The organism is Pollutimonas thiosulfatoxidans, from assembly GCF_004022565.1.
Taxonomy (GTDB): Bacteria; Pseudomonadota; Gammaproteobacteria; order Burkholderiales; family Burkholderiaceae_B; genus Pusillimonas_D; species Pusillimonas_D thiosulfatoxidans.
Genome location: NZ_CP022987.1, coordinates 3,245,779 through 3,360,131, shown reverse-complemented (window position 1 = coordinate 3,360,131; position 114,353 = coordinate 3,245,779). Strand labels below are relative to the sequence as shown.

Here is a 114,353-nt window from a genome sequence, read left to right as displayed (position 1 = left end):
GGACTAGCGACTGGCGTCGTCGCGGGTTTCTTTGCCACCCAGCGAAGCGGCGTCTACTTTTCGATGGTTACGCTTGCGATAGCAGAACTGTTTCATACTGTGGCCCCCAACCTGCAAACTGTTTTTGGTGGGGAAACAGGGGTGTCCTCCATGCGCATGCCGTGGGCTGGAATCAGCTTTGGTCAAGAAATTGAGGTGTACTACCTGATCCTGGTTTGGGTTGCGTTGTGCGCTGCCATCATGTATCTGTACACGCAAACTCTTAGCGGCAGGGTAACCGTGGCTCTGCGCGAAAACGAGCGGCGGCTCGCATTCCTCGGATATAACGTACATGCGACGAAAATTCTGATCTTCTCCATCTCTAGTATGTTTACTGGGGTCGCCGGCGGGCTGTTAGCGATGGCAAACGAGTCGGCCAGCTACGAACTCTTCAGTTTTACGTTCTCAGCTAGCGCTGTTCTGTATACCTACATCGGGGGGATCGGAACATTTCTCGGGCCAGCAATCGGTGGAGCAGCAATGACGTTTTTCGGGCACGTTGTGTCCGATATGACTCGCCTCTGGTTGCTCTATCAGGGCATCATATTCGTGCTTATCATGATGTATGCCCCTTACGGCATATCCGGCTTAGTGAAGCAAACCGATGGAACCGAGCGTCTTCGTGATCGCAATATAAAACGCACGCTTATGCTGGCACCGATGCTGGCTATCACGGCGGCAACGGTTTTCTTGTGCGAACTGATAAACACCATTTTATCTCGCGACTACCAAAGGCTCTTGGATAGCACGGGCATATGGCACGACGTCGAGCTCTTCGGGCGAGCTTGGACCCCTAGTGAGCTGATTGTCTGGGCGGTGCCCTCCGCCATCGTGATTCTTTCAGTTTCATTGATAGTTCGAATATCCAGGCATCGCCGAACGCCTGGCTTAACGATGTCGCCCCAGGGAGGCTCCGTATGACCACTGTGCTTAAGACGGTTGACCTTCGGAAGAGCTTCGGCTCACTTGAGATCATTCGCGGACTGACATTAGAAGTTCAACAAGGTGAGCGGCACGCCATCCTCGGGCCAAACGGCGCCGGGAAATCGACACTATTTCACCTGATATCTGGGCTGCTGCCATCGTCTTCAGGAAGCATCTGGCTGAAAGGCCAAGAGATTACGAGCTTGGCCTCTCATCGGATTAGTCGACTGGGGTTATCGCGATCATTTCAGATCACCACTATTTTCCCCAAAATGACTGTGTTTGAAAACCTCAGAATCGGCGTTATGGCTAAGCACCATAAGCGCTTTAGTCTCAAACTGGCCAGCCGCCAAGCGGACATAATCAGCGACACGGACGCGTTGATTGAACAAATCCGGCTGGAATCGGTTCGAGATAATCTCGCAGGCGATCTGACTTACTCCGAGCAAAGGGCATTGGAGATCGCGATGGCCCTCGCCTCGGGCGGTGACGTGATTTTATTGGATGAGCCCACGGCCGGGATGTCGCGGGAAGAGTCGATGTACATCGTGGACCTTGTCCGTCGGGTTACCGAGGGTAAAACACTCCTCCTCATCGAACACGACATGGATGTCGTCTTTTCATTGGCCGACAGGATTTCCGTCCAGGTTTATGGCGAAATCATCGCAACAGGTGAGCCCGAGGCGATCCGGCAGAATAAGCGCGTTCAAGAGGCATATTTAGGTGAGGCGTCATCATGAGCTTGCTTGAAGTCACAGGATTGAATGCGCACTATGGGAAGAGTCACGTTCTGACCGGAGTTGACCTGACGTTGGACGAAGGCGAGATCATAAGCGTCCTTGGCCGCAATGGCTCCGGCCGTTCGACGATGCTCAAAGCAATCGTCGGATTAGTCAAACCGTCACAAGGCTCAATCAAGCTGGCCGGCCGCGAACTTGTTGGCCTACCATCCCATGAGATTGTGAGAGCCGGTTTGGGCTTTGTGCCCGAAGAACGCCTAATATTCGATAACCTCACAGTCGAAGAGAATCTCGTCATCGGCATCGGAAAACCCAAAGCCGGGACCCCCCGGTGGACGATCGATGAGATGTACGGTTATTTTCCCCGCCTTCATGAACGACGTGGCGCGAAAGCCGGGAATCTATCGGGCGGAGAGCAACAGATGCTGACGCTTTGCCGCTCATTGCTCGGAAATCCGAAAGCCATATTAGTTGACGAACCCACGGAAGGATTGGCTCCCCAAATCGTCGAGCATCTAGTTAGCGTTTTGCTCGATATTCACAAAAGAGGTGTAGCAATTGTCCTAGTGGAGCAAAAGATGACAATCGCACTTCGCATCGCCCAACGTTGCTTGGTCATGGGGCGAGGGATCATCGTTTTTAATGGCAGCCCCGAAGAGCTACGTTCCGACGCAGAAGTCCGGCGGAACTGGTTGGAGGTCGCATGATAGTAAAGTCCGCAGGGGTAGCAAATGCACAAGATTAACAATCAAGCTGAGTACGACGTACTCGTCATCGGCTCCGGCGCAGGAGGGTTCTCCGCTGCGATAACGGCCCTCGACGAGGGGCTGAGCGTTCTGATGGTCGAAAAAGACGTTTGCTTCGGAGGTACGACTTCGAGGTCGGGAGGGTACATCTGGATACCTGGTAATCGGCTAGCGGAAAAAGAAGGTATCAAGGACGATGCCAACAGCATCCGGACGTATTTAAGGAATGAGCTGGGTGATTCGTATGGCTCCGCGCTTTTGAGTCAGTATTTGAAGTCAGGCCCCGAGATGGTCGATTTCTTCGTCAATAAGGTTGGCGTGGAGTTCATGGTCGCCACTCAAATGCCCGATTATCATCCTGACCTACCGGGGAGCTCTCAAGGCGGGCGCTCGCTGCATGTGAAGCCAACCAGCGCAAGTATTCTTGGTGACGAGTTGCCCAGACTTCGGCCCTTGCCGAGAGAGTTGTCGCTCTTTGGCATGGGCATCAGTTCAGGTTCTGATCTAAGCCATTTTTATCGATTTGGCCGATCCGTTCGCTCTACAGTCCGTGTTATCACCTTGTTGGCCAAGTATGGCTTGGATCTCCTTCGATTTGGTCGCGGTCAACACCTGGTAAATGGCAATGCCCTTATCGCAAGACTCGCGCGAGCGCTATTCGATAAAGGTGGATCACTTTGGACTTCATCCCCGGCCACCGAGCTATTGATGGAAGGCGGGCGAGTAGCTGGAGCCGTGGTAGTAAAGAATGGGCAACCGATCCATGTCCGAGCTAAGAAAGGGGTGGTTTTGGCAAGTGGGGGCTTCAGTCATGACGTGAACCGACGCAGTGCCATATATAAACACCCGGCCCGGTCAGGTGAGCACCTGTCACTTACGACACCTGGAAATGAAGGTGACGGCGCACGACTCGCCGAGAGCGCTGGCGGACATGTTGACACTGGGGTTACAAACGCGGGCGCTTGGATGCCCATCTCGAAGGTTCCTAGGCCTGACGGTACATGGGGACCATTCCTTCATTCGGTCAACCAAGGCAAGCCTGGAATGATCGCTGTGTTGCGGAACGGCGAGCGTTTTGCCGACGAAAGTCTCTCTTACCATGATTTTGTTGAGAAGCTCATCTCTATGCCGGAGGCGGGACGCCCAGCCGGTGCGTATTTGATTTGCGATCACAAAGCGTTCAGTAAGTACGGGTTGGGCTACGCAAAGCCGTTTCTCTCCACGAAGAAACTTGAGGCTAGCGGATATTTAATAACAGCAAGCACCGTCACCGAGTTGGCTACGAAAGCCCATATTGACCCGGACGTCCTCGCGAATACTGTTAGCACATACAATATTTCCGCGCGTGATGGCCTGGACCCGGCATTTGGCAAAGGTAAAAGCGCGTATGGACACTTTTTAGGTGATCTAACGGCCCCTAATCCCAACGTCGCCCCATTGGAACAAGCGCCTTTTTACGCCGTATGGATGTACGCCGGAGACATAGGAAACTTTGCTGGCATTAAAACCAGCGAGAATGCACAAGTAGTGCGCGAAGATGGGGTAGCTATTGAAGGCCTGTTTGCGGTTGGCAATGACATGAGCAGCGTGTTTAACGGCAGATATCCAGGAGGCGGATCTCTTATCGGGCCCGCCATGACCTTCGGCTATGTTGCCGCTAAGTTTTTGAGTCGAACTGATGGCGCTGTGTCGGCTCAATAAAGGAAATAAAAAACCATGCAAGGTTCTGACAGCGATCGATTGACGAAAAGAGGAAATCACCCTATCACCGAGCCATCGGTTTTGAAAAGAGTCGGCGCTATTCTGGAGCTCTTCAGCGAGGATACTCCGTTAATTACCCTAAACGATCTAGTGCGGCTATTGGGGATTAGCACGCCTACCGCCTATCGCTATGTTGCAGATCTTTGCGACATGGGCATGCTTTCACGAGTGTCCGGTTGCTATACCCTTGGGCCGAAGGTACTAGAGCTCGGCTATCTCATCAATAAATTTGATCCGATTCTTTCTGCCTCCAAGGCACTCATGAGCGACTTGTGTACCAAAAGTGGCTGCCATGTCCTCTTTTCCAAGGTTTACGGACAGAATCTGATCAACATCTACTATGCAAAAGGAAGCGACCTTAAAGATCTTAATTTTGTTCCAGGTCGAAAAATGCCGTGGTTCAAGGGGTCTCAGGCTCGTTCCACGCTTGCTTACCTTGATCGCAGGAAATTGCGCCGGATTTATGACTTGAACGAGGGCGACTCAGCGCGTGATGAAGTAGGTGCCGACTGGGACTCATTCTGTAAGGAGCTCGCACAGATTCGACGAGCGGGGCACTATATCTCCCGCGGCGAGCTGGATGAGGGTGTCACCGGTGTTGCTGCTCCCGTCTTCGATGAAGAGAACGAAGTCTTGGGCAGCTTAGTGTTGGCATTTCCGACCGCTGCTCCACCGTGGGTAGGGGAAGAACTGATTGCCAATGTGGTGATGGATCACGCCAGGAAGATTACCGAAGCCATTGCGAACCTTACTATCGCAGAAAACAATGTCTTAACTATTAAGCGTGAATGATCGCATTGATCCGCGGTTCGAAGTTTAGACGTACTGCGCTCCCTGCTAACACGGGCCGTCTATCGATGGATATGGTCGGGGCGACATGATTCGAACATGCGACCCCTGCGTCCCGAACGCCTTCCTAGCCCTTTGGCCTGAGCATCGGGTGTATTGTCAATCTCGCAGACAATCGACAGTAGCTATGGCAGCGACCGTACCCCTGTGGGACATCGTGCTGCAAGTCACGGATATAACACGGCGGTGTTAACATCGGCGCCACCGTCGGCACGCCGGCCGGCCTTGAAAGAAACCATTCCGCCGGAGCGCACTACCTTGAAATACCGCAAACTTGGACACACAGACCTTGATGTCAGCCTGATCGGCCTGGGCACCATGACGTGGGGTGAGCAGAACACTGAATCCGAAGCTCACCAGCAGATTGATTACGCCTTGACGCAGGGTGTGAACCTGGTGGATGCCGCTGAAATGTATCCCGTGCCGCCCAAGCCGGAGACACAAGGCCGCACGGAAACGTATATTGGCACCTGGCTGGCCAAAACCGGACGACGCAAGGACATCGTATTGACCAGCAAAGTCTCGGGCCCCGCCACCGACCCGAAACGCCCTGGCCATATTCGTGGCGGCCAGACGCGTTTGGATCGCAAGAACATGACCGAAGCGCTGGACGCGAGCCTGAAACGCCTGCAGACCGATCATCTTGATCTGTACCAATTGCACTGGCCGGATCGCACCACCACCACATTCGGCCGCCCAAACTACCCCTGGAAGGCTGACGCCTACACAGTGCCCGTTGAGGAAACCCTTGAGGTCCTGCAAGACTTCGTCAAGGCGGGCAAGGTACGCCATATTGGGGTATCCAACGAAACACCCTGGGGCGTGGCGCAATACCTGAAGTTCGCCGAAACGCGTAAGCTCCCCCGCATCGTATCTATTCAAAACCCCTACAGTCTGCTCAACCGCATCTACGAGAACGGCCTGTCCGAATTCAGCCACCTGGAAGGCGTGGGGCTACTGGCGTACTCGCCCTTGGCCATGGGTGTGCTGTCGGGCAAATACCTGAACGGCGCCCGCCCAGACGGTGCCCGCATGACGCTGTTCACGCGTTTCGACCGCTACTCGAAGCCCCAGGCTGAACGTGCTACGGCCGAGTATGTGCAGTTGGCACGTGACCACGGCTTATCTCCTGCAACCATGGCGCTGGCGTTTGTTAACCAGCAGCCCTTTGTCACCAGTAACCTGATAGGCGCAACCGGGCTGGATCAGTTGAAGGAAAATATCGACAGCGTCGACGTTACGCTATCAGAAGAAATGCTGGAAGCCATCCAGGCCATCCATCTACGTTATCCGAATCCGTCGCCTTAAGCCACCTCTTATGCTTGCAAACCGGCGGTGATGCAGGTTCAGCGAGTAGCTGACCGGTGCATCACTCCGCAGCGTTCTGCCAAGGCTGAAAGGCGCTTATCCAATGTCCAGAGCTCAGTTTGTGGCGTCATCATGGTCGAAGCCAAGAGCAGCATATCAACCAGCCCGCAGCCTAAACCGTAAAGTTTTTCGGATTCAACGAAATCCAAGGTTTCTTTCAGGGTTGCTTGTTGGGAGTGCTGCAGGCTATCGAGATCGACCAGAGTACGTGCCCGATTGGGTGGGGTTCCACAGGCCAATTCACCAAGAACCATGGGATGCACCAAAGCACGGTCGCGCTCCAGCAAATAGACCAATCCTTGATTCTCCCGTCGGAAGTGATCGACCCATACCGAAGTATCAACCAATACACCATTCATGCTTCGGCGGGCTCCTGTCGGCGGCGCGGTATATCAGGCATTTGTGGCGCTTCCCCCCGAGAGCCGCAAGCCGTTTCGCAGACTGTACACGCACATACGTCTTGACGGCTTCACGAATAAGATCGGCTTTTTCGATACCTGGGTCAGCTACTTGCAGCGCTCTTTCAAACAATGCATCGTCAATCGTTACTGTAGTTCGCATTGTCGTCTCCATTAATCCAGCATCAATATATGCATCATATTACATCAAAACTATGTTTGCGCCTGCGTTTCCCCCATGCGCGAGGACCTATGCACCAATACCCCGCAGCTCAAACAAAAAGCCCTTGCATAGCAAGGGCTTAATATGGAACTACTGGTCGGGGCGACATGATTCGAACATGCGACTCCTGCGTCCCGAACGCAGTACTCTACCAGGCTGAGCTACGCCCCGACTTGCAACATAAGCTTGTCACGTACGCCCTGAAAGCTGCGCCCGCAACAACGGGATTTTTACCGATCGCGTTCTATCGCGAAAGAACAAAATTCTAGCAAAGATTCCTGATGAACGGAAATAGGCAAACCCTGCAAGGCCTCGCGTGCCAGCTCGGCTTCCGCGGTTGCTGCTACGCGGGTGTAGTCCAGCGCCTCGGTGTCCTGGATGGCGCGGGCCACGGCTGAAAAATCGGCCTCTCCGGTGCGGATGGCGTCTTGTATCAGTTGCTTCTGTGCGGCGCTGCCCACCTCCATTACTCTGATCAATGGCAAGGTAGGCTTGCCTTCGCGCAGGTCGTCCCCCACGTTTTTCCCCAGCGCATCGGCGTCGCCGCTGTAATCGAGCACGTCGTCGATCAGCTGGAAGGCTGTGCCTATGTGCCGGCCATAGGCGGCAGCGGCCGCCTGCTGGGCGGTTGTCGCCCCGCCGACGATGGCGCCAACTTCTGTTGCCGCCTCGAACAGCTTGGCTGTCTTGTAACGCACCACTTGCAGGTAGCGCTCCATCGAAACATCGGGGTCGTGCACATTAAGCAACTGCAGCACTTCGCCTTCGGCGATGACGGTGGTGGCGGCCGATAGGACCGACATGGCGGGCATGGAGTTCGACTCCACCATCATCTCGAACGAGCGCGAATACAGATAATCACCCACCAACACGCTGGCGGCGTTGCCAAAGACGGCGTTGGCCGTGCTGCGCCCGCGTCGCAAGTCTGATTCATCCACGACGTCGTCATGCAACAGGGTGGCGGTATGGATGAACTCCACCACGGCCGCCAGCAGATGGTGGTTGGTGCCTTGGTAACCCAAGGCTTTGGCCATGATCAGCAACAGCGCCGGTCGCATGCGTTTGCCGCCGGCCCCGACGATGTAGTCACCGATGGTGCGTATCAGCACGACCTCGGAATCAAGGCGGGCGCGGATAACCGCATCGACCGCTTTCATGTCGTCTGCAATGGGTGCAATTAACTCGGGGAGATTCAAAGCGAGGTCCGGGCTTAAGTAGGTGTTGATAAGAACGGGCGGATCAAGGCTAGGATTATACGTGACGCAAATTACTGATAGCCGAAGCAAAATTGGCGATAATGCCTGTCTTTGACTATGCACCCCTGGAGACCCAAGTGACTGCCCCCGACCTCACCTCCCTAATCGGACGCGCCGAACGTGTTCTGGCGCAACTTGAGGCGTGGCTGCCGCCGGCCCCCCCGGACATCGACTGGTCCGCGCATGCCTTTCGCTGGCGCAAGCGCGGGGCGCGCGGCTGGCTGGATGCCGTACGCCATATCTCCACGATACACGTGGAGGATCTACAGCACATCGAGCGGCAAAAGGCAATCATAGACCGCAACACCCGTCACTTTCTGCACAAGAAGCCTGCCAACAATGTACTGATGACGGGCGCCCGCGGCACGGGCAAAAGCTCGCTGGTGAAGGCGATGCTGGCCGCTTATGGCGACCAGGGCCTGCGATTGATTGAAGTCGACAAATCCGACATGGCCGACCTGGGCGACATCGTCGATCTGATTGCCCCGCGCCCCGAGCGTTTCATCATCTTCTGCGATGACCTGTCGTTCGAAGAAGGCGAAGCCGGGTACAAGGCACTGAAATCGGTCCTGGACGGCTCGGTCTCGGCCTCTGGAGACAATGTGTTGATCTACGCCACATCGAACCGACGCCACCTGATGCCCGAATACATGAGCGAGAACCTGGGCGCCAAGCATCAGTCGGACGGCGAGATCCACCCGGGCGAAACCGTGGAAGAGAAGATTTCACTGTCCGAACGCTTTGGCCTGTGGCTGTCGTTCTACCCCTTCAAGCAGGACGACTACCTGGACATTGTCAATTACTGGCTGGACCAGCACGGCTGCTCGTCGAAGAACATCCAGGAGTCGCGCACCGAAGCCTTGCAGTGGGCGTTGGAGCGCGGCTCGCGCTCTGGCCGCGTGGCACGTCAATTCGCTCGAGACTGGGCCGCCCGACATGCTTGATCCGGCAGAACAAACGCACAAACCCTTCATTGAAGTAGCGGCCGGCATTATTACCCGGCCGGACGGCAGCCTGATGCTGGGCCAACGCCCCGAAGGCAAGCCTTGGGCAGGCTGGTGGGAGCTTCCCGGCGGCAAGATCGAACCAGGCGAGACCACGCTGCAAGCGCTGGCGCGCGAACTGAAGGAAGAGCTGGACATCGATGTACGCGACGCAACACCATGGGTAACGTATGTGCACGAGTACCCCAAGACCATCGTGCGGCTGGCATTTTGCCGTGTTACCGCCTGGGATGGCGAACCGCGCGGCATGGAAGGACAAGCACTGGCCTGGGTACGGCCCGACCAGCCCATCACCGTCGGCCCCGTCCTGCCTGCCACCGAGCCTCCCTTGCGATGGATGCAACTGCCCGACCACTACTTGATCAGCAATATCGGGAGTAGCGCTCAGTTAACGGCTTGGCTGGACAAGCTGAAGCACGCATTGGACACAGGTATACGGCTGGTGCAGTTTCGCGAACCCGCGTGGGCTGCGCAAGCCAACGCCGAAGCGCTTGCGGCCTACCAAGAGGTATTGCGCCTGTGCCGCCAGGCGGGAGCGCTATGCCTGGTCAACAGTTGCCATCCGCAAGACTGGTGGGCGCTGGCCGACGGTGTGCACCTGCGCGCTGCTGACGCCTTGGCGTTGGCCGGCACCTCAAACAATGACGCCGCAGGCCCAAGTGCCCATAGCCTGGCAGCCGAGGCGTTGCGCGCGCGCATACCGGGCCTGATCGCGGTCTCGGCGCATACGGCAGAAGATCTACATGCCGCCCGCCGTTTGCAGGCGGACTTTGCCGTGCTGGGGCACGTGCTGCCCACGCCGTCTCATGCGGGCGTGGCTGGCATGGGTTGGGCGGGCTTTCGGGCGCTGGCGGAAGACGCCGGCTTGCCGGTCTTTGCCATCGGCGGTCAATCGCCACAAACACTGCAGCAAGCCAGGCAGCACGGCGCACATGGCATTGCCGGAATGCGCCAGTTGTTGGGCTAAGGTTGCGCCGCAGACTCGGGCACAGGCTGCTGCCAGCCGCCGCCCAGCGCAGCGATAAGCTGCACGCTGGCCACCAACCGGTCGGCCGTCAGCGACAAGGCCGCCCTTTCTGTGCTGAGCGCCGTGGTTTCTACTTGCACGACGCTTAGGTAATCGATCAGTCCCGCCTCAAACTGATTTTGCGTCAGGCGTAAGGATGCACGCGCCGCTGCCAGCGCGCGGCCCTGGGTGACTTGCTCTTGCCCGAGCACATGCAGTTGTACGAGATAGTCTTCCACCTCTCGCAAGGCCGTCAGCACGGTCTGGCGATAGGCGGCTGCTTGTGCGTCGTAGCCGGCGCGGGCCTCTTGCAGTTGTGCTTCGCGCGCGCCGCCATCGAAGATCGTCAAGGCCAGCGCGGGGCCCAGAGACCAGAAGCTCGCTGGAGCGGTCAGCCACTGCGCCCACTGACCACTGCGAAAGCCCGCCTGCGCGCTAAGGGTCAGATCAGGGAACCAGGCGGCTTGCGCCACGCCTATGCGCGCGTTGGCTTCAGCGGTACGGCGCTCTGCGGCAGCAACGTCGGGCCGCCTTTGCAACAACTGGGAGGGCAGTGCGACGGGAATCGTGGGCACAGCCGCAGCGCGGGTGGTGGAGTCAAGCGTAAAGCTGCTCGGCGCCTGGCCGGTCAATACGGCAATGGCGTGCTCCAGTTGAGCCCGCTGCCAGTCCAGCGCCAACAACTGCGTGCGCGTATTCTCCAACTGCGTACGGGAGACTTCAACATCCGCTTGCGCTGCAACACCCGCCTCATAGCGGTTTTGCGTCATCTGCAACGAACGCTCATAAGCCTGGACGGTTTGCGCCAGCAAGCGCTGTTCGGCATCCATCACGCGCAAGCGGAAATAGGTCTGCGCCAGGGTAGACTGCATGCTCAGGCGCGTTGCCGCCACATCGGCCGCGCTGGCCTCCAGGCCGGCCTGGCTGGCCTCCACTGATCGGCGCACCCTGCCCCAGACGTCGGGTTCCCAACTGACATTGCCGCTGACGGAATATTGATTGCCGACGCGACTGCCAGGCGAGAACGAGCCGTCGCCGAAGTCGCCACCACCCGCAGTGCCGCCGCCGCTGCCCGAGCGGGTCGCCGATGCCGAGCTGCCCAAGGTGGGGAACAAGCCCGAGCGCGTGGATTGCAGCAAGGCCTGCGCTTGCCGGTATTGGGCCTCCGCCTGTGCAATGTCCAGGTTGGCAGTTTGCAAGGTGGCCATCAAACCCGACAACACCGGATCGTTGAACAATGTCCACCAATTCCCCGGCATCAAGCTGTCCGCCGGCTGGGCACGCACCCATCCCGAATTCATTTGCGCACCGTCCATAGGCTGCGCCCGGTCCATTTCCTTGTAGGTATCCCCAACATCGATGGCCGGTCGTTGATAGTCTGGCCCCACGGCACAAGCGGTGAGCATCAAAGCCAATACCGAAATACCCAGGCTGCGCCAGCGGGATGGAGGAAAGTGAACAAGATGTTTTTGTCGTGTCATGGCATGGTCAACCGGGCGTACCCGCGGGCGATGGCGCCGTAGCGCCTCGCTGGCGTTTGGCCCACAAGCGGAATCGGTCCAGATACAAGTACACGACAGGCGTCGTATAAAGCGTCAGTATCTGGCTAAGTATCAGGCCCCCCACGATGGTCAGGCCCAGCGGCCGCCGCATCTCCACGCCTGGGCCCGAGGCCAACACCAGCGGCAGGGCGCCAAACAGGGCCGATACCGTCGTCATCATGATGGGCCGGAAGCGCACCAGGCAAGCCTGGTAAATGGCATCGCGGGACGAGAGTCCATCGCGGCGCTCGGCCATCAAGGCGAAGTCCACCATCATGATGGCATTTTTCTTGACGATACCAATCAGCAGGAAGACGCCTATCAGCGCGATCAAGGAGAACTCTTCACCCAGCATCAAGAGCGCCAGCAGTGCGCCTATGCCGGCCGACGGCAGTGTCGACAGTATCGTAATGGGATGCACGTAGCTTTCGTACAGTATGCCCAGCACGATGTACATGGTCAGCAGGGCCCCCAGTATCAGCCAAGGTTGCTGCGCCATCGACTCTTGCAAGGCCTGCGCCGTGCCTTCAAAGCCGGCCTGCAACTGGTGTGTGGGCAGACCGGTACGCGCGACGGCGTCTTCAATGGACTGCGTGGCCTGCTCCAGTGAAACCCCCGGCGCCAGACTGAACGAAATCGACTCTGCCGCAAACAATCCCTTGTGCCGCACACTTAGCGGCGCATTACCCACCTCCAGTCGTGTGAAGGCTGACAGGGGCACCCGGTTGCCATCCGCAGTCACGACCTGTACCTGCTTCAAGGATTCGGCGTCCTGCGCATATCGGTCGTCCACGCCCATGACCACGTGATACTGGTTAAGCGGCCCGTAAATGACCGAGACCTGGCGTTGACTGAAGGAATTGTTCAGCGTGGAGGCTATCAGCGACATGTCGACGCCCAGGCGCTTGGCGCCATCCCTGTCGATGATCAGCTCTACCCTGCGACCCTTGTCTTCGATGTCGGACTGCACATCGACCAGCTCGGGCAGGCCTGCCATGGCGCGCTGCACGCGCGGCAGCCAGGTTTTAAGCACTTCCAGCTCGCTGCCCATCAGGCTGTACTCGTACGAGGCGCCCCCTTGACGTCCGCCCACAAAGATATCCTGTTGCGGAACCAGGGTCAGTCGAGCACCCGGCACATCCTGGAACTTGCCGCGCAAGCGATTGACGACATCCATGGCCCCCACCTGCCGCTCCTCCAGGGGCTTGAGCTGTATCATCATGAAGCTGGAATTGCTGCCGCCCCGCCCTCCCGCGAAACCGGTCACGCTTTCGATGGCAGGGTCCTGCAGCAGCGTGTCGCGAAACTGATCCAGCTTGGGTTTCATTGCATGAAACGAGGTGCCCTGATCCACCCGGAAGAAACCCAGCAACTGGCCAGTATCCTGTTGCGGGAAGAAGCCCTTGGGAATCACGCCATACAGATAAATATTCAACCCTATGGTGGCGGCCAGCAGCACCATCATGAAGCGGCCATGCGCCAGCGCCCAGCTTAACGAACGCTTGTAGCCACGCCAGAAGAAAGCGCCCATGGCCCGAAAGCCGCTGGTCAACATGCCGGAACGCCGGGGCGACGCCTGGGCATCCGGGCGCAGCAGGCGGGCGCACATCATGGGGGTCAGCGTCACAGAGATCAACAGCGATACGAGTATCGCCACCGACAGGGTCACCGCAAACTCCTTGAACAGCCTGCCGACAAGGCCGCCCATCAACAGCATGGGGATGAAGACCGCCACCAGCGACAAGCTCATTGCCAACACGGTGAAGCCCACCTCGCGCACGCCCCGTATGGAAGCGCGCAAGGGCGACACGCCGCGCTCGATATGCCGCATGATGTTCTCAAGCACCACAATAGCGTCGTCAACCACAAAGCCTGTGGCCACGATCAACGCCATCAACGATATGGTGTTCAAGGTATAGCCAAACCACAGCATCAGGCTGAAGGTGGTGATCAAGGATGCCGGCACGGCGATCGCCGGGATCAGGGCGGCGCGCAGGTTACGCAGAAAGACCAACACCACCAGCACTACCAGGATGACGGCAATCATCAGGGTGATCTCCGCTTCGTGCAGCGACGCGCGTATGCTGGGCGTGCGGTCCTGCGCGACGGTCAGCTCGACATGGGCCGGCAACATCGCCTGGAATGCGGGAAACTGCGCCCGTATGGCGTCCACGGTTTCTATGATGTTGGCATCGGCCTGGCGCCGCACGATCAGCAGCACTGCTTGGCTGTCATTGAAGAAGCCTGTGTTGAAGACATTCTCGACCGAATCCTCAACCTGTGCCACGTCGCTAAGACGTATGGGCCCGCCGTCGCGCCAGGCCACGATCAGTGGACGGTATTGTTCGGCGCGCGTCAGTTGGCCGCCCGAGCTGATCTGCCAATGAGTACTGTCGTTCTCGACCACGCCGTTGGGACGCATGGTGTTGGCACTGGACAAGGCCGCGCGCACATCGTCCAGCGCCACACCGGCGCTATTGAGCGCCTGCGGGTTCAGGCTGACGCGTATCGCAGGCAAGGAACTACCGCCCACTTCCACTTCACCCACGCCGGTCACTTGCGACAGCTTTTGAGCCAGCACCGTGGCCGCCAGGTCGTATAACTGACCCTGCGTAGCTGTGCGCGATGTCAGGGCCAACACCATGATGGGTGCCGAGGCCGGATTGACCTTGTGGTAGGTGGGATTGCTGCGCAAGCTGGACGGCAGCATGCTGCGCGAGGCGTTGATGGCAGCCTGCACATCGCGGGCGGCGCTGTTGATGTCGCGATCCAGGTCGAACATCAGCGAGATGCGGGTCGAGCCTTCAGAGCTGCGCGAACTCATCTCGCTAAGGCCCGCAATCGAACCCAGCGATTGCTCCAGCGGGGTCGCCACACTGGACGCCATGGTCTCCGGACTGGCGCCCGCCATACTGGCTGAAACCGAGATCATGGGGAAGTCGACCTGCGGCAATGGGGCCACCGGCAGGAACACATAGGCCAGCCCGCCCGTCAGCACCAGGGCCACACACAACAAGGTGGTGGCCACAGGGCGCATGATGAACAGGGTGAACATCCTCATGTCGCGGACCCCGTGTCCGCCGCTTGTGTCTGTCGGCCTGCGCGCACTCGTCGACCCAGGCGGTCGAACATCAAATAGATGACGGGGGTGGTAAACAAGGTAAGCACTTGACTGCACAACAGGCCGCCGACCATCACCAGCCCCAAGGGCTGGCGCAGCTCTGAACCGGAGCCCGTGGCCAGCATCAATGGAATGGCGCTGAACAGTGCCGCCAGCGTGGTCATCAATATGGGCCTAAAGCGCAGCAGGGCCGCCTCATGAATCGCGGCCCGCGGCGCCAGCCCGCGCGTGCGTTCGGCATCCAGCGCGAAGTCGATCATCATGATGGCGTTCTTCTTGACGATGCCGATCAGCAAAATAATGCCGATGACGCCTATCATGTCCAGGTCCGAGCCGGTAAGAAGCAAGGCCAGCAAGGCCCCTATGGCGGCGGAGGGCAAGGTCGACAGTATGGTGACGGGGTGTATGTAGCTTTCGTACAGGATGCCCAGCACGATATACATGGTGGCCACGGCCGCCAGCATCAACCACAAGGTGCTCGACAAGGAAGCCTGGAAAGCGCGCGCCGCCCCCTGGAAGCGCAAGTCCATGGACGCCGGCATATCAAGCTGGGCCTGGGCGCTGCGTACCGCCTCGACAGCATCCGACAACGCCACGCCCGGCGCCAGATTAAAAGAGATCGTCGTGGCGGGAAACTGCCCCAGCCTTTCGATAGATAACAGCGAGCTGGTCTCTTCAATGCGTGCCAGGCTACTGATGGGCACGGGGGCGCCGTCTGCCGTCGGCACATAGATCTGGGCCAGTGCTTGCGGGTTCTGACGGAATTGCGGCGCCACCTCCAGCACGACGCGATACTGCGTCGACTGCGTAAATATGGTGGAAATCAGGCGTTGCCCGAAAGCGTCATACAAGGCGTCGTCTATGGTCGCGTTGCTGACGCCCAGGCGCGCGGCGGCATCGCGGTCAATAAGCAAGGAAGTCTGCAGGCCGCCGGCCTGCAAGTCGTCGACCACATCGCGCAGTTCGGGTACTTGCTGCAGCGCCGACACCAGCCGCGGCGTCCAGTCCAGCAACAAGCCATGGTCCGGATCGGACAGCGTCATCTGGTACTGCGCCCGGCTGATTTTGTCGTCGACGGTCAGGTCTTGTACCGGCTGCATGAACACCCGGATATCAGTCAGTTGCGCCAGCCTGTCGTCCAGCCGCTGGATAACAGCATGGGCATCCGCGCTGCGCTCGGCGACCGGATGCAAGGCAATCTGCATGCGCCCCGTGTTCAAGGTGGCATTAGTGCCGTCTATGCCTATAAATGATGTAACCGCTGACACCGCCGGGTCTTGCAAAATGACATCGACGGCCTGCTGCTGGCGCTGCGCCATGGAGCTGAAGGAAACGGTTTGCGGCCCTTGGCTGATCGCCTGTATCAGCCCGGTATCCTGTTGCGGAAAAAAGCCTTTGGGCACGGCAACATAAAGCAGACCTGTCAGCACCAGCGTGCCCAAGGCCACCAGCAAAGTCAGCCGCTGATGCGCCAGCACCCAATGCAGGCCGCGATCATAAGAGGCAGTCAGCTGCTCCATCCAGCGCCCCGCCTGGCGCTGGAAGCGGCCATAGCTGGCCTCGGATTCGGGCTTGAGCAGACGCGCACACATCATCGGCGTCAGCGTCAAAGAAATTGCCAGGGAAAGCAGTATGGCGACCGCCAGGGTGATGGCGAACTCGCGGAACAGGCGGCCGACCACATCGCTCATGAACAACAGAGGGATCAGCACGGCAATCAGCGATAGGGTCAGCGAGATCAACGTGAACCCGATTTGCGCGGCGCCCTTCAAGGCCGCTTTCATGGCGCTCTCGCCGCGTTCGATATGGCGGGCGATGTTCTCGATCATGACGATGGCATCGTCCACGACGAAGCCGGTGGCGATGGTAAGCGCCATCAGGGTCAGGTTGTTCAGGCTGAAGCCGGCCAAGTACATGATGCCGAAGGTGCCCACCAGCGACAGCGGCACGACAATGCTGGGAATGAGGGTGGCCGTCCAGCTACGCAGAAAGAAGAAGGTCACCAGCACCACCAGGAAGATGGCCACCAGCATTTCGATCTGTACGTGCTTGACGGCATCCCGTATGGTTTGTGTGCGGTCGGCGGCCACGCTGACTTCGACCCCCACCGGCAGGGCGTCCTTCAGGGACGGCAGCAGTGTCTTGACGCGGTCCACGACCTCGATGACGTTGGCGCCCGGCTGCCGCTGTATGTTCAGCAGAATCGCCGGCGTTGTGCCTATCCATGCGGCCTGGCGGATGTTTTCGGCATCCTGCTGCGCGCTCGCCACGTCGCGCAGGCGTAAGGGCGCACCGTTCTCGTAGGCAACGATCAGGTTTTCGTAGTCTTCGATGGAGCGCAGTTGATCATTGGCATTGATCGTGGTGGAGCGTTCGGGACCGTCCAGATTACCCTTGGGCTGGTTCACGTTGGCGCCTGTGATCGCCGTGCGCAAGGTGGCCAGCGTCATATTGTGGGCGGCCAAGGCTTGCGGATTGGCCTGTATGCGTACCGCGGGGCGTTGCCCGCCCGCGATACTGACCAGGCCCACGCCGGAGATCTGCGACAGCTTTTGTGCAACGCGGATATCGATCAGGTCGCGGACCTGGTGCAGCGGCAAGGTGGGCGACGTTACCGCCAGGCTGATGACGGCCGTATCGGCCGGGTTGACCTTGTTGTAGATGGGCGGCGCGGGCAGATCATTGGGCAACAGCGACGAGGCCGCGTTGATGGCGGCCTGCACTTCCTGCTCGGCCACATCCAGAGGCAGATCCAGATCGAACTGCAGGGTGACCAGGGACGATCCACCAGAACTGGAGGAGGTCATCTGCGTCAAGCCCGGCATCTGTCCGAATTGCCGCTCCAGCGGGGACGTCACCAGTGCAGTCATCACGTCCGGACTGGCGCCGGGATACAAGGTGGATACCTGGATGGTTGGGTAGTCCACCTGCGGCAACGCGGCCACCGGCAGCAGCCTATACGCCATGAAGCCGGACAGCAACAGGGCAACCATCGCCAGCGTCGTGGCGACCGGCCGCAGGATGAACAGGCGGGAAATATTCACGCCTGTACCTTAATGGGGATGGGCCATGGCGGGCGCGCCGCCTGTCGGCAGCACGGGCGCCTGGTCCGCATCGGCCTGTGCCGTCATGATCTCGACCACAGCGCCTTCGCGTAAGCGGTCCACCCCTTCCGTCACAACGCGTTGCCCATCTTCCAGGCCGGACTCGATCGCGATCAGGCGCTCGTCCACCCGACCGGTCTGTACCGCCTGGATGTGTACTTTGTTGTCCTGGTCGACGCGATACACGAAGGGCCCGATGGATCCTTGCTGGACGGCCAGCGTGGGAACCGCCAGCGCGTTTGCCGTGCCCACTCGCAAACGCACATTGACGAACTGATTGGGAAAGAGGGATTCGTCTTCGTTGCTGAAGCGCGCCTTGAGCATGACAGTGCCTGTCGCGACATCGATCTGATTGTCGATGGCCATGAGCTTGCCCGAGGCGATTTGCTTGAGGTCATTGCGATCGTACAGGTCTACCTTGAGCGTCGTGCCGGCACGCAGCTGCGCCAACACATCCGGCAGTTGGGCCTGAGGCAATGAAAACCGTACGGATATCGGCTGCGTTTGGGTAATAGTGACGATGCCATCCGTATTGGAAGCATTGACCATATTGCCTTCGTCAACCTTGCGCAGGCCAAGCCGGCCCGTCAAGGGCGCGATGATACGGGTATGGCTAAGTTCGAGCTTGGCGCTATCGACCGCAGCCTGATCGCTTTGGCGCGACCCCAAAAGCTGCTGCACCAGGGCGGCCTGTGCGTCGACCTGCTGCTTCGCGATGGAATTTTGCTTGTACAGCAACTGATAGCGCTGCAGATCGCGTTGTGCGTTCTTGAGCTGGGCCGCGTTCTGCGCCTGCTGACCCAAGGCCTGATCCAGTTGCACCTGATAGCTGCGCGGGTCAATCTGCGCCAGCAGGTCGCCCTCTGTAACCTTCTGCCCGTCCTGGAAGGCAATTTTCTGCAGTTCGCCATCGACCTTGCTGCGCACGGTCACGGTATTGAATGCGGTGACCGTGCCTATGGCCTTGAGTGTGTGCTCGATGGGCGCAATCTGGGCGGTTGCCACACGCACCGGTATGGTCATGCCCGGCATGGTGCGGCCGCCAAAGGGGTTGGTCCCGCCGGTTGCTGGGCCGGCATCCCGGTTCGATATCCAGTACACGCCGGCGGCCAACACCAACACAAGAATCAGCCATGGCAACCATGATCTGCGGGTGCGACGAGTTGCGGCGGGTTCCGACATGCACTGCTCTCCGGGTTCAAACTAAACAGGCGCCATTTTCCCCTATCGACGCCTGGGCGAATACGGAAAATGCCAAATTGAAATGACCCGCAACAACTATTGCCCAAGAGCCTCTAATTTAGAGCCCTAAATATTGCAACGGGACAGCTTGAAGGAGACGTCCGATGTGACTGGCTGGGGTTTGAGTTCGCAGTCTTGCGTCGCGAAGCGTACCCAGATCACATACTTGTTGGCGCTCATTTCGGGGAAGATATTCAGTGCGGAATCGACCCACACGCGCAGCAGCTGGAACAGCTTGCCGCCCAACATTTCCTGGTAAGCACCCTGCTTGGCCACCAGATCGACGACGTCACCGGAATCGCGCAGCAAGCGCAAGATAAGGGCCAAGCCCTTATACAGCGGCAGGAAGGGAGTGATCCAGCGGTGCAGGTCGCCCGACCGGACTTCCGCCGGCTTGATCTGCCAGGAGTAATAAGACGGCATGTCCACCTGCGACGAGCCGCCCGGCACCGCGATGCGGCCGCGTAAACTGGACAGCCATTCGTTGTCGCGCAGTTCTTGTCCGATGCGGCCCTGCGCGCCAAGTTCGGCCGAAGCGCCTTGTATCTCGGCCAGCATGGTGTCAAGCATGTGGGCATCAACGCCAGGGTGCTGGCGCAGCGCCCCTAAGGCGACGCGCTGCCGTTCGAGATCTTGCAGCACGGCGCCGCGCAGGTCGCTGCGGTCGCAGATGTCGAGCAGGTCGAATAAAGTGGCCACCGAAACTTGGTGGTGATGGACATCGGTGCCCTTGGCGAAAAAAAACAGCCGCTCGAACAGGTACTCGACCCGGAGCAGGGACCTTACGCGTTCATTGCATGGATATTCATAGAGAATCACGCGAACAAAAACCTTTATGTATGACGGGTACCGTTGCCGAAGAGCGAACCGGATTACTGCTTGGACTGGGCGCACCAATAGTCGTGCAACTGTCGCGCTCGATGCCCGAGTTCTTCAAGCGAAATGCCTGCGCCGTTAAAGATGACATCGTCCGCGACGGCCAGGCGCGCCTCTCGAGAAGCTTGTGCTGACATGATACGCGTAATAGCTTGTTCAGTCAGCCCGCTACGAGCCTGCACACGGCTGATCTGGGTGTCGGGATCGCAGTCCACCACGCATATCCGGTCCACCTGGTCGCGCCATCGCCCCGACTCTACCAGCAAGGGCACAACGAAGACAAGATAACATCCCTTGGCCACTGCCGCGCGAGCGTGAGTAACCGAAGAGATCAAAGGATGAATAATTGCTTCGAGCTGATGGCGGGCCTGCGGGCTTTCGAAAACCAATTCACGCATGGCTTGACGGTCAAGCGCGCCCGTCGGACTGATGACATCCGGACCAAATTGGCGGCGGATCGGCTCGATGGCTTGCCCGCCGGGCGCGGTCAGCTCGTGTGCAATGACGTCGGTATCGATAACGGCGGCGCCCCACTCCGCGAAAAAGTCCGCCACGCGGCTCTTGCCCGAGCCGATTCCACCCGTCAGGCCAATTCTGTACATATTGCGGCATCCCTACCAAAAACCCGAATGTAACTCAGACCCGCCGACGACGGCACAGGCCGATGCGGCGATAAGGAATGGCCCGAAGGGATAGGCGCCTCGGGGACGCAGCGAGCGCTGTTGAAGCATTGCATAAGCCGCCCCCAACAAACAAGCCAGCAGCAGCACAAACGGCAGGGGTCGCCAGCCGCCCCAAGCACCCAGGGCAGCCAGCAACTTGGCATCGCCCAGCCCGAAGGCCTCACGACCGCCTACCTGCAGGAAAGCAAAGCGCAGCGACCACAACAGCCCATAGCCCAAGATGGCTCCGGCCACAGCCTCTTGCAGCACGATGCCGTAGCCGGCCCATGACAGGGCCAAGCCCATCCATAGCAAGGGAAATGTGAGGGCGTCCGGCAGTAAACCGGTATGGGTGTCTATGCAGGCAAGCAGCATAGCCATCAATCCGGCCACACAAACCGCCACGGCATACAGACTGGTACCCAGGCACGCGACAGCAAGGGCTATCGTGCCTGCCGACAATAGGGAACACGCCACAGCAGCGCCGGGGCGGCCCCTCCGTACGGATGCAAGACGGACAGCACGCGCCAGCAGACAGGCATCGACCTCTGGCGCTTGCAGCGCCAAGTGTCGGTAAGCCTGCGCGATCCGGTAGACGCCCAGCCCTGCAATGGCCCCCAGCAGCCCGGCCACCCATACGGCGCGCTGAAGTGGAAAAAGGTTGGGCCACGCATCGATCATGTTGGTCTCCGTAGTAGGCAGCCGTTTACGAGTGGGTCGATTCATGCGTAGAATGCAAGTCCCAGCCTAGTCCTATATGGAAACCAGCATGCCTCGCCCAGCCTCGTCTATCTTGCTTTCTTACTGCAAACCCCTGGGCGCTGTGGCCCTGGCTTTGGTTATGGCCGGTTGCGCCACGCAACGGCCCGACAACTACTACGACGCGCCGCATGACAGCACTGAGGCGGATGCGCGCAAGCAAGCGCAAGGCAGACAAGGAGCCAGCGCGCCAGCGCAAATACAACTGGGCTTCGGCGGCACGCAGGCCGCAAAGGCCAACGACGACAGCGCCGCTGCCCAAGCGTCGGAAAACGTCATCAAGGCCAGGCCACTGGCCGAGCCCAAGACTTTCCTGGGCACCATTCCGTGCCTGGCCGCTACGGCCGCTTGCTCGGCGACCCGACTGACGCTGACTTTGGCCCCTGGCGGGGAATGGCGGTCGCGCACCGTGCTGCTGGATACGCCAGACACTGCCAGCAATATCGTGCAGCAAGGCTGCTGGAATGTTGTGGGAACTGAACCGCTGCGCATCGTGCTGTCCATGGCCAATGACGCCAGCAAGGCCAACCTGACCTTCATTAATGACAATGTGCTGCGCATTAATATGATCGATAACATCAGGCCGACGCTGAACTACAGTTTGACCCGTCAGGCGGATGTGGACGGTATTGACGAGCTTGCTGCCAAGGCGCCCTTAAGCTGCAACTAACTGAGGTAGTGCGGGGCCCCGGCAGACGCGTGCTTAGTTGAAGCGCCGCTGCGACAATACACAATGGGCGAGCTCTACTGCGTTGCGCACCTGCATTTTCTGAAAGATGCGCGCGCGGTGTGCCTCGACCGTGCGCTGTGAGACACCTAGTTCGGCCGCGATGATTTTATTGGGCTTGCCCCGCGCGACGTAGTCCATGACGTCGCGTTCGCGAGGTGTCAAGACCGAGAAAGGCGAGTCGCCAAGCTTGTTTGCATCCCCCACTTTCGTCTCCTTGTTGTTATCGGTACGGCATTCTGCCATGACGCTAGTGGGGCGTCTGCTGTCACTTCTTACAGATTTCCAGATTGTCGATCAGGCGGGTCGCGCCCAGCTTGGCGGCGGCCAGAACAACCAGTGGTTCTCCGCCGGCGACCTCTTGCGCAGAGACCTTGCCCAGATCGCTTTGGCGGCGCAGCGACACGTAGTCGACCTGCCAGCCATGCTGGGCAAGGTGGCTGACCGCCTGTGCTTCCAGGGCGCTGGCATCGGTTTCGCCGGCCAGCAGGCCATCGCGTACCGTCTGCAAGGTGGCGTACAAGCGCGGCGCTTCGGCGCGCTCGGGTGCCTCCAGGAATCTGTTACGCGATGACAAGGCCAGGCCGTCCGGATCGCGCACGGTTTCATGCGCCAATATGGTAACGGGCAACTGAAACTGACGACACATATTGCGCACTACCATCAACTGCTGATAGTCCTTCTTGCCGAACACCGCCACGCTGGGCTGCACACAGGAAAACAGCTTCAGCACCACGGTGCTTACGCCCGTGAAAAATCCTGGCCGGAACTCGCCTTCCAATATGCCGCCCAGGTCGGGCGGCGGCTGTATCTGGAAGTTTTGCGGTTCCGGATACATTTCGCGTTCGTGGGGCGCAAACAAGACATAGACATCGCGTTCGCGCTCGAGCTTTTCGATGTCGTTGGCCAGCGTGCGGGGGTATTTATCAAAATCTTCGTTGGGCCCAAACTGCAGGCGATTGACAAAAATGCTGGCGACCACCGGGTCGCCATGCTGGCGCGCCAGCTTCATCAAAGACAAGTGCGCCTGATGCAGATTGCCCATGGTGGGCACGAAGGCAACGCGTAGCTGGCCACGCAATTGGTCGCGCAGTTCTTCAATGGTGTGGACGACTTTCAAGAAAACACTCCGTGTGAACGGGTTGGCACCGGAGCCATTCAGGCAGCGGCGCGCATATAGGAAAGGCGCAGGTATATCGGCGCATAGGGTTCGGCTTGCGTGATCTCGAGCAGCGACTCGCGTGCGAGTTCGAGCATGGCAAGAAAATGCACCACGATCACGGCAGCCGCGTCGCCCTGGTCGACGCGCTCCATGAAGAGCTCGTTGAACTCCATGAACTGCACATCGCCGAGCCGACGCAATATCTGGCTCATGTGATCGCGCACTGACAATTGCTCGCGCGTGATGCGATGGTGGGCATTAAGCCGCGCCCGGCGCATGATATCAAGCCAGGCATTGCGCAGGTCTTCCGGACTGACATCGGGCAAGGTCTGCTCGATATGCAGGTCCATCACAGCGTGGGAACGCTGAAAATCCCGGCCCAATTGCGGCAGATCGTCCAGCTTGCGCGCCGCCAGCTTCATTTGTTCGTATTCAAGCAGCCTGCGAACGAGCTCGGCGCGGGGATCGTCGATCTCTTCGCCAGTGTCCGACTTTTTAACCGGCAACAGCATGCGCGATTTGATTTCGATGAGCATGGCGGCCATCAGCAGGTACTCGCCGGCCAACTCAAGGTTCTGCTCGCGTATTTGTTCAACGTAAGAAAGGTATTGCCGCGTGACTTCCGCCATGGGGATGTCCAGCACATTGAAATTCTGCTTGCGTATCAGGTACAGGAGCAGATCCAAGGGACCCTGGAAAGTCTCAAGGAATACTTCGAGGGCGTCGGGCGGAATGTAAAGGTCTTGCGGCATGGCGAACAAGGGTTCGCCGTACAAACGGGCCAGCGCCACGCTATCGACAACGTCGGGCGTGGTGTCTTCGGCTGGGTCCACCAATGCGTTCAACGCCCCATCGTCCTTGGGCACCGACATGTCGGGGCGTTAGTTCGGCTGGTAGACGTAGGGCTTCTGCGGAGTGCGCGCGGCGCGGTAACCCTCGTGAGCTTCCGCATCGATATGCTTGTCCCACAGACGCGCCCGCCCCTCGCGCTGACGCGCCTCGGTATCGGGATGTGCCTTCTTGTACTGTTTCAGAAATTGGGTGATTTCCGATTCAAAATTCTTTGCCATAATGCCTGCTTGCCAAATGGGTTGACCAAGGAATGTTAAGTTTACTGTACTGGACGGAGAACGGCACAGCCGCGATCCGGGCGTTTCCTAGCTGGCGTCGCTTTCCAGCAGCATGACGAGCTTGCAGTCCGGACGGGTAGCCAAGCGGAAAGTAAACTGTTGATACCGAAGCACGCCTGCCGCGGTGTGCCTGAATTCGCGCAGACCTCCCTCGCGGTCGACCACGGTATGGCGGGTCCACCAATGAGAAAAAACGGGACTGCCCTGCCGCAACTCGTCGAGCACGGCACGCACATCCGGCTCGTCGGCGTGGACACCGGCATCGGCCCGGAACTCCGCCACCACGCGGCTGGCCCGCTGATCCCAGTCCACCACGAGCTCTCGTGCGGCCGGATCCAGGAAGATATAACGCAGCAGATTGGGCGATGCGACCCGATCCGGCCAACCCTCGAACAGGTGCAGCAAAGCCTGGTTGCGCGCGAGCACATTCCAGCAGCGGTCCAGGATATAGGCGGGCGTGGTAATGCTGTGCACGCAGTCGGCCAGCCGGGCCGGCAAAGGGGTGACACTGTCCTTGCTGTGCTCCGGGTCGGCACATTCGGCCAGTTCGAAAAGATAATGGCGCTCCGCCCGCGCCAGGCTAAGCACCGACGCCAGCCGGGCCCATACGCTGGGCGAGACGGATACGTCGCGCCCCTGCTCTATCCAGGTGTACCAGGTAACACTGATACCGGCCAATTGGGCGACCTCTTCGCGGCGCAGGCCGGGCGTGCGCCGCCGAACCCCGGGCGGCAGGCCCAGCGTTTCCGGCTGCACGCGGGATCGCGCGGTGCGCAGGAAGTCTCCCAACGCCTTGCGTCTAGCCTGGCCCTGCATGGAAGACGCTCTGGTGCCTGGCATGCGGGAAGCTGCGCCTGGCTAGCGCAGACTGCTGGCCAGTGTGCGACGTACATCTTCCTCGCTGCGGCCGCTGCGTTGCACGTAGTCCTGGATCTGATCGTCGCCGATATTGCCGACGTTGAAGTACTGCGACATGGGGTGGCTAAGATAAAAGCCGGAGACGCTGGACGCCGGGTACATGGCGTAGCTGTCAGTCAGTTGCATGCCGATATCTTCGCATTCCATGACCCGGAACATGTCCTTCTTGACGACGTGCTCGGGGCAGGCGGGATAACCCGGCGCCGGCCGGATGCCCTGGTACTTTTCAGCGATGATGTCCTCGTTGGGCAGCGCCTCGTCGGCAGCATAACCCCACAGATCGCGGCGTACCCGCGCATGCAGGGTCTCGGCGAACCCTTCTGCCAGTCTGTCGGCGATGGACTTGAGCATGATGCTGGAGTAATCGTCGTTATCGTCCAGGAAGGCCTTGTCGTATTTTTCTATGCCAAGGCCGCCCGTCACGGCGAACATGCCGATATAGTCTGCCACGCCACTGTCCTTGGGCGCGATGTAGTCGGCCAGGCATTTGTTGTCCACGCCGTCCCGCTTGACCGTCTGCTGACGGATATTGCGCCAGGTAAACAGCACTTCAGAGCGCGATTCGTCGCGATAAACCTCGATGTCTTCCTCGTTGACGCTATTGGCAGGATAAAACGCCACCACGCCGTTGGCGCTAAGCCAGCGGCCTTCGATGACTTTCTTCATCATGGCCTGGCCTTCGGCAAAAAGCTTGCGCGCCTGCTCGCCCACCACCTTATCGTCCAGGATGGCGGGGTATTGTCCAAACAGGCTCCAGGTCTGGAAGAAGGGCGTCCAGTCCAGAAACTGCAACACCTCGGACAAGTCGTAATTCTTGAAGGTGCGCCGTCCCAGGAACTTCGGGCGGGGCGGGGTGTAGTTGGACCAATCGATCTTGGGTTTGTCCGCCCGCGCGTCGGCCAGCGACATCAGCGGCGTGGCCTTGCGGTTGGCGTGGCGGGTGCGCACCAGCTCGTATTCTTCAGCCACTTCGGCCAGGTAGGTGTCGACTTGATCCGACATCAAATTGGTGGCTACGCCCACTGAACGACTGGCGTCGGGAACATAAATGACCGGGCCATCGTAGTTGGGCGCAATCTTCACGGCCGTGTGCACGCGGCTGGTCGTGGCGCCACCGACCAGCAGAGGCATCTTACGGCTAAGGAAGTAGTCGTCGCGCTGCATTTCCGAAGCAACATAAGCCATTTCTTCGAGGCTGGGTGTAATCAGGCCGGACAAGCCGACGAAGTCGGCCTTTTCTTCCTTGGCCTTGGCCAGGATCTCGGCGCAAGGCACCATCACGCCCATGTTCACGACTTCGAAGTTATTGCATTGCAAGACCACCGTAACGATGTTCTTGCCGATGTCGTGTACATCGCCCTTGACGGTGGCGATCACAATCTTGCCCTTGGAGCGGACATCGCCCCCGGCAGCTTCAATCTGCTTTTTTTCTTCCTCGATAAAAGGAATCAGGTGCGCGACCGCCTGCTTCATGACGCGGGCCGACTTCACGACCTGGGGCAGGAACATCTTACCGGCGCCAAACAGGTCGCCCACGACGTTCATGCCGGCCATCAGCGGCCCTTCGATGACCCCAATGGGGCGGCCGCCCGCATCGGCGATCTTCTGGCGGACCTCTTCGGTATCTTCGACGATGAAGGTGGTGATGCCATGTACCAGTGCGTGCGAAAGGCGTTCCTCCACCGACTGCTCGCGCCAGGTGAGGTCTTCTTCTTTCTTGGCCCCGGAGCCCTTGACGGTCTCAGCCAGTTCGACCAGGCGCTCGGTTGAGCTGCGCTCGTCGGCCGGATCGGTCTTGCCCAGCGGCTCGGCGCGATCCAGCACAACGTCCTCGACCATGTCGAGGACTTTCTTGTCGATATCCTGGTAAACGCCCAGCTGGCCGGCATTGACGATGCCCATGGTCAAGCCTTGCTGGATGGCGTAATACAGGAACACCGTGTGTATGGCCTCGCGCATCATCTCGTTGCCGCGGAACGAGAAGCTGACGTTGGAAATGCCGCCCGACACGCGCGCATGAGGCAAGTTCTGTGTGATCCAGCCCGTCGCTTCGATGAAATCGACGGCATAGTGGTTGTGTTCGTCGATGCCGGTGGCGATGGCGAATACGTTGGGATCGAAAATGATGTCTTCGGGCGGGAAGCCCACCTCGTCGACCAGCAAATGATAGGCGCGCGCGCAGATCTCCTTGCGCTTTTCCAGGTTGTCGGCCTGGCCCTGCTCGTCGAAAGCCATGACCACCACTGCAGCGCCGTACTTGCGGCACAGCCGTGCATGGGCCAGGAAGGGCTCGACGCCCTCCTTCATGGAAATGGAATTCACCACCGGCTTGCCTTGCACGCAGCGCAAACCCTGTTCGATGACCTCCCACTTGGAGCTGTCTATCATGATGGGAACCCGAGAAATATCGGGTTCCGAGGCGATCATGTTCAGGAAACGACGCATGCATACTGCCGAATCCAGCATGCCCTCGTCCATGTTGATGTCGATGATTTGCGCGCCGTTTTCCACTTGCTGGCGCGCCACGGCCAAGGCCTCGTCGTATTTTTCTTCGCGTATCAGGCGCAGGAACATCTTGCTGCCAGTCACGTTGGTGCGTTCACCGACGTTAACGAACAGCGTGTCGCTGTCGATGGTCAGGGGTTCCAGCCCCGACAAACGCGTCTTGATCGGGATTTCCGGCACCTGCCTGACGGGCAAGGCTGCCACCTTGTCGGCAATGGCCTTGATGTGCTCGGGCGTGGTGCCGCAGCAACCGCCCGCCATGTTGACCAAACCGGCCCGCGCGAACTCTTCCAGCAAGGAAGAGGTGTCTGCCGGGGATTCGTCGAAGCCGGTTTCGGCCATGGGGTTGGGCAAGCCGGCATTGGGATAGACACAAATATAGGTGTCGCAGATTTTGGACAGCTCGGCCACATAGGGCCGCATCAGGGCGGCGCCCAGGGCGCAGTTCAGGCCGATGGTAATGGGGCGGGCATGCCGCACCGAATTCCAGAACGCCTCTACCGTTTGGCCGGAAAGAATGCGCCCGGAAGCATCGGTGACTGTTCCGGAAACCATGACCGGCAAGCGGATGCCGCGCTCTTCAAACACCGTTTCGACGGCAAAAATGGCAGCCTTGGCATTGAGCGTATCGAAAATGGTTTCGATGAGGACGATATCAATGCCGCCCTCCAGCAAGCCGTTAAGCTGCTCGGTGTAGGCGTCGCGCAGTTGCTCGAAGGTAACGTTGCGGGCGGCCGGGTCATTGACGTCCGGCGATATGGAGGCGGTTTTTGGCTGTGGGCCCAAGGTTCCCGCCACAAACCGGGGCCGCTCTGGCGTGCTGTATTGCTCGCAGGCCGCCCGGGCCAGCTTGGCCGACTCGACGTTCAGCTCGTAAGCCAGCTCGGCAAGACCATAATCGCCTTGGGCAATGGACGTCGCCCCAAAGGTATTGGTCTCGATGACATCAGCGCCGGCTTCCAGGTACTGGCGATGAATTTCAGAAATGATGTCCGGCCGCACCAGGGACAAGAGCTCGTTGTTCCCCCTGACGTCCTTGAAATGCTCCGCAAAGCGCGGGCCGCGAAAATCCGACTCGCTTAACTTGTACTGCTGGATCATCGTGCCCATGGCTCCGTCGAGAATCAGGATGCGCTCGGCGAGCAAACGGGCAAACTCGGCGCCATGGGTGTACTCGGAAACGGGATAGGGCAAAGACGGATAGGACACGGTTGTACCTGGACATTGAACAAGGTCTTATTGTATCGCCCACTATATTGCGTGCTACATTTGCGCCTGATCGAGGTGCTTTCGGAGCTGCCAGCCGTGCCTGACACGACTGGCGGCCCTGCGAAAGGTAAACGGGAAACAGGAATTGCGTCGCTCAAGCCCCGCATTCAACCTGTGCTGCCCCCGCAACGGTAAACATGCCCCGGCATGTCAGCCCGACACCGGCCTCGCTTCCCCTTAGTCCATGTGCGGGGACGCACGTTTTGCAGGGTCATTCATGTCTTACGCTATCCCACGGCACGCGCTTGCCGTCATTTGCTGTTTTCTTCCCGCAGCCGTTGCTGCGCAAACCACCCCCTCAGTTTCCCAGCTCGACCAGGTAGTCGTCACGGCCAGCCGTAGCGCGCAACTGGAACGGGACGTCCTGGGTGACGTCACTGTTATTGACCAGAAAGAGCTGCAGAAGGCGGGGCAAGACAGTGTTGCCGAGATACTGTCCCGCCAGCGCGGCGTGCAAATGTATAACAGCGGCGGCCCACAGACCGTCACAAGCGTGTTCCTGCGCGGTGCCAATGCCAACCAGACGCTGGTCTTGGTCGATGGCATGCGTATCAATAGCATCACCTCTGGCGTTGTCAATTGGAATGCGATCGATCCCGCAATGATCGAGCGTATCGAGATCGTGCGCGGCGCCGCCAGCAGCCTGTACGGCTCGGGCGCCATAGGCGGTGTCATCAACATCATTACCAAAAAGGGCCAGCAAGACAGACCGTTCAGTGCTTGGGCGGACATCGGTATAGGCAGCTATGACACCTTCAAGTCGGCATTGGGTTTTTCCGGCGCCAAGGACGGCTGGGATTACGCACTTTCCAGCAGCATGGGCGAAAGCGGTGGATTCAATGCCACCAATCGCCTTTCCCCTGCCTTCGACGAAGACATCGACGGCTACAGCCAGCATGCCCTGTCCGGCTCGCTGGGGTACACATGGCAGCCCGGCCATCATATAGGCCTGACAGTATTTAACGGCTACATGGACGGCGCATATGACCAAAGCTTCGCTCCGCTCGATGCGCGTACGATTACGCGGCAACAAGCCTATAGCGTGACGAGCACCGACGACATCACCGACTACTGGCAAAGCGTGTTGCGGCTGGCTTACATAGAAGAAAACACCGACAGCAGGTCAGCGGTCAGCCCCAGTTATAAGGCGGGCAATCGCCAACGCAACTATTCATGGCAACATCATTTCCAGATCGCCGAGAAGCAAAAGGTGTCGCTGATACTAGAACGCCTGGAAGAGCGGCCCTACAGCCAAATGGAGCACGATATCAACCGCCGCGACACGAACGCAGCCGGCTTGGTGTATCAGGGCAGCTTCGATGCACACCACTTGCAGGCCAGCGTGCGCAATGACAACGTCAGCGGCTACGGCAACCAAACAACCGGTGGATTGGGCTACGAGTACGACATCAGCGAACAGTGGCGCGTCGGCGTGGCAGGCAACACTGGCTTTCGGGCACCGACCTTCAATGACCTGTACTTTCCATTCGGCAGCAACCCTAACCTGCAGGCGGAAAAATCCCGCAACCTCGAGCTAAGCGCCCGCTATGACTATGCTGGCACCCGGATCGATGTCGTTGCGTTTCAGAATCGCATACGAAATTTCATCATTCTGGATGAAAACTTTATTCCGCAGAACGTCGAGCGCGCCACTATCCGCGGTGTTTCAGTCAGCGCGGAGCAAGACTTCGGCGATACCACGCTGCGTGCGAGTGCTGACTTCATGAATCCTCGCGATGATGCGACCGGCAACCAATTGCCTCGCAGGGCAAAACAGGTCTATCGCTTGGGCGCCGACCACCGTTTCGATCGTCTCTCTGTTGGGGCCGAATATCAGTTTGTAGGCCAACGTTATGACTTGGCCGACAACCAGACATCGCTCGGCGGATACGGCTTGTTCAACCTGACGGCGGGCTACGAGTTCAACGATTCGGTAGGCGTACAGGTACGCTGGAATAACCTGTTCGACAAAGACTACACCAACGCCTACGGCTACAACATGCCAGGTTCCAATGTCTTTATAAACCTGTCCTTCCGGATGTAGGCCATGGGGCGCAATCAGGTCAAGCTACGTCGCTGCAGGATCTCCGGCCTGATTGCCTGCTTGGCCGTCGGCCTGGCGGCATCCCCCGCCACCGCAGCCCCGCCCCGCTCGACCGAGCCAGTTTCAAAGCCCGCAGCGTCGCGTGCCATTACGCTGGCACCGCACATCACGGAACTGATGTTCGCAGCGGGCGCCGGCGACAAGATCGTCGCAACCGTCAGCAGCAGCGACTTTCCCGTAGCGGCGCTAGGCATACCGCGCGTGGGCGACGGCGTAAACATCAACATCGAGAAAACGCTGACGCTGCACCCCGATATTGTGCTGGCATGGCTGCCCTCGGGCGCCGCCCGCACGGTGGCGCCTACCTTGGCGCGGCTGAACATCCCCCTGTTGTATTCGGCACCGAAAACACTGGATGACATCGCCAGCGAGATCCTGCGCATGGGCACCCTGTTCCATACCGAAGCCGCGGCCCGAACTGCCGCCAATGAGTTGCAGAAACGCGTAGACACCCTGCGTGAGCGCTACAGCGATCGACCGCCAGTCTCCGTATTCATTGAGGTGGGCAGCGCCCCCTTATATACGATAGGGTCCGACGCCTTAATGAACGACGCCCTGGCAACTTGCGGTGGTGTCAATGCCTACGCCCACGCCGAGATTGCCGCGCCGCAGATCAGCATCGAGACCGTTCTGGTCAAACAGCCGCAGGTGGTACTGGTGCCGGTTTCCGGCGCGCGCAACCATGCCCAGGCAGTTGCACGGTGGAAGGGACTGGGCCTGGCCGCAGCAAGGGCCGATCGCGTTTATGGCGTAGACGCGGATGAACTGTTTCGACCTGGCCCGCGTCTGGTGGACGCCGTCGAACGCCTTTGCCTCCAAATTGACGAGGCTCGCTCTTAGCAAATGGATTATGCTTAGCCTTTACAACCTCGACCAGCGAACGCTGCATCGTGCCGCTGCGCCTCCTGTTCCGCGATGACCATGAATCAGTCAGACACCTTAACCATAGCCGGCCGCGACTACACGTCGCGCCTACTGGTCGGCACAGGCAAATATAAAGACTTCGACGAGACCCGCCAGGCCATAGACACCAGCGGCGCTCAAATCGTCACGGTTGCCATACGCCGCACCAATATCGGCCAGAACGCCGGCGAACCCAATCTGCTGGACTACCTGCCACCCTCGCAGTTCACCATTTTGCCGAATACGGCCGGGTGCTACACCGCAGAAGATGCCGTGCGTACCTTGCGTCTGGCCCGCGAACTGCTGGACGGACACAAGCTGGTCAAGCTCGAGGTGTTGGGCAACAAAGATAACCTCTTTCCGAATATGCCGGAGACGCTGGATGCGGCGCGCACCCTCGTCAAAGAAGGCTTTGACGTCATGGTCTATTGCACCGACGATCCCATCCAGTGCCAGATGCTGGAAGACATCGGTTGTGTGGCCATCATGCCGCTGGCCTCGCTGATCGGTTCCGGGATGGGCATACTTAACCCCTGGAACCTGCGTCTGGTCATCGACCAGGCCAAAGTGCCGGTGTTGGTGGATGCCGGCGTCGGAACCGCCTCCGATGCCGCGATCGCCATGGAGCTGGGCTGCGACGCCATCCTGATGAATACCGCCATCGCTGGCGCGCGCGATCCCATACTGATGGCCAGCGCGATGCGCATGGCTGTGGAAGCGGGGCGTGCGGCATTCCTGGCCGGACGCGTGCCGCGCAAGTTCTATAGTGCCGATCCCAGCTCTCCGGCTGAAGGCCTGATACAGTCCCGGGCATGACCCCACACGCAACAACCATCCCCAACACCTTGACGATTGCCGGCGTCGACCCCTCGGGCGGCGCTGGCGTGCTGGCCGATATCAAGACCATGAGCGCATTGGGCGCTTACGGCACTGCCGTCATCGCCGCGTTGACCGCACAGAACACCCACGCGGTGACGGGCATCTGCCCGGTTCCGCCGGAGTTCGTCGCGGCCCAGATCGACACCCTGTTTGGCGACGTGCGTATCGATGCGGTCAAGATCGGCATGCTGGGCCAGCAGGCCGTGACCCGCACGGTAGCCGAAAGGCTGGCCCGCTGGAAGCCAGCGCACCTGGTGCTGGATCCGGTCATGGTAGCCAAGAGCGGGGACCACTTGCTGGAACGCGCTGCCGTGAACGAGCTGCGGGAAAGTCTGCTGCCGCTTGCCACGATACTTACGCCCAACTTGCCCGAAGCCGGCGTACTCCTGGGCAGTTCGCCCGTTGACAACCTGAAAGACATGCGGCGCGTGGCCGAGCGCCTGCGCCGTCTGCTGAACGACACCGGCGAGCGCTGGGTTTTCCTGAAGGGCGGTCATCTGCCCGGCAACAGCACCATAGACGTCCTGCACGATGGCGATCGCCTGATCGAACTGCCGGGCGAACGCATCGACACCCCCAACACACACGGCACGGGGTGCACGCTGTCCGCCGCGCTGGCCGCCCTGCTGCCGCAGACCGGCTCGGTGCCCGAGGCGGCACGCCTGGCGAAGGCATATCTGGTCGCCGCCATTGCCCGGTCGGGCGAGTTGCAGGTGGGCACGGGGCACGGGCCGGTACAACACTTTCATGCGTGGTGGCCAGCGCCAAATTAATCCAAATACGCTATAGTAGGAAATGCCCGTTTTCCGGCGATTTACGCCGGATTTTCACGTAAGACGCTACTATCCGCGTCTGTTTCCTGTGTAGAAGCCATGAAAGTTACCGCCCTGTCTGAAGTCGAACAGGCTCGATTCAACATGATCGAGCAACAGATCCGTCCCTGGGAGGTCTTGAACCAACAGGTGCTGCAGGCCCTCTTCGAGGTGCAACGCGAGCGCTATGTACCCGCGCCCATGCAGGGCCTGGCATTTTCTGATGTCGAGCTGCCCCTGATCATCAATGCTGTCGACACACGCGAAACCATGCTTACGCCCAAGGTCGAAGCCCGGCTGGCCCAAGAGCTGCAACTGAAGCCTACCGACTGCGTGCTCGAGATCGGCACCGGGTCGGGCTACCAGGCAGCGCTACTGGCAAGGCTGGCGCAGCAAGTTACCAGCATCGAGGTCGATAGCCGGCTGGCCGCCTTCGCCCAGGAAAACCTGCAGCGCAATCAAGTGGACAACGTAACCGTCGAAACCGGCGACGCCCATGCCGGTTGGGGCACCACCGAGTACGACGCCATCCTGGTCACCGGCTCGGTCCCCGTCGTGCCCGACGCACTGAAGTATCAGTTGCGCATTGGTGGTCGCCTGGTCGTCGTGGTGGGTCAAAGCCCCGTGATGACCGCCTGTCGTATCACTCGCAATAGCGCCGCCAGCTTCGATACCGTCACCTTGTTTGACACCATCATCAAGCCATTGCGCGGTGCAACGGTCACGCAATTCAAGTTCTAGATGGCAAAGGGCAGCCGGTACGCCACATGCGTTCTTGCATGCTTGCTGACGATCGCGTCGCTGCCCACTTATGGGCAAGATCTGCTTGATGTCTGGCAATTGGCCCTACAGCGCGATCCCATCTACGCTGCCAACCGCGCGGCGCGGGACGCCGAACAAGAAATCGTCCCCCAGGCACGTGCCCGACTGCTACCCTATGTTTCGGCCGATGCCGTCGCCGAGGTGGAGAACGCCCGTCGACTGGAAGGCCTGGACCGTAGCACCAGCAACCGCCGGGCGTTATGGGCGCTGACGCTGATACAGCCGGTCTTCAATCTGTCCGCCTGGAGCGCCTATGAGCGCGCCGAGACCGTAGCCAGCCTGGCCGACGTCGCACAGGCCAGCGCCTATCAGGAACTCATTCTTCGTGTGGCGCAGTCGTACTTCGATGTGCTGGCCGCACAAGACACCCTGCGCGCCTTGCTGGCGGAAAAAGCAGCCGTCGAGACCCAGTTGCAAGCCGCCCGCCAGGGTTTCGAGCTGGGCAGCACCACCATTACCGACACCTACGAGGCTCAAGCCCGGCTTGACCTCTTGAATGCCGGCGAACTGCAGGCCCGCAACGCCTTGCAACTAAGTCAGGACCGCCTGGCCCGCATCATCGACGAACGCCCGCAGCAATTGGCCGAACTGGCGCCTGGTACCAGCTTGCCGGCACCAGAACCTGCCCGGGTGGACGCCTGGACTACGCAGTCGGCCACAGCCAGCCTCGATGTGGCGCAGGCAGAGCTTGCCGCCCGCATCGTCGAGAAGCAAATTGATATCGCCAAAAGCCAGCACTACCCCACCGTAAGCCTGCAGGCGCAAACCGGCAGTGCCTCGGACCGCGGGCTGTACAACACCGGTGGCGGACCGAGATCGCTGGACAGCACGATAGGCCTGCACTTGTCGATCCCGATTTTTACAGGGGGAGAGATCTCGTCGGTTGTGCGCGAGCAGACCACCAGGCTGCAACAGGCCCGCTATGAACTCGAGAACGCCAAACGGCTGGCCAGGCAGGCAACGCTGCAACATTACTCAGGCGTGATTTCGGGATTGGCGCAAATCCAAGCATTGCAAGCCGCCGAGAAGTCCAGCCTGGCCTCCGTGCAAGCCAACCGCCTCGGGTATGAGGTCGGAGTACGCATCAACATCGACGTCTTGAATGCACAGCAGCAATTGTTTGAGACCCAGCGCAGCCTGTCCAGGGCCCGTTACGACACGCTGATGAGCAGCCTGCGCTTGAAGGCCAGCAGCGGCATCCTGACTGCTCAGGACATCGTGGCCATCAATAAATTGCTGTCCGAGCAGGCTGCGCGGCCTTCCTGAGCGTCTATTGACGTATCTTGCGCAGCAAGGCCGTCGTCGACCGCTCGAATTCGAAAGGAATCGCCACGGCGGTGCCGCCCCAGCTTTTGACACTGGCCGTTTCGGGCAATGTCTCCATATCGTAGTCGCCACCCTTTACGATGATGTCCGGCCGCAGCGCTTCAATTAGAGCTTGAGGCGTGTCTTCGTCAAACGAGGTCACCATGCTTACGCTGGCCAGCGCCGCCACCATGGCCGCGCGATCTGCCAGCGTATTAAGCGGGCGATCATCGCCTTTGCCCAGCCGGCGCACCGATGCATCGGTGTTCAGGGCGACGATCAGGCTTGCGCCCAGCCGCAGTGCCGCGTCCAGATAAGTGACATGGCCCCGATGCAAGATATCGAACACACCATTGGTAAACACCAGCGGGCGCGGCAAAGCGCCCGCGCGCACAGCCGCCACGCAATCATCGCGGCTGAGGATCTTGGTTTCGAAGCTGGCCGGCATGCTGGCGCGGCGATCCTGGCTTGCAGGCATCAGGCCGGCGCCAGGCCCTTGATGAGCTCTTTGCGATAGCGATTCAGGTCTTGCACCGTGCTGAAGGTGTTATCCATCAGCAAGGACATATTGTGCAGGATGCGAGAGCTGACCCGCGTCTCCCATTCGTTATCAAAACAGATCTGGTTGTCCAGCCAATTTTCGAGCCAGCCGGGGGACGGCAGTTGCGACTGCACAGTATCCATGGGGTAAAGCTCTTTATTGACGTGCAGGTTGGTGGGGTGCAGCGCTTGTGGAGTGCGGTGCGCCGATGCCATCAATACGCCGATTTTCGAGAAGGCGATGCGGGCATGGTGGCCGAAGTCTTTGCCGCGATGCAGGATCGCGCGCTTCATGTAGCGCAGATAGGCGCCCGCGTGGCGAGCTTCGTCTTGTGCGATGATTTTGTACAAGGCCTTGATGACGGGTTCGGTGTGCCAGTCGGCCGCACGGCGATACCAGTGGTTAAGCCGGACCTCGCCGCAAAAGTGCAGCATCAGGGTTTCGAGCGCCGGGGCCGGATCGAACTCGAAACGCACCTTGTGCAGTTCCTCTTCGGTGGGCACGAGCTCGGGCCGGAAACGACGCAGGTATTCCATTAACGCCAGCGAGTGCTTCTGTTCCTCAAAAAACCACACCGACATAAAGGCCGAGAAATCGCTGTCGTCGCGATTGTCGCGCAGGAACATCTCGGTGGCCGGCAAGGCTGCCCATTCGGTAATGGCGTTCATCTTGACGGTGTAAGCCTGGTCGTCGGTCAGTTTGCTACCGTCAAAGTCATCCCACGGAATGTCGGTGGCCATGTTCCAGCGCACGGCTTCCATCGATTTGAACAATTCGGGATAAAGCATAGATATCTCTCTTGATTGAATCCAGGAACGGGGTCGGTAGCTGCCCGGCGTTGCCTATTGGCGCGTGAGCGCCCAAACGGCCACGCCTAGCGCGACAGCGGCGATGGCCGATAGCGCCACCAGCAAGCGATTGGTCTGTTCCTGGGCACGGCGCAAGCGTTGGAGCTCCAAGTTTAACGCAGGGCCCGTGTCAGTTCTATTAAGGTTGGCATAAACCAGCCGCGGAATCTGAGGAAGGATTTGCGACCACTGGGCCGCTTCTTTTTCGAGCTGGGTGCGCAGGCCTTTCAGGCCCACGCGCTCGTGCATCCATTTTTCCAGATAAGGTTTGGCAGTTTGCCAAAGGTCCAGATTGGGATCGAGCTCGCGCCCTATCCCCTCGATATTAAGCAAGGTTTTCTGCAGCAGCACCAGTTGCGGCTGTATCTCCACATTGAAACGGCGCGACGTCTGGAACAGGCGCAACAGCACTTGCCCCAGCGAGATCTCGGACAGGGGACGGTCGAAATAAGGTTCGCACACGGCGCGTACCGCCCCTTCGAGTTCCTCTTCGCGCGTGGTGGGCGGGACCCAGCCCGACTCGATATGCAGTTGCGCCACGCGATGGTAGTCGCGCTGGAAAAAAGCCAGGAAATTTTGCGCCAGATAGTTTTTGTCGAACTCGGACAAGGAGCCGACGATGCCGAAATCCAGCGCAATATAGCGGCCCAGGGTGGCGGGCTCGTCCGACACATAGATATTGCCGGGGTGCATGTCGGCATGAAAGAAACCGTCGGCGAAAACCTGGGTGAAGAAGATTTCAACGCCCTTGCGTCCCAGCTCTTTGGTGTCGATGCCCGCAGCCCTCAGGCGATCGATATGGCTGACGGGTATGCCATACATGCGCTCCATGGTGAAGACCGTGGTGGCGCAGTATTCCCACACCACTTCGGGCACCATGAGCAGCTCTTCACGACCGCTCTCGACAGAAAAGTTGCGCCGCAACTGGCTGCAATTGGACGCCTCGCGAATCAGGTCAAGCTCGTCGTGCAGATAGTTGTCGAATTCAGCCACGACCTGTCGCGGCTTCAGGCGACGCCCGTCAGCCGCCATGCGCTCGACCAGACCCGCCAGTACCCGCAATAGCGCAAGGTCTTTCTCGATGATGTCGCGCATGCCCGGCCGCAGTACCTTGACGGCAACATCGCGGCCATCGTGCAGCACGGCAAAGTGCACTTGCGCGATCGACGCCGAAGCCACCGGGTCGGTCTCAAAGTGCTTGAACAAGGTATGCGGCGATGCACCCAGCGCCGCTTCGATGGATGCCGCCGCCACATCCGACGGAAAAGGCGGCACCCGGTCTTGCAGCATGGCCAGCTCGATGGCCACATCCAGCGGTATCAAGTCGCGTCTGGTCGATAGCACCTGGCCAAACTTGACGTAAATGGGGCCCAGCGTTTCAAGAGCCAGGCGCAGCCTTAGTCCACGAGCCATCTTGGGTGGACGGCCAAAGCGGACAATGCGCAGCAAGGCATAGGCGACCGGATGCTTGATACCCGACAGAACCAGCTCGTCCAGCCGATAGCGCAGTGCAACGAAAACAATATGGGCAAGACGAAAAATGGTGAACATCGTCAGGCCCTGCGCGCGGACGCAGCCGTCAGTGCGGACAGGCGCGACTCGAGCCGATCCAGGCGGCTTGCCAACTGCTGCACGGTTGCGGACCAGTCGGAGTACGCAGGTCGGCTGGCCATCATGTTGCTTTCTTCGGTAAGGAACTCAGCCGCGTTGCCGGCCAGACGTTGTCCTGCGGTACGCAGGCCGTCGGAAGCCGAGCGGCCGGCGCCAACCAGGCGCAAGGCCGTCATGTCGCCAAGTACGCGGGCAAGGTCCTCTTCGAGATCCCATCGCAGGTCGCGGGCAAGCTCGGACACCACCCTGGCCAGGCCGGCGTCGCCCTGGACATGCAGCAGCTCGGCAATGCCATCGGGATCGCGCGATTGAAGCAGGTCGGGCAGCCTGGACAGATGCGCCAGTGGCACGGTAAGCGTTACGTCGGGAATGATGGCGGGGTCGCTGGTTTGAACCAGGCCGCCGGCCTGAATCGAGAAGTTGGCCTTGAAGCCTCCAACCACGAAGCCGACCGACTTTCCGGCATGTCTGGCCAGGCGCTCGCGGGCCCAATCCTCGCGCTGCAGTAATTTGTTGAGCGCACGCGCACTTAAGGCGGAAGGGGCAAGAAATGGCGGCAAAGGAAACATGTTGTGGGGTGCGCGGTAAAACCGTCTGCCAGGAGCTGATGAAGCAAGAGCTCAAGTTTAACGGTTTTGGCCGCGCAGGACCCTCCAGCGCTTAACTGGCGTATTTCACTGGAATCTGCTGGATGCCGGCAAGCAACCACCCAGCACCGTCAGCCTTGTAGAGATTCCAGACTTCTTCGAAGCGGAATGCTTCGGCATCTTTGGCCTCGCGCAGCATGCCCGAATAACGGACGCTGGCCAGATGGCCGCCAGAAACGGCCTCGATGCCCAGCAATTCGGCATTCAGCAGCACGACTTCGGTGACGTTGTTTTCGCTGCGCGCGAGGATCTCGGGCTTGACTTCAGAAATGAGGTCGTCGGTCATGTAATCGCGCAGTTTGTCCAGATCGCCGCTGTCCCAGACAGCCTGGATTTCAATGAATTGCGCCTTGGCGTTGCCCAGGAATGCCGCGCTGTCGAAGTCGCTGGGGATGAACCAGCTTTCGTCTACCGGTGCGGCTGGCGCGACAGGCGCAGCAGCAGGCGTGGCAGCCGGGGTTGCAGCCGCGCCGTTCTGGCGGAAGACGTTTTGCTGCTGTGCACCCTGGCGCTGCATAGGGTTATTGCCATGGCCTGCGCCCTGCGTAGCCGTACGCGCCGCGCCGGCACGCAGCCTACGCACGATGAACATGACGCCGAACACCAGCAAGGCTATCAGTGCCAGGCTGGACATCATTTCGAGAAAGGCGCCCGACATGCCCAGATGGGACAGCAATGCGGCTATACCCAGGCCGGCAGCGATGCCGGCGATGGGGCCCAGCCAGCGCGAGGCGCCGCTCTTGGCCGCTGTGCCTGCTGCCGCCGCACCAGCTGCGGGTGCCGCTGCACGGGGCGTTGCCGCTGCCGCCGGCGGTGTGACAGCCTGACGCTGCTGTGTGATGTTGGACGATTGACGGCCAAAGCTTTTTCCGCCGCCCATGCGGCGCGCTTCGGCGTCGAATGACACGGACAGCATCGCTCCGGCGGCGACCGCCAGCATCACGATGGACATTAGCCGTGAAAATCGTTGAGACATGGAAAGCTCCTGTGGGCGCGGCGCAAGTCAGCGCTGTGCCCGGTTGATCGGTTGGTGATGGACAGTGCCTGGATTCTATTGACTGTGGTCCAAGTCTTACTGGAAGCTGAACATTAGCACAAGCGCGCGAGATACGCACGTAAAGATGCGGCCCCTTGCCGGAAAAACTGCTACAGGAATGTACCGGGCAGCTAGCCGAGGTTGACGCCTTCATGCAAGGCGACCAGCCCGGCAGTCAGATTGAAGTAGCGCACCCGCGACAGGCCGGCATCTTCGAGCATGCCGGCCAAAGTGTCCTGGTCGGGGTGCATGCGTATGGATTCGGCCAGGTAACGGTAACTGGCCTCGTCCCCCGCAACCTTCTTGCCCAGCCAGGGTAAGATATTGAACGAATACCAATCGTAGGCGGGTGCCAGTGGTTTCGCTACCCGCGAGAATTCCAATACCAGCAGTTTGCCGCCCGGTTTGAGCACGCGCCGCATTTCGGCCAGGGCATGCTCTTTATGAGTCATGTTGCGCAAACCGAAGGCCACACTGACGCGATCGAAATGACCGGTCGGGAAAGGAAGTTTCTCGGCGTCGCAGACGGCGGCGGGAACCAACAAGCCGCTGTCGATCAGGCGATCACGGCCCACTCGCAGCATGGAATCGTTGATGTCGGTAAGCCAGACCTCGCCGGAAGGGCCGGCTTTCTTGGCAAAGGCCCGCGCCAAATCGCCGGTGCCGCCCGCAATATCCAGAACTTTCATGCCCGGCCGGATATCGGCGCGGGAAACCGTGAAGGCTTTCCAGATGCGATGCAGCCCGCCGGACATGAGGTCGTTCATGACGTCGTACCGACTGGCGACCGAATGGAAAACCTCGGCCACCTTATGGGCCTTCTCGCGCTCGTTCACGGTTTTAAAACCGAAGTGCGTGCTGGCGCCTTGGGCCGGTGGATCCTGGGGAGAAGTGCTGGTGTTTGGCATGGTTTACCAATCGTACAACAATACGGCCTTCCTAAGGAAAGCCGGCCGGCCCCTGGGTGTTCACAAACTTGTAATAATTGCGCCATATTATGTAGGCAGTCCTTCACACTATCAGGCGCCATGAGCACGACCATACTTGTTATTGAAGACGAACCAGCAATCCAGGAGCTGATCTCCGTGAATTTGTCCTTCGCGGGCCATAAGGTATTGCGGGCCTTCGACGCCGAGCAGGCCCAGACCTTGATACGAGCCGAGCTACCCGACCTGATTTTGCTGGACTGGATGCTCCCAGGCGCGTCAGGCATCACACTGGCACGCACGCTGCGCTCGGACGAGCGCACTCGCCACGTACCGGTGATCATGCTGACTGCCAAGGGATCCGAACACGACAAGGTCGAAGGCCTGGAGGCAGGCGCGGACGACTACATCACCAAGCCGTTTTCTCCTAAGGAGCTGATGGCCCGGATCAAGGCCGTGCTTCGGCGCCGCGCCCCCCAACTGACCGATGACGCCATTCAGATCGGCAGCTTGCGGCTCGACCCCGCCACCCATCGGGTGACCGGCGACGAGATCTCGCTGACAATAGGACCGACCGAATTTCGTCTGCTACACTTTTTCATGACACATACCGAGCGCGTGTTCTCCCGCGCCCAGTTGCTGGATCAAGTGTGGGGCGATCACGTTTTCGTGGAAGAGCGCACTGTAGACGTGCATATCCGGCGTCTGCGCAAGGCGCTCGAACCTGCCGGCCATGATCAGCATATTGAGACCGTACGGGGCGCCGGATACCGGTTTACCGCCCAACTACCCAAGCTTGCATGATCAAAACCATTATTTCAGTAGGCCTGTGGGCCGCAGCGGGCTGGCTGATCGGCCTATGGCTGGGGGCCGAGACGGGATGGGCGGTACTTTGCCTGGGCTTGTTGATCATGATCTTGGTCAGCGGCCTGCAACTATCGCGAATCTCGCAGTGGGTACGCGACATTCATGCTCCGCCGCCGCCCTCTGTGGGTCCGTGGGATGAAATACTGGCCCCGATCTACCGACAGCTACGCAAGGACAGCCGGCAAATCGAAGAGCTGAACCGCAACGTCAATGGCATTATGCTGGCCGCTGAAGCGCTGCCGGACGGCGCCATCACCCTGGACGAGGCCATGCACCTGACATGGTGCAATCAAATGGCCAGCGAACATCTCGGCCTGGACCTGAAGATAGACCGCAATCACAGCATCTTCAATATTTTGCGGGCGCCCGAATTTGCGCGCTACGCCCGCCAGAAGGCGTGGCCAGGACCGATACTGCTGCACATGAACAGCGACGGCCAGGACAAGGCGCTGCTGGTGCAACTGACCCGCTACGGCATAGGCCATTTCCTTATCGTTACCCGCGATGTGACGCAGGTCGAAAAATTGGAAACTACACGCAAGGACTTCGTGGCGAATGTCTCGCACGAGCTGCGTACCCCGCTGACCGTACTGTCCGGCTTTCTGGAGACCCTGCGAGACATGCCGGAAGAATCGCTCAGCCAAGAGCAGAAGCATCGCTATCAAACGCTTATGCTGGAGCAGGCCCAGCGCATGCAGGCCATCGTCGACGATCTGCTTACGCTTTCCACGCTGGAGTCTTCCCCCCATGCCGAAGGCGTGCCGGTAGCGATGGACCAGATCATCCACAAAGCCCTGCAACAAGGCCGCGTCCTGTCCGGCGATCAGCATGTATTCGTGGACAACATTGCCGAGGGCCTGTGCATCAAGGGGATAGAAACGGAACTGGCTTCGGCGGTTTCAAATCTGCTCACCAACGCCATCCGCTACACGCCCAAGGACGGGACGATCACCGTCAGTTGGTACATAACGGAAGACGGACACGCCTGCTATTCCGTGCAAGACACCGGCATAGGCATTGCCCCTCAAGACATTCCCCGGCTAAGCGAACGCTTCTATCGCGTCGATCGCGGGCGGTCGCGTGCCACCGGAGGCACGGGCCTGGGCCTGGCAATTACCAAGCATGTCGCCATGCGGCACAATGCCGAAATGGCCATACAGAGCCGCTTCGGTGCAGGCAGCATCTTCTCGTTGAACTTCCCCCGGCGCGGGTTTGCATGCAAGTTTCCGAAACTCATTAAAATGGAGCTTGCCATCGCCGCGACCGCGTCGATCCCGAACGTTACGGAGCATCTCGATGTCCCAGAAAAATAATCTTCCGCCCTTTCACCTGGCCTTTCCCGTCCGCGACCTGGCCGAGGCGCGCGCCTTCTACGGAAACCTGCTGGGCTGCCCTGAAGGCCGATCATCCGAGCAATGGGTGGATTTCGATTTTTATGGCCATCAGATCGTGGCCCATCTTTCGCCGGAAGAATGCGGGCAAGCCGCCACCAGCAGTGTCGACGAGCATAACGTGCCAGTGCGCCACTTTGGCGCCGTGCTCGACATGGCCACCTGGGAAGCACTGGCGGCCAAGCTGAAGGCTGCCGGCACGGAGTTCGTCATCGAGCCTTATGTGCGCTTCAAAGGCGAACCCGGCGAACAAGCGACCATGTTCTTCCTGGACCCTTCGGGCAACGCACTCGAGTTCAAGTCCTTTCAGGACATGAGCTCTTTGTTCGCCAAATAACCGCGTCCTTGCAGCCCTACGTGTTGTCGTCCGATCAGACCTCCCGCCGCGGCTGGTCCATATTGCCACAAGGCGATCGCTGCCTGATTTTGGTCTTCGGCCAGGACATACAGGTCGATACCGGGCGGCGCTGTGCGCTGGCCGCTGCCGCCCTACGGGCAGCGCAGCTTAGTGGCATCTCCGACATCGTCCCGACTTTCAATACCGTTGCCCTGCACTTTCAACCAGAAGGCTTGGGGAAAGGCGCCGGCATCGCGCAACTGGCGTCCGAGGTAAACCACGTGCTTGATGCCGCCATGTCCCAAGAGCAAATTACAAGCAGCGGCAAGCAAGTGGAGATTCCGGTCTGTTATGGCGGTGAGCATGGCCCTGACCTGCAAGCGGTGGCTGATCATTGCAAGCTGGACCCAGCGGAGGTCATACGCTTGCACAGCCATGAGCCTGCCTATGTCTTCATGCTGGGGTTTGCACCGGGCGCGCCCTATATTGGTGTGCACGACCCCAAGCTGTCCATCGGGCGGCGCGACACGCCGCGCACCTTGCTGCCGGCCGGTTCGGTGGCCATCGCGAACCTGCAAACCATGATTTATCCCAATGCCAGCCCGGGCGGCTGGAACATTATCGGGGCAACGCCTGTCGTGCTGTTCGATCCCACCCAGGATCCGCCCACACTGTTGCAACCGGGCGATACCGTGAAGTTCGTGCCTATAGATGCCCAGGCCTTCCAGGCGCTACGGCAAGAAACCGCATGACTGTCACCGTTATCAAGCCCGGCCTGCTCTCCAGCTTCCAGGATCTTGGCCGCCATGGGCATCAGTATCTGGGCGTTCCAGTTGGCGGCGCCATGGACACACGTGCCCACCGCCTGGCCAATTTGCTGGTTGGCAACGCGCAAGACGAGGCCACGCTGGAGATCACCCTGGCCGGGCCAACGCTGCGCTTTGACTCGCCGGCTTGCATAGCCATCAGTGGCGCGCAACTGGGTGCCATGCTTAATGGACAAGCCATACCGAACAATCGCCCGCTGGTGCTGCGAGCGGGCGATATTCTGTCTTTCGGCGGTCGGCAATCCGGCCTGCGCGCCTATATAGCCTGGCACGGCGGCGTAGACCTGCCCCCCGTCCTGTCCAGCCGCAGCACCTACCTGAGAGGCGGCTTTGGCGGCTACCAGGGCCGGGCACTACGCCAGGGCGATGTCTTCTCCATGCCGTGGCGGCCCGGCGCAACAGACCTGGGCGCATTGGCCGACGAGTTATGGAAGATCAAGGTTTACCTTCCTGCAACGCTAAGCGCAATGGCCCGCGGCGCAATAAGGGCCGTGAAGGGAGCCCATGCAGCGCTGTTCACGACTGCCTCGGTCCAGCAGTTTTTTGATGCCGATTTCAAAATAAGCCCGAACTCTGAACGCATGGGCTATCGCCTGCAAGGGCCAACCTTGAGCCTGCGCAGCAACCAGCAGTTGTTATCCGAAGCCACCAGCTTTGGAAGCGTCCAGGTGCCGGCCGACGGAAACCCGATCATCTTGATGGCCGACCGCCAGACCACGGGCGGTTATGCCAAGATCGCACATGTCGCCACGGTGGACCTGCCCATTGTGGCGCAATGCATGCCGGGCGACGCCTTGCGTTTCGTGGAAATCACACTGGAAGAGGCGCAACAGCTTGATGATCATCGCATCGCCGCGTTCGACTTGTTAAGCTGCAACCTGGCGCCGCTGCGCGCCCTTTTTAAAGACTGATCAGGCCTGGATCTGTTGCAGCGCCACGCTGCGGCTGTCGACGACGGTAAGAATGGAAAGAAAACCGCTGATGTCAAAGACCTCGCGCACCTGAGGTTGCAGCGAGCAAAGAATGAGACGGCCGGCATTTTGTTTCAGGCGCTTGGCCAGCATCAGGACGACCCGCAGGCCGGCGCTGGAGATGTAATCGAGCTGAGACAGGTCCAGCACACACAGGTGCTCGCCTTTCTCGACCCAGCCCAGAAGCTCGGTTTCGATCGCTGCTGCATTGGCGCTGTTAATTTGGCCGGCAGCCGATACCACGAGGGTATCGCCGCTTTTTTCAGTAGTGAGACTCATAAGGGAAACCGTTGGTTGTATGTAATGGTATTTGGCTTTGTAATCGATGCAACGTTAAGTATCGACTCAATATAATACGCGACAATCCATCGTGAGGCAGCACAACTTCATGCCATTCCAAAGAGATAAGCCACGGGTTTTTGCGGGCCTGCCCCGAAACCCGCCGTTCAGACGTCCGCACGATCTGGTGTATGCATCGAACGAGCGGCCACCCATGGTGGCGCTGACCGGACTGGCGTTGCAACACGTCGCAACGGCGCTGGCACTGATCGCCTATGTGCTCGCTTCGGCCAAGATCGCCGGCCTGGACGCCGATGGAACACGCAGCATGGTGACGGCAACCATCCTGGGTATGGCCATCGCCACCTTCCTGCAGTCGTGGGGCGGACGCATGGGCTCCGGACTGCTCCTGGTCCACATGCCCGATCCCCTGTTGGTTCTGCTTTCCGGCATGGTGGCCGCAGAGTACGGCGTAGGCGGCCTGGTCATGGTGGGGGCGGTGAACGGGCTGGTCGCCATGGGTGCCGGTTTTGTTGTTCCCCGCCTGCGGGCCATACTGCCCCCCACCGTGGCAGGCGTGGTCGTATGCGTGGCGGGCCTGTCGCTGATCACTCCTGCACTTACGCATACTGGCGGTCTGAACGGCACAGGTGGTGTCGACGCCATGGACGCCCTGGTCGGCGGCGCCACACTGGCGGTAATCGTGGCCCTGTCCATCTGGGGGAATCATCAGGCCAAGCTGTTTGCGCTGCTGGCCGGCCTGATTGTCGGCATCGGCCTGTCGGCGGCGCTCGGACAAGTGGAAGGCCTGGATGCCCTCACCAAGGTCCCGGTCATTGCCCCGCCCCACCTGCCCACGCCGGTATTTCATATTGATCCTGGCGTGCTCGCCGCCGTCGCGGTTCTTGCGTTGATGACCCAGTTGGACACCTTCGGTTGCGTCGTGCTGATGCACAAGATGAATGACGCCGACTGGCGCCGGCCGGAGATGCGTATGGTGGGTGGCGGCATTCGCGCCAGCGGGATGGCCAATTTCCTGGCTGCCTGGTTGGGCGCCTACCCCACCGCCATATCGTCGGCCAATATTGCGCTTAGCCACATCAGCCGTTCCACTTCCCGCTGGATCGGCCTGGCTGCGGCGGCCCTCCTGGGGCTGGCTGCCTTCCTGCCGCAAGTTTCGCTTGCGCTTACCCTGATCCCCACACCGGTGATTGGCGCGGTGGAAGTCTACGCGGCCGCCTATCTCATCGTCTCGGGCGTCGAGCTGATTGCTTCGCGCGCCATGGACTCGCGCGGCATCTTCATGGTGGGCATCGCCTTCGTCCTCGGGGTGGGGCTGATGTTCATGCCGGAGCTTTCCAAGCTTGCGCCGACATCGCTGCAGTTTATTGCAGGCAATGGCATTATCGTTGCGGGGCTTACCGCCATCACGCTGAATCTTCTGTTTCGGTTGGGCACCTCCCAACGCGAGCAACAGGCCTTGCCAGGCGATGACCCCGCCACGGCCAGCCGCCTGGCACTGGCCTTCATCGAAGAAAACGGCGCCCGCTGGAGCGCGCGTCGTGAAGCCGTGCGCCGCGCAGCGCAGGCAGCACTGGAAGCCGTCGAAGCCATACAGACGGCCGGCGGTGGCCGGCAGCTACAGGCAATACGCGGCAGTTTTGACGAATTCAACCTGGACATTGAGTTGCTGCACGCCGGCCCACCCCTGCAGCTGGGAGACGGCAAACCCCACGCGCACGCCGAACTGCTGGACATCGATGACCATGCTTTCATGGCCGCGCTGGACGAAACCATGGCGGGAGTCGCGCAAGTGCTGCTGCGGCGCTTGGCGGATCGCGTTTCGAGCGGAATCCGTGGCGAACAATCCTACCTTCGGTTACATTTCGATCATTGATCCCACCGTCCATGACTATGCAGACATACGCAACGCTGTCCCTGGTGCCTGGGCCCGACACGGTTCCGCTGGCACTGCACTGGTTGGACGACGTGGTGGCCACCCTGGGCTGGCCGCCGCGCACCAGCTTCAAGCTGCGACTGTGCCTGGACGAAGCGCTGACCAACGTCGTGATGTATGGCTTCCCCCAAGACCAGGCCAAGCCCGGCGACGAGATCGCCCTCAGCATCCTGGGCCACGACGAACAACGGATCGTCGAAATCCTGGATAACGGCCCTGCCTATGATCCCACGCACAATCAACCGGCTGACTTGGTCGATACTCTGAGCGAGGCCAAGATAGGCGGCCACGGCTTGCGCCTGATGCGACACTTCCTGCAAGACATTCAGTACCAACGCATCGAGGGGCGCAACCGGCTGCGGCTGATCGCAGCCGACGAGCCCGACCCGACATCATGAGCTGCGCTGCGCAATCCCGCATCCATGCCCGCATCGACGCATCGGCCATCGCTCATAACCTGGCTAGACTGCGCAGCCTCCTGGCCCTGCATAGTGCCATCGTGCCGCGCGTGTGGGCGGTCTGCAAGGCTGACGCCTACGGCCATGGGCTGGCGTTAAGCCTGCCCGGCATGGCGGCTGCCGACGGCCTCGCCGTCATGGACGTCGCATCCGCGGCGGCGTGCCGCGAACTGGGATGGCGCAAGCCCATCTTGCTGTTGGGCAGCCCCGCCAATATGGCAGAGTTGCAAGACAGTGGGCTGTCTCCCCTGCATGTCGTCATAGACGACGAAAGCCAACTGGACGAGTTGGCGCGCCAAGGCCCCGGAGACTTGACCTTGTGGCTGCGTTTCAGCGGCGACCTGCGTCATGCCGGCTTCAGTGCCCACGCCTACCGCCGCGGGTTCGAGCGGGCAACCCGGCTGCAGCAAACGGGCATCGTCCAGCAAGTCGGCCATCTGCTGCACTACGCCCGTGCCGAAGAGCCCGAATACCTGCGTGCCGAACGCGCAAGCTTTGAAGCACTCGTCGCCGGACTGCCCGGCCCGCGCTGCACTGAGAACTCCGCCGCCCTGCTGTCCGACCCTGAATACGCGGGCAGCACGGCATGGGTGCGCAGTGGCATCGCGCTTTACGGCATCAGCCCGCTGGCCGGCATCACGGGCGAACACCTGGGCCTGAAGCCCGCCATGACGCTGTTTGCTGACATCCACGCCATCCAACAGGTACCCGCGGGCAGTCCGCTGGGCTATGGCGGTGCTTTCGTGGCCGAGCATGATTTGCGGATAGCGCTGGTGCACTGCGGCTATGCGGACGGGTATCCCCGCCAGCCCGGGCCCGACGCCTGTGTACTGATAGCGGGCCAGGAATGCGCTGTGGTCGGGCGCGTCTCGATGGATACCGTCGCCATCGACGTGACAGCCCATCCGGCCGCGCAACGCGGCACCACCGTCACCTTGTGGGGCGACGCGGCTTTACCCGTAGAGCGCATCGCAGCATCTGCGGGCACCATTGCCGCCCAACTGTGTACCGGACTTACGGCGCGGGTGCCGAGGCTGCGGGCTCACGGTCCACTGCCCGAGGCGCAAACACAATAAAAGCCAGCGTCGCAACCAGGTAAACAAGGCCCGTCAATGCCAGGCCGCCGGACATGCCCATGGAAGCGAACAGGCCACCCACCATCAAGGGGCCCAGCATCTGGCCAAACTTGTCGGCCCCGCGCATGATGCTGGTGGAGCCGCCCGCACCATATCTTTGTACCGTGTCCAGGCTGAGCATATACGCCGCCTGCGCGCCACCGGCCATGCAACTGGCCAAGGCCAGCAACACCACCGCGCTTGCAGCAGCCAGCACGCCATCCATGAAATACAGACTGAGCAATCCGGCGCTGCCCACCAGCCCGCCAGCGGCGATCCAGCATTTCTTGCAGGGACTGCGGTCAGCCAGCCGGCCCATGTAGGGCCCGACATAAATCACGCACAAGCCATAGAGCATCAGTATGCGGCCCGTCCCGGCCGGCGTCCCGCCCCATGCCTCCATGTAGAGCGGCAGCGCATAAGTCAGCAACCCAACTTGCGCGATGGAAAACGGAATCACACAGCCGGCCAGCAACATGCCGAAATCACGGGTGGCAAGCAGTTGGCGCAGTGCTCGCCACGAGCGCACCCCATACCCGGCGGCAAGGGACGGCGCGCGGCTGACCTGCTGATGGCGATAGGGCCACATCAGGGTGAAGACACCGATGGCTGGCAAGGCCAGCAAGCCGGCGCCCGAAATAAAGACGACCGCCGGCCCGGATTGCTCCATCAGCATGGCGCCGACCGCCGCACCGGATAAGTGCCCCGCGAAAAGGCCGGCGATGACGGCAGCCATATTGCGGCCCCGGTAGGCAGCCGGGCTGCGTATGACGATGAAACCTTGCAGTCCCATCCAGGTCAGGCCATAGCCCAGACCCACCAGGCCGCGGGCCGCCGTGAACGAAGGCAGCGACGTTGCCAGCGCACAGACCAGATTGCCGGCAACCGACACCAGCAAGCCGGCAAGCACTGGCCATTGCCAGCCACGACGGTCAGTGAGGCGCCCCGCCAGCAATGCCGTCAGCAAACCGCAGCCCATTTCTGCGGCGATAGGCAGCGCCACCAGGAATGCTGCGCTGTCGACCGTCACGCCTGGTGCGAGCAGCGATCGGGCATAGAGCGGCAGAAAGCTTAGCGGCAAGGCCAGTGCGAACAAGAATCCGAACATGACCGGCCTGACGACATTGCCAACCTCGGAAGGATCGTCCAGTCCCGACGCCTCTCCTTTCGGATCCCTGACCGTGACCGCGAAGGCACGATTCATCAGCAGTGTCAGCAATAGCAAAAGCTCAATGGCGGCAACCAGGGCAACCGCCACCACCGTGCCGGCGTCCAGGACGCGTTCGCGCACCCCGGCTGCGATCAGGTCCCTGTCCAGCAAAATTTGCAGGCGCGCCGCTATGGGTGCCTGGGGCGCTGCACGCAAAGGGAAGACCAGCGTGTCGGCATCCGCCACAGCGGGCGCGGCGATATCCAGCGCACCTTGTGCATCGGCTCGATTCAACATCGCACCTTGGGCATCCAGCAGCCGTAGTTCGCCCACCACCGGGAATGACGCTGCCAGCCGGGCCATGGGTCGCTCCACGCCGCGCCAGTGCTCGGGCGCCACGCCGTATGCCAGCAAGCGCTGCAAGTCGCGCTGCAAATCCTGGCCCAGCAATCGCGTATTGTCCTGCGTGACCTGCACCCACACATCGCGGAAAGTATGAATGGTGTAGGCGGCGTAGACACCTTGCGCCATCAGCAACACCAGCAGCGGTACGACGAGCCTGGCCTTGCTGGCGCTGGCCAGCTCGTGCAGCGGCATGGCAAAGCGAAACACCAGTGCCAGGATGAGCGCGGCGCCCAATGTGGAGAGGGCCAGCACCCAGAGGTTTTCCTGCAGCAATCCGCTGCTGTGCACATCCTGCAGTTCCAACTGGACAATGACTGCGCCTGCTATCGTGCCGTCTGGCCGACGCAGTGGGACCGCCACTGCTACCGCCTCTTGGGCCACATGCTGGGCCGCCCCCGATCCGCGCAAGCTGGCCCGACGTCCATCAGTGCCATCTTGCAGCAGTATGCCCAGTAGTTGCTTCGCCGGTGCCGGGCCTACGGTGCCCGTCACCATTTGCCCATCGGCCATCACAACGCCAGCGGCGGCAAGATCCGGCGCGTTATCGCGCAGGGCAGCAAGCAGCTCGGCCAGCCCAAAGTACTGCGCCAAGGGTTTGCCCAGCGACAGCCCGGTCTGAATTTGCGCCGCTGCCTGCCTGCCCAGCAGTTCGGCACGCTGGGCGGTATTGTCCGCCGCAAGCCGATTCAGTGCCGACAGGCTCAGCGCGCCAATGAGCCCTTGCGCCAGCAGCAACACCAGCATGCAAGCCAGCAATACGTCGCGCAGCGGGCGTCGTCGCCTGACAGGCCCGCCTTGCTGCTCTACGCTGGTGCCGCCTTGCGACATGGGTGCCGCTCCTTTCTGTTACGTCGTGTGCGCAATAGTAAATTACAATCACATGCAAAAGTACACCACTCCGGTCGTCCACGACGTCGCCCATACCGAGATGTTCCATGCGATTGACCTCGTTGCGCAGCAAAATCTTCCTACTGGTCGGGCTTACCCTGTTGCTCGGAGCCATTGCCGTCATGGCGGTGACCGAAAGAGATGTCACGCGTACGGTAGTGGCCAGCGAAGAACGGGCGGTGGGCAACGTATTGAACCTGTTGCTGCGCGACAGCGAGGCCCGCTGGGGCGGCTTGCTTACTGACAAGATCACCACCGTGCGCAACGGGCGCAGCCAACTGGTGCAGTTGGGCAATACGGTGCGTTCGGTGTTGCAGATGTATGCCAGCCAGGCACAGGACGGGCAGTTGTCCGTGGACCAGGCCAAGGGCGCTGCCGTCCAATGGATCAATAAACTGGCCATCGACGAGGCGCGATTCAGCTTCGCGTTCGACCACAATCTCATCGCTCTGGCCAGTGGGCGCCCCGATTGGCGCGGCATGAATCTGTCCAACTTGCAGGATTTCAAGGGCAACGACCTGGCCACGTCGGCCTACCACGAGGCGCGCACGACCGGGCAAAGCTTCGCCATCTACCAATCACCGACGCGAGACGGCAACGAGGGCAAATTTCGCTATGCCTACTTCGGTTACTTCGAGCCCTGGGACTGGGTGTTTGCGATCACCGACGAAGCGCAAACCATCTCGCGGCAGTTTGATACGCGCCGCCAGGAAATGGAGCAATCCATCCGCGAAGCGCTGGCCTCGCTGACCCTGGCCCGCAATGGCTTCGCCTTCATCGTCGACGATGAAGGCGGGATGATCGCGCCATTGCCGGCCCGGCATGCGGGCCTGCTGGACGAAAAAGACACCAGCAGCACGCAGACGCTGCGCAAGCTGCTTGATGACATTTCCGAATCTGGCGAGGTCAGCACCTTTACCCTCACGCCGCAAGCCGAAGCAGCCACCTGGCAGATCAGCGCTGCCTACTTCAAGCCATTGCGATGGACGATTGCCGCAGCGGTCCCTGCGGATGACCTGACGCACGCGGCCGAGCAATTGCGCAATCGCCTGGCCTGGCTGTTCGTAGGCGTACTGCTGGTGTCCCTGGCCATCGCCTGGGCACTGTCAGCCCGCATTACTCGGCCTTTGAAGCAACTGACTGAGTTCGCCCGCGCCTTGCCCGAACAGGATCTGAGCACAGCGGGGCCGATTCCGCCGCATATCGCCCAGTTGCCGCAACGCCAGCCCGACGAGGTCGGTCGCCTGGCCGCCACCTTCATGTTCATGGATGAGCAACTGCGCGAAAAAATCGCCAAGCTGGTGCAGGAAACCTCCAGCCGCGAACGCTTTGAAAGCGAACTGAATATCGCGCACACGATACAGATGGGCCTGCTGCCGCAACCCCTGGAGCCGGGCGCCCTGAAACAGCTAGACCTCTATGCCACCATGATCCCGGCCAAGGAGGTCGGCGGCGATCTGTACGACTACTTTGTATTGCCCGACGGGCGCCTGTGCTTTGCCATAGGCGATGTATCGGACAAGGGCGTGCCCGCCGCATTGTTCATGGCCGTTACCCGCACCTTGATCCGCGCCTCGGCCGAAGGCACGACCGACCCGGCCATGATGATAGAGCGCATCAACAACCGGCTGTCCGAAAACAATCCGAACATGATGTTCGTGACCTTGATTGTCGCCGTCCTGGACATGACCACGGGTGATTTGACGTGGGCCAATGCCGGCCACCCGCCGCCCTGTATCGTCAAGACGGACGGCGAACTGCGACTGCTGGAGGGATGCAGCGGCCCCGCTTGCGGCGTGCAGGAAGACCTGCCCTACACCCGCTATGCGACCCAACTTGCGCAAGGCGAAACCTTCATCGGTTACTCGGATGGCGTAACAGAGGCCTTGAGCCCCGATGGCAAGCTGTATGGCGACCAGCGCTTGCTCGATTTGCTGGCTGCCTATCCCGCGCCCAGCGCCCAACTCGCAACCACCACCGTGCTGGACGATGTGCGCGCTTTCGCACATGGCACGGAGCAATCCGACGACATCACCCTGATCGCCGCAAGAAGGGCTGCCTCATGATTTTCCGCTCGATACTTACCCTGGCCCTGGCGGCCCTGCTTATTTTCCTGTCCTACGCTCCCGCGTCGGCCCAGAGCACGCCCTGGCGAGCCGCGCAGGTGTTCCCGACCTCGCCCGTCACCAAAGAAGACGGCGGCAAGTGGCGTATCGGCTACGTCGAAAGTGGCGAGTACAGCGAGTATCCGCTGACGCTGGAAGCCATAGCCGAGGGCCTGCAACGCCTGGGATGGCTGACGTTGCCATCGGACCCTCCCGACACCCTCAGTGGCCGCGAGCTCTGGAGCTGGCTTGCTGACAACGCGCGCAGCGACTATCTGGAGTTCGTGAAGGATGCATGGTGGCAGCCCGGCAACTTCGACACCGACAAGCGCGCCGGCGTGCGCGAGGCCATCGCCTTGCGCGTAGAGAAGCAAGGCGACCTGGACCTGATCATCGCGATGGGCACCTGGGCAGGCCAGGACATGCGCGCCATCGGCCCACCCATACCCACCGTCGTGGCATCAACCAGCGACCCGGTCGCGGCTGGCATCGTCGACAGCCCTGCCGATAGCGGCCGCGAGAACCTTCACGCACGGGTCGAGCCGGAGCGCTACCAGCGCCAAGTGCGGCTGTTCCGCGATATCGTGCCTTTCCAAAGCCTGGGCATCGTCTACGAAGACAGCGAAGCTGGCCGCACCTATGCCGCCTTATCGGCGGTCGAGCAGGTTGGCGGTGAACTGAACTTCAAGATCGTGCCCTGCCATGCCCAATCCAGCAGCGTCTCCACGGAAACCGCCATCGCCAATGCCGTGGACTGCTATCGGCAACTGACGCAACAACGCGTCGATGCGGTCTACATCACCTCGCACCGGGGCGTCACGCTGGAATCGGTCAAGGACATAGCAAGCATTCTTCGGCAAGCCAAGGTGCCGAGCTTCTCGATGGCAGGCTCGCGCGAAGTCGAGCGCGGCGTACTGCTAAGCCTGGCCCAGGCAGACGAGTCTTATGTAGGGCTGTTCCATGCCGAAACCATGGCCCGGATACTCAATGGGGCGCAGCCGCGCGCGCTCAGCCAGCTATGGGTGGACCCACCCAAGATCGCGCTGAACCTCGCCACGACGCGGGCGATAGGCTTCGATCCTCCGGTGGATATTCTGCTGGCAGCCGATGAAGTCTACGAGACGGCCAACTAAACCTGCTGCGCAGCACCCAGCCCGCCATACTGGTCGGGATGCAGGGCCGCATGGCGACGCGCAATGAGGGCCAGGCGGTCCTCCAGCGATCCACCGGCGGTATGCCATGACGCCAACATGCGGTCGGCCGCGCTGCGGCGCGTTTGCAGCACATGGTCCGCATAAGCCAGCCACGGTCGGTCCGCCTTCGCAAGCCCGTCGCGTGCAACGGCCAGCACTTCGGTACATAGCGCGGCCACCCGATCGTCTTCCAGGCCCAGTCGCATCGCCGGCTGGCGCAAACGCCCCAGCGGCTGCCAGCCCCACGAGGCCACCAGCCGACCTGCCTCGTCAAGATTGGCCAGCAACCCGCACTGCAGGGCGATGGGCGCGAGCAACATGCTGTGCGCCACTTCAGCCCCCGCCTCCTGCAGCAGGACCGCATCGGCGAAGCCGGCACCGGGCGCTCGCGCTTCGATGTAGACCTGCGCGCCGCATTGCTCGAACAACTGCTCCAATCCGTGTTCTTGTTGCCATGCTGCCAGCAGTTCGGCCAGCGGCGGCCGCGTGCGCAGCGCATAGCGCAGTCGTGCATCCAGAAACTGGCCTATCTGGGAATACTCGAAATGGGCCGTATCGGGCAACAAGTGCGTGACCTTACCCGTGTCCAGACAGCGGGCAGTCCAGCCAGGCGCCTTGAGGAAGGAGGACAGACAGGGATCATCGGCCAACACGGCCGTTGCGGCGGACTTGTAATCCCCAGCATCGCTGATGGGCAGGGCGCGGGAGACCGTGCCCTCGCCGAACATCCAGGTGAAGAAATCGCCCAAGCCATGAAACGGCCGCCCCGGATACTGGGACAGCCAGGCGTCGCCTGCAAACCGGGCCGGCCCGAACACACGCGGCCACAGCGTCATGCGGGTTTCCTTCAAGCCGGTGACACGGCCTGATTCCAGCGGGCTGTTGCCAAACAGCGCGATCGCCGCAGGCGCCAGCGCCAGCGAAATATTCAAGGCGGCGACGGCGTCGTGCACGGGTACCGAGGTGTTGGCGCCGTTCTGGGCCTTGGCATCTATGCCTTCCCAGTGATGCCAGCCGCGATAGCCACGCAACTCGTCATAGATGGGGCGGGGCACGCATACCTTGCTGTACCAATCGGCGTCGCGGCGACAGGCCGGGTGTTGCGAGGCATTCAGGACACAAGCATCATCAGCCAAAAGCGCTGCCATGGTATCGGCCAGTTCTTCATGCGCCAACTGTGCAAGACGAGCCAGTCCGCCGGGCCCGCCATTTACCGGAGCGAGCGCCGTCTCCAGCAGATTGAAACCGTTGTCCAGCCCGCACTCGCCGGTCGCCGTGTGTAAAGCAACGCAATGGCCCTGCAGCATAAAAGGCGTCGCACGCACGCCCTTGGCCAGCTTGATGCTGCGCAGGGCGTCGAAGTAACGGGATACGGGCTGGCTGGTGCCGGTGCCCGCATGCACGGGCACCATTTCAATTTCCAGCCCTAACAGCGACTGGTAGGCAGTGGCGTCGGGCGTTTCAGAGGAAGAGCCGATAGGCGGGATTGTCGGATTCATTCCAGTAAGGGTAGCCCAGGCCGTCGAGGAACAGCTTGAAATCTTTCTTGTCTTCGGGCGGTACCTGTATGCCTACCAGTATGCGGCCGTAGTCGTCGCCCTGGTTGCGGTAGTGGAACAGACTGATGTTCCAGTTCGGGTTCATCGCACCCAGGAACTTCATCAGGGCGCCCGGCCGCTCTGGAAACTCGAAGCGAAACAGCAGCTCGTGTTCGGCCAGTGTCGAGCGCCCGCCCACCATGTAGCGCAGATGCGTCTTGGCCATCTCGTTACCGGTAAGGTCTATGGTCGGGAAGCCTTTCTTGCGAAAGCTGTTCGCGAGCTTCTCGGGTTCTGCCGCCGAGCGGATCTGCAGGCCGACAAAGACATGGGCATTTTCCGCATCGGAAATCCGGTAATTGAACTCGGTAACGGCGCGGCTGCCCACGGCCTCGCACAATCGCAGGAAGCTGCCCCGCTTTTCCGGCAGCGTCAGCGCGAATACGGCTTCGCGGGCTTCGCCGACATCGGCTCGCTCGGCCACGAAACGCAGCCGGTCAAAATTCATGTTGGCCCCGCAGGTGATCGCGACCAGGGTCTTGTCCTTCCATTTGTTCTGCGCGGCGTAGCGCTTGGCACCTGCCAGGGCCAGCGCCCCCGCGGGTTCCAGCACGCTACGCGTGTCCTGGAAGACATCCTTGATGCCGGCACAGATGGCATCCGTGTCGACCAATACGTAATCGTCCACATACTGACGCGCCAGGCGGAAGGTTTCCACGCCCACCTGCTTCACTGCGGTGCCGTCGGAGAACAAGCCGACATCGTTCAAGGTGACGCGGCGACCGGCCTTGATGCTGCGTACCATGGCATCGGAATCTTCCGTCTGCACACCGATGATCTTGATCTCGGGACGCAGTTGCTTCACATAAGCGGCCACGCCCGCAATCAGGCCGCCGCCGCCGATGGCCACGAAGATGGCATCGATGGGGCCGGGATGCTGGCGCAGTATCTCCATGCCTATGGTGCCTTGCCCGGCAATGACATCGGGATCGTCAAAAGGATGGACAAAGGTAAGCTTTTCTTTCTTTTCCAGGATCTTGGCGTGCTCGTAAGAGTCGGAGAAGCTGTCGCCCATCAGCACGACCTCGCCCCCCCATCCGCGAACCGCATCGACCTTGACCTGCGGTGTGGTCACCGGCATGACGATCACCGCACGGACCCCCAGGCGCTGTGCCGATAGCGCCACGCCCTGCGCATGGTTGCCTGCCGAGGCAGCGATCACCCCGCGCTTGAGCTCGGCCGGTGCCAGGTTGGCCATCTTGTTATAGGCGCCACGCAACTTGAAACTGAATACTGCTTGCGTATCTTCGCGCTTGAGCAATACCTTGTTATGAATTCGGGCGGAAACCTGCGGAGCAAATTCAAGTGGCGACTCGACGGCAACGTCGTACACCTTGGAGGTAAGGATGCGCTTTAGATAATCAGTAGACATGAAGACGGGGAGTGAGTAGGAAGTACAGCAGGAAATTCCATGTAAATATACACTAGCGGCCTATGGAAGCCTGGTTGGAGTCGACAATACACTGGCTGTTGATTGCACTGGCCCTGCCCCGTGTTGGGTTAAGTGCAATCTTCGTCGTGAGCCTGGTGTCGGCTACCCTGCTGCCACTGGGGTCCGAGCCTGCCGTCTTCGGATACGTCAAGATGGCGCCCGAGATGTTCTGGCCCGCCGTGCTTGTGGCCACGCTGGGCAACACCTTGGGGGGCGCCATCAGCTACGCCATGGGGTTGGGCGCCGAGAAAGCCTTTGAACGCTGGCGCGAAAAGCATCCCTATAAGCCGCGCAGCAAGGCAGGCGGGCGCTGGCACGACTACATCACCTATTGGCTGCATCGCATCGGCCCGAGTGCGCTGTTTTTTTCGTGGCTGCCCTTTATTGGTGACCCCCTGTGCGCCGTGGCGGGTTGGCTGCGGCTGCCCTTCTGGCCCAGCCTGTTCTTTGTGGCGCTGGGTAAATTCTGCCGCTACCTGGCCATGACGGCCGCCTTGTTGTGGTTCTTTCCCGGAAAGCTCTAAGCCAGGCAAGGCCGCACCGAATGCACTTAACCCCCGACTGGCGACAGCTGTCGGTTAAACTGCGTTCACCCCTGCACTTCCTCCGTCAGCAGGGCCCTCTACTGCCAAGTCATGAACGCCCCCGTTGCCAGTCATTTGCTAGCCGTCCAGGCCCCCCTCCCCGCCACGCCCCGTCTGCGCGAAATCCCCTATAACTACACCTCGTACTCCGATCGCGAGATCGTACTGCGCCTGTTGGGCGATGAGGCGTGGCAATTACTGTCCGCGCTGCGCAGTGAACGGCGCACCGGCCGCTCGGCGCGCATGCTGTTCGAAGTACTGGGTGATATCTGGGTCGTGCAGCGCAACCCGTATCTGCAGGACGATCTGCTGGACAACCCCAAGCGCCAGCACTTGCTGATCCAGGCCTTGAACCATCGTCTTGATGAAATCGACCAGCGCCGCGATGCCAGCGTCACCGAGCGCGACACCAAGGTTGGGGGACTGCTGGCCGCTGCCCGCCAGGCCCTGTCGGACTTCGAGCAGCAATTTACGCAAACGCGGGCACTGCGCAAGAAGGTCGTTCGCCGCCTGTCGCGCATCACCAATAAAGACAACATCAAGTTCGACGCCCTGTCGCGCGTTTCCCATGTAACCGATGCCACTGACTGGCGGGTCGAGTATCCCTTTGTGGTCCTGACGCCCGATCAGGAAGGCGAGATCGCATCGCTGGTACGTGCCTGTATCGAGCTGGACCTGACCATTATTCCGCGCGGAGGCGGCACCGGCTATACCGGCGGCGCCATCCCGCTTACGTGGCGTTCGGCTGTCATCAACACTGAAAAGCTCGATGCCATTGGCCCTGTCGAGGCCACGCGCCTGCCAGGCGTGCCGACCGATGTGCACACCGTGCTGACGGGCGCAGGCGTGGTGACGCGCCGGGTGGCCGAAGCCGCCGAAGCGGCCGGCCATGTATTTGCCGTTGATCCGACCTCGGCCGACGCCTCCTGCGTGGGAGGCAACGTCGCCATGAACGCCGGCGGCAAGAAAGCCGTACTTTGGGGCACGGCCCTGGACAACCTGGCCTGGTGGCGCATGGTCGATCCCGACGGGAACTGGCTGGAAGTCACACGCCTGGATCACAACCTGGGAAAAATTCACGACACACCCGAAGCCCGCTTTGAGCTGAAATGGTTTGATGGCAAGGCTGCGCCCGGTGCGTCGCTGCTGCGCAGCGAAATCCTGGCCATCGAAGGCTTGCGTTTCCGCAAGGCAGGTTTAGGGAAGGATGTAACCGACAAGTTCCTGGCAGGGCTGCCCGGTGTGCAGAAGGAAGGCTGTGACGGCCTGATCACTGCAGCGCGCTGGATACTCCATCGCATGCCGGCCCATGCCCGTACGGTCTGCATGGAGTTCTTCGGCCAGGCGCGCGACGCGGTGCCCTCCATCGTCGAGGTCAAGCATTACCTGGACGGCGCCGGGCGCGAACGCGGTGTTCTGCTGGCCGGCCTGGAACATCTGGACGAACGCTATCTGCGCGCAGTCGGATACGCCACCAAGAGCAAGCGCGGCGGCTTGCCCAAGATGGTGCTGATCGGCGACATCGTCGGTGAAGACGCCGATGCCGTGGCCCTGGCCGCCAGCGAGGTCGTGCGCATCGCCAATACGCGCCACGGCGAAGGCTTTGTTGCCGTCAGCCCCGAAGCACGCAAAAAGTTCTGGCTGGATCGTGCCCGCACGGCCGCCATCGCCCGCCACACCAACGCCTTCAAGATCAATGAAGACGTTGTGATCCCGTTGGATCGCATGGGCGAATACACCGACGCGATCGAACGCATCAACATCGAGCTTTCCACGCGCAACAAACTACGTTTGCTCGACGAGCTCGAAGCCTTCCTGAACGGCGAACTACCCGTGGGCAAGATCGAAGACCACGACGACGCCGAGCATACCCGCGAAGAGATACTGGCCGGCCGGACCCGAGACGCCTTAGCCACCCTGCAAACAGTGCGTCAGCGCTGGTCCTGGCTGCTGGATAACCTCGACACCCCGCTGACCGTGGGCGCATCGCTACTGGCCGAAAACGGCGGCGATCACAAAGCCGAACTGCTTGCCGAGCGTTTGGGCCGCCAGCCCGACGCCACCATTTTTGACCTGGTGCAAGACCACACCTTGCGCATCTCGTGGAAAACCGAAGTACGCGCGCTGATGGAGCGCCACTTTGCCGGTGCCCACTGCGCCGCGGTGCTGGCCCGGATCCAGGCCATCCATGACGAGGTCCTGCGTGGCCGCGTATTCGTGGCCTTGCACATGCATGCCGGCGACGGCAACGTGCACACCAACATTCCGGTCAACTCGGACGATTACGAAATGCTGCGGGTCGCCAACGAGGCCGTCGCACGCATCATGCAAATCGCCCGCGACCTGAATGGCGTGATTTCGGGTGAACATGGCATCGGCCTGACCAAATATGAATACCTGACAGAGGCCGAGCTGGCGCCGTTTCAGGACTACAAGCGGCGCATCGATCCGGGCAACCACTTCAATGCGGGCAAGCTCATGCCCGGGGCCGACTTGCGCAACGCCTGGACGCCCAGTTTCAACTTGCTGGGCCACGAATCGCTGATCATGCAGCGCAGCGAAATCGGCTCCATATCGAACGCCATCAAGGACTGTCTGCGCTGCGGCAAATGCAAGCCGGTGTGCGCCACGCATGTGCCGCGCGCCAACCTGCTTTACTCGCCGCGCAATAAAATTCTCGCGACCTCGCTGCTGATCGAAGCCTTCCTTTACGAAGAGCAGACACGGCGTGGCGTCAGCCTGAAACACTGGGAAGAGTTTGAAGATGTTGCGGACCACTGCACCGTCTGCCACAAGTGCTACAACCCCTGTCCCGTGGACATCGATTTCGGCGAAGTCTCCATGGAGATGCGGGCACTGCTGCGCCGCATGGGCAAGAAGTCCTTCAATCCCGGCACGACGGCGGCCATGTTCTTCCTGAACGCCAAGGATCCCCGCGTTATCAAGGCCACACGCAAGGCGATGATAGATGTGGGCTACAAGGCACAACGGGTCGCTCACGACCTGCTGGCCGGCCCATCGCGCAAACAGGTGGCCCATCCGCCCGCCACGCTGGGCAAGGCGCCCATACGCGAACAGGTGGTGCATTTCATCAATAAAAAAATGCCCGGCGGGCTACCAAAACAAACCGCACGCAAGCTGCTGGACATCGAAGACGCCAACTACGTGCCCATCATCCGTGATCCGGCACGTACCTCGCCCGATACGGAAGCGGTCTTTTATTTTCCGGGTTGCGGCTCGGAACGCCTGTTTTCGCAAGTGGGCCTGGCAACCCAGGCCATGCTGTGGCATGCCGGCGTGCAGACCGTGCTGCCGCCCGGCTACCTGTGCTGCGGCTATCCCCAGCGCGGCAATGGCATGACGGACAAGGCCGAGAAAATCATCACGGACAACCGCGTGCTGTTCCATCGCATGGCCACCACGCTGAACTACCTGGACATCAAGACGGTGGTGGTCAGCTGTGGTACTTGCTACGACCAGTTGGCCGGCTATGAGTTCGAGAAAATATTCCCGGGCTGCCGCCTGATCGACATACACGAATACCTGCTGGAAAAAGGCATACAGATACAAGGGGTGCAAGGGGTGCGCTACATGTACCACGATCCCTGCCATACGCCGATGAAGCTGCAGGAACCCATGAAGACCGTCAAGGCGCTGGTGGGCGACACAGCCATCAAGACCGACCGCTGCTGCGGGGAGTCCGGCACGCTGGCCGTCTCGCGCCCCGACATTTCCACCCAGGTGCGCTTTCGCAAGCAGGAAGAGCTGGCCAAGAACACGAACGAGATACGCGCCGACGGCTACACCGGCGATGTCAAGATACTGACCTCGTGCCCTTCATGCCTGCAAGGTCTGTCGCGCTATCAGGGCGATACCGGCATGGAGGCCGACTACATCGTGGTCGAGATGGCGCGGCACATCCTTGGAGAAGGCTGGATGCAGGATTACGTGCGCGATGCCAATACCGGCGGCATCGAACGCGTGCTGGTCTAGGGAAGCCCAGGCCTGCCTAGGCTGCGCCTTCGTCGAAACTGCAGACGGTGTAAATGGGCAGGCCCGTGTCTTTCAGGGCCTGCGAACCGCCCAGATAAGGCAGGTCGATGATGGCGGCCGCTTCGATCACGTTGGCGCCCAAGCGCTGCAACAGCTTGGATGCCGCCACCATGGTGCCGCCCGTGGCGATAAGATCGTCGATCAAGAGCACACGCTGGCCCGGCCTTACCGAATCGGTATGCATCTCGACGGTGGCATTGCCATATTCCAGGGAATACTCTTCGGCTACAGTCTGGAACGGCAGCTTGCCTTTCTTGCGCACCGGCACAAAGCCCAGGTTCAACTCGTAAGCCAGCACCGAGCCCAATATGAAGCCGCGCGCATCGATGCCCGCCACCAGATCCAGCCGCTGACGCATATAGCGGTAGACAAACAGGTCGATCAAGACACGGAACGAGCGCGGGTCTTGCAAAACCGGCGTGATATCGCGGAAGGTAATGCCGGGCTTGGGCCAATCGGGGACACTGCGAATCGCGCTACGGACGTAGACGGCGGGATCAATATGCATGTAAATTGCCAGTAGCAGGGGGGGGATGCCAGGGAATAACTATAACAGGAGCGGCAGCGTTTAAAATCCCATGATGGAAAAACACTCTACCTTGGCGCAGCCCGACACGCTTGCCTCCGCCCATCGCACTTTCGCGACCGAAATTGCCGCGCTGCAGGCGCTGGATGCCCGCCTGGACGACAGCTTCGAGCAGGCCGTCGCCATGATGCTCGCCTGCCAGGGCCGCGTGGTGGTCACCGGCATCGGCAAATCCGGCCATATTGCCAAGAAAATCGCCGCCACGCTGGCCTCGACCGGCACACCGGCCTTCTTCATGCACGGGGCCGAAGCCATACATGGCGACCTGGGCATGCTGACCCGGCAAGATATTGTTCTGGCGCTGTCGTACTCTGGCGCCGCCCATGAGTTGCTTACCGTGCTCTCGGTGGTGCGCCGCCTGGGCGCCCGGCTTATCGCCTTGACCGGCCATGCGCAGTCGGAACTTGCCCGCAACGCCGACCTGCATCTGGACGCTCACGTAGCCCAAGAGGCCTGCCCCCTTAACCTTGCTCCGACTGCCAGCACGACCGCAGCCCTGGTACTGGGCGATGCCCTGGCGGTCGCCTGCCTGGAAGCGCGCGGGTTCAGCCGCGAAGACTTCGCCCGCTCGCACCCCGGCGGGGCGCTGGGCCGCCGCCTGCTTACCCGTGTGCGTGACGTCATGCGCCAGGGCGAGGCCCTGCCTATCGTGCACCTGGACACCCCAGTGGCCGATGCGCTGGTCGAGATGTCCACCAAGGGCATGGGCATGACCATCGTTATTGACGACAACAAGCAGCCGGCGGGCATCTTCACCGACGGAGACCTGCGCCGGCTGATCGCCCGTCACGGCGACATCCGCCCGCTGACCGTGGCCACCGGCATGACGCCTGGCCCCAAAACCATCGCCCCGGACGCCCTGGCTGTCGAGGCGGCCACCGTCATGGATGCCGGCCGCCTGAACCAGATGCTGGTCGTGGACGATACCGGGCTACTATTGGGGGCTTTGCATATGCACGACCTGCTTGCCGCCAAGGTTATTTGATTATGGACAGTCCACGTATTTCGCACCCCGCAGAAGCCCTGATTCTGGCCAAGATATCATCAGCCGTCATCGATCGCTTGCGCCCATTGCGGCTGATGGCCTTTGATGTCGACGGCGTGCTGACCGACGGCCGGCTCTGGTACGGCGAACATGGCGAGCTGATCAAGGGCTTTCATGCGCTGGACGGCTATGGACTGCGGATGCTGCGCGAAAGCGGCATTGCCATTGCGCTGGTCACAGGCCGGGAAGGCCCCATCGTGGCCCGCCGCGCGGCCGAGCTGGGCATCGCCATCGTGCATCAAGGCGTCAGCGACAAGGGGCGCGCCATCAGCGCCCTGGCCCAAGAACACGGCTGTACCCTGGCCGAGGTCGGCTATATGGGCGACGACATCATCGACCTGCCGGCGCTGCAAAAGGTCGGCTTTGCTGCCAGCGTACCCAATGCACCCGTCTACGTCGCGCAAATTGCCCACTGGATGGCGACGCAGCCGGGCGGCTCCGGAGCCGTGCGCGAATGCTGCGACCTGATCCTGGCCGCCCAGGGCAAGCTGGGCCCCTTCTTTACCCCTACGGCCATGCGCGCGAGCGGGGCCATCCAATAAACCATGAAAGAGCGCGCCCCAGCCCTGGTTGCCGTCCTGCTACTGATATGCCTGGTGGTCGGCACCTGGTGGGCGGCCGACTACGCGCAGCGCGCCATCCCGATCGACCCGCCGCGCCGGATTACCCACGAGCCGGACTCATGGGCGTCCAATTTCGTCATGGTGCGCACCGACACTGAGGGCGTAGCCATCAATCGGCTGGAAGGCGACTTCATGCAGCACTACCCCGATGACGACTCCTACGAGATCACGACCGCCAAGGCCACCGGCCAGCAGCCCGGTTCGCCGATCACGGTCGGCACCTCCAACACCGCCATCATGGATCAGGACGGCGAACGCATCATCATGAAAGGCGATGCCCATGTCCACCGGGTGGCCGATGGCGATAATCCGGCACTGGACGTACGCAGCGAACAATTGACCATCCTGCCCGATAAAGACCTGGTCTTCACTGATTTGCCCGCGCTGGTGGTTCACGGGAAATCCACCATGAATGGCAAGGGCATGCGTTACGATAACGATACACGGCAGTTGCAAGTGTTTTCGGCCACGGACGTCAAGATCTCCGGCGAAGAGTCGCGGCCCGGCCAGTCCACCAAATCCGAGAAAGAAGAACAACCATGATTCCATCACGCTATCGTTTCTTCGCGGCATGGCTGCTTGCCGCCGTCATTGGCCTGCCAGCCGGCTCGGTGCTTGCGCAGTCGGGCGGCACACCGCCGGCCTCCACACCGGCTGCAACACCCGCTCCGCAGGAAGAGCCGGACACCCTGATCCTGTCCGACACACTGAATTACGACGACGTACAAAAGGTCAGCATCTTTACCGGCAATGTCATCATGACCCGAGGGCTCATGACGCTACGCTCCGACAAACTAGTCATGAGCGAGGACGCCGAAGGCTTTCAATACGGCACCGCGACCGTCGGACCGGGCAAGCTGGTACATATCCGCCAGGAAAACCCCGAAGACTTCGAGGTGATCGAAGCCGAAGGATTGCGCGCCGAATACGACGGCAAAACAGAACAGCTGGTGGTCATCGGCCAGGCCGTTATCACCCGCTACGTCTGTGGCAAGCCGTTTGACAACATCCGAGGCGAGCGCGTCATCTACAAGCAAAAGACCGACACCTACGAGGCCTACGGCGGTCCCAATTCCGCAGCCCAGGGCGGACGGGTGCGCTCCGTTGCCCAGCCACGCGCAAAAGCCGATGCCGCCGCAGCCGAGTGTCGCAAGAAATCAGCGCCTGCCAATTGACCGCCCACAAGGCGAAAGACCGATTTATGTTTCATTCCGACAAGCCGAAGCCCCCTGGCGGTCGCGCACCCAACGCTGCTCACGGCAGCCTGCATGCCACCGGCCTGCGTAAAACCTACGGTAAGCGCACGGTCGTTCACGATGTATCCATGTCGGTCAACAGCGGAGAGGTCGTAGGGTTGCTGGGGCCCAACGGCGCCGGCAAGACCACAAGCTTCTACATGATCGTGGGCATCATTCCTACCGACGCCGGGCGCATCGAAATCGACGGCACCCCCATTACCAGCATGCCCATGCACAAGCGCGCACGCCTGGGCTTGTCATATTTGCCTCAGGACGCCTCGGTGTTTCGCCGGTTGACCGTGGAGCAAAACATCCGGGCCGTACTGGAGTTGCAGGTCGACGAAACCGGCAAGCCGCTGACATCCAGCAAGATCGGCGAGAACCTCGAATCGCTGATCGACGAACTGCAAATCGGACATATCCGTCGCAATACGGCCATTTCGCTTTCCGGAGGCGAACGTCGCCGCGTTGAAATCGCGCGTGCCCTGGCTACCCACCCCCGCTTTATTCTGCTGGACGAGCCCTTTGCCGGGGTGGATCCGATTGCCGTCATCGAGATCCAGCGCATCGTGCACTTCCTTAAGGGGCGGAATATCGGCGTCTTGATCACCGACCATAACGTGCGCGAAACCCTGGGCATCTGCGACCGCGCTTACATCATCAGCGAGGGCAAGGTCCTGACCGATGGCCACCCCAACGAAATCATAGACAACGAGGCTGTACGCAAGGTCTATCTGGGCAAGAACTTCAAGATGTAGGCCTTGATTTACGCTGCATAATCTATACACTGAAATCATGACCAACTCTTTACAAGGAGACCAAGCCGATCCAAACCGCGCGTTTGCGCAAGCCTGAATTCTCAAGAAGGAGAGCCCGATATGAACCTGAGCATCACTGGTCGTCACCTGGAAATCACCCCCGCCATACGGGAATATGTCATGAACAAAATGTCGCGTGTATCTCGACATTTCGATAACGTCATCGACACACAGGTCATACTCTCAATAGAGCGCCTGAACCACACCGCCGAAGTCACCGTGCGGCTGCCTGGCAAAGACGTACACTGCGCAGCCATAGACGAAAACCTCTATGCCGCCATCGACCTGCTTACCGACAAAACCGACAGGCAGGTCATCAAATACAAAACCATCGTGCAAAACCACGCCCACGAACCCGTGAAGCGACAGGAAGCCCCTCCCGTAGAATAATCATCACGACCCGATATTCGTTACGCCAACGCCGGCATTGCCTGCCCGCGACAATGCGCACACGATAACCGGCACACGGCCTCAATCGCGAAGGTGGTTGAGGCCTTCGTTATGCCCATATAATGATTGCTATGAACTTATTGTCGCGTATCCTGCCCCCCTCCAACGTGGTGCTCGATCTGGCCGTTACAAGCAAAAAACGAGCTCTCGAGCAAGCAGGCCTGCTATTCGAAAACCATCACGGCATCGCCCGGACCGCGGTATTCCAAAGTCTCATCGCGCGCGAGCGCCTGGGCTCTACGGCGCTGGGGCATCATGTGGCGGTACCGCACGGCCGCATCAAAGACCTTAAGGAACCTTGCGCGGCCTTTATCCGGCTTGCCGATCCCGTCCGCTTTGACACCACCGACGGCCGCATGGCCAGCCTGCTGCTTATCCTGCTGGTTCCCGAGGCGGCCACCCAGTTGCACCTGGACCTGCTCGCCGAAATCGCCAAGCTGATGTCCGACGCTGGGCTGCGTCAGGCCTTGTCGACCGAAACCGACCCCGCCGTCATTCACGACCTGCTGACCAACACGCCGACCTGAGGCGCCCATGCTCACTATCCAAGAACTTGTAAGTGACAACGCCGACAAGATTCCATTCACGTGGGTTGGGGGCCTGGGCGCGGCTCACCGGCTGATTCCGGACCGGGGCATGTCGGGCGCCGACCTGGTGGGCCACCTGAACCTCATCCATCCTTCGCGCATACAAGTCTTTGGCACGGCCGAGCTCTCCTATTACACCCGCTTCGAAACGCGACGACGCGTTCATCATCTGGAAGACCTGGTCGCCGGAGGCGTTCCGGCCATACTGATCGCCGAAGGCATGCCCGTGCCGGACGACCTGCGCGATTTCTGCAACGAGCAACAAATCCCCCTGTTGTCCACATCGATAGACGCCGCCCAACTGATCGACTTGCTGCGCATCTACCTGGGCAAACGACTCGCCCCCAAAACCACCATGCACGGCGTCTTCATGGACGTACTGGGGCTAGGGGTGTTGATCACCGGAGAATCCGGCTTGGGCAAAAGCGAGTTGGCGCTCGAGCTGATTTCGCGCGGCCACGGCCTGGTAGCGGACGATGCAGTCGAATTGTCACGTACAGCGCCTAACATGATAGAAGGCCAGTGCCCGCCGCTATTGCAGAACTTGCTTGAGGTACGCGGGCTGGGACTATTGGACATCCGCACCATTTTTGGCGAAACGTCGGTGCGCCGTAAAATGAAGCTCAAGCTTATGGTCAAACTTATACGGTCCTCGCCAGACGCGTTCGAAAGATTGCCCGTGCAGGATCAAACCGAAGACGTGTTGGGCATACCGATCAAGCGCGTCATGTTGCAAGTGGCCGCAGGCCGCAACCTGGCGGTTCTGGTCGAGGCCGCCGTACGCAACACCATACTGACATTGCGCGGCATTGATACCATGGGTGAATTCATCGAACGCCAGGCTATCGCCATTATGGAAAGCAGCCGCCAAGAATAGGAAACACGCTACGCATGCTTAATATTGTCCTCATCACGGGAATTTCAGGCTCAGGAAAATCTGTGGCACTGCGCTTGCTCGAAGATGCGGGCTATACCTGCGTTGACAACCTGCCGGTACGCTTTTTACACGAGTTCATTGCCAGCACACGCGATAGCCAGCTCGAACGCGTGGCAGTCGCCATTGATGTACGCTCGCCAGGCGACCTGGACGAACTGCCCGATGTCATCACCAGTTTGCGCGCCATGGGCACGGCCTTTCGTGTCATATTCCTGGACGCCAACGATCACACGCTGCAGCAACGCTATTCTGAATCCAGGCGGCGGCATCCACTGACCGACCGCCTGCAGCAAGACGGGCAATCGCCCTCGCTGCAAGAATGCATCGATACCGAGCGCGAAATGCTGGCCCCGCTGCGCGAGCAAGAACACGTCATCGACACTTCCGACCTCACACCCGGGCAACTGCGCGCATGGGTGCGCGACCTGGTGCAGGCCGACCGTGCACCCGTTGTACTCACCTTCGAATCCTTCGCGTATAAGCGCGGCGTCCCGGGCGACGCCGACCTGGTGTTTGATGTTCGTTGCCTGCCCAACCCGCATTACGATCGCAATCTGCGGCCACTTACTGGCCGCGATGCCCCAGTGGCGCAATGGCTGGCGCAATTCGGCAGCGTCGAAACCATGATCGAAGATATCGCCGGCTTCATCCGACGATGGCTGCCCCTGTACATGCAGGATACGCGTAACTACCTCACTGTTGCGATCGGATGCACCGGAGGCAAGCACCGGTCGGTGTATGTCACCGAACAGCTGGCGCTGCGCTTTGCGGATCACTCTCCGCTACTGATCCGTCACCGCAATCAGCCCCCGCCCGACATTCCATGACCTGGGCGCAACGACTGCTGACCGCGGTACTGGCCGTGGGTTTGCTGATACTGGCGGGGTGTTCCAGCACGGGCGGTTCCGGCGGCGGCAAGGGTGGCGGATATTACAAGGATGACGGTCCGGGCAGCAACATACCGGCCGACATCGAAGCCATCCCCAATGCCGTACCGCGCATCGAATCTCACGCCAAGGCCAACTTCCGTCCCTATGTCGTGTTCGGCAAGCGCTACGTACCGGTAAGCGACGAGCGGCCTTTCCGACAAGAGGGCACGGCATCCTGGTATGGCAAGAAGTTCCATGGCAAAAAGACCGCCAACGGCGAAACCTACGACATGTACGCCATGACGGCAGCGCACCCGACCTTGCCCATACCCAGCTACGCCCGTGTGACACGCGCCGGTACAGGAAAATCGGTCATTGTTCGCGTCAACGATCGCGGTCCCTTCCACAGTGCGCGCATCATAGACTTGTCGTACGTCGCCGCCGCCAAGCTGGGCCTTATCGGCCCAGGCAGTGGACAAGTCGTCGTGGAGGCCATTACCAATCAGGATATACGGAATAACTCGTTCGATACACCGAAGGCGCAGCCCCTGCCTGTGGCGCCTCCGCCGGCCCCCGCTCCTGTGCTGACTGCACAGGCCAGCCCCGCCCCGGAACAGACACAAGAGGCTGCCGGTGTACCCGACGCGCTCGCGGCCTTGTCGCACAACGATGACGCCTTTGCCAGCAACCCGGGTCCGTCCGATGCATCGGGCATAGCAGCCGGACAGGTGTATTTGCAGTTCGGCGCATTCTCGGCCAGGCACACTGCCGACACACTGGCGACCGAACTGAACGCGCAAATCGGCCACACCGAAACCAACCAGGCCTATGTAGACAGCACCGGCGAGCTGCACCGGGTGCGGGTTGGCCCCTATCCGTCCCGCACCGCCGCCGTCAATGCCGCCATGCGGATAGAGCAACGCACGGGGCTGCCTTCGTCAATGGCCCTGCGCTGATTCCTGGCGAGCGAGGGCCAGTGCATACAGCGTATCGCGCGCCACGCCGCTGACCTGCGCGGTCACGCGTGCGGCATCGCGCACGGACAAATGTCCCAACAAGGCATCCAGCAGAGCCAGCGTATCGGCGCTCACGCCTTCTGCCTGCACCTTCTCTTCCTGATGCACGATCAGCACGAATTCGCCCTGAGCATGATGCGCATCTGCCTCCAGCCAGGCCGATGCATCGCCCAGCGCCACCGTGTGAACCTGTTCAAACCGCTTCGTCAGCTCGCGAGCCAGTGTCAACTGGCGCGTTGGCCCGCACACCTGCAACAGGTCTCGCACCGCCGCCGCCAGGCGATGCGGCGATTCGAACATCACCACCGGCGCGGGCAGGGCACACCACTGCTGTAGCCATTTGCGGCGGGCAGCGGCCTTGGGCGGCATGAAGCCGGCGAATATAAAAGCCGGATTCTCGTCCGTCGTGACGCCGCTGGCCATCAAGGCCGCAATGACAGCGCTGGCACCGGGGATGGCAATGACGGCATAGCCGGCCTGTCGCACGGCGCGCACGATGCGGCCACCCGGATCGCTTACGGCCGGGGCGCCCGCATCCGACACCAGCGCCACGCGTTCCCCTTGCGCAAGGCGGGCCACGATGGCCTGGGCCGCTGCGGCTTCGTTGTGGCGATGGGCGGCGATAAGCGGGGTCCTTACGCCCCATGCGTCCATCAACGCCCGACTGGCTCGGGTGTCTTCCGCCGCTATCACGTCGCAGCGCGACAGGGTCTGCCAGGCTCGCAGACTAAGATCGCCCAGGTTGCCTATGGGTGTGGCGACCACATAAAGGGTGGCTGGGGGCCAGCTCTGCGCCGACACGCGCTCGGTGAGACGTTTCCATGTCGCCTGGGAGTCTGAAAATTCGTTCATTTCGCTCATACTGACGTCTGATCCCGGCTGGTAGTGAAAAGGATGACCATGACGGATGAAGACCGCCTTTATGTGTTGGCCGGCCGCGCCCAGCAAAAAGCCATCAAGGCCCGGCAGCGCAAGGCCAATCGGCCCTGCCCGCCGCGCCTGCCGCCGCTGCCTGCCATGCTTTCGCCCACGCAACGGACCGGACGCGATGGTGAATCCCGGGCCAGCGACCATTTGCAGCAGCAGGGACTGACCATCATCGCGCGCAATCTGCTTGGCAAAACCGGCGAAATCGACCTGGTGGCACGGGATGGCGAGGTCCTGGTCTTTATCGAGGTCCGCCAACGCTTCCATCCCGCCTATGGGGGCGCGGCTGCCAGTGTAAACCGCGAGAAGCAACTGCGGCTCATACGGACGGCGCAGTTATTCCTGCCCCGGCTGGTTCAACGCTATTTTCGGGGCAGGATGCCGGCCTGCCGCTTCGATGTCGTCGGCATCGAACCGCAAGGCCTGGTGTGGATCAAGGATGCCTTTCGCGAGTGACCGGGGCGGCGTCATTCTGGTTTCGAACATGAGATAATGACAATCATGGACATGACCTCGCACATGGCTTCGCACTTTGACGACGCCATCGACACCCTGAAGGCCAGCTCAAAAGAGCTGGCTCAGCCGCTTTCCGACGCCGTCGACCTGTTGTTCGCCAGTTTGGCCAACGATGGCAAGATCCTCGCCTGCGGCAACGGTGGGTCGGCTGCCGACGCGCAGCACTTCATTGCCGAACTGGTGGGCCGCTTCGAGCGCGACCGCCTGCCGCTGGCCGGGGTCGCGCTTAATACCGACACGTCCATCATGACCGCCGTGGGCAACGATTACGGCTTTGATGCCATCTTCGAACGCCAAGTCCTTGCCCTGGGCCATGCCGGCGATGTGCTGGTCGCGATTTCCACCAGCGGGAACTCTCCCAATGTAATGCGGTCTATTGAGGCGGCACATGATCGCGACATGTCTGTCATTGCCCTTACCGGCAAAGGCGGCGGCAGCATCGCCGAACTGCTCGGCGACACCGATATCCACTTGTGTGTGCCGCATGACCGCACCATGCGCATACAGGAAGTCCATATTGTGCTGTTGCACGCTCTGTGCGATGGCATCGACGCACTGCTACTAGGAGACACCCTCTAATGCTCGCTCGCTTATCCGCTCAACGGACCTTGTTCGCTGCATTTGCCCTGGCGGCCCTCACCGCATTATCTGGTTGTGGCCTGTTGGTCGTGGGCGGCACGGCCGCCACCACCGCTGTCGTGGCAACCGACAGGCGTACGGCGGGCGAGCAAGTCGAAGACCAGGCCATCGAGCTGAAGATCGCCTCTGAAATGCGCAGGCTCTTCGAGGATCGCGCGCGGGTCAATGCCGCTTCGTACGCCGGCCTCGTGCTGCTCACGGGCGACGTACCCAGCGCCGCGGACAAGGCCAAGGCGGAAGAAGCCGCCCGCAACGTCGAAAAAGTACAGCGGGTCGTCAACGAACTCCGTGTAGGAGAGATCACGCCTATCAGCGTGCGTACCAACGACACCTGGCTGACGTCCAAGGTCAAGTCCACCCTGATCAACACCAAAGAAGTACCCACGCGCACCATACTCGTCACGACCGAGCGTGGCATCGTGTATCTGCTGGGTCGCGTCACCGCCGCTGAAGGCGAGCGTGCAGGCAAGGCTACGGCAAGCGTGGGCGGCGTCAATAAGGTCGTGAAGCTGTTCGACATCGTCTCACCGGAAAGCATCGCTCAGCCCAGCTCGCCGGCACCAATAGAGACCTCCCCTGACTCCACGCCGGCATCCTCAGCCGATACCGGCGATGTTCAAGCCATACCTGTGCAATGAAAAAAATCCTGATAGGCGCTGTGGTCGCGCTGGCCCTTGCCGGGGTCGGCGTGTGGCAATTTGCCGGTGCCGCCAAGACAGCGCCTGATGTGACGTTTACGTCACTGACCGGCCAGACCATCACTACGCAAGACCTGCGCGGCAAAGTCGTGCTCGTGAAGTTCTGGGCAACCAGCTGCACGACCTGCATTGCGCAAATGCCAGACGCCATCGACAACTACAACACCCTGGCGCCACAAGGCTTCGAAACCATTGCGGTGGCCATGCAGTACGATCGGGCCGACTACGTCCTGAACTACGCCGAAACCCGCAAGCTGCCCTTTACGGTCGCCATCGACTCGAAAGGCACCATCGCGCAGGCGTTCGGCAACGTCCAGCTCACACCGACCGCCTTTCTTATCGACAAGGAAGGCAACATCATCAAGCGCTACGTTGGCAATTACGACAAAGTCGCGTTCCTTCGCACCGTCAACCAGGCCCTGGCCAGTTAATCCATGACCACGACTTCCGACTCCCTATCGCATTCCTCGACCGTCAAGGCAGACGTACTGTCGGAGGCCCTGCCCTATATTCGGCGCTTCCACGGTAAAACCGTCGTCATCAAGTACGGCGGCAACGCCATGACTGATGAGCATCTGCAACGGTGTTTTGCTCACGACGTGGTGCTGCTCAAGCTGGTCGGGCTCAACCCGGTGGTCGTGCATGGCGGCGGCCCGCAGATCAACGCGGCCCTCAAGCGCATCGGCAAGGAAGGCGCCTTCGTACAAGGCATGCGCATTACCGACGCCGAGACCATGGAAGTGGTCGAATGGGTGCTGGGTGGCCAAGTACAGCAAGACATCGTCATGATGATCAACGAAGCCGGCGGCAAGGCCGTGGGCCTGACCGGCAAGGACGGCTGCCTGATCCAGGCCAGCAAGAAGCTGCTGGCCGACCAGGAAAAACCCGGCGAATGGCTGGACATTGGCTATGTCGGCGACATCACCCGCATCGAACCCGCAGTCGTCAAGGCGCTGCAGGACGATCAATTCATCCCCGTGATCTCGTCCATAGGCTATGGCGAAGACGGTCGCGCCTACAACATCAATGCCGATATCGTGGCCGGAAAAATGGCCGAAGTGCTGGGCGCTGAAAAACTGGTCATGCTGACCAATACGCCAGGCGTTCTGGACAAGAACGGCGACCTGTTACGCAGTCTGTCGGCAAGCACCATAGACGAACTCTTCCAGGACGGTACGATCTCGGGCGGCATGCTGCCCAAGATTTCTTCCGCCCTGGATGCCGCACGCAATGGCGTCACTTCCGTGCATATCGTGGACGGCCGCGTGCCGCATTGCCTCTTGCTCGAGATCCTGACCGATCGCGGTGTCGGCACCATGATCACTTCTCACTGACCCGATGCGACCCTTGCGCCGCAGCATGGCGCTGCACCGGCCGCCGCGCGACGGATCCGGTGCAGGCCATGACACCGTCTGGCTGTTCGACCTGGACAACACGCTGCATGATTGCTCCCGGGGCATATTCCAGGCCATAGATGGCGCCATGGCGCAAGCGGTGGCAAGCACACTGGATCTTGAAGCAGACGCGGCCAATGCGCTGCGACGAAAATACTGGAAGCGTTACGGCGCCACCGTCATCGGCATGGTGCGCCACCACAAGGTCGATGCGGCCGCCTTTCTGGCACTGAGCCATAGCTTCGAGGTCGCGCCGCTGGTGCACTCCGAAGCCGGCCTTGCCTATAAGCTTGGCCGCCTGCCCGGCCGCAAGATCCTGCTGACCAACGCCCCGCTGGCCTATGCACGCCAAGTGCTCATGCATCTGGGCATCCTGCATTGTTTCGAATGCCTGTGGGCCATCGATCATATGAATCTGCAAGGCACCATACGCCCCAAGCCTTCAGCCGCCTTGCTGCGCCAAGTACTGGCGCGACTGAAGGTACCCGCCAGCCGAGTCGTGCTGGTGGAAGATACCCTCAGGAATCTGAAAGCTGCGCGACATGTCGGCATGCGCACCGTGCATGTGTTTCATCCGGGAACACCGTTTTCTTCACTGCACCGCGGGCGCAGCGCCTACGTCGATGTCAGGGTCAATGCCGTCGGCAAGCTGCTTACCGGGCCTCACGCCCTGCGCACACCGCGCAGTGCGGATCGCGTTTGAAGCGTATGGTTTGCCATTGCATGGCAAGCGCGTCCAGGCATAGCATGCGTCCCACCATAGGCTCGCCCATCTGTGCCAACACCTTGATGGCTTCGGCGGCCTGCATGCTGCCTACGATACCCACCAGAGGACCCAGCACGCCGGTCGTGGCGCAGCGTAGCTCTTCCACATCGTCGGCTTCAGGGAACAGGCAGTGGTAGCACGGTGCATCGGCTCGCCGTAGATCAAATACGCTGACCTGGCCGGCAAAGCGAATCGCCGCGCCCGAGACCAGCGGCTTGCGATAGCGGACACAAGATCGGTTGACCGCATGGCGCGTGGCGAAGTTGTCGCAACAATCCAGTACCAGGTCGGCCAGGCTGACTTGTTCATCCAAGGCCTGGCCATCCAATCGGGCCACCAGCGCATCAATGCGTATCTCGGGGTTGATGTCATGCAAGGTCTGCTTGCCGGACTGGGCCTTGGCTGCGCCCACACGCGACGTGTTGTGCAGAATCTGTCGTTGAAGGTTACTGAGGTCTACGACATCATCGTCCGCAAGAACGATATGCCCAACACCGGCCGACGCCAGGTACAAGGCAGCCGGCGAACCCAGGCCTCCGGCACCTACAATCAAGACCCTGCTGGCATGCAGCCGCTCCTGTCCTTCGATCCCGAACTCATCAAGCAGAATATGCCGCGCGTAACGCAGCAGTTGCTGATCGTTCATTGCGCGGGAATCAAGCCTTCAGGCGTTATCCGGTACCGCTCTACACCGCTAGCGGGACTCAGTGGGTTTTTTTTTTCCGCAGCAGCGTCATCAGTGCTGGATTCCGATTTGGCCTGGTCTGTGGCCTGGTCTGTGGCCTGGGCTTCGGTCTTGGCTGCCACCAGCGACGGATCGCTGCGCTTGACCGCCCGACCCTCCAGGAGGTTGATGGCCTGCTTGAGCTGGTAGTCGTCAGCGCCACCGAACTCGAACATCTTGGGGAGAGACTCGTCGTCGGCTGCATCGGCCTTGCTGGCTTGCTCTTCAGCCAGTGTGGCGTTGTGCAGGTGTCGCTCGAGATCGACTTCGCGCGGCAGGCGGAACAGATTGCCCTGCGCCGTGTCGTCCACAAGGATGTCGGGCTCGACACCCGTGACTTGTATGGATCGACCTGCCGGCGTGAAGTAGCGCGCGGTGGTCAGCTTGATGCCGGTGGTTTCGCTTAATGGCAAAACACTTTGCACCGAACCTTTGCCGAAGGTGCGATTGCCCATGATCTTGGCACGCTTGTGATCTTGCAGAGCGCCGGCAACGATCTCGGAAGCGGAAGCCGAGCCGACGTTGACGAGCACCACCATGGGTACTGTCTTGGCCCAGTCGGATACGTTCTGGCCGGCAGGCTGCACCGAACCGCTGTCCAGGAAACTGCGCATGGTGTCTACCGGCTTGGCGAAGTACTCGCGATTTGATGATGGGATACGGCCCTTGGTGGACACGACCAATACATCCGGAGGCAAGAAGGCCGACGAAACGCCAATGGCGCTGTCCAGCAGGCCGCCCGGATCGTTGCGCAGGTCAAGGATAAGCGCCTTGGGTTGCGCGGTGGCGCTAAGTTCGCCCAACTGGCGCGCCAGGTCTTGCACCGTGCGTTCCTGGAACTGAGCGATACGTACATAGGCAATACCGTCGTCCAGCATCTTGCTGCGCACGCTGCGCACCTTGATGAGATCGCGCACGATGGTCACGACAACAGGCTTTTCGTTTTCCTGGCGCTTGATGGTCAGCACGATGGATGTCTTGGGTTCGCCGCGCATCAGCTTGATGGCGTCGCCCAATGGCATGCCCTTGGTGGGCTTGCCGTCGATATGCGTGATGATGTCGCCAGCCATGATGCCGGCACGCGCGGCAGGCGTGTCTTCTATTGGTGAAATAACCTTGGGCATGCCGTCTTCCATGCCGATCTCGATACCCAGCCCACCGAAGCCACCTTGCGTGATGGCTTCCATTTCCTTGAATGCTTCAGCATCAAGGTAAGTGGAATGCGGATCGAGCTCGCTGAACATGCCCTTGATGGCATCGTTGATGAGCTTCTCGTCGCCCAGGGGTTCGACATAGCTGCTTTTGATGGCAGCAAAAACATTGGCGAACTGCTGAAGCTCTTTCAGCGGCAAAGGATCGCCGCGCTGTGCGGCGGCCGTTATACCCAGGCTGATCAGGATTCCGCCCAACGCCCCTACAATCACCAAACCGAAACTGCCTATCCTGCGAGTGCTCATGCACGTTCCTGAAGTCATTTTCAAATAGTCGACTGCCGCGTCAGGCAAATAGTAACGAAATTAGCGCTTCAACCATAGCAGCGGGTTAACTGGCGTGCCCTGATGCCGGATCTCAAAGTATAGACCGGGCTCGACCTGCCCGCCGGTGGCGCCCACCGTGGCTACGGTATCGCCCCCAGCCACGACATCACCAACGCGTTTCAGCAGGCTCTGATTGTAAGCATACACGCTCAAATACTTGGCGCCATGGTCAATGATCATGATATTTCCAAAGCCGCTTAGCCAGTTGGCGTAGACCACCCGTCCATCGGCGATGGCGCGCACCGCAGTGCCTTCCGGCGAGCGCAGCACAATACCTCGCCACAAGCCGCCTTCGGGGCGTTCCGCGCCGAACTTGCCCAGGACATCGCCTGAGACGGGATAAGGCATCCCTTGCCGCAGTCCGGCAAACCCGCCTGAGGGTACCTGAGGGCTCGCCTGGGGGCCCGTGCCCTCGACCGAGCCCCTGACTGACTGCTCGGCCGGCGCAGGCTCTGGCGCCCGCGCTCGCGCCTCGGCCTGTTCGGCAGCACGCGCTTCCCGGCGGGCACGCTCGACCTGTATGCGCGCGCGCTCGGCTGCCTCCTGGTCCTGCTGGCGCCTAGCGGCTTCCTGTGCGGCACGAGCGGCCTGTTCCGCCTCCCGGGCCCGCTGCCGTTCGCGTTCGAGTTCGCGCTGGCGCTCCAGCGCGTGTTGGCGGGCCTGCTCCGCCCGCCTGGCCTCTTCTGCCCGCCGTTTCTCTTCGGCGATGCGGGCGGCTTCGACTTGCCGGGCTATTTCTTTCTCGAGCCCGGTAATCAGTTCGCCCAGGCGTTGTTCGTTGCGCGCCAGGCGCTCGGCCTGACCGCGCTGTTCCTTTAATTGGGCCTCGATACGAGCCAATACCTTCTGGCGCTCGGCCTGCTGCGCTTCCAGTGCTTTCTGCTGTTCGACGGCTTCATCCGCAAGCTGCCCGAGTTCTGTACGCCGCGCTTCGGAAGCCGCACGCAAGGCGGCCAGTTCGTCCAGGGCTTGGCGCACCGCCACCACGGCTTCCGCCTGCGCCTCGGTGATATACCCCAGATAACTCAGGTCGCGCCCGATGACTTGCGGGTCGTCGCCAGACAGCAGGGCCGTCCAGGGTGACAGCCCGCTGGCGTATTGCGCACGCAATTGATCGCCCAGCGCGTCCTGACGCTCGCGCAATAGGCCTTGCTGCGCCGTGATGCGCCCTGCTATGCGGGTCAGGTCTTCTTGCACCGCTTTCTGCCTGTCGGCAAGTTCGGCCAGGCGACGGCTATGCTCCGAGATGGCAGACTCGGACTCTTTTAGCTGCTGCACAGCGCCACGACGCGATGATTCCTGGCTGTCGATTTCCTTCTGCAGAACATCGATCCTGGCCCGCAGTTCGGCTTGCTGCTTGCGGGCATCGGCTTGCTTCTGCTCGAGAGCGGGCTCGGTAGCGCATGCCAGCCCCGCCCAACACGCCAGCACCAGCATGCCGATCAAACGCATGTTATTTCCCGGCCTTGCCCTGGTTGGCAACGGCGGCCATTGCCGCCTCGATTTCGGCCGGATCACCCAGATAATAGTGACGCAAGGGCCGCAGATCGTCATCCAGCTCGTATACCAGGGGCTGGCCCGTGGGAATGTTCAGGTGAACGATATCTTCCTCCGATATGCCATCCAGATGCTTGATAAGCGCGCGCAGGCTGTTGCCATGTGCTGCCACGAGCACGCGGCGACCGGCCCGTATGGCCGGCGCGATGGAGTCGTTCCAGAACGGCAGCACGCGCTCTACTGTGTCCTTCAGGCATTCGGTGGCGGGCAGCTTGTCGGCGGCGATCTTGGCATAGCGGCGATCAAAGCGCGGGTGGCGTGGGTCGTCATTGTCCAGCGGATTGGGCGCGGTGGCGTAGGCGCGGCGCCAGATTAGCACTTGCTCTTCGCCGTACTTGGCGGCCGTCTCGGCTTTGTTCAGGCCCTGCAAGGCGCCGTAATGCCGCTCGTTAAGGCGCCAGCTAAGGCCCACCGGCGTGTACATGGCGTCCATGGCATCCAGCGTGATCCAAAGCGTACGTATGGCGCGTTTCAGTACTGATGAATACGCCAGATCAAAGCCAAAGCCCTGTTCGCGCAGCAGCTGGCCGGCTTGCCTGGCCTGCTCGCGTCCGGTGTCGGTCAGGTCGACATCGGTCCAACCCGTGAAGCGGTTTTCCAGGTTCCACTGGCTTTCGCCGTGACGCATCAGTACAAGTTTGTGCATAGTCAAAATCGCCTAAAAGTTGAAATTCGCCGTCCATTTTATAATCGACGGATACAGCCCTGATTCCCTGGGGCGTTTTCGGGATACATCGTGGACTTTTTACTAGACCAGAACAACCTTTTAATCGTGTTTGTCGCCCTGGCATCAGGCGTGATGCTCATGCTTCCCAACTTGCTCAAGGGCGGCGGTAAAACCGTCGGCATACAGGAAGCAGTCCAGTTGGCCAATCAGAGCCAGGGCATTTTCCTGGACGTACGCAGCCAAGATGCCTACAAAACAGGCAGCATACCGCAGGCACGCAACGTGCCGGCTGCCGATATCAACAGCAAACTGGCCAGCCTGCCCAAAGACAAGCCTATCATCATCGTATGCGACCAAGGGCGGGACTCTACCCGCCTGGCAGGGGCACTGCGCAAACAGGGCTATACCGGCGCCGTGGCGCTGGACGGTGGCTTGAAAAATTGGCTGCAAGCCGGGTTGCCGCTATCCCGGAAAACCTGAACCACCTCGCAACAAAGGAACACTATGGCAAACGTCACCATGTACTGCACGGCGGTATGCCCATATTGCGTACGCGCCGAAATGCTGCTTAAGCAACGCGGCGTTACCGACATCCAGAAAATCCGTATCGACCTGGACCCGGCCCAGCGCGACGCCATGATGGCACGCACTGGCCGGCGCACCGTGCCGCAGATTTATATCGGCGACACCCACGTAGGCGGCTTTGACGACCTGGCGGCGCTGGATCGCGCCAACGGCCTGATGCCCTTGCTTACGGCCTGAGCCTACACTACTTCGTTAATCTCTTAAATTTTCAGGAACCCAAATGGCCGAACAGAAACAAAACGCACAGGACACTCAGGAAAGCCAGGACCCGAGCTTCAGTCTGCAACGCACCTACGTCAAAGATCTGTCGCTGGAAATGCCTAACGCGCCTCAGATTTTCCTTGAGCAGGAAGGCCCAACGGTCGAGGTTTCGATCAATGTCGGCGGACAGCGTCTGGCCGAAACGATTTACGAGGCGACCGTTACCGCTACGGTCACCACGCGCATTGAAGACAAGGTGCTGTACCTGATCGAGGCCACGCAGGCGGGCATATTCGAAGCCGCCAACATCCCGGCCGAGCAACTGGACCCACTGCTGGGCATCGTCTGCCCCACCATGCTTTATCCTTATCTGCGCGCCAACGTGGCAGACGCCATCAATCGCACCTCGTTGCCGGCGCTGCATTTGGCTGAAGTCAACTTCCAAAGCCTTTACGAGCAGCGCCTAGCGCAGTCGGCCCAGGAAGAGCAACAAGGCGGGCAGGACTCTGGTTTGATTCTGCCCCCGGGCGCGACGCGTCAATAGCAGCCGTGAGCCCCTCTCGGCCCGTTCGCGCCACGGTGCTTGGCGCCGGAAGCTGGGGTACGGCGCTTGCGGTGTTGGCCTGTGACCAGGCCGACACGCTATTGTGGGCACGCAATCCCGCAGTGGCGCAAGAAATCAATGGCCAGCACACCAACCATGGCTACCTGCCTGATGCGCAGCTGCCTGCCGTGCTGCGTGCCACCGACAATATCCAGGACGCGGTCTCTCATGCCTGTGCGGGTGAGCATCCCGGCCTGATTATCCTGGGCGTCCCGGTTGCGGGACTCCAGGCCCTGTGTGAGCGCGTGGCTAGCTTGCTTGCCAACAGTAAGGCCCCGCAGCCAGCCATCGTCTGGACATGCAAGGGCTTTCATCACGAAACCGGGCAATTGCCGCACGAGCTCGCGCGGGCCGCCTTTGCGGCCTTCCCCGATATCGGCCTGGGTGTATTGTCGGGGCCGTCGTTTGCCCGCGAAGTGGCAGCGGGCCTGCCCGTTGCCCTTACTGTCGCCACCGCTGACGAACGCTGTTCGCAACTTGTGTTGTCGGCCTTGCATGGTCGTACCGCGCGCATCTACACCAGCCAAGATGTGGTTGGCGTAGAGGTCGGCGGGGCACTGAAGAACGTCATGGCCATCGCCTGCGGCATATCGGATGGCTTGGCACTGGGTACCAATGCGCGTGCAGCGCTCATCACACGCGGCCTGGCCGAAATGCAGCGCCTGGGCACGGCACTGGGCGGATTGCCCGAAACCTTCGCGGGGCTGACCGGCCTGGGCGACCTGGTCTTGACCGCCACCGGCGCCTTGTCGCGCAACCGGCAGGTGGGGCTGGCCATCGGCCAAGGTCAAAGCCTGGACGATATCCTTGCCAGCGGCGTCACGGCGGAAGGCGTGCGCTGCACTCGCTCTGCATTGGCGCTAGGCCGCCGCCATGGCATCGAACTGCCCATTACTGCCGCCGTCTGCCGCATACTGTTTGAAGGGCTGTCACCGCAAGAGGCCGTCATCGGCCTGCTGTCGCGCGATGCCAGGCCCGAATCTGCAACCCCATCCGACTGATCCGTCTACACCTTGAAGGAAACCCCATGTCCCGATTTTCTCCTCTTCGCCGTCGGCTGCACCTTTCGATCATAGGGCTGGCTGGTGCCGGCGCGTTGCTCGTGGCCGGAGCGGCACAGGCCGCGTGGCCGGAGCGCCCCATCCAGATGGTGGTGCCCTTCCCGGCCGGCTCATCGCCCGACATCCTGGCGCGAGCCGTCGCAGAGCCGCTCGCCAAGGAACTGGGGCAAGCCGTAGTGGTAGAGAACAAGCCTGGTGCGGGTGGCAACATCGGCACGCGCTATGCCAGCAAGGCCAAGCCTGATGGCTACACCATCCTGCTGACCATCAATGGTCCCATGGTCACTGCACCGACGCTGTACAAGAAGTCCTTGGGCTACGACCCCCTGAAGGACCTTGCGCCCATCACCCTGGTGGGCACCAGCCCCAACGTATTGATAGTGCCGGCAAACTCACCTGCCGCCAATGTGCAAGAGTTCGTCAAGCTTGCCAAGGAGGATCCGGGCGCCCTGAACTACGGTACCGTGGGCCCGGGCAGTTCGTCACATCTGGGTATGGCCATGCTGGAGCACCAGGCCGACATCAAGCTGCAGCAGATTCCTTATTCGGGCTTCCCGCAAGTGATCACCGCGATCATAGGCGGCGACATCGACGCAGGATTCATGGTGCCCGGCATAGCGATGACACAGGTCGCCTCCGGCAAGGCGCGCGCTCTGGCCATCACCAGCCTGGAGCCCAGCGATGTCTTGCCGGGCATCCCCACCATGGCCGAGCAAGGTTACCCCGGCTTCGAGTCGATATCGTGGGACGCGATCTTCGTCCCTGCGGGCACGCCCGATGACATCATCGAAACGCTGAACAAGACCATAGGCGAGATCCTGCAGCGCGAAGATGTGCGCCAGAAGCTGGCAGCCTTGTACTTCACGCCAGCCGCTTCCACGCCGCAAGCATTGACCGACCTGGTCGTCAGCGAGAAAAAGCGCTGGGACGAAGTGATTGAACGCCTGGGCTTGTCGCTGGATTGATTCAGATGCTGCCCGCGTAGCCAGCCTGGCGCCAGGCCTCGTACACCGTGACGGCCACGGCATTGGACAGGTTCAGGCTGCGCTGGCCCGGGCGCATCGGCAAGCGCAAGCGCTGCTCCGGCGGGAACAGCGCCGTTTGCTCGGCTGACAAGCCGGCGGTTTCGCGGCCAAACACGAACACATCGCCCGGACGAAAAGCCACCTCGCCAATAAGCCTGGACGCCTTGCTGGTCAAGGCATAACGCCGCAGCGCATCGCCGCCTGTCGCGGCCAGGGCGTCCTCCAGACTATCGTGCACCTGCAGCGTGGCCCACTCGTGATAATCGAGGCCGGCCCGCTTCAGTTTTTTGTCGTCCAGATCAAAGCCCAAGGGCCGCACCAGATGCAGGCCGGCGCCAGAGTTCGCCGCCAGGCGTATGACATTGCCGGTATTCGGCGGGATTTCGGGTGATACAAGCACGATGTGAAACATGGTCGTCCAATACGGTCATCGATAAGGTGTGCGCGCCAGCACCAAGCCGGTTACGGTTGCCGCCCCAGCCTGCTTGAGCACTTGCGCGATACTGTGCAGGGTACTGCCGGTCGTCAGTACATCGTCAACGACAGCCACTGAAGCCCCCTGCAACTGCTGCGGACAGTGGTACAGATGCCGGGCGCTGTGCACGCGCTCGGCCCGCGCCAGGTGAGTCTGCTTGCGCCCCTCGCGGGTTCGGGTCAGCAACCGCGGCCTGCAAGGCCATTGCAACTCGGCTGCCAGGCAGCGGGCTACTTCGGCTGCGGGATTGAAGCCGCGTTTGCGCAAGGCGGCAGGACTGGCCGGCACAGGCACCAGGATTGTAGCTGCTGGCCCGATCGACCCGGCACGGCGTAGCGCATCAGCCAACAGGCATGCCAGCATGTTGGCGTGCCCGTAACGCCTGTCCACCTTAAGCTGGTGCACCAGCAGATCGCCCGGCGCGGCGTAATCGAATGCCGCAACCACGTGATCGAAGCTGGGCGTGCGCAAGGCACAATCGGGACAGCTGCCGGCGCCGTCCAGCGCCAGGGCACACAAGCGGCAGCGCGGCGTAGCCTGGCGCATGGAACGCGTGACGGCGTGTTCGCAATAAGTGCAAAGCGCGCCGCCCGACGCACTATTGCCGCACAAGACGCAGTGTGCAGGAACGCTGGCGAGCACGCGACGCCATTGCTTGCGCAGGCGCGGCCAGAACAGCGCCTGCGTCGGCTGGCTGGGTTCGCACCGGTACGGCATATGGTTCATAATGGCATTTCTATGGAAAGTGCGGGCACCGTCTCATCAAAGCACAAGCCCGGCTCCAATACTATTGCCCCGGTTCAAACATGTCACAGCCTCCGTCCCTACGCGTCAGCCCTTCCCATGTCAGTTTGCAATTCGCTCGTCGCAGCCCACTGGACGGCGCGCAGTTTCTTTACGGAGAGATCGCGCAACGGATGCTGCAACGCCTGAGCTATATACGCATCGCGCCCACCACCGTGCTGGACGCCGGCTGCGGCGCAGGCCATGCCCTGGAACCGCTACGGGCGCGCTACCCCGAAATTTCGTACACCGGGCTGGACAATTGCCCAACCCTGCTCGAGGTAGCCCGCGAGCGCTATGTGGCCAAGCCTGGTTTCTGGCAGAAGCTGCGCAACAAGCCTACCCCACCCGTGGAATTCATCCATGCCGATCTGGCCGAGTCCGGCATATCGCCCGAAAGCCTGGATCTGGTGTGGTCGAACATGGCGCTGCACTGGCATCCCGAACCCCATAATGCCCTGGGCGAATGGCGCCGCATACTCAAGCCTGGTGCGCTGGCCATGTTTTCGTGTCTGGGTCCGGGTTCGCTTGCCGAGCTGCGCAGCGCGGTGGAACAGGCCGGCCTGCAGACCGCCACGCCGCAGTTTGTCGACATGCACGACTTTGGCGATCTACTGATTGAACGCGGCTTTGCCGACCCCGTCATGGACCAGGAGATCATCACGCTGACTTATCGCACGGCGGAGAAACTGCTGGAAGACATGCGCATATTGGGCGGTAACCCCAGCCTGGACCGCAAGCCGGGCCTAAGCGGCAGGCAATGGCGCCAACGCCTCATGGATGCATTAGACGCGCAGCGCCATAAAGATGGCACCATTCATCTGACCCTGGAAGTGGCCTACGGCCATGCCTGGCGTTCGGCCTCGCGGCGGGCCGCGTCGGGCGAAACTCGCATCTCGGTGAAGTCTATAGGCCGGGCCGGCGATGCCGACGGCTTGCGGCCCACGGTCAAGCCGCGCAAGACCGATAACTGATCAACGCATCCCGAAGCTGATTTTTCCGAAGACCGCATTTTTACCGGCAGGTAAAGAGCGCCAGTATTGCGGCGGCCCCTGTACCTGACCGTCCAGCTCCGCAGCGGCATGCCATGCCCAGCGGGGGTCATAGAGAAACGCGCGCCCCAGTGCCACCATGTCAGCCTGGCCGCCCGAGACGATATCAGCCGCTTGCTGGGCTTCGGTGATCAGACCCACCGCAATCGTCGTGATGCCGGTCTCACGCTTGATCGCTTCGGCAAGGTGCACCTGATAACCCGGCCCGATGGGGATCTGCTGCTTTGGGGACACCCCACCGCTGGAGACATCCAGCCAGTCGAGGCCTTTTTCCTTCAATGCCTTGACCAGCTCGATGGTCTGGTCCAGGGTCCAGCTGGCTTCGTCGTTGACCCAGTCTGTGGCCGACACCCGCAAGCCGACCGGCATTTCTGCGGGAACTGCGGTCCGCACTGCCTCGAAAACCTCCATGGGAAAGCGCATCCGGTTCTCGAGGCTGCCGCCATAGCGGTCTGCACGCCGATTCGAGATGGGCGACAGGAACTGGTGCAGCAAATAGCCATGGGCGGCATGCAATTCGATGGCGTCAAAACCCAGGCGGACGGCGCGTCTGGCAGCGTCGACAAAGTCTCCCTTGATGCGAGTCAGGTCGTCCACGCTTAATGCGATTGGGGCGGGTTCGTCCGGCTTGTGCGACACGGCCGAAGGCGCCAGCGGGCGCCATCCCCCGCTTGCCACCGGAATAAGTTGGCCGCCATCCCAGGGTGCTGCACTTGATGCCTTGCGTCCGGCATGTGACAACTGTATGGCTATCTTGACAGGCGCCACCTCGCGCAGCGTGTTCATTACACGCGCCAATGCGCGCTCGTTGTCGTCATTCCATAAGCCCAGGCAGCCCGGCGTGATGCGTCCTTCGCTGCTGACTGCAGTGGCCTCTACGCAAAGCATGCCTACGCCACCCAGCGCGAGACTGCTTAAATGGGCGAGATGCCAGGCTGTCGCGCTTCCGTTGTCAGCGGAATACTGGCACATGGGAGAAACGACGATACGATTAGGCAGCGTCAAGCCGCGCAGGGCAATGGAATCAAACAGTCCAGGCATCGGACCTCCTTCGGTCTTGGGGGGATAGCATGCGGCATGGCAGGGCGTCACAAAGGCCCCAACCGTGTTAGCTGGCGTTTCGTTTGCGCGAAGAATCGATGCCCAGTTGCTTCAGCTTGCGATAAAGGTGGGTGCGCTCTAGCCCGGTTTTTTCGGACACCCGCGTCATGCTGTGATTCTCGCGCCCCAGGTGATACTCGAAATAAATGCGTTCGAATTCGTCGCGCGCATCGCGCAAGGGTTGGTCGAGCGTGATGCTTCCAAGCAGCGAATGATTGCGGTCAACAACGGGTGCGGGCAGGTCGGGAATGGGACCCGTGGTCAGCGGTTGAGCCTGATCGTTACGGCGATCCGGCATACGGGCGGCGGCCGCCAATGCCGGCGTGATTACTGGACGCGCCAGGCCCGCGGCGATCGTCTTGAGCAACTTTTGCAGTGTGATGGGCTTTTCGAGAAAATCGACGGCGCCTATGCGTGTTGCCTCGACCGCGGTATCGACGGTGGCATGGCCGCTCATCATGATGACCGGCATATCGAGCAAGCCTTGGGCGCCCCATTCTTTCAGCAGGCTGACGCCGTCTGTGTCGGGCATCCAGATATCGAGCAGCACAAGATCGGGTCGCGCGCGCAAGCGTGCAGCGCGTGCCTGTGCGGCGTTCTCGGCCAGTTCGACCGTGTGCCCTTCGTCGTAAAGGATCTCGGACAAGAGCTCGCGGATACCAATTTCGTCGTCAACAACCAGGATTCTGGCCATAAAGCGTCACCTACCTTTTTGGGCATTATCGTTCGCTTGCGTCGCTTCGTCCAGCAAGGACTGGGCGTCGGCAAGGCGTGTCAAGAGAATGGAAATGCGGGCCCCGCCTTCGCGGCGGTTGGAAATATCAATACGGCCGCCGTGTTCCTCGACTATCTTTTTAACTATAGCAAGACCGAGACCCGTTCCGCTTGCCTTGGTCGTGACGTAGGGCTCGAAAACACGCGTGAGCACTTGTGCGGCGAAGCCCGGCCCATTGTCGGACACCGTCAGCCGGACAGCCGCCAGCTCATCGCCCTGGTCGGTCCGCGCGTGGGTCAGCGTGGTTTGCACATGCACACGCGCATCGGCCAAGGGGCGGTCCTGCGTGGCGGCATCGCGGGCGTTGGCGAGCAGATTGTGGATCACCTGGCGCAACTGCGTGGGGTCGCCTTGCACGATGGGCAGGTCCGGATCGAACTCCACTTCTATCGGCACGCTGTGCCCATCGTCGCGCACGGCGCCGCCGATCGGGTCCCAGCCATACAAGGCCAGCACGTCAGCGATCAAGTCGTTGATATTGATGTGCTGCATTTCCGCCGGCGGGGTACGCGCATACTCGCGGAAATCGTCCACCATTTTCTTTAAGGAGGCGACCTGGTTGACGATGGTATTGGTCGAGCGCAGCAGCATGGCGGCATCGGTCTCATTCAGCCGGCCTGCCAGCTTCATGGCCAGGCGCTCTGCCGACAACTGTATGGGTGTGAGCGGGTTCTTGATCTCATGAGCCAGGCGGCGGGCCACTTCGCCCCAGGCTACCGTGCGATTGGCGGAGATCACTTCACTGATATCGTCAAACACAACCAGATAGCCATTGCCGCGACCATCCACGCTAAGATGCGTGCCGCGCGCCAGCAGTGTTATCACGTGCTTCTTCGTTTCGTTATCGGTGGCGCCCTCCAGTTCGAGCTCGAACTGCTGTTGCCAATAAAGCCTTTCGGATCCCACTGCGGTGTGTGCGGCGAAGGCCTGCCGGATCAGTTGTGACAAGGCGAACGCGCCATCCGCGGTTTCCAGTGGCCGCCCCTTGACCGAACGCAGGTCCACGCGCAATATGCTTTGCGCCCCCTGGTTGAACATGGTCACGCGGAACATTTCGTCAAACACCAGCACGCCCGACGACAAGTTGCTAAGCACCGATTCCAGGTAGACGTTGGACCGCTCCAACTGCTGCCGATTGTTCTCGACCATTTGCCGCGCCTCATCCAGTTGGCGCGTCATGGCATTGAATGACCGGGTCAGCTGGCCGACCTCGTCCTTCTCGGGCGGCTCGGGCAGCGGGCGGTAGTCTCCCACGCCGACGGCCTGTGTGCCCGCTGCCAGAGTAAGCAGTGGCCGCACCAGTCGCCGCGACACCGCCAGGGCTACCACCACCGCGGCAAACACAGCCAAAATCAAGGCCAGCGTCAGCGTAATGCCGTATAGCTTGCGCAAGCCCAGGCGCGACAGGGCCAACTCTTGATAATCGCGAAAGCCCTGCTGCACCTGATTGGCGTTGCGTGCGATCTGCTCGGGCACCGGCTCGATAAGCTGCAGCCAGCGGGTATCGGGCGACATGCCCAGCACGGAAGAAAAGCGATCCATGGTATTGATAGGCACCACGACGCGCAGATGCAGGCCGGTATTGACAGGGCCTTCCAGTTCTTGCGCCCCGCCGACATCGTCGGCTTCCGCAGCAGAGTAGGCGCGCGATACCCGCAACTGGTTCAGCACACTGGATGGCGGAAGGTCGGGCAGCAACTGGCCGTAGGCCGAAGACGAAAACGCCACCAGCCTGTTATTGCCGGTAAAAACCATGGCCTCGGCAACGCCGCTGGTTTCGCGCAAGCGGGTAATGATCAACGCCATGTCGGCGTCGCTGGCGCTACCCAGGCGAGCTGCCATTTCCTTGGCGCGCGCATTCAACTCGCCCAGTTGCGAATCCAGCGCGGCCCGCCCCAGATTCAGGCCGGCTTCCAAAGCGCTGTCCACCCTCACGTTGAACCATGATTCAATCGATCGGGACATGAACTGCACCGACAGCACGTAGATCAGCGCACCGGGCAATACGCCGATCAGCGCAAAGTACAGCGCGAAACGCGCGGTCAGACGTGCGCCGAACTGCCTGCGCCGCACTTGCCGCAACAGGCGGGCAGCCAGTACGACCACCCACGATATCAAGGCCACAGCAAAAATGCCGTTCAGCACCAGCAGCGTCTCGTACTGCTGGGCATAGCGAGATGCATTGCCGGTGGACCACACCAACAGGGCAAGCAGCGCCAGCGCGCTGATTGCCGCAACGGTCAGCGCCACCCGCAGGCCCCAGCGTATCAAGGCCGGGGCTCTTCGATGGAGATCGAAAAGGTGAAGTTTTTCCATGGGGTTGCCAGGGACCAGGCACTGCTGTTGAAGGCGTCGACCTGGAAGGGGCGCGCCAGAAGCGAGGTATCGAGCCGCACTCGTATGCGGCCTTCGTACAATTGATCGCGGTCCAGCTCGTTGACATCGGCCACGGCCCATCCGCGAATATTTCTTACCAGCGACAAGGCATCATCCAGGGACGACTCGGGCAAGGAAAGCTCGCCCGTACCGATGCGCCATTGGCGCGTCAGTGCGTTATAGACAATGCGCCAGGTGAGGCGGTCGTTGACGACGACTTTATCGAACCACCACCAGCGCTTGGACACAATCTCGACATCGGCACTGAAATACAGGGGCACACCTTTCTGGGCCGCGTTGCGCAGGTCGCCGACAACAGGAAGATCGACATCGGCGTCGATATACAGTTTGCCGTCCCGCACTACCGGGTCGACGCGCAGCACCCGCTCTTGTTGGCTCTGCTCCGAAGACACGCCGGTACCCGCCTGTACCGACAAGCCGGCGCATACCAGTAGCAAAAGCAAAACTCGAAGCATCAATGGTCACCCAAACACACGAACAGACCGAAGCACCATTTTTGACGACTCACGCCGTCTTGGCAAACAAGGCATAGAAGAAGCCGTCATGCGTCACGCCGCCAGCGCCGTCCAGCGGCAACAATTGCCCGGGAGCCGGCAAACGCCGCGCGTCGGCATGCCGTTGTGCGAATTGCTCCGCCTGCTGTTCGCCTTCCTGGGGGAAGATAGAGCACGTAGCATAAAGCATATGGCCGCCCGGGCCGACTGTGGTCCACAAGGCGTCGATGATCTGGCCCTGCAACTGGGCGGTGCGGCGAATGTCAGCTTCGCGACGCAACCATCGGATATCCGGATGGCGTCTTACCACCCCTGACGCTGTGCAGGGTACATCGGCCAACACGGCATCGAAGGGACGCTCGTCCCACCACGAAGCGGGATCAGCGGCATCGGCGCACTTTGTGCTGACATGATCGCCGTCCAGACCCACTCGCTGCAGGTTCTGGTGTATGCGCTGCAAGCGTTGTGGGTCGGTATCCAGGGCCAGCAGTTCGACATCGGCGCGCTCGAGTATATGAGCCGTCTTGCCTCCCGGCGCCGCGCAGGCATCCAGTACCCGCATGCCCGGTGTCAATGGCAACAACATGGCGGCCTGCTGGGCAGCCATGTCCTGGACCGACCACCAGCCCTCGTCGAAGCCGGGAATGTCGTGCACGGGCAGCGGGCTGGCCAGCGTAATGGCGTGTTCCGAGCTTGACACGGCCGATATGCCGGCGTCCTGCAGCGCCGTCATCAGGTCCGCGACCGAAGCGCGCCGCGCGTTGACGCGCAATGTCATGGGGCCCGGGATATTGGCGGCGGCCAACAAGGCCTGCCACTGATCGGGGTAGGCCTTGCGCAGGCGATGTATCCACCAGGCGGGATGATTGTAGCGAGCCTCGGGGTTTTTGCGCGCCTGCGTTAAAATACCCGGTCTTTCACGGATATAGCTGCGCAACACACCGTTCAGCAACGCCTTGTACGGCTGCAACTTTTTTTGCCCGTCGATCACGCCGACGGCCTGGTCCACGACGGTATGCACGGCATACACAGGAATGTGGCGCCGGGCAGGCGAGGTGTCCGGCGGGGTTTCGGCGGCGTCTATGGCTGTTTCCAACAGCGCCAGCGACACCAGCAACAACGCGTCGAACAATTGATTGGGCGGCGTGCGCTTGACCATAAGTAGCTTGATCTCGCGGGCCAGGCCCAGATTACGCAAGGTATGAAAAGCCACGGCCTGCACCGAGGCACGCAAGGCGGCTGGTGTGGTCGACAAGCTGTCGGACAAGGATCGCCCCGCCAGAACGGCCTGCACATTTTGTGCGCTGGCCAGTATGGTGTCAGATAAGGTGGGGCGGCTGGGATGGGCTGGAGGTAGTGGCACGAATGCAAAGGCCTGCGTAGGGTCGCGTTGCTGTGGACTTTATCATCATTTGGCCTTGCCCCCACCTGCCCTGGCCCACCGCCATTAACATTTTTGATTTATCGAGCTCAATGCTCAACGAGGTTATTCATGAGTTCCCCTAAAGTCGGCTTCGTCAGCCTGGGATGCCCCAAAGCCCTGGTAGATTCAGAGCGCATCCTGACGCAACTGCGCACCGAGGGCTACATCATCAGCCCCGACTACGACAATGCCGACGTGGTGGTCGTGAACACCTGTGGCTTCATCGACAGCGCCAAGGCCGAATCGCTCGATGCGATCGGCGAGGCCATTGCCGAGAACGGCAAGGTCATCGTAACGGGTTGCATGGGTGTGGAAGAGTCGCTGATCCGCGAGGTACATCCGTCGGTGCTGGCAGTTACCGGCCCGCAGCAATACGAACAGGTCGTGCGCGCCGTCCATGAGGCCGCGCCACCGAATTTGGCTCACGACCCTTATACCGACCTGGTGCCACCGCAAGGCATCAAGCTGACGCCGCGCCACTACGCCTACCTGAAGATCTCGGAAGGCTGCAATCACCATTGCAGCTTCTGCATTATTCCGTCCATGCGGGGCAAGCTGGTCAGCCGTCCCATAGGCGACGTCATGGGCGAAGCCGAACGGCTGGTCAAGGCAGGCGTAAAAGAATTGCTGGTCATCTCGCAAGACACCAGCGCCTACGGCGTCGACGTCAAGTTTCGCAGCGGCTTCTGGAACGGGCGCCCCATCAAGACGCACCTGACGCAGCTAAGCGCGGCCTTGGCCGAATTCGGCGTGTGGACCCGCTTGCATTATGTGTATCCGTATCCGCATGTAGACGAAGTCATACCCCTGATGGCTGAAGGCAAGATCCTGCCTTACCTGGATATCCCCTTCCAGCACGCCAGCCCGCGCATCCTGAAGGCCATGAAGCGGCCCGCTTTCGAGGACCGCACGCTGGCCCGCATCAAGAACTGGCGCATCGCCTGTCCCGACCTGACCTTGCGCTCCACTTTTATCGTCGGCTTTCCCGGCGAAACGGAAGAAGACTTCCAGTATTTACTGGACTGGATGAGCGAGGCCCAGCTTGATCGGGTCGGCTGTTTCCAGTATTCGCCGGTAACCGGCGCCGGAGCCAACGCGCTGCCGGATCATGTCCCTGACGAGATCAAGCAAGAACGCTGGGATCGCTTCATGGCCCATCAACAGGCCATCTCGACCGAGCGCCTGGCGCAGAAAGTGGGCCGCGAAATCGACGTGCTGATCGACGAAATCGACGAAGACGGCCCCGTGGGGCGCTCAAGTGCGGACGCCCCCGAGATCGATGGCAATGTATTTGTCAGCACCGACAAGACCGTCAAGCCGGGCGATATGCTGCGCGTGCGCGTTACCGACTCGGACGAATACGACTTATACGCTGAACATATCGGCTAAGCGGGGCGACGCGCCGCGACGCCGCTTCAAGCGTGGTGCCAGCCCTGCATGAAAGACGCGACGGGCTGGCGCTTCCCGCCAGGCCGCTGCAGCTCCAGCAGGCGCAGCACGCCATCACCGGTAGCCAGGTCTATCCCCTCCGATCCGGCCCGTATCAACTGCCCGGCAGTCGGCCCGGCTTCGTCTTGAAGCCCGGCCGGTAGCGCCGCAGCCTTCCACACCTTGACTACGCCATCGATACCCGGCAAGGCCAGGGTGGAACCGGGCACCGGATCAAAGGCGCGGATGCGCCGCTCGAGCACCGCCGCAGGCTGATTCAGGTCCAGAGGGGATTCTGTTTTTTCCAGCTTGGCCGCGTAAGTCACGCCTTCCGCAGGCTGGGGGGTGGCCATCAGCGTACCGGCCTGCAGCTCATCGATGGCCTGGACGATGGCCTCGGCGCCCAACTGCGCAAGTTCGTCATGCAGCGCTGCCGCGTTGTGCGCCGCCGTGATCGGGATGGCCCGGGTCAACAGCATGGCACCCGTGTCCAGGCCCTGGTCCATCATCATGATGGTGATGCCGGTCTGGTCGTCGCCGGCTTCGATCGCCCGCTGTATGGGTGCCGCGCCGCGCCAGCGTGGTAGCAGACTGGCATGGATATTGAAGCAACCATAAGACGGTAGGTCGAGCACCCACTGAGGCAGTATCAGGCCATAGGCCGCCACGACCAGAACTTCGGGCGCCGCTTGTTCGAGCGCCGTCCGGGCCGCTGCGGCCTCGTCCGGATACTTGCCATCCAGGCGCAGGCTGCGCGGCTGGCACACGGGTATGCCGGCCGCCACTGCGCCCTGCTTGACCGCGCTGGGAGTCAGCTTCAGGCCGCGTCCGGCGGGGCGGTCGGGTTGGGTCAGCACCAGAGGAACCTGATGTCCGGCCGCAAGAATGGCGTCCAGCGCCAGGCGGGCGAAGTGAGGAGTTCCTGCAAAAACGATGCGCATAAGTCAAAAAAGCCGATTCGAAGGGAATCGGCCATCATAACAAGCGGGGCGAGGCCGGCCTCAGGCGCGCAATGCCTCGCGCTCTTGCTTGCGCAGGCGCGTCTTGATGCGGTTTTGCTTAAGCCCGGACAAATACTCGACAAACACCTTGCCGAGCAAATGGTCGAGCTCGTGCTGTACACAAACGGCCAGCAGCCCTTCAGCGTCGAACTCGAAAGGCTGGCCATCGAGGTTGAGCGCGCGCACATGAATCTGCGCCGATCGCTGGACCTCGTCGTAAATGCCGGGCACAGACAGGCAGCCTTCTTCGTAGACCTGGGTCTCTTCGCTTTTCCAGGTGATTTCGGGGTTGATCAACACCAGTAGCTGATTACCTTCCTCGGACACGTCGATGACCACGACGCGCTCGTGGACGTCGACCTGGGTCGCGGCCAGGCCTACCCCGGGCGCGTCGTACATGGTTTCGGCCATGTCTTGCACCAACTGGCGTATGCGGTCGTCGACCACCTGGACGGGCTTGGCTACTTTGTGCAAGCGCGGGTCCGGGTAGCGCAAAATAGGAAGTAAAGCCATATCGCGTTCCGTGTATCGTTCAGATCTCTATGATAAATCAAACCAGTGGTTTGACCCATTCCCTTGCGTAAAGTTCGTCTTGTGCCACACTAACGCATGCCTGTTACCTTGTCTCACGAAGAGCTGACCGCCTGGATCCGCCTGTCGCTCGAGCCCGGCGTCGGCCCGGCCCAGGCGCGCAACCTGCTGGCCGCCATCGGCCTGCCCCAGGAAATCTACGCCACCTCCATCGGGGGCCTGGGCAAGGTCTTGCCGCAAGCGCTTGCGCGACAACTGAAACAAGCACCCTCCGACGCCGTGCAGGCCACGATAGCGCGCAGCCTGGAATGGATAGCCGAGCCCATGCACCATGTGCTGACACTGGCCGATCCCGCTTACCCGCGCAGCCTGCTCGACACTCACGACCCGCCTCTTTTGCTTTACGTAAACGGCAATTTGCACCACTTATCGCGCCCATCCATTGCGATCGTGGGCGCGCGCAGTGCAAGCCCCGGCGGCGCGGACAATGCATCGGCCTTTGCCCGGCACCTTGCGCAGCAAGGCTGGTGCATCGTCAGCGGCCTGGCCCAGGGCATAGACGCCGCCGCGCACGACGGGGCCTTGCGCGCCGGTCCGCAAGCAGGAGGCACGGTGGCCGTTCTGGGCACGGGCATAGACATCGTCTACCCCGCTGCCAATCGCGATCTGGCCCACCGGATTGCCGCCGATGGCGCACTTGTTTCCGAGTTTCCCTTGGGTACGCGGGCGCTGCGGCACCAGTTTCCCCGGCGTAACCGCCTGGTGGCCGGGATGTCGCGTGGTGTACTGGTGGTCGAGGCAGCCAAGCATAGCGGCTCGCTCATTACGGCGCGCCTCGCCTCTGAAATGGGGCGCGAAGTCTTTGCCATTCCCGGCTCCATCCATTCGCCGCTATCGCGTGGCTGCCATGCGCTGATCCGGCAGGGCGCCAAACTGGTGGAGTCGGCCGAAGATATCCACGAAGAGCTGGGGCAACCGACGTTTCCGGCCACCGTTACTGTCTTGAAGCCAGCCGCATCCAGTGGCAAAAAGGCAGGCAAGCCCACACTGCAGCAACAGCAAATCCTGGACGCTCTGGGCTACGATCCCGTGCACCTGGACACCCTCCAGGCGCGCACCGCGCTTGACTTGCCCACGCTCAGTACCGGTTTGTTGCAACTGGAGCTTGCCGAGCTTGTCTTCCGCCAGAACGACGGATGCTATCAGCGGCGCTAGCACTAGGATATATTCACACTTGCGGCCGCATCATGCCGGGCGCACCCTACCGAAGGAAGATCCATGTCTTTGCCCAGCCAAGTCAAAATTGTCGAGGTGTCGCCCCGTGACGGCTTGCAGAACGAAAAGCAGTTCGTCGACACAGCCATCAAAATCGAACTTATCGACCGCCTGTCGGCTACAGGCTTCCAGAACGTCGAGGCCGTCTCGTTCGTTTCACCCAAATGGGTGCCACAAATGGCCGATGGCACCCAGGTCATGGCCGGCATCAAGCGGCGCCCCGGCACGATTTATTCGGCGCTGGTGCCCAATATGCGCGGCTTCGAGGGCGCCATCGCCGCCAAGGTCGACGAAGTTGTGATCTTCGGCGCGGCCAGCGAAGCCTTCTCGCAAAAGAACATCAACTGCTCCATTGCCGAATCCATCGCGCGCTTCGAGCCGGTAGCGCAAGCCGCCCGCGACGCCGGGCTCCGTCTGCGCGGCAGCATCAGTTGTGCGTTGGCTTGCCCCTATCAGGGCGAAACACCCGTGGCCGCGGTGGTGGATGTGGCCCGGCGCATGCTCGCACTGGGCTGTGATGAAATCGATGTGGCCGACACCATCGGCACCGGCACGGCGCTGCGGGTAGGCCAGGTAATGCGTGCCGTAACCGAGGTCGTGGACCCGGCACGTGTATCGGGGCACTTTCACGACACCTACGGACAGGCGCTGGCCAACATCCTGGCGGCCCTGGAAGCAGGGATCTCCATTTTTCACAGTTCGGTGGCCGGCCTGGGCGGCTGCCCTTACGCCAAGGGCGCCACGGGCAACGTAGCTACCGAAGACGTCCTCTACATGCTGCGCGGGCTCGACATCGACACCGGCATCGACCTGGATGCAGTGGCCGATATCGGCCACTGGATCTCCGATCAAATCGGACGCAAGTCCTCCAGCCGGGCCGGCACGGCCTTGGCAGCACGCAAGGCAGCATAAGCATGTTTTTACAAGCACCCAGCACCGAAGAGCGTCAGCAGCTACTGCAGGAAATCGGCCCGCTGCCGCTCAAGGGCATGGCCTGGCCCAAGTGGATCAAGCTGCTGGCCTGTGGCGTACTGGTCTTTATCGCCGTGCAGATCGTACAGACGGCATCTGGTCCTTCGGCCCAGAACATCAGCCCCGTGGTGGCGGGCAGTATCATCGTGTGCTTCATGGGACTGGTGGTTCTTGCCCGCTACATGCTGGTGTCGGAAACCTGCATCAACGAAACCGGCATCCAGCAATCCTGGATCAGCAAGCGCGAGGTCGCCTGGGAAGACATCCAGTTTGCGAAGTTCATCCCGCTGGTGGCTTCCAAGCGCCTGGTCTGTTTTACCGGCAGGGGCCGGCCCGTAATTTTCCAGGCCGGCACCCGCGAGCTGCAAATCGCCTTTGCACGCATCGCCCTGGTGTACCGGCGCAAGAAATAGACGACAGTGATCAGCGTATGGGCAGGCCGTACATCAGGCCGCCCTTCGTCCATTGGGCGTTAAGGCCGCGCTGAATCTTCAGCGGGCTGCCCTGGCCAACGGTGCGCTCGAAGCTTTCGCCGTAGTTGCCCACTTGCTTGATGATGTTGTAGGCCCACTTCTCGTCCACGCCCATGTTTTCGCCAGCCCCTTTGGTGACGCCCAGCAGACGCTGGATGTTGGGGTTGGCGCTTTGCAATTGCTCATCAACATTCTGTGACGTAACGCCCAGCTCTTCCGCGCCTATCATGGCCTGGAGGGTCCATTTGACGACGTTCAGCCATTGGTCGTCGCCCTGGCGCACAAAAGGCCCCAGCGGTTCTTTGGAGATGATCTCGGGCAGGACGACGTAATCGTCCGGATTGGTGAGCTTGGAGATGCGGATGGAGGCCAGCCCCGACGCGTCGGTGGTAAAGACGTCGCAGCGGCCTGCGGCAAATGCGCTGACCACCTCGTTGAACTGTTCGATGACGACAGGCTTATAGCTGATGCCGTGACTGCGTGCCCAGTCGGCCATGGTGTTTTCGTTGGACGTGCCGGTTTGCATGCAGACTGAGGCGCCGTTCAGTTCAGTGGCGCTTTTTACACCCAGCGACTTGCTGACCAGGAAGCCCTGGCCATCGTAAAAGTTGACGCCCGCCGAAATCACGCCCAAGGCCGTATCGCGTTGCTGCGTCACCGTCGTGTTGCGTGCAAGCAGGTCGACCTCGCCGGCCTGCAGGGCAGTGAAGCGCTGCTGCGAATTAAGCGCCACCGCCTTGAATTTGGAAGCATCGCCCAAGGTGGCTGCAGCAACGGCGCGGCATAGATCCACGTCCAGTCCCTGCCATTCGCCCTTGGCATCCGGTGCCGAGAACCCGGCAAAACCTGTCGTGACGCCGCAGTTCACGACACCGCGTTCCTTGACGATATCCAGCGTGCCCGCCTGGGCAGCGGACGCTGCTGCAAGTATGACGGCGGCGCCGAAGACGTATTTGAATTTGCGCATGGGATTCCCCTGTAAGAAACGAGTGGCAGTTTGCCGCATCTTACTGCAATCGCCATGCGCTAAAAATCCATAAACTTATTCGTAGCTGCGAATGTCGTCGATGACTTTGCCATCGTTGGGCAGGCTGCCTGGCTCTACCGGTTCGATGTCGGCCCGCAGCTTGGTCAGCTCGCGTACCGACGAGGCCAGTTGTGCCAGCGCATGGGGGTTGGGATCTGCCAGTTCGGCCTTCAACACCATCACGTCGCTGCCAACCTTGCCGCTGACCACCAGCCTGGCCTTGCGCACCTCGGGATGGCGCTTCAATACCCCTGCGATCTGGCCGGGATGAACAAACATGCCGCGCACCTTGGTGGTCTGGTCGGCCCTCCCCAACCAACCCTTGATGCGCATATTGGAGCGCCCGCAAGGCGAAGCGCCCGCCATGATGGCGGACAGATCGCCGGTGCCGAACCGAACCAGGGGATAGTCGGGGTTGAGCGTCGTAACGACCACCTCGCCGACCTCGCCATCGGCCACCGGCTGGTTGGTGCCGGGCCGTACGATCTCCAGAATGATGTCTTCGTTAACCACCAGGCCTTCGCGGCTTTCGGTTTCGTACGCCATCATGCCCAAGTCGGCGCTGCCATAGGCCTGGTAGCCTTCAATGCCGCGCTCGGCAAACCAGGCGCACAGCGACGGTGGGAAGGCCTCGCCGGAAAACAGCGCGCGCTTCAGTGACGGCAGGCTGATGCCGGACTGGTCGGCCTTTTCGAGGATGATCTTCAGGAAACTGGGCGTGCCGGCATAGTTCGCGGGTGCCAGGTCGGCCATGGCCTGCACTTGCTGTTCGGTTTGACCGACGCCGCCGGGAAACACCGTGCAGCCCAGGGCATGCGCAGCGGTCTCCATCATGGAGCCAGCCGGCGTGAAATGATAGGAAAAGCAGTTATAGACCAGTTCGCCCCGGCGGAAACCCGCCGCATGCAAGGCGCGTGCAAAGCCCCAGTAATCCGGGCGCCAGCTTTCGGGCTCGTAGATGGGGCCGGGCGAAGCGAAGACTCTTGCGGCCTCGCCCCAACCTATGGCAGAGAAGCCGCCAAAGATGCGGCTGACGTCCACCGGTGCGCCAGCCGGCTGCTGTTGCCGCGCCGCCAATTGCGCTTGGAGTAATTCGCTTTTCCGTATGACGGGTATGGCTTCCAGGTCGGCTCGCTGCCGTATGGCGTCTGGATCCAGCCCTTGCAACTGCTGCGCAATGGCTGGTGCGCGCCCACGTGCACGCTTCAGCGCGTCGGGCAGGCGAGCGAGCAGGTCGCGCTCGCGCTCGTCAGGCGCGGCGGCTTCACGCTGTTCGAAATATTCGCTCATGATGATTCCTGTCTGCCATCAAGCCAGCCAACGCTTGCGTCGCCGGTAGAATTTAGTGTCGCGAAAGTTTTTGCGCTCGCCGCTGGACACCCCCAAGTAGAACTCTTTGACGTCTTCGTTCTCGGCCAACTCGCGTGCTTCGCCGTCCATCATGACGCGCCCGTTTTCCAGAATGTAGCCGTAGTCGGCATAGCGCAGGGCGATGTTGGTGTTCTGCTCGGCCAGCAGGAAGCTCACGCCCTCCCGCTGGTTCAGGTCGCGCACGATTTCGAAGATTTCTTCCACGATCTGCGGTGCCAGGCCCATGGAGGGCTCGTCCAGCAAGATCATGTTGGGATCGGCCATCAGGGAGCGCCCGATGGCTGTCATTTGTTGTTCGCCGCCCGACGTATAGCCGGCCTGGCTGCTGCGGCGCTGCTTCAGCCGCGGGAAATACTGGTAGACCTTTTCCAGCGATGCGTTAAGCTCGGCCCGGCTGATCGAGCGCGTATAGGCGCCTGCCAGCAGGTTCTCTTCCACGGTCAAATGGGCGAAACAATGCCGTCCTTCCATGACCTGGACTACGCCACGCTTGACCAGATCTGCCGGCGTCAGGCTTTCGATGCGCTCGCCGCGGTACTGGATATTCCCTTTGGTGACGTCGCCACGCTCGGCCTTCAATAAATTGGATATCGCGCGCAGGGTCGTCGTCTTGCCCGCGCCATTGGCGCCCAGCAAGGCCACGATCTTGCCTTCAGGTACGGAAAGCGATACGCCCTTAAGCACCAGGATGACATGGTTGTAGATAACTTCGATGCCGTTGACTTCCAGCAGTATGTTCGGCGCCGTGGCCTGGACATTCGCATTCATACGGATGGTTCCTGCAATGAATAAGCATGCGACGGCCCGCGCCAGGCGGGCGCCGCATGCAGGGTGCTACCCAACAAGCTTTAGCACTTGCGCACTTCCAGCTTCTTCTCGCTGGCGTACTTGGCGCCCAGCTCTTTCACCAGCGGATCGACGTACTTCTTGTCGGACTGATACCAGTCGGAAACGATGTTGAACTTCTTGCCATCCCACTGAATGATGCGAGCCCAGTCGTCGCCCATGTGATTGCTGCAACTGGTCTTCACCGGGCGCATCAGCTTGGCAAAGCCCAGCTCTTCCAGACGCGCATCCGTGATGTTCAGGTTCTCGAAGCCCCACCGAACCTGCTCGGGCGTCATGTGCTTGCCTTTGCCGTACTCTTCTTGCGCGGTGCGGATGGCCTCTACCTGCAACATGGAAATCATCATGCCGCGAGTATGGGCAATGGTGCCCACATACTTGCCGTCGGTATCCGTGCCCTGGCCCTTGTCGTACACATGCTTTTTCAGGTCTTCGTGCACCCTGCCGTGGTCGGCGCTGTTGTGGACGGTGATGCCGTTATAGCCCTTGGCCACTTCGCCCAGATCCTGGACGTCGTTTTCAGAGCTTGCCCACCAGATGCCGTACATCTTGTCGCGTGGATAGCCTACCGCCTGAGCCTCGCGTATGGCCGTCGGCGTCATGATGCCGGCGCTCCACAACAGGACGAAATCAGGACGTTTCTGGCGGATCTGCAGCCAGGTGGATTTTTGCTGCACGCCTGGCGCCGTTACCGGATACAGCTGCAGTTCGAAGCCGTTGGCCTTGGCCCGCGATTCAAGCAAGGCGATAGGTTCCTTGCCGTAGGGCGAGTCGTGATAGACCAGGGCGATCTTCTGGCCTTTCAGCTTGTCTTCCCCGCCTACCTTCTTGGCAATGTCCTGGATCATGACGTCGGCTGCGGTCCAGTAGGTCCCCAGCAGCGGGAAGTTCCATTTGAAGACCGAGCCGTCGGCCGACTGCGACAGGCCATAGCCCATGGTTTCAATGGACACGCCGTCGACAATGGCCTTGTCTGTCAGCGCAAACGTAATACCGGTGGACTGCGTATCGAAGCCCGACGCGCCACCGTGCTTGTCTTTCAGGCGCTCGTAGCACTCTACGCCACGGTCGGTCGCATAGGCGGTTTCGCATTCTTCGTAAATGATCTTCACGCCGTTGATGCCGCCATCGCGCTCATTGACCAGCTTGAGGTAGTCCATCTTGCCATTGGCCCAAGGTATGCCCAAGGGCGCAAACGAACCGGTACGGTAAGCCAGCAATGGTATGAACTGCTCGTCAGCAGCGGCGGCCGGTACCGAAACCGTAGCCAGTGTGCCGGCAACGGCCAGCATCGCTGCGGCATATTTTAAGGAACGTTTCATCTCCAAGTCCTCCTGATGGTGTCTGTATGCACCGTTTGTGTTCGGCGTAGCCGGGAGGGGCCAGCCGGGTTGCTGATTAAGATGTTGCGACTAAAAATCAATGTGGGAAGGGCCAGATACGCAGCTTCTCCTTGCCTATGCTCCAAAGACGGGCCAGGCCATGCGGCTCGACGATCAGAAAGAAGACGATCAGCGCGCCAAACACCATGTGTTCGATATGCGAAGCGGTATCTATCCCCAGGCTCATGCCCAGCATGTGGGGCACGTTGGTCAGCAGCACCGGCACCAACACCATGAACGCCGCGCCAAAAAAGCTGCCCACAATAGAACCGAGGCCGCCAATAATGACGATGAACAACAATTGCAGCGAACGGTTCAGGTCGAAGGCCAGGGGCTCCCAAGAGCCCAGATGGATATAAGCCCACAAGGCGCCTGCGACGCCCAGGATGAAAGAGCTGACGGCAAAGGCCGTGAGCTTTGCGTACATGGGCCGGATGCCGATCACCGAGGCGGCCACGTCCATGTCGCGTATGGCCATCCATTGCCGTCCGATCGCGCCGCGCACCAGGTTCTTGGCCAGCAGCGCAAACACCACCACAAAAATCAGCACGAATACATAACGCTGACCCGGCGTCTGCACGGGCAGGCCGAAGGCTGAAAGCGCCGGTACGGATACGTTGCCCGAGGACGAATAGTTGGTAAAGAAAGGTATGCGCAGAAAAGCCCAGTCAACAAAGAACTGCGCCGCCAGTGTCGTCACAGCCAGGTACAGTCCGCGTATCCGCAGGCTGGGCACGCCGAACACCACACCGACCAGGGTGGCGAACACCCCGCCCAGCAAAATTTGCACGACCAGGGGGGTGGCCGGCATGCGCACGCCGAAGTTCCAGGCCGCATAAGCGCCCACCGCCATGAAGGCGCCCGAGCCGATGGATATCTGGCCGCAGTAGCCTACCAGTATGTTCAAGCCGATGGCTGCCAGCGACAAAATCAGAAAGGGGGTCAGTATGGCTTGCAGGAAATAATTGGAGGCGGTAAGCGGTACCACGACAAATGCGACCAGCAGCAGGCCCAGCATGAAAGCCCTGTCCTGACGGATGGGAAATATCTGCTGGTCTGCACGGTAGGTGCTTTTAAACTGGCCGTTTTCACGATAGAACATAGAATCCCCGGACCTCTGGTTGCCGCTTAAACACGGTCAATGATTTTTTCGCCAAACAGGCCTTGCGGACGGAACAGCAGGAAGACCAATGCCAGCATGTAGGCGAACCAGATCTCGATGCCGCCGCCCACGTAAGGCCCCAGGTAAACTTCGGACAGCTTCTCGCCCACGCCGATGATCAAGCCGCCGATAATGGCGCCGGGCACGGATGTGAGGCCGCCCAGGATCACCACCGGCAAGGCCCGCAAAGCAGCTGTCGACAAGGTGAACTGCACGCCGAACTTCGAGCCCCAGATCACCCCCGCCACCAGGGCCACCACACCGGCCACCGTCCACACCACCACCCAGATGCGGTTCAGCGGAATGCCGATCGATTGCGCGGCCTGGTGGTCGTCGGCCACCGCGCGCAGGGCGCGTCCTACACTGGTGTACTGGAAGAAAATAGCCAGCGCCGCCACCAGCAGTGCCGACACGCCGGCAGCAGTGAGGTCTTCGAGGCTGATCAGCAGCCCCCCCTCAAACATGCTGTCCAGGATAAAGACGGGGTCCTTGGGCATGCCAACGTCGATGGAGTACACGTTGCTGCCAAACAGCATCTGGCCCATGCCGTCCAGGAAATATGCGATGCCTATGGTCGCCATCAACAAGGTCGTGCCTTCCTGATTGACCAGATAGCGCAGGGCCCAGCGCTCGATGGCCACGGCAATCAACCACATGAACACGGCGCTGACACTGAAAGCCAGCACATTGGCCAAGAGCAGGCTTTCGATACCCAGCCATTGCGGTATCCATTCAGAGAAGCGCGCCATGGACAGGGCGGCAATCAACACCATTGCGCCCTGCGCAAAGTTGAATACGCCTGAAGCCTTGAAGATCAGGACAAACCCCAGCGCCACCAGCGAGTACAGCATGCCGGTCATCAGGCCGCCAAAGAGAGTCTCCAGAAAAAATGCCATGTCTGTCTTCCTTGCTTAGTGGCTGGCGCCCAGATAGGCCTGGATCACGTCGGGGTTCTGGCGTACTTCGTCGGGCATGCCATCGCCAATCTTCTTGCCGTAGTCCAGCACGACGACACGGTCGGAGATATCCATGACCACCCCCATGTCGTGCTCGATGAGGACGATGGTCGTGCCGTATTCGTCGTTGACGTCAAGGATGAAGCGGCTCATATCCTGCTTCTCTTCGATATTCATGCCCGCCATGGGCTCATCAAGCAGCAGCATGCGCGGCTCCATGGCCAGCGCCCGGCCCAGGTCGACACGCTTTTGCAGGCCATAGGGCAGGCGGCCAACCGGTATCTTGCGATAAGGCTGGATCTCGAGGAAGTCGATGATGTTCTCGACAAATTCGCGATTCGCGATTTCTTCGCGCTCGGCGGATCCCAGCCGGAACGCCTGCGCCAACACCCCGCTGGTCATGCGCAAATTGCGGCCTGTCATGATGTTGTCGAGCACGCTCATGCCCTTGAACAGCGCCAGATTCTGGAATGTGCGGGCGATGCCCATCTCGGCGGCGCGCCGGGAGCTCATCTTGGCAAACTTGACACCGGCCAGGGTAATCTCGCCCTGCTGTGCCGTGTAAACGCCGTTGATGACGTTGAGCAGAGAGCTTTTACCGGCGCCGTTGGGCCCGATAATGGCGCGGATCTCGTGCTCTTTGACATCTAGCGATATATCAGTAAGCGCCTTGACCCCCCCGAAAGCCAGGGAGATATTGCGCATTTCCAGGAGAGTGCCCCCGATCCGCTGGTCTCGAACGCCTGAACTCATTTATGCAGCCTTCTTGGTGTTGCCGGAATAAACCGTTGCGGTGGCGATTTTGAGGTCGGCCGAGATCATGCCGCTGCGCCCATCCTCGAACTTGACTTCGGTTTCGATGAATTGACTGCTGCGGCCCTGGAACAGCGCCTCGACCAGTACCCCGTACTTCTGGGCGATGAAGCCGCGCCTTACCTTGCGCGTACGAGTCAGTTCGTCGTCGTCGGGGTCGAGTTCCTTGTGCAGGATCAGGAAGCGATAAACCTGCGAGCCCTGCAGCTTGGGGTCGGTCGCCAGATCGGCGTTGACCTGATTGACGCAATCGGCGATCAGCTCATAGACCTCGGGCTTGCTGGCCAGGTCGGTGTAGCCGGCGTAGGGCAGTCCGCGGCGCTCTGCCCAGTTGCCCACGGCTTCCAGGTCGATGTTGATGAAGGCGCAGACCTCGGGCATGTCAGCGCCGAAGGCGACGGCCTCTTTGATGTATGGGAAAAATTTCAGTTTGTTTTCGATGTACTTGGGGGCAAAAAGGCTGCCGTCCGCCAGTTTTCCGACATCCTTGGCGCGATCGATGATCTTCAGTTGGCCATCGGTATCCAGGTAGCCCGCATCGCCGGTGTGATACCAGCCATCGTCGGTATAGGATTCGGCCGTGGCCTCGGGATTGCGGTAATAGCCCTTGAACATGCCCGGGCTGCGCAGCTGGATCTCGCCGTTCTCGGCCACCCGGATATCCACCCCCTGCACAGGCGGCCCAACGGTATCGGCGCGAACGTGGCCATCGGCCTGCACACACACGAAAACCGACGTCTCGGTCGAGCCGTAGAGCTGCTTCAGATTGATGCCTATGGAGCGATAAAAGGCGAACAGGTCGGGGCCGATAGCCTCGCCGGCGGTGTAGGCGATACGCACACGGCTCATGCCCAGTGCGTTGCGCAGCGGCCCGTACATCAGCAGGTCGCCCAGGCGGTACTTGAAACGATCCCAGACACTGACGGTGGGGTCTTTATCGAGGATGCGAACGCCAACACGCCGGGCCAGCTTCATGAAGGCCTGAAAGATGCCGCGCTTGAGGGCGCTGGCGTCCTCCATACGGATCATGACATGGGTCAGCAGGCCTTCGAGCACGCGTGGCGGCGCAAAGTAATAGGTGGGCCCGATGTCGTGCATGTCGATGGACACCGTTTCGGGCGACTCGGGGTGGTTGACCGTAAACCCGGTAACCAGGAACTGCGTGTACGAGAACATGTTCTGGCCTATCCAGGCGGGCGGCAGGTAGGCCAGCACGTCTTCCTGGTCCGTCAGGTTCTCCATCTGTTGTATGGCGACGGCGCGGTCGATCAAGGCGCGGTGCGTAAGCATGACCCCCTTGGCCTTGCCAGTGGTGCCAGAGGTGTAGAACATGGCGGCCGCGTCGTCCGGATCGATGGCAGCCATGGCGTCGTCGACGTAGGTGGGATGCGCAGCGGCGTGGTCCTGACCGATTTCAAGCAGGCGCTCGAAGGCCAGCAGCATGCCGGGCGGATAATTGCGCAGGCCGCGCGGATCGTCATACACCACATGCGCCAGGGCCGGACAACGTTCGCCAAGCTCGAGCATTTTGTCGACCTGCTCTTGATCCTCGACCACGGCTACGCGTATCTCGGCGTCCTGCAGGACGTACAGCATTTCTTGTGCAACGGCGTCTTGATATAGCGGCACAGGAATGGCGCCCAGCGCCTGCGTGGCCATCATCGCCAGATACAGGCGTGGACGGTTCTCTCCGACAACGGCCACATGGTGGCCCGGTTGCACACCCAGCGTCGCCAGGCCATGGGCCAGGGTACGCACTTGCTGTGCGACCTCAGCCCACGTTATCGTCTGCCATATACCGAGGTCTTTCTCGCGCATCGCGGGACGGGCGCCCCGCAGCTTGGCATGTTGCATTACCAGCGCCGGGAAAGTCCATGGTCCTGCGGATGTACTTTTCGTAGGCAGGTCTTGCACCACGTGTCTCCTTCAGCAGTATTGTCGAAGCCCAATCTTTGTCGGGCTTATCCTTATGTGTGTCTTGCCGATAGAATCTTGTTCAGCATGATGCAAAGGTATAGTCTGGCATGGGTCCCAACTGTCACGAATATGACATTCATGCCTTATCTAGGGTAAATCCTCATGTCATTGCAAGCCATTCTCGAAGAGTCCGCAGCCTGGTTCGGCCTTCTGACTGCCGAGCAGCAAACCCGCGTGCTGCGCGATGTGTTCATTGCTCACTATTCCGCCGGCGCCATCGTCGAGCGCAAGGGCGAGATGGCGTATGCCTGGATAGGAGTGTCCAGCGGCCTGGTCAAAGTATCGGTGGGCAACCCCGAGGGCAAGATGGCTTCCCTTACCGGCGTCCCTGCGGGAGGCTGGATAGGCGAAGGCTCGTTGTTGAAAGGCGAAGCGCGCAAGTACGACGTGGTTGCCCTGCGCGACTCAACCATCGTGCGGCTTCCCGTGGCTACCTTCAATTGGCTGCTGGACAACAGCATTCCGTTCAATCGTTACTTGTTGCACCAGCTCAACGAGCGCGTGGGTCAGTTCATCGGCAAGGCGGAGCACGACAGGTTGCTGGCGCCCGACGCCCGGGTTGCGCGCTGCCTGGCCGAACTATTCAATCCGTTGCTGTATCCCGGCAAGGGCATGCGGCTTAACATCACCCAGGAAGAGATCGGCTACCTCGCGCGCATTTCGCGGCAACGCACCAATCAAGCCTTGCGCACGCTCGAGGCGGCGCATTTGCTGAAGGTGGAGTATGGGGCCGTCCAGGTGCTCGACCTGGACGGCTTGAAGCAATACGGCAAGTAGCGGCGCGCTATCAGCGCACCATGCCGGCCGCCACCGTCTGGTGGCTGGTGGTATCGATCAAGATGAAGGCGCCCGTAAGTGGCTGGTCGACGTACCGCTCCACGGCCATGGGGTCGCGCGTAGCCAGCGTGACCAGCCCAATGTCGTTCATCTGCAGACCGTCGCCCCCGGCCGTCCATTGGAGTTCGCGCGGGTCGCGCCGCTTGTGCAACTGGCTGATCCGGGCGTGGGTGTTTCGGGTACCTTGCTTGAGCAAATAAGGGCGGGCCGGATTGTAGGCGTGCTGGTCCAGCCAGCACAGCTCGGCATCGAATTCCCGCGTCAAAGGCAAATCGACGTCAGCCGGCACCAGCAAATCCCCACGCGAAACGTCGATATCCCGGTCCAGCACCAGGGTGACGTCTTCGCCTTCGCGGGCGCTGACTACGTCGGTATCGAAACGCAGGATGCGTGTCACGATCGCGGTCAGGCCGGAGGGCAATACCTTGATGCCGTCGCCCACTCGCAAGCCCCCACCCGCCAGTTGACCCGCATAGCCGCGCAAGGCGTCCGGTCCGCTGCCGCCATGGCGTATGACCCACTGCACAAAGAATCGCGCCGATTCGCCCGCTGTCGGCACCGTTGCGGGCAGGGTCTCGAGCAAGCTCAACAGCGGCGGCCCCGCATACCAGGGACTATGCTGTGAAGGCAGCACCACGTTGTCACCGTAGAGGGCTGAGATCGGCAAGATATGGAAATGCGCAATACCCAGTTGTGCAGCAAGCTGCAGATAGGCATCACGTATCCGCGTGAATACAGCCTCGTCCCAGGCGATGGAGTCCATCTTGTTTACAGCGACCACAATATGCTTGATGCCCAGCATCTGCGCCAGCGCGCTGTGGCGCTTGGTCTGCGTTAGCAGACCGCCCTCGTCCAGTCGGCTGGCGTCCACCAGAATAATGGCTACATGCGCCGTCGAGGCGCCGGTCACCATATTGCGCGTATATTGCTCGTGCCCTGGCGCGTCGGCCACGATGAACTTGCGCAAGGGGGTGGCAAAGTATCGATAAGCAACGTCTATCGTGATGCCTTGTTCGCGCTCGGCTTCCAGCCCGTCGGTAAGCAAGGCCAGGTCTATCTCATTAGCAGGCGCGCGTCCGTATTTGGAGCGTGCAACGGCGGCCAACTGATCGGCGAAAACGCCTTTGCTGTCGTACAGCAAGCGGCCTATCAGGGTGGACTTTCCGTCATCCACGGAACCCGCCGTAATCAGTCGCAATACGCCGAGCTCGTTACCCGACAGCCAGGAATCATTGATGGCGTTCATTAAAAGTACCCCTGTTTTTTTCGGCGCTCCATCGAGGCCTCTGAACTTTGGTCGTCCATGCGGGTCGCGCCGCGTTCCGTGATGGTGGAAATGGCGGTTTCCGCAATGATGGCTTCGGGCGTTGCCGCGACAGAGGCCACCGGGCAGGTACACGACACATCCCCCACGGTGCGAAAGCGCACCATCTGCGTTTCAGGAATTTCGGTCGCTCGCGGTGGTGTCAGCGGTGTGACCGGCATCAAGAGGCCATTGCGGCGCACCACCAGGCGCTCGTGGGCGTAATACAGAGACGGCAAGCTGAGCTTTTCGCGGGCGATGTATTGCCAGACATCCAGTTCGGTCCAGTTGGATATCGGGAAGACGCGCATGTTCTCGCCCGGATGCACCTTGGTGTTGAACAGGCTCCATAGCTCGGGACGCTGGGCTTTGGGATCCCATTGGCCATGTTCGTTACGGAAGGAAAATATGCGCTCTTTGGCCCTGGCCTTCTCCTCGTCGCGGCGTGCTCCGCCTATGCAGGCGTCAAAGCCGAATTCCTCTATGGCTTCGAGCAAGGTGGTGGCCTGCGCCGCATTGCGGGAATCGTTGGCGCGACGCAGGACCACGCTGCCGCGGGCGATCGAATCCTGTACCTGGCGCACAATCAGGTCTTCGCCCAATTCGGCCACTCGCTGGTCGCGGAAGGCAATGACTTCGTCAAAGTTGTGGCCGGTGTCGATATGCATCAGTGGGAACGGGAAACGCCCCGGTCGAAAAGCCTTCTCGGCCAGCCGCAACAACACCACGGAATCCTTGCCGCCCGAAAACAGCAATACCGGCTTCTCGCATTCGGCGGCGACCTCGCGCAAGATATAGATGGCTTCCGACTCCAGCCAGTCCAGGTGGGTACGCGTCGTGATTTCTCCCATGAGCTTTCCTTTCAGTGTTTCAGATTGCCCGCATGCAGGCCGCATTCTTTACTTAGCTTTTGTTCCCACCACCAGCGGCCGGCCCGCAGGTCTTCGCCGGGTCGGATTGCGCGGGTGCAGGGCTCGCAGCCAATGGAGGGATAGCCTTGATCGTGCAAGGGGTTGTAGGGGATGTCCTCGGCCTGGATAAGCGCCCCAATGTCTTCAAGGGACCAGGAGGCCAGCGGGTTGTATTTCATCAGGCCAAAGTGGGTGTCGTACTCGGCCTCGGGCAGGGCCTCGCGGGTCAAGGCCTGGTCGCGCCGCTGCCCGGTCAGCCACGCCGAACGCCCCTGCAGGGCACGCCGCAAGGGCTGCACCTTGCGTAGCGAGCAACAGGCCTTGCGCAGTTCAAGGCTGTCGTAAAAGGCGTAGGCGCCGTGCTGATCCACATGGGCCTGGACCGCCGAGGCATCGGGATGCACGCGCTCGATACGCAGGCCATAGCGATCCTCAACCCGTTCAATCAAGTCCAGCGTCTGCGCATGCAGGCGCCCGGTATCCAGCGTAAATACGTGTATGGGCAAGCGCTGCTGGAAGATGGCGTGGGCGAGCACCATATCTTCCAGCCCCATGGACGAAGCAAACACCGCGTCCGGGTGCTTGCGCGACAAGTCGGCAAGCGATGCCTGCAGCGCGGTCCATTTTGAAGTCTGTGTCGTCACATCCGGCCATCCTGATCCAAAGGAGCCAGTCTGCACCCGCCGCGCAGCAAGGGGAACGACTTAATCGTCAAGTGCTTATCACCCGGGGCCATTAATCGGCAAAGACATAAGCTCATGCGGGCCGGGTATCCGGCCCTAAAATTCTGGCCGCGACCGCTTTAAGGGACGTAATGGCGCACAAGCACTAAAATACCGGCAACAAAGGCTGCCAGGCCTCCGCTATATTCCCATTTTCTCTTTAATTAACAAGGCGCAACCATGTCTGAACATCCGACGCACCCGCTACCTTCCTACCTGCATTCCGACGACCTAGGGCCTTGGGGCATCTACCTGGAGCAAGTAGAGCGGGTAACGCCATACCTGGGCAAGCTGTCGCGTTGGGTGGAAACCCTCAAACGGCCCAAGCGATCGCTGATCGTGGATATACCCATCGAACTGGACAACGGCACCATCGCCCACTTCGAAGGCTATCGCGTGCAGCACAACACCAGTCGCGGGCCGGGAAAAGGTGGCGTGCGCTTCCATCAAGACGTCACCCTGTCCGAAGTCATGGCCCTGGCCGCCTGGATGTCTGTCAAGTCCGCTGCTGTCAATTTGCCATTCGGCGGCGCGAAAGGCGGGGTACGTCTGGACCCGCGCAACTACTCGCGCTCTGAGCTCGAACGCATCACGCGACGCTATACCAGCGAGATCGGCGCCATCATCGGCCCCAACAAAGACATTCCGGCTCCCGACGTCAACACCAATGCGCAGACCATGGCCTGGATGATGGATACCTACTCCATGAATGAAGGCGCCACGACCACCGGCGTCGTAACAGGCAAGCCGGTATCCCTGGGCGGCAGCCTGGGCCGAGTCGAGGCTACAGGCCGCGGCGTCTATGTGGTCGGCTGCGAAGCCGCCCACGACGCCGGCATACCTATCGAGAATGCGCGCATCGCCATCCAGGGCTTCGGTAACGTGGGGGGCACGGCGGCCCGTCTTTTCTACGAAGCCGGCGCCAAGGTCATCGCCGTCCAGGACCACACCGGCGGCGTCCACAACGCCAACGGCCTGAACGTCCTTAACCTGATCAAGCACGTCGAGGAGCGTGGCGGCGTAGCGGGCGCACCGGACGCCGATACGATCAGCCCGGCGGAGTTCTGGGCGCTTGAAACCGAGTTGCTGATTCCGGCGGCCCTGGAAGGCCAACTGAATGAAGACAACGCCAACTCGATACGCGCCAAAATCGTGATCGAAGGGGCGAACGGCCCGACTACGCCCGAAGCCGACGACATCCTGCGCTCCAACGGCACACTGATCGTGCCCGATGTGCTGGCAAACGCCGGTGGCGTGACGGTCAGCTACTTCGAGTGGGTGCAGGACTTCTCCAGCTTCTACTGGACCGAAACCGAGATCAACCACCGGCTTGAAGCCATGATGCGCGCCGCTTACACCTCGGTGTCCGCCGTGGCCAAAGAGCACAAGGTCAGCCACCGCACCGCCGCCTTCATCACGGCATGCACGCGCATTCTCGAGGCGCGCGAAGTACGCGGCCTCTACCCTTAAGCGCTAGCCAGAACCGCCAGCGGAAGGTCGGCAAACAGGTCGTCCAGGCGCAACATGCCCCCCGTGCCCGGGCGCTGGATGGATCCATCCAGCGCATTTTTCATTTCCATGCCGGCATAGCGGGGGGGCAGACTTACACTAGTGTCCTCCCAATAGCGTTCCGGGAACTGCAAGCTCCCGGCGTCGCCGGCGGCTGCCAGGCCGCGGTGGCCATGCAGGGGCAGCACCACCACGCAATGCTGGTCGCCGGCGCTGCGCGCATACGCCAGCACCTGCTCGTGTCGCTTTCCACTTACCGGCAAGGCCTCATAGGCGCCTATCGAGAAGGCTAGCGGCAAGCGCCGGCGCAATCGCAGGCAAGCCGCCACCACTGCCTGCTTGATGCGGCCATCCCGCCATTGCGCCAGCAACTCAACGATGTCGACCCCGCTATCCAGGGCATCCAGGGCATCTTGCCGACCCGGATAATCCACGGGGCGACGATTGTCCGGATCCACCAGACTGAAATCCCAGAATTCCGTACCCTGATATAGATCGGGTATACCGGGCGCCGTCGTGCGCAGCACGGTCTGCACCAAACCGTTCAGGGCGCCAGCGGGGGCAATACGGGCAACAAAATCGCCAATGTCCTTCAATAAGGCATGATGTGGGCCGCCCACCGCCATGCTGTCCAAAAACGCCTGCGCATCGGCTTCGTGGGCTTCATCGGGGCAGAACCAGCCGGAGCTTTGCTTGCCTTCGCGCAAGGCCTTGGTCTGCCATGCCGACAAGCGCGCGATGAAGTCGCCCACAGCCGGCTCATCATCGGCCCGCAATTCCATGGGCCACGCACCCACGATGGCCTGCCACAACATATAGCGCTCGCCCGCATGCAGGGCGCAAGCCGCGGCGGGTGTGCCGGGCCACTGCATCCATCGTGCAACCGCTTGCGCCCACAAGTCCGGGGCCTCG

At 60.9% G+C, this 114,353-nt stretch carries 107 protein-coding genes, 1 tRNA gene, 1 pseudogene and 1 riboswitch (2 of these 110 only partly in view); of the genes and pseudogenes, 55 read left to right on the top strand and 54 right to left on the bottom strand.

Annotated features, from left to right (window positions below; all coding sequences use genetic code 11):
• From CKA81_RS16210 to CKA81_RS16185, 6 genes are all read left to right on the top strand, one after another.
• Positions 1-960 carry the 3' portion of a branched-chain amino acid ABC transporter permease gene (locus CKA81_RS16210; RefSeq protein ID WP_128356232.1) on the top strand. Its footprint begins 288 nt before the window's first position, so 960 of the gene's 1,248 nt are visible here — the last part of the coding sequence; the start codon falls outside the window, past its left edge; its stop codon occupies positions 958-960.
• Positions 957-1,703: an ABC transporter ATP-binding protein gene (locus CKA81_RS16205; protein WP_128356231.1), complete on the top strand. Its 747-nt coding sequence runs from the start codon at positions 957-959 to the stop codon at positions 1,701-1,703. Before CKA81_RS16210 ends, CKA81_RS16205 begins: the two co-directional genes overlap by 4 nt.
• The gene (locus CKA81_RS16200; protein ID WP_128356230.1) at positions 1,700-2,410 is read left to right on the top strand and encodes an ABC transporter ATP-binding protein; all 711 of its coding nucleotides are present in this window, start codon (positions 1,700-1,702) and stop codon (positions 2,408-2,410) included. The genes CKA81_RS16205 and CKA81_RS16200 overlap by 4 nt, the downstream gene beginning before the upstream one ends.
• 24 nt (positions 2,411-2,434) lie before the next feature.
• The gene (locus CKA81_RS16195; RefSeq protein WP_128356229.1) at positions 2,435-4,150 is read left to right on the top strand and encodes an FAD-dependent oxidoreductase; all 1,716 of its coding nucleotides are present in this window, start codon (positions 2,435-2,437) and stop codon (positions 4,148-4,150) included.
• A 15-nt stretch (positions 4,151-4,165) separates the two neighbouring features.
• Entirely contained in the window at positions 4,166-5,002 is an 837-nt protein-coding gene (locus CKA81_RS16190) for an IclR family transcriptional regulator (RefSeq protein ID WP_128356228.1), read from the top strand.
• Between the two features lie 315 nt (positions 5,003-5,317).
• The gene (locus CKA81_RS16185) at positions 5,318-6,367 is read left to right on the top strand and encodes an NADP(H)-dependent aldo-keto reductase (protein WP_128356227.1); all 1,050 of its coding nucleotides are present in this window, start codon (positions 5,318-5,320) and stop codon (positions 6,365-6,367) included.
• 38 nt (positions 6,368-6,405) lie between these two features.
• Here CKA81_RS16185 and CKA81_RS16180 read toward each other — a convergent pair whose 3' ends face one another.
• From CKA81_RS16180 to CKA81_RS16165, 4 genes and pseudogenes are all read right to left on the bottom strand, one after another.
• Positions 6,406-6,786: a type II toxin-antitoxin system VapC family toxin gene (locus tag CKA81_RS16180; protein WP_128356226.1), complete on the bottom strand. Its 381-nt coding sequence runs from the start codon at positions 6,784-6,786 to the stop codon at positions 6,406-6,408.
• Positions 6,783-6,988 (bottom strand): annotated as a pseudogene (locus tag CKA81_RS16175) (type II toxin-antitoxin system VapB family antitoxin). Before CKA81_RS16175 ends, CKA81_RS16180 begins: the two are co-directional and overlap by 4 nt.
• A 154-nt stretch (positions 6,989-7,142) precedes the next feature.
• Positions 7,143-7,219: transfer RNA gene (locus CKA81_RS16170), tRNA-Pro, on the bottom strand.
• Between the two features lie 59 nt (positions 7,220-7,278).
• Entirely contained in the window at positions 7,279-8,244 is a 966-nt protein-coding gene (locus CKA81_RS16165) for a polyprenyl synthetase family protein (RefSeq protein WP_128356225.1), read from the bottom strand.
• Positions 8,245-8,381: 137 nt separating this feature from the next.
• Here CKA81_RS16165 and CKA81_RS16160 point away from each other — a divergent pair, with 137 nt between their 5' ends.
• Both CKA81_RS16160 and CKA81_RS16155 read left to right on the top strand, forming a co-directional pair.
• Positions 8,382-9,248 (top strand): ATP-binding protein, encoded by an 867-nt coding sequence (locus tag CKA81_RS16160; RefSeq protein WP_128356224.1) that lies wholly within the window; start codon positions 8,382-8,384, stop codon positions 9,246-9,248.
• The gene (locus CKA81_RS16155) at positions 9,241-10,275 is read left to right on the top strand and encodes a thiamine phosphate synthase (RefSeq protein WP_128356223.1); all 1,035 of its coding nucleotides are present in this window, start codon (positions 9,241-9,243) and stop codon (positions 10,273-10,275) included. Before CKA81_RS16160 ends, CKA81_RS16155 begins: the two co-directional genes overlap by 8 nt.
• Here CKA81_RS16155 and CKA81_RS16150 read toward each other — a convergent pair.
• The 7 genes from CKA81_RS16150 to CKA81_RS16120 all read right to left on the bottom strand — a co-directional run bounded on the left by CKA81_RS16150 (position 10,272) and on the right by CKA81_RS16120 (position 21,541).
• Positions 10,272-11,795, bottom strand: a complete 1,524-nt coding sequence (locus CKA81_RS16150; RefSeq protein ID WP_128356222.1) for an efflux transporter outer membrane subunit — start codon at positions 11,793-11,795, stop codon at positions 10,272-10,274. The genes CKA81_RS16155 and CKA81_RS16150 overlap by 4 nt on opposite strands.
• Before the next feature lie 7 nt (positions 11,796-11,802).
• A complete protein-coding gene (locus tag CKA81_RS16145; RefSeq protein ID WP_128356221.1) occupies positions 11,803-14,916 on the bottom strand; it encodes an efflux RND transporter permease subunit in 3,114 nt (1,037 codons plus the stop codon).
• Complete coding sequence (locus tag CKA81_RS16140) at positions 14,913-18,020, bottom strand: multidrug efflux RND transporter permease subunit (protein ID WP_128356220.1); 3,108 nt, start codon at positions 18,018-18,020, stop codon at positions 14,913-14,915. The genes CKA81_RS16145 and CKA81_RS16140 overlap by 4 nt, the downstream gene beginning before the upstream one ends.
• Positions 18,021-18,029: 9 nt before the next feature.
• Positions 18,030-19,262, bottom strand: coding sequence for an MdtA/MuxA family multidrug efflux RND transporter periplasmic adaptor subunit (locus CKA81_RS16135; RefSeq protein WP_128356219.1), 1,233 nt, complete (start codon positions 19,260-19,262; stop codon positions 18,030-18,032).
• Between the two features lie 126 nt (positions 19,263-19,388).
• Positions 19,389-20,141, bottom strand: a complete 753-nt coding sequence (gene zapD / locus CKA81_RS16130) for a cell division protein ZapD (protein WP_128356218.1) — start codon at positions 20,139-20,141, stop codon at positions 19,389-19,391.
• A gap of 53 nt (positions 20,142-20,194) precedes the next feature.
• On the bottom strand, positions 20,195-20,800 hold the full coding sequence (gene coaE, locus CKA81_RS16125; RefSeq protein WP_128356217.1) for a dephospho-CoA kinase: 606 nt from the start codon (positions 20,798-20,800) through the stop codon (positions 20,195-20,197).
• A gap of 12 nt (positions 20,801-20,812) precedes the next feature.
• On the bottom strand, positions 20,813-21,541 hold the full coding sequence (locus CKA81_RS16120) for a prepilin peptidase (protein ID WP_164878431.1): 729 nt from the start codon (positions 21,539-21,541) through the stop codon (positions 20,813-20,815).
• An 88-nt stretch (positions 21,542-21,629) separates the two neighbouring features.
• Here CKA81_RS16120 and CKA81_RS16115 point away from each other — a divergent pair, with 88 nt between their 5' ends.
• Positions 21,630-22,289 (top strand): copper resistance protein NlpE N-terminal domain-containing protein, encoded by a 660-nt coding sequence (locus CKA81_RS16115; protein ID WP_128356215.1) that lies wholly within the window; start codon positions 21,630-21,632, stop codon positions 22,287-22,289.
• A 33-nt stretch (positions 22,290-22,322) separates the two neighbouring features.
• Here the strand turns inward: CKA81_RS16115 and CKA81_RS16110 are convergent, their stop codons facing one another.
• From CKA81_RS16110 to metH, 6 genes are all read right to left on the bottom strand, one after another.
• Positions 22,323-22,553 (bottom strand): response regulator transcription factor, encoded by a 231-nt coding sequence (locus tag CKA81_RS16110; protein WP_128356214.1) that lies wholly within the window; start codon positions 22,551-22,553, stop codon positions 22,323-22,325.
• A gap of 61 nt (positions 22,554-22,614) precedes the next feature.
• A complete protein-coding gene (panC, locus tag CKA81_RS16105) occupies positions 22,615-23,466 on the bottom strand; it encodes a pantoate--beta-alanine ligase (protein ID WP_128356213.1) in 852 nt (283 codons plus the stop codon).
• Positions 23,467-23,504: 38 nt separating this feature from the next.
• A complete protein-coding gene (locus CKA81_RS16100; RefSeq protein WP_128356212.1) occupies positions 23,505-24,380 on the bottom strand; it encodes a segregation and condensation protein A in 876 nt (291 codons plus the stop codon).
• 9 nt (positions 24,381-24,389) lie between these two features.
• Entirely contained in the window at positions 24,390-24,578 is a 189-nt protein-coding gene (locus CKA81_RS16095) for a DUF3460 family protein (RefSeq protein WP_128356211.1), read from the bottom strand.
• Between the two features lie 87 nt (positions 24,579-24,665).
• Positions 24,666-25,478, bottom strand: coding sequence for a helix-turn-helix transcriptional regulator (locus tag CKA81_RS16090; protein ID WP_128356210.1), 813 nt, complete (start codon positions 25,476-25,478; stop codon positions 24,666-24,668).
• 18 nt (positions 25,479-25,496) lie between these two features.
• Positions 25,497-29,270, bottom strand: a complete 3,774-nt coding sequence (metH, locus tag CKA81_RS16085; protein WP_128356209.1) for a methionine synthase — start codon at positions 29,268-29,270, stop codon at positions 25,497-25,499.
• A gap of 71 nt (positions 29,271-29,341) precedes the next feature.
• Positions 29,342-29,500: riboswitch (cobalamin riboswitch) on the top strand.
• A 47-nt stretch (positions 29,501-29,547) separates the two neighbouring features.
• Here metH and CKA81_RS16080 point away from each other — a divergent pair.
• The 6 genes from CKA81_RS16080 (at position 29,548) to CKA81_RS16055 (ending at position 36,116) form a co-directional block, all read left to right on the top strand.
• Complete coding sequence (locus CKA81_RS16080) at positions 29,548-31,374, top strand: TonB-dependent receptor domain-containing protein (protein WP_164878430.1); 1,827 nt, start codon at positions 29,548-29,550, stop codon at positions 31,372-31,374.
• A gap of 3 nt (positions 31,375-31,377) precedes the next feature.
• Positions 31,378-32,274, top strand: a complete 897-nt coding sequence (locus CKA81_RS16075) for a cobalamin-binding protein (RefSeq protein ID WP_128356207.1) — start codon at positions 31,378-31,380, stop codon at positions 32,272-32,274.
• Positions 32,275-32,355: 81 nt separating this feature from the next.
• Positions 32,356-33,153, top strand: a complete 798-nt coding sequence (locus CKA81_RS16070; protein WP_164878429.1) for a thiazole synthase — start codon at positions 32,356-32,358, stop codon at positions 33,151-33,153.
• A complete protein-coding gene (gene thiD, locus CKA81_RS16065) occupies positions 33,150-33,989 on the top strand; it encodes a bifunctional hydroxymethylpyrimidine kinase/phosphomethylpyrimidine kinase (RefSeq protein ID WP_128356205.1) in 840 nt (279 codons plus the stop codon). The genes CKA81_RS16070 and thiD overlap by 4 nt, the downstream gene beginning before the upstream one ends.
• 99 nt (positions 33,990-34,088) lie before the next feature.
• Positions 34,089-34,769: a protein-L-isoaspartate O-methyltransferase family protein gene (locus CKA81_RS16060; protein WP_128356204.1), complete on the top strand. Its 681-nt coding sequence runs from the start codon at positions 34,089-34,091 to the stop codon at positions 34,767-34,769.
• Entirely contained in the window at positions 34,770-36,116 is a 1,347-nt protein-coding gene (locus CKA81_RS16055) for a TolC family outer membrane protein (protein WP_128356203.1), read from the top strand. It abuts the gene before it with no gap.
• Between the two features lie 4 nt (positions 36,117-36,120).
• Here the strand turns inward: CKA81_RS16055 and CKA81_RS16050 are convergent, their stop codons facing one another.
• The 6 genes from CKA81_RS16050 to ubiE all read right to left on the bottom strand — a co-directional run bounded on the left by CKA81_RS16050 (position 36,121) and on the right by ubiE (position 41,746).
• Positions 36,121-36,603 carry an adenylyltransferase/cytidyltransferase family protein gene (locus CKA81_RS16050; RefSeq protein ID WP_128356890.1) on the bottom strand — a complete coding sequence of 161 codons (483 nt, stop codon included), beginning with the start codon at positions 36,601-36,603 and terminating at the stop codon, positions 36,121-36,123.
• A 29-nt stretch (positions 36,604-36,632) separates the two neighbouring features.
• Positions 36,633-37,484, bottom strand: coding sequence for a ferritin family protein (locus CKA81_RS16045; RefSeq protein WP_128356202.1), 852 nt, complete (start codon positions 37,482-37,484; stop codon positions 36,633-36,635).
• A 54-nt stretch (positions 37,485-37,538) separates the two neighbouring features.
• Positions 37,539-39,095: a ubiquinone biosynthesis regulatory protein kinase UbiB gene (gene ubiB / locus CKA81_RS16040; RefSeq protein ID WP_128356201.1), complete on the bottom strand. Its 1,557-nt coding sequence runs from the start codon at positions 39,093-39,095 to the stop codon at positions 37,539-37,541.
• 2 nt (positions 39,096-39,097) lie between these two features.
• Positions 39,098-39,724: a ubiquinone biosynthesis accessory factor UbiJ gene (locus CKA81_RS16035; protein ID WP_128356200.1), complete on the bottom strand. Its 627-nt coding sequence runs from the start codon at positions 39,722-39,724 to the stop codon at positions 39,098-39,100.
• 91 nt (positions 39,725-39,815) lie between these two features.
• Positions 39,816-40,778 carry a Tim44 domain-containing protein gene (locus CKA81_RS16030; protein ID WP_128356199.1) on the bottom strand — a complete coding sequence of 321 codons (963 nt, stop codon included), beginning with the start codon at positions 40,776-40,778 and terminating at the stop codon, positions 39,816-39,818.
• A 191-nt stretch (positions 40,779-40,969) separates the two neighbouring features.
• Positions 40,970-41,746 (bottom strand): bifunctional demethylmenaquinone methyltransferase/2-methoxy-6-polyprenyl-1,4-benzoquinol methylase UbiE, encoded by a 777-nt coding sequence (gene ubiE, locus CKA81_RS16025; protein WP_128356198.1) that lies wholly within the window; start codon positions 41,744-41,746, stop codon positions 40,970-40,972.
• A gap of 120 nt (positions 41,747-41,866) precedes the next feature.
• On the opposite strand from ubiE, the gene phoB reads away from it, so the two are divergent.
• Genes phoB through CKA81_RS16000 form a run of 5 tightly spaced genes read left to right on the top strand, consistent with a single transcriptional unit; the run spans position 41,867 to position 46,097 of the window.
• On the top strand, positions 41,867-42,568 hold the full coding sequence (gene phoB, locus CKA81_RS16020; protein WP_128356197.1) for a phosphate regulon transcriptional regulator PhoB: 702 nt from the start codon (positions 41,867-41,869) through the stop codon (positions 42,566-42,568).
• Entirely contained in the window at positions 42,565-43,944 is a 1,380-nt protein-coding gene (gene phoR / locus CKA81_RS16015; protein ID WP_128356196.1) for a phosphate regulon sensor histidine kinase PhoR, read from the top strand. Before phoB ends, phoR begins: the two co-directional genes overlap by 4 nt.
• Entirely contained in the window at positions 43,928-44,359 is a 432-nt protein-coding gene (locus CKA81_RS16010) for a VOC family protein (RefSeq protein ID WP_128356195.1), read from the top strand. The genes phoR and CKA81_RS16010 overlap by 17 nt, the downstream gene beginning before the upstream one ends.
• A 20-nt stretch (positions 44,360-44,379) precedes the next feature.
• Positions 44,380-45,111, top strand: a complete 732-nt coding sequence (gene pxpB / locus CKA81_RS16005; RefSeq protein ID WP_128356194.1) for a 5-oxoprolinase subunit PxpB — start codon at positions 44,380-44,382, stop codon at positions 45,109-45,111.
• On the top strand, positions 45,108-46,097 hold the full coding sequence (locus CKA81_RS16000) for a 5-oxoprolinase subunit C family protein (protein WP_128356193.1): 990 nt from the start codon (positions 45,108-45,110) through the stop codon (positions 46,095-46,097). The genes pxpB and CKA81_RS16000 overlap by 4 nt, the downstream gene beginning before the upstream one ends.
• Here the strand turns inward: CKA81_RS16000 and CKA81_RS15995 are convergent, their stop codons facing one another.
• Positions 46,098-46,436, bottom strand: a complete 339-nt coding sequence (locus tag CKA81_RS15995) for an STAS domain-containing protein (RefSeq protein ID WP_128356192.1) — start codon at positions 46,434-46,436, stop codon at positions 46,098-46,100.
• 109 nt (positions 46,437-46,545) lie between these two features.
• Here CKA81_RS15995 and CKA81_RS15990 point away from each other — a divergent pair, with 109 nt between their 5' ends.
• From CKA81_RS15990 to alr, 3 genes are read left to right on the top strand one after another with little or no spacing between them, the layout of a single operon-like run.
• The gene (locus CKA81_RS15990) at positions 46,546-48,333 is read left to right on the top strand and encodes a solute carrier family 23 protein (RefSeq protein WP_128356191.1); all 1,788 of its coding nucleotides are present in this window, start codon (positions 46,546-46,548) and stop codon (positions 48,331-48,333) included.
• An 11-nt stretch (positions 48,334-48,344) separates the two neighbouring features.
• On the top strand, positions 48,345-48,791 hold the full coding sequence (locus tag CKA81_RS15985) for an ATP-binding protein (protein ID WP_128356190.1): 447 nt from the start codon (positions 48,345-48,347) through the stop codon (positions 48,789-48,791).
• Positions 48,788-49,927, top strand: coding sequence for an alanine racemase (gene alr / locus CKA81_RS15980; protein ID WP_128356189.1), 1,140 nt, complete (start codon positions 48,788-48,790; stop codon positions 49,925-49,927). The genes CKA81_RS15985 and alr overlap by 4 nt, the downstream gene beginning before the upstream one ends.
• Here alr and CKA81_RS15975 read toward each other — a convergent pair.
• Positions 49,866-52,349 carry an MFS transporter gene (locus CKA81_RS15975; RefSeq protein ID WP_128356188.1) on the bottom strand — a complete coding sequence of 828 codons (2,484 nt, stop codon included), beginning with the start codon at positions 52,347-52,349 and terminating at the stop codon, positions 49,866-49,868. The two genes, alr and CKA81_RS15975, sit on opposite strands and share 62 nt — an antisense overlap.
• A 107-nt stretch (positions 52,350-52,456) precedes the next feature.
• Between CKA81_RS15975 and CKA81_RS15970 the strand changes: the two genes are divergently transcribed.
• Positions 52,457-54,475: a SpoIIE family protein phosphatase gene (locus tag CKA81_RS15970; RefSeq protein ID WP_128356187.1), complete on the top strand. Its 2,019-nt coding sequence runs from the start codon at positions 52,457-52,459 to the stop codon at positions 54,473-54,475.
• Positions 54,472-55,647, top strand: coding sequence for an ABC transporter substrate-binding protein (locus CKA81_RS15965; RefSeq protein WP_128356186.1), 1,176 nt, complete (start codon positions 54,472-54,474; stop codon positions 55,645-55,647). Before CKA81_RS15970 ends, CKA81_RS15965 begins: the two co-directional genes overlap by 4 nt.
• Here the strand turns inward: CKA81_RS15965 and CKA81_RS15960 are convergent.
• Both CKA81_RS15960 and ilvA read right to left on the bottom strand, forming a co-directional pair.
• Positions 55,644-57,119 carry a glutamate-cysteine ligase family protein gene (locus CKA81_RS15960; protein WP_394342561.1) on the bottom strand — a complete coding sequence of 492 codons (1,476 nt, stop codon included), beginning with the start codon at positions 57,117-57,119 and terminating at the stop codon, positions 55,644-55,646. The two genes, CKA81_RS15965 and CKA81_RS15960, sit on opposite strands and share 4 nt — an antisense overlap.
• A 49-nt stretch (positions 57,120-57,168) precedes the next feature.
• On the bottom strand, positions 57,169-58,677 hold the full coding sequence (gene ilvA / locus CKA81_RS15955) for a threonine ammonia-lyase, biosynthetic (RefSeq protein WP_128356184.1): 1,509 nt from the start codon (positions 58,675-58,677) through the stop codon (positions 57,169-57,171).
• A gap of 62 nt (positions 58,678-58,739) precedes the next feature.
• Between ilvA and CKA81_RS15950 the strand changes: the two genes are divergently transcribed.
• Positions 58,740-59,261 (top strand): YqaA family protein, encoded by a 522-nt coding sequence (locus tag CKA81_RS15950; protein ID WP_128356183.1) that lies wholly within the window; start codon positions 58,740-58,742, stop codon positions 59,259-59,261.
• 111 nt (positions 59,262-59,372) lie between these two features.
• Positions 59,373-63,314, top strand: a complete 3,942-nt coding sequence (locus CKA81_RS15945; RefSeq protein ID WP_128356182.1) for a DUF3683 domain-containing protein — start codon at positions 59,373-59,375, stop codon at positions 63,312-63,314.
• Between the two features lie 16 nt (positions 63,315-63,330).
• On the opposite strand, the gene CKA81_RS15940 is transcribed toward CKA81_RS15945, so the two are convergent.
• Complete coding sequence (locus CKA81_RS15940; protein WP_128356181.1) at positions 63,331-63,882, bottom strand: adenine phosphoribosyltransferase; 552 nt, start codon at positions 63,880-63,882, stop codon at positions 63,331-63,333.
• 73 nt (positions 63,883-63,955) lie between these two features.
• Between CKA81_RS15940 and CKA81_RS15935 the strand changes: the two genes are divergently transcribed.
• The 10 genes from CKA81_RS15935 to CKA81_RS15890 all read left to right on the top strand — a co-directional run bounded on the left by CKA81_RS15935 (position 63,956) and on the right by CKA81_RS15890 (position 71,483).
• Positions 63,956-64,945: a KpsF/GutQ family sugar-phosphate isomerase gene (locus CKA81_RS15935; RefSeq protein WP_128356888.1), complete on the top strand. Its 990-nt coding sequence runs from the start codon at positions 63,956-63,958 to the stop codon at positions 64,943-64,945.
• Complete coding sequence (locus CKA81_RS15930) at positions 64,942-65,547, top strand: KdsC family phosphatase (RefSeq protein WP_394342520.1); 606 nt, start codon at positions 64,942-64,944, stop codon at positions 65,545-65,547. The genes CKA81_RS15935 and CKA81_RS15930 overlap by 4 nt, the downstream gene beginning before the upstream one ends.
• A 3-nt stretch (positions 65,548-65,550) precedes the next feature.
• A complete protein-coding gene (lptC, locus tag CKA81_RS15925) occupies positions 65,551-66,171 on the top strand; it encodes an LPS export ABC transporter periplasmic protein LptC (protein WP_128356179.1) in 621 nt (206 codons plus the stop codon).
• Complete coding sequence (gene lptA / locus CKA81_RS15920) at positions 66,168-66,803, top strand: lipopolysaccharide transport periplasmic protein LptA (protein ID WP_128356178.1); 636 nt, start codon at positions 66,168-66,170, stop codon at positions 66,801-66,803. The genes lptC and lptA overlap by 4 nt, the downstream gene beginning before the upstream one ends.
• Before the next feature lie 26 nt (positions 66,804-66,829).
• On the top strand, positions 66,830-67,624 hold the full coding sequence (lptB, locus tag CKA81_RS15915; protein WP_128356177.1) for an LPS export ABC transporter ATP-binding protein: 795 nt from the start codon (positions 66,830-66,832) through the stop codon (positions 67,622-67,624).
• A gap of 120 nt (positions 67,625-67,744) precedes the next feature.
• Complete coding sequence (gene hpf / locus CKA81_RS15910) at positions 67,745-68,074, top strand: ribosome hibernation-promoting factor, HPF/YfiA family (RefSeq protein WP_128356176.1); 330 nt, start codon at positions 67,745-67,747, stop codon at positions 68,072-68,074.
• 131 nt (positions 68,075-68,205) lie between these two features.
• Positions 68,206-68,661: a PTS sugar transporter subunit IIA gene (locus CKA81_RS15905; protein ID WP_164878428.1), complete on the top strand. Its 456-nt coding sequence runs from the start codon at positions 68,206-68,208 to the stop codon at positions 68,659-68,661.
• 7 nt (positions 68,662-68,668) lie between these two features.
• Positions 68,669-69,598 (top strand): HPr(Ser) kinase/phosphatase, encoded by a 930-nt coding sequence (gene hprK / locus CKA81_RS15900; protein WP_128356174.1) that lies wholly within the window; start codon positions 68,669-68,671, stop codon positions 69,596-69,598.
• Between the two features lie 14 nt (positions 69,599-69,612).
• The gene (rapZ, locus tag CKA81_RS15895) at positions 69,613-70,485 is read left to right on the top strand and encodes an RNase adapter RapZ (RefSeq protein ID WP_128356173.1); all 873 of its coding nucleotides are present in this window, start codon (positions 69,613-69,615) and stop codon (positions 70,483-70,485) included.
• Positions 70,482-71,483: a septal ring lytic transglycosylase RlpA family protein gene (locus CKA81_RS15890; RefSeq protein WP_128356172.1), complete on the top strand. Its 1,002-nt coding sequence runs from the start codon at positions 70,482-70,484 to the stop codon at positions 71,481-71,483. Before rapZ ends, CKA81_RS15890 begins: the two co-directional genes overlap by 4 nt.
• Here CKA81_RS15890 and rsmI read toward each other — a convergent pair.
• Complete coding sequence (gene rsmI / locus CKA81_RS15885) at positions 71,466-72,404, bottom strand: 16S rRNA (cytidine(1402)-2'-O)-methyltransferase (RefSeq protein ID WP_394342519.1); 939 nt, start codon at positions 72,402-72,404, stop codon at positions 71,466-71,468. The two genes, CKA81_RS15890 and rsmI, sit on opposite strands and share 18 nt — an antisense overlap.
• A 39-nt stretch (positions 72,405-72,443) precedes the next feature.
• On the opposite strand from rsmI, the gene CKA81_RS15880 reads away from it, so the two are divergent.
• The 6 genes from CKA81_RS15880 to CKA81_RS15855 are packed head-to-tail and all read left to right on the top strand — an operon-like array spanning position 72,444 to position 76,420.
• On the top strand, positions 72,444-72,926 hold the full coding sequence (locus CKA81_RS15880; RefSeq protein ID WP_228255744.1) for a YraN family protein: 483 nt from the start codon (positions 72,444-72,446) through the stop codon (positions 72,924-72,926).
• 45 nt (positions 72,927-72,971) lie between these two features.
• Positions 72,972-73,565, top strand: a complete 594-nt coding sequence (locus CKA81_RS15875; protein WP_164878469.1) for a phosphoheptose isomerase — start codon at positions 72,972-72,974, stop codon at positions 73,563-73,565.
• Positions 73,565-74,263 (top strand): BON domain-containing protein, encoded by a 699-nt coding sequence (locus CKA81_RS15870; RefSeq protein ID WP_128356168.1) that lies wholly within the window; start codon positions 73,565-73,567, stop codon positions 74,261-74,263. The genes CKA81_RS15875 and CKA81_RS15870 overlap by 1 nt, the downstream gene beginning before the upstream one ends.
• Complete coding sequence (locus CKA81_RS15865) at positions 74,260-74,754, top strand: peroxiredoxin family protein (RefSeq protein ID WP_128356167.1); 495 nt, start codon at positions 74,260-74,262, stop codon at positions 74,752-74,754. Before CKA81_RS15870 ends, CKA81_RS15865 begins: the two co-directional genes overlap by 4 nt.
• 3 nt (positions 74,755-74,757) lie before the next feature.
• Positions 74,758-75,657, top strand: a complete 900-nt coding sequence (gene argB / locus CKA81_RS15860) for an acetylglutamate kinase (RefSeq protein WP_128356166.1) — start codon at positions 74,758-74,760, stop codon at positions 75,655-75,657.
• A gap of 4 nt (positions 75,658-75,661) precedes the next feature.
• Complete coding sequence (locus CKA81_RS15855) at positions 75,662-76,420, top strand: pyrimidine 5'-nucleotidase (RefSeq protein ID WP_128356165.1); 759 nt, start codon at positions 75,662-75,664, stop codon at positions 76,418-76,420.
• Here the strand turns inward: CKA81_RS15855 and CKA81_RS15850 are convergent.
• Genes CKA81_RS15850 through gpmA form a run of 4 tightly spaced genes read right to left on the bottom strand, consistent with a single transcriptional unit; the run spans position 76,371 to position 80,948 of the window.
• Positions 76,371-77,129 carry a HesA/MoeB/ThiF family protein gene (locus CKA81_RS15850; protein ID WP_128356164.1) on the bottom strand — a complete coding sequence of 253 codons (759 nt, stop codon included), beginning with the start codon at positions 77,127-77,129 and terminating at the stop codon, positions 76,371-76,373. The two genes, CKA81_RS15855 and CKA81_RS15850, sit on opposite strands and share 50 nt — an antisense overlap.
• Entirely contained in the window at positions 77,126-78,664 is a 1,539-nt protein-coding gene (locus tag CKA81_RS15845) for a S41 family peptidase (protein WP_128356163.1), read from the bottom strand. The genes CKA81_RS15850 and CKA81_RS15845 overlap by 4 nt, the downstream gene beginning before the upstream one ends.
• Positions 78,665-78,724: 60 nt before the next feature.
• Positions 78,725-80,197, bottom strand: a complete 1,473-nt coding sequence (locus CKA81_RS15840) for a murein hydrolase activator EnvC family protein (protein ID WP_128356162.1) — start codon at positions 80,195-80,197, stop codon at positions 78,725-78,727.
• A gap of 1 nt (position 80,198) precedes the next feature.
• Positions 80,199-80,948 carry a 2,3-diphosphoglycerate-dependent phosphoglycerate mutase gene (gene gpmA / locus CKA81_RS15835; protein WP_128356161.1) on the bottom strand — a complete coding sequence of 250 codons (750 nt, stop codon included), beginning with the start codon at positions 80,946-80,948 and terminating at the stop codon, positions 80,199-80,201.
• Positions 80,949-81,038: 90 nt separating this feature from the next.
• On the opposite strand from gpmA, the gene CKA81_RS15830 reads away from it, so the two are divergent.
• From CKA81_RS15830 to CKA81_RS15810, 5 genes are read left to right on the top strand one after another with little or no spacing between them, the layout of a single operon-like run.
• On the top strand, positions 81,039-81,449 hold the full coding sequence (locus CKA81_RS15830; RefSeq protein ID WP_228255743.1) for a rhodanese-like domain-containing protein: 411 nt from the start codon (positions 81,039-81,041) through the stop codon (positions 81,447-81,449).
• Positions 81,450-81,473: 24 nt separating this feature from the next.
• Complete coding sequence (gene grxC / locus CKA81_RS15825) at positions 81,474-81,731, top strand: glutaredoxin 3 (RefSeq protein ID WP_128356160.1); 258 nt, start codon at positions 81,474-81,476, stop codon at positions 81,729-81,731.
• Positions 81,732-81,774: 43 nt separating this feature from the next.
• Positions 81,775-82,299, top strand: a complete 525-nt coding sequence (secB, locus tag CKA81_RS15820) for a protein-export chaperone SecB (RefSeq protein ID WP_128356159.1) — start codon at positions 81,775-81,777, stop codon at positions 82,297-82,299.
• Positions 82,300-82,304: 5 nt separating this feature from the next.
• The gene (locus tag CKA81_RS15815) at positions 82,305-83,360 is read left to right on the top strand and encodes an NAD(P)H-dependent glycerol-3-phosphate dehydrogenase (RefSeq protein WP_128356158.1); all 1,056 of its coding nucleotides are present in this window, start codon (positions 82,305-82,307) and stop codon (positions 83,358-83,360) included.
• Between the two features lie 26 nt (positions 83,361-83,386).
• Positions 83,387-84,385 (top strand): Bug family tripartite tricarboxylate transporter substrate binding protein, encoded by a 999-nt coding sequence (locus CKA81_RS15810; protein ID WP_128356157.1) that lies wholly within the window; start codon positions 83,387-83,389, stop codon positions 84,383-84,385.
• A 1-nt stretch (position 84,386) separates the two neighbouring features.
• On the opposite strand, the gene CKA81_RS15805 is transcribed toward CKA81_RS15810, so the two are convergent.
• Positions 84,387-84,857, bottom strand: coding sequence for a tRNA (cytidine(34)-2'-O)-methyltransferase (locus CKA81_RS15805; RefSeq protein ID WP_128356156.1), 471 nt, complete (start codon positions 84,855-84,857; stop codon positions 84,387-84,389).
• Positions 84,858-84,872: 15 nt separating this feature from the next.
• Positions 84,873-85,646, bottom strand: a complete 774-nt coding sequence (locus CKA81_RS15800) for a ComF family protein (protein WP_128356155.1) — start codon at positions 85,644-85,646, stop codon at positions 84,873-84,875.
• 80 nt (positions 85,647-85,726) lie between these two features.
• On the opposite strand from CKA81_RS15800, the gene CKA81_RS15795 reads away from it, so the two are divergent.
• Positions 85,727-86,677, top strand: coding sequence for a methyltransferase domain-containing protein (locus CKA81_RS15795; protein ID WP_128356154.1), 951 nt, complete (start codon positions 85,727-85,729; stop codon positions 86,675-86,677).
• On the opposite strand, the gene CKA81_RS15790 is transcribed toward CKA81_RS15795, so the two are convergent.
• The 5 genes from CKA81_RS15790 to rsmB form a co-directional block, all read right to left on the bottom strand.
• Positions 86,678-87,796, bottom strand: a complete 1,119-nt coding sequence (locus CKA81_RS15790) for an NADH:flavin oxidoreductase/NADH oxidase (protein ID WP_128356153.1) — start codon at positions 87,794-87,796, stop codon at positions 86,678-86,680. It lies immediately after the preceding gene.
• A 67-nt stretch (positions 87,797-87,863) separates the two neighbouring features.
• Positions 87,864-88,550: a response regulator gene (locus tag CKA81_RS15785; RefSeq protein WP_128356152.1), complete on the bottom strand. Its 687-nt coding sequence runs from the start codon at positions 88,548-88,550 to the stop codon at positions 87,864-87,866.
• A 6-nt stretch (positions 88,551-88,556) separates the two neighbouring features.
• Complete coding sequence (locus CKA81_RS15780; RefSeq protein ID WP_128356884.1) at positions 88,557-90,899, bottom strand: sensor histidine kinase; 2,343 nt, start codon at positions 90,897-90,899, stop codon at positions 88,557-88,559.
• Entirely contained in the window at positions 90,899-91,483 is a 585-nt protein-coding gene (locus CKA81_RS15775) for a DUF4390 domain-containing protein (RefSeq protein ID WP_128356151.1), read from the bottom strand. The genes CKA81_RS15780 and CKA81_RS15775 overlap by 1 nt, the downstream gene beginning before the upstream one ends.
• Positions 91,484-91,532: 49 nt before the next feature.
• Positions 91,533-92,885, bottom strand: a complete 1,353-nt coding sequence (gene rsmB, locus CKA81_RS15770) for a 16S rRNA (cytosine(967)-C(5))-methyltransferase RsmB (protein WP_128356150.1) — start codon at positions 92,883-92,885, stop codon at positions 91,533-91,535.
• Between the two features lie 129 nt (positions 92,886-93,014).
• On the opposite strand from rsmB, the gene rimO reads away from it, so the two are divergent.
• A complete protein-coding gene (gene rimO / locus CKA81_RS15765) occupies positions 93,015-94,334 on the top strand; it encodes a 30S ribosomal protein S12 methylthiotransferase RimO (protein ID WP_128356149.1) in 1,320 nt (439 codons plus the stop codon).
• A 26-nt stretch (positions 94,335-94,360) separates the two neighbouring features.
• Here the strand turns inward: rimO and fmt are convergent, their stop codons facing one another.
• A complete protein-coding gene (fmt, locus tag CKA81_RS15760) occupies positions 94,361-95,314 on the bottom strand; it encodes a methionyl-tRNA formyltransferase (protein WP_128356148.1) in 954 nt (317 codons plus the stop codon).
• A 60-nt stretch (positions 95,315-95,374) separates the two neighbouring features.
• On the bottom strand, positions 95,375-95,887 hold the full coding sequence (gene def / locus CKA81_RS15755; RefSeq protein ID WP_128356147.1) for a peptide deformylase: 513 nt from the start codon (positions 95,885-95,887) through the stop codon (positions 95,375-95,377).
• A gap of 96 nt (positions 95,888-95,983) precedes the next feature.
• Between def and dprA the strand changes: the two genes are divergently transcribed.
• From dprA to CKA81_RS15740, 3 genes are all read left to right on the top strand, one after another.
• Positions 95,984-97,120, top strand: a complete 1,137-nt coding sequence (gene dprA, locus CKA81_RS15750) for a DNA-processing protein DprA (RefSeq protein WP_128356146.1) — start codon at positions 95,984-95,986, stop codon at positions 97,118-97,120.
• Between the two features lie 63 nt (positions 97,121-97,183).
• Entirely contained in the window at positions 97,184-98,092 is a 909-nt protein-coding gene (locus tag CKA81_RS15745) for a hydroxymethylglutaryl-CoA lyase (protein WP_128356145.1), read from the top strand.
• Positions 98,089-98,565: a hypothetical protein gene (locus CKA81_RS15740; protein WP_394342560.1), complete on the top strand. Its 477-nt coding sequence runs from the start codon at positions 98,089-98,091 to the stop codon at positions 98,563-98,565. The genes CKA81_RS15745 and CKA81_RS15740 overlap by 4 nt, the downstream gene beginning before the upstream one ends.
• A gap of 10 nt (positions 98,566-98,575) precedes the next feature.
• Here CKA81_RS15740 and CKA81_RS15735 read toward each other — a convergent pair whose 3' ends face one another.
• The 8 genes from CKA81_RS15735 to CKA81_RS15700 form a co-directional block, all read right to left on the bottom strand.
• Positions 98,576-99,592: an amino acid ABC transporter substrate-binding protein gene (locus CKA81_RS15735; protein WP_128356143.1), complete on the bottom strand. Its 1,017-nt coding sequence runs from the start codon at positions 99,590-99,592 to the stop codon at positions 98,576-98,578.
• 75 nt (positions 99,593-99,667) lie between these two features.
• The gene (locus tag CKA81_RS15730; RefSeq protein WP_128356142.1) at positions 99,668-100,942 is read right to left on the bottom strand and encodes a phenylacetate--CoA ligase family protein; all 1,275 of its coding nucleotides are present in this window, start codon (positions 100,940-100,942) and stop codon (positions 99,668-99,670) included.
• Positions 100,943-100,960: 18 nt separating this feature from the next.
• The gene (locus CKA81_RS15725) at positions 100,961-101,791 is read right to left on the bottom strand and encodes an ABC transporter ATP-binding protein (protein ID WP_128356141.1); all 831 of its coding nucleotides are present in this window, start codon (positions 101,789-101,791) and stop codon (positions 100,961-100,963) included.
• An 80-nt stretch (positions 101,792-101,871) separates the two neighbouring features.
• Positions 101,872-103,191, bottom strand: coding sequence for an ABC transporter substrate-binding protein (locus tag CKA81_RS15720; protein ID WP_164878427.1), 1,320 nt, complete (start codon positions 103,189-103,191; stop codon positions 101,872-101,874).
• 97 nt (positions 103,192-103,288) lie between these two features.
• On the bottom strand, positions 103,289-104,353 hold the full coding sequence (locus tag CKA81_RS15715; RefSeq protein WP_128356139.1) for a branched-chain amino acid ABC transporter permease: 1,065 nt from the start codon (positions 104,351-104,353) through the stop codon (positions 103,289-103,291).
• A 26-nt stretch (positions 104,354-104,379) separates the two neighbouring features.
• On the bottom strand, positions 104,380-105,309 hold the full coding sequence (locus CKA81_RS15710) for a branched-chain amino acid ABC transporter permease (protein WP_128356138.1): 930 nt from the start codon (positions 105,307-105,309) through the stop codon (positions 104,380-104,382).
• 15 nt (positions 105,310-105,324) lie between these two features.
• On the bottom strand, positions 105,325-106,122 hold the full coding sequence (locus CKA81_RS15705) for an ABC transporter ATP-binding protein (protein WP_128356137.1): 798 nt from the start codon (positions 106,120-106,122) through the stop codon (positions 105,325-105,327).
• The gene (locus tag CKA81_RS15700) at positions 106,123-108,099 is read right to left on the bottom strand and encodes an AMP-dependent synthetase/ligase (RefSeq protein ID WP_394342518.1); all 1,977 of its coding nucleotides are present in this window, start codon (positions 108,097-108,099) and stop codon (positions 106,123-106,125) included.
• Between the two features lie 162 nt (positions 108,100-108,261).
• On the opposite strand from CKA81_RS15700, the gene CKA81_RS15695 reads away from it, so the two are divergent.
• Positions 108,262-108,936, top strand: a complete 675-nt coding sequence (locus tag CKA81_RS15695; protein WP_128356135.1) for a Crp/Fnr family transcriptional regulator — start codon at positions 108,262-108,264, stop codon at positions 108,934-108,936.
• Positions 108,937-108,946: 10 nt separating this feature from the next.
• Here CKA81_RS15695 and CKA81_RS15690 read toward each other — a convergent pair whose 3' ends face one another.
• From CKA81_RS15690 to CKA81_RS15680, 3 genes are read right to left on the bottom strand one after another with little or no spacing between them, the layout of a single operon-like run.
• Positions 108,947-110,242, bottom strand: a complete 1,296-nt coding sequence (locus CKA81_RS15690) for a sulfate adenylyltransferase subunit 1 (RefSeq protein ID WP_128356134.1) — start codon at positions 110,240-110,242, stop codon at positions 108,947-108,949.
• The gene (cysD, locus tag CKA81_RS15685) at positions 110,242-111,150 is read right to left on the bottom strand and encodes a sulfate adenylyltransferase subunit CysD (RefSeq protein ID WP_128356133.1); all 909 of its coding nucleotides are present in this window, start codon (positions 111,148-111,150) and stop codon (positions 110,242-110,244) included. The genes CKA81_RS15690 and cysD overlap by 1 nt, the downstream gene beginning before the upstream one ends.
• Before the next feature lie 11 nt (positions 111,151-111,161).
• A complete protein-coding gene (locus tag CKA81_RS15680; protein WP_164878426.1) occupies positions 111,162-111,854 on the bottom strand; it encodes a phosphoadenylyl-sulfate reductase in 693 nt (230 codons plus the stop codon).
• 258 nt (positions 111,855-112,112) lie between these two features.
• Here CKA81_RS15680 and CKA81_RS15675 point away from each other — a divergent pair, with 258 nt between their 5' ends.
• Entirely contained in the window at positions 112,113-113,402 is a 1,290-nt protein-coding gene (locus CKA81_RS15675; RefSeq protein ID WP_128356131.1) for a Glu/Leu/Phe/Val family dehydrogenase, read from the top strand.
• Here the strand turns inward: CKA81_RS15675 and treY are convergent.
• On the bottom strand, positions 113,399-114,353 hold the 3' end of the coding sequence (treY, locus tag CKA81_RS15670; protein WP_128356130.1) for a malto-oligosyltrehalose synthase. The gene runs 1,721 nt beyond the window's last position; only the last 955 of its 2,676 coding nucleotides appear in the window; its start codon lies beyond the right edge, outside the window; the stop codon is at positions 113,399-113,401. The two genes, CKA81_RS15675 and treY, sit on opposite strands and share 4 nt — an antisense overlap.

Coding starts and splice junctions, on each gene's coding strand:
- fmt (WP_128356148.1), bottom strand. CDS start 95,314: ATGCGCATCGTTTTTGCAGGAACTCCTCACTTCGCCCGCCTGGCGCTG.
- CKA81_RS16180 (WP_128356226.1), bottom strand. CDS start 6,786: ATGAATGGTGTATTGGTTGATACTTCGGTATGGGTCGATCACTTCCGA.
- CKA81_RS15710 (WP_128356138.1), bottom strand. CDS start 105,309: ATGGCATTTTTTCTGGAGACTCTCTTTGGCGGCCTGATGACCGGCATG.
- CKA81_RS15870 (WP_128356168.1), top strand. CDS start 73,565: ATGCTCGCTCGCTTATCCGCTCAACGGACCTTGTTCGCTGCATTTGCC.
- CKA81_RS15800 (WP_128356155.1), bottom strand. CDS start 85,646: ATGAACCATATGCCGTACCGGTGCGAACCCAGCCAGCCGACGCAGGCG.
- CKA81_RS16060 (WP_128356204.1), top strand. CDS start 34,089: ATGAAAGTTACCGCCCTGTCTGAAGTCGAACAGGCTCGATTCAACATG.
- CKA81_RS16050 (WP_128356890.1), bottom strand. CDS start 36,603: ATGCCGGCCAGCTTCGAAACCAAGATCCTCAGCCGCGATGATTGCGTG.
- CKA81_RS16200 (WP_128356230.1), top strand. CDS start 1,700: ATGAGCTTGCTTGAAGTCACAGGATTGAATGCGCACTATGGGAAGAGT.
- CKA81_RS16000 (WP_128356193.1), top strand. CDS start 45,108: ATGACTGTCACCGTTATCAAGCCCGGCCTGCTCTCCAGCTTCCAGGAT.
- CKA81_RS15810 (WP_128356157.1), top strand. CDS start 83,387: ATGTCCCGATTTTCTCCTCTTCGCCGTCGGCTGCACCTTTCGATCATA.
- rapZ (WP_128356173.1), top strand. CDS start 69,613: ATGCTTAATATTGTCCTCATCACGGGAATTTCAGGCTCAGGAAAATCT.
- CKA81_RS16070 (WP_164878429.1), top strand. CDS start 32,356: ATGAATCAGTCAGACACCTTAACCATAGCCGGCCGCGACTACACGTCG.
- hprK (WP_128356174.1), top strand. CDS start 68,669: ATGCTCACTATCCAAGAACTTGTAAGTGACAACGCCGACAAGATTCCA.
- hpf (WP_128356176.1), top strand. CDS start 67,745: ATGAACCTGAGCATCACTGGTCGTCACCTGGAAATCACCCCCGCCATA.
- CKA81_RS16135 (WP_128356219.1), bottom strand. CDS start 19,262: ATGTCGGAACCCGCCGCAACTCGTCGCACCCGCAGATCATGGTTGCCA.
- CKA81_RS16095 (WP_128356211.1), bottom strand. CDS start 24,578: ATGGCAAAGAATTTTGAATCGGAAATCACCCAATTTCTGAAACAGTAC.
- CKA81_RS15695 (WP_128356135.1), top strand. CDS start 108,262: ATGTCATTGCAAGCCATTCTCGAAGAGTCCGCAGCCTGGTTCGGCCTT.
- CKA81_RS15845 (WP_128356163.1), bottom strand. CDS start 78,664: ATGAGCACTCGCAGGATAGGCAGTTTCGGTTTGGTGATTGTAGGGGCG.
- CKA81_RS15715 (WP_128356139.1), bottom strand. CDS start 104,353: ATGTTCTATCGTGAAAACGGCCAGTTTAAAAGCACCTACCGTGCAGAC.
- CKA81_RS15795 (WP_128356154.1), top strand. CDS start 85,727: ATGTCACAGCCTCCGTCCCTACGCGTCAGCCCTTCCCATGTCAGTTTG.
- gpmA (WP_128356161.1), bottom strand. CDS start 80,948: ATGCACAAACTTGTACTGATGCGTCACGGCGAAAGCCAGTGGAACCTG.
- grxC (WP_128356160.1), top strand. CDS start 81,474: ATGGCAAACGTCACCATGTACTGCACGGCGGTATGCCCATATTGCGTA.
- CKA81_RS15880 (WP_228255744.1), top strand. CDS start 72,444: ATGACGGATGAAGACCGCCTTTATGTGTTGGCCGGCCGCGCCCAGCAA.
- CKA81_RS15985 (WP_128356190.1), top strand. CDS start 48,345: ATGACTATGCAGACATACGCAACGCTGTCCCTGGTGCCTGGGCCCGAC.
- CKA81_RS15720 (WP_164878427.1), bottom strand. CDS start 103,191: ATGAAACGTTCCTTAAAATATGCCGCAGCGATGCTGGCCGTTGCCGGC.
- rsmI (WP_394342519.1), bottom strand. CDS start 72,404: ATGAGCGAAATGAACGAATTTTCAGACTCCCAGGCGACATGGAAACGT.
- ubiB (WP_128356201.1), bottom strand. CDS start 39,095: ATGTTCACCATTTTTCGTCTTGCCCATATTGTTTTCGTTGCACTGCGC.
- ubiE (WP_128356198.1), bottom strand. CDS start 41,746: ATGCCAAACACCAGCACTTCTCCCCAGGATCCACCGGCCCAAGGCGCC.
- CKA81_RS16195 (WP_128356229.1), top strand. CDS start 2,435: ATGCACAAGATTAACAATCAAGCTGAGTACGACGTACTCGTCATCGGC.
- CKA81_RS15725 (WP_128356141.1), bottom strand. CDS start 101,791: ATGAATGCGAATGTCCAGGCCACGGCGCCGAACATACTGCTGGAAGTC.
- lptA (WP_128356178.1), top strand. CDS start 66,168: ATGATTCCATCACGCTATCGTTTCTTCGCGGCATGGCTGCTTGCCGCC.
- CKA81_RS15970 (WP_128356187.1), top strand. CDS start 52,457: ATGCGATTGACCTCGTTGCGCAGCAAAATCTTCCTACTGGTCGGGCTT.
- rimO (WP_128356149.1), top strand. CDS start 93,015: ATGAGTTCCCCTAAAGTCGGCTTCGTCAGCCTGGGATGCCCCAAAGCC.
- alr (WP_128356189.1), top strand. CDS start 48,788: ATGAGCTGCGCTGCGCAATCCCGCATCCATGCCCGCATCGACGCATCG.
- CKA81_RS15935 (WP_128356888.1), top strand. CDS start 63,956: ATGGAAAAACACTCTACCTTGGCGCAGCCCGACACGCTTGCCTCCGCC.
- ilvA (WP_128356184.1), bottom strand. CDS start 58,677: ATGTCTACTGATTATCTAAAGCGCATCCTTACCTCCAAGGTGTACGAC.
- CKA81_RS16055 (WP_128356203.1), top strand. CDS start 34,770: ATGGCAAAGGGCAGCCGGTACGCCACATGCGTTCTTGCATGCTTGCTG.
- CKA81_RS16205 (WP_128356231.1), top strand. CDS start 957: ATGACCACTGTGCTTAAGACGGTTGACCTTCGGAAGAGCTTCGGCTCA.
- CKA81_RS16190 (WP_128356228.1), top strand. CDS start 4,166: ATGCAAGGTTCTGACAGCGATCGATTGACGAAAAGAGGAAATCACCCT.
- CKA81_RS16030 (WP_128356199.1), bottom strand. CDS start 40,778: ATGTCTCAACGATTTTCACGGCTAATGTCCATCGTGATGCTGGCGGTC.
- CKA81_RS16120 (WP_164878431.1), bottom strand. CDS start 21,541: ATGATCGATGCGTGGCCCAACCTTTTTCCACTTCAGCGCGCCGTATGG.
- CKA81_RS15990 (WP_128356191.1), top strand. CDS start 46,546: ATGCCATTCCAAAGAGATAAGCCACGGGTTTTTGCGGGCCTGCCCCGA.
- CKA81_RS15945 (WP_128356182.1), top strand. CDS start 59,373: ATGAACGCCCCCGTTGCCAGTCATTTGCTAGCCGTCCAGGCCCCCCTC.
- argB (WP_128356166.1), top strand. CDS start 74,758: ATGACCACGACTTCCGACTCCCTATCGCATTCCTCGACCGTCAAGGCA.
- CKA81_RS15790 (WP_128356153.1), bottom strand. CDS start 87,796: ATGCCTGGACTGTTTGATTCCATTGCCCTGCGCGGCTTGACGCTGCCT.
- lptB (WP_128356177.1), top strand. CDS start 66,830: ATGTTTCATTCCGACAAGCCGAAGCCCCCTGGCGGTCGCGCACCCAAC.
- CKA81_RS15960 (WP_394342561.1), bottom strand. CDS start 57,119: ATGGTGCCCGTGCATGCGGGCACCGGCACCAGCCAGCCCGTATCCCGT.
- CKA81_RS15840 (WP_128356162.1), bottom strand. CDS start 80,197: ATGCGTTTGATCGGCATGCTGGTGCTGGCGTGTTGGGCGGGGCTGGCA.
- cysD (WP_128356133.1), bottom strand. CDS start 111,150: ATGGGAGAAATCACGACGCGTACCCACCTGGACTGGCTGGAGTCGGAA.
- CKA81_RS15775 (WP_128356151.1), bottom strand. CDS start 91,483: ATGCTTCGAGTTTTGCTTTTGCTACTGGTATGCGCCGGCTTGTCGGTA.
- thiD (WP_128356205.1), top strand. CDS start 33,150: ATGACCCCACACGCAACAACCATCCCCAACACCTTGACGATTGCCGGC.
- CKA81_RS15855 (WP_128356165.1), top strand. CDS start 75,662: ATGCGACCCTTGCGCCGCAGCATGGCGCTGCACCGGCCGCCGCGCGAC.
- CKA81_RS16080 (WP_164878430.1), top strand. CDS start 29,548: ATGTCTTACGCTATCCCACGGCACGCGCTTGCCGTCATTTGCTGTTTT.
- phoB (WP_128356197.1), top strand. CDS start 41,867: ATGAGCACGACCATACTTGTTATTGAAGACGAACCAGCAATCCAGGAG.
- phoR (WP_128356196.1), top strand. CDS start 42,565: ATGATCAAAACCATTATTTCAGTAGGCCTGTGGGCCGCAGCGGGCTGG.
- CKA81_RS15675 (WP_128356131.1), top strand. CDS start 112,113: ATGTCTGAACATCCGACGCACCCGCTACCTTCCTACCTGCATTCCGAC.
- CKA81_RS15890 (WP_128356172.1), top strand. CDS start 70,482: ATGACCTGGGCGCAACGACTGCTGACCGCGGTACTGGCCGTGGGTTTG.
- CKA81_RS15975 (WP_128356188.1), bottom strand. CDS start 52,349: ATGTCGCAAGGCGGCACCAGCGTAGAGCAGCAAGGCGGGCCTGTCAGG.
- CKA81_RS16010 (WP_128356195.1), top strand. CDS start 43,928: ATGTCCCAGAAAAATAATCTTCCGCCCTTTCACCTGGCCTTTCCCGTC.
- CKA81_RS15730 (WP_128356142.1), bottom strand. CDS start 100,942: ATGAGCGAATATTTCGAACAGCGTGAAGCCGCCGCGCCTGACGAGCGC.
- dprA (WP_128356146.1), top strand. CDS start 95,984: ATGCCTGTTACCTTGTCTCACGAAGAGCTGACCGCCTGGATCCGCCTG.
- CKA81_RS15690 (WP_128356134.1), bottom strand. CDS start 110,242: ATGAACGCCATCAATGATTCCTGGCTGTCGGGTAACGAGCTCGGCGTA.
- CKA81_RS16115 (WP_128356215.1), top strand. CDS start 21,630: ATGCCTCGCCCAGCCTCGTCTATCTTGCTTTCTTACTGCAAACCCCTG.
- CKA81_RS15875 (WP_164878469.1), top strand. CDS start 72,972: ATGGACATGACCTCGCACATGGCTTCGCACTTTGACGACGCCATCGAC.
- def (WP_128356147.1), bottom strand. CDS start 95,887: ATGGCTTTACTTCCTATTTTGCGCTACCCGGACCCGCGCTTGCACAAA.
- CKA81_RS16145 (WP_128356221.1), bottom strand. CDS start 14,916: ATGAGGATGTTCACCCTGTTCATCATGCGCCCTGTGGCCACCACCTTG.
- lptC (WP_128356179.1), top strand. CDS start 65,551: ATGAAAGAGCGCGCCCCAGCCCTGGTTGCCGTCCTGCTACTGATATGC.
- CKA81_RS15705 (WP_128356137.1), bottom strand. CDS start 106,122: ATGAGTTCAGGCGTTCGAGACCAGCGGATCGGGGGCACTCTCCTGGAA.
- CKA81_RS15745 (WP_128356145.1), top strand. CDS start 97,184: ATGTCTTTGCCCAGCCAAGTCAAAATTGTCGAGGTGTCGCCCCGTGAC.
- CKA81_RS16045 (WP_128356202.1), bottom strand. CDS start 37,484: ATGCTTTATCCCGAATTGTTCAAATCGATGGAAGCCGTGCGCTGGAAC.
- CKA81_RS15785 (WP_128356152.1), bottom strand. CDS start 88,550: ATGGCCAGAATCCTGGTTGTTGACGACGAAATTGGTATCCGCGAGCTC.
- CKA81_RS15995 (WP_128356192.1), bottom strand. CDS start 46,436: ATGAGTCTCACTACTGAAAAAAGCGGCGATACCCTCGTGGTATCGGCT.
- CKA81_RS15905 (WP_164878428.1), top strand. CDS start 68,206: ATGAACTTATTGTCGCGTATCCTGCCCCCCTCCAACGTGGTGCTCGAT.
- CKA81_RS15950 (WP_128356183.1), top strand. CDS start 58,740: ATGGAAGCCTGGTTGGAGTCGACAATACACTGGCTGTTGATTGCACTG.
- CKA81_RS16155 (WP_128356223.1), top strand. CDS start 9,241: ATGCTTGATCCGGCAGAACAAACGCACAAACCCTTCATTGAAGTAGCG.
- CKA81_RS15735 (WP_128356143.1), bottom strand. CDS start 99,592: ATGCGCAAATTCAAATACGTCTTCGGCGCCGCCGTCATACTTGCAGCA.
- CKA81_RS16100 (WP_128356212.1), bottom strand. CDS start 24,380: ATGTCGGTGCCCAAGGACGATGGGGCGTTGAACGCATTGGTGGACCCA.
- CKA81_RS15805 (WP_128356156.1), bottom strand. CDS start 84,857: ATGTTTCACATCGTGCTTGTATCACCCGAAATCCCGCCGAATACCGGC.
- CKA81_RS15865 (WP_128356167.1), top strand. CDS start 74,260: ATGAAAAAAATCCTGATAGGCGCTGTGGTCGCGCTGGCCCTTGCCGGG.
- CKA81_RS16035 (WP_128356200.1), bottom strand. CDS start 39,724: ATGTTTCCTTTGCCGCCATTTCTTGCCCCTTCCGCCTTAAGTGCGCGT.
- coaE (WP_128356217.1), bottom strand. CDS start 20,800: ATGTACAGAATTGGCCTGACGGGTGGAATCGGCTCGGGCAAGAGCCGC.
- CKA81_RS15965 (WP_128356186.1), top strand. CDS start 54,472: ATGATTTTCCGCTCGATACTTACCCTGGCCCTGGCGGCCCTGCTTATT.
- CKA81_RS16150 (WP_128356222.1), bottom strand. CDS start 11,795: ATGACACGACAAAAACATCTTGTTCACTTTCCTCCATCCCGCTGGCGC.
- CKA81_RS15940 (WP_128356181.1), bottom strand. CDS start 63,882: ATGCATATTGATCCCGCCGTCTACGTCCGTAGCGCGATTCGCAGTGTC.
- CKA81_RS16075 (WP_128356207.1), top strand. CDS start 31,378: ATGGGGCGCAATCAGGTCAAGCTACGTCGCTGCAGGATCTCCGGCCTG.
- CKA81_RS16090 (WP_128356210.1), bottom strand. CDS start 25,478: ATGCCAGGCACCAGAGCGTCTTCCATGCAGGGCCAGGCTAGACGCAAG.
- secB (WP_128356159.1), top strand. CDS start 81,775: ATGGCCGAACAGAAACAAAACGCACAGGACACTCAGGAAAGCCAGGAC.
- CKA81_RS15850 (WP_128356164.1), bottom strand. CDS start 77,129: ATGAACGATCAGCAACTGCTGCGTTACGCGCGGCATATTCTGCTTGAT.